This window comes from Streptomyces sp. NPDC086554 (genome assembly GCF_040686095.1).
Classification (GTDB): Bacteria; Actinomycetota; Actinomycetes; order Streptomycetales; family Streptomycetaceae; genus Streptomyces.
The window spans coordinates 1-113,896 of sequence record NZ_JBFBJK010000007.1 but is presented as its reverse complement, the minus strand read 5'-3'; the positions used below and the strand labels follow the sequence as shown (position 1 = coordinate 113,896).

The window sequence follows — 113,896 nt, the reverse complement described above, 5'->3', positions numbered from 1 at the left end:
AACGACGACGCCGAGCACGCCTCGCGCCCCTTCGACCTGGACCGAAACGGCTTCGTGCTCGGCGAGGGCTCCGCCGTCCTCGTCCTGGAGGAACGGGAGCGGGCGCAGGCCAGGGGAGCGCACATCTACGCCGAGGTCGCGGCCGGTGTGCACCGCAGCAACGCCTTCCACATGACCGGACTCAAGCCGGACGGCAGGGAGATGGCGGAGGCCGTGCGAGTGGCGCTCGACCGGGCCCGCCTCGACCCCACAGCGGTCGACTACATCAACGCGCACGGCTCCGGCACCCGGCAGAACGACCGGCACGAGACGGCCGCGTTCAAGCGCAGCCTGGGCGCGCACGCCTACGACGTACCCGTCAGCTCCATCAAGTCGATGGTGGGCCACTCGCTCGGCGCGATCGGCGCGATCGAGGTCGCGGCGTGCGCCCTGGCCCTTGAACACCAAGTGGTGCCGCCCACCGCCAATCTGCACACCCCCGACCCCGAGTGCGACCTCGACTACGTCCCGCTGACCGCCCGCGACCACACCATGGACACGGTGCTCTCGGTGGGCAGCGGCTTCGGCGGCTTCCAGACCGCGATGCTCCTCACCCGCGACCGGGGGAGCCGATGAGCGCGAGCACGGCCACCCGCACCGCCACCGCGACCGCGGTCGTCACCGGCCTCGGTGTCGCCGCGCCCAACGGCCTGGGTGTGGAGCCCTACTGGTCGGCCGTCCTGCGCGGCGAGAGCGGCATCGGACCGCTGACCCGCTTCGACGCCTCCGGCTACCCCGTACGGCTCGCGGGCGAGATCTCCGCGTACCGCACCGAGGAGCACATCCACGACCGGCTCGCCGTGCAGACCGACCGCTGGACCCACCTGGCGCTCACCGCCACCGAAGAGGCCCTCTCCGACGCCGGCGCGGACCCCGCCACGATGCCCGAGTACGACATGGCGGTGGTCACCTCGTCGTCGTCGGGCGGCACCGAGTTCGGGCAGCACGAGATCGAGAGCCTCTGGTCGCGCGGCCCGCGCTACGTCGGCGCGTACCAGTCGATCGCGTGGTTCTACGCCGCGACCACCGGCCAGATCTCCATCCGGCACGGCATGCGCGGCCCCTGTGGGGTGATCGCCGCCGAACAGGCGGGCGCCCTGGACGCGTTGGGGCACGCCCGCCGTGTGGTCAGAGAGGGCGCGCGGCTCGTCGTCAGCGGCGGCACCGACGCCTCGCTGTGCCCCTACGGCCTGGTCGCCCAGCTCTCCACCGGCCGCCTGAGCACCAGCGACGACCCCGAGCTCGCCTATCTGCCGTTCGACGCCCGGGCCCGCGGCCATCTGCCGGGCGAGGGCGGCGCGATGCTTATCGTCGAGGACGCGGAGTCCGCCGCGGAGCGGGGCGCCGCACACCGGTACGGGGAGATCGTCGGGCACGCGTCGACCTTCGACCCGGCGCCGGGCAGCGGACGCGAACCGGGTCTGCGCAGGGCGGTGATGAACGCCCTGATCGACGCCCGGATGGGCCCCGAGGAGATCGATGTCGTCTTCGCCGACGCGGCCGCCGTGCCCGAACTCGACCTGATCGAGGCCGAGGCGCTCGCCTGGGTCTTCGGGCCCCGCGGCGTACCGGTCACCGCGCCCAAGACGCTGACGGGCCGCCTTTACGGAGGTGCGTCACTGGACGTCGCCACCGCGCTCCTGGCCATCAGGGACGGCGTCGTCCCGCCGTCCGGCGCGGCGATCGTCCCCCGCCCCGAGTACGAGCTCGACCTCGTGGTGGGCGAGCCGCGGCCAGGACCCGTACGGACGGCACTCGTCGTGGCCCGCGGCCACGGCGGCATGAACTCCGCGCTCGTCCTGCGCGAGCCGGCACCGGGCGGCCGGGACTGACGCGGACCGCACCAGCACGTCAAGTGAGGAGAAGGAATGACTGAATTCACCATCGACATGCTGCGCGAGATCACCCGCGGCGGCCCCGACGAGGACGCCGACACCGACTACACCGCACTCGACTACGACTCGCTCGCCGTCCTGGAGATCCAGTCGCAGATCGAGAACGCCCTGGGAGTGACGCTGCCCGACGGAGCGATCGTCACCACGATGACGCCCCGCCAGACCGTCGCCCTCGTCAACGACCATCTGCGGAAGCGGGAAGTGAGCTCATGACCGCGCACACCGACAACAGCATCGTCATCGCCGCGCCGATCGAGCTGATCTGGGAGGTCGTCAACGACGTCGAGGGCTGGCCCGGCCTCTTCAGCGAGTACGCATCGGTCGAAGTCCTCGAACGCCGGGGCGAGACCGTCCGGTTCCGGCTCACCATGCTGCCCGACGAGCAGGGCAAGCAGTGGAGCTGGGTGTCCGAGCGCACCACGGACCCCGCGACGCACACGGTGCGGGCCCGTCGGGTGGAGACAGGACCCTTCGAATTCATGGACATCTTCTGGGAGTTCACCCGCGCCGACGGCGGCGTGCGGATGCGCTGGGTGCAGGACTTCCACATGAAGCCCGAGGCGCCGGCCGACGACGCGGCCATGACCAAGCACATCAACCACAACTCCGCGATCCAGATGGAGCTGATCCGCGACCGGATCGAGGCCATCGCCCGCTCGCGGACCTCATCGGACACCGGCGGAAACGGAGAGAACCGATGAACACCACCTTGATCGTCGCCCGCATGAAGCCGGGCAGCGAGGCCGACATCAGCAGGCTGTTCGCCGCGTCCGACGCCACCGAACTGCCCGACATCGTGGGGGTGCGCGAGCGCAGGCTGCTCACCTTCCACGACCTGTACTTCCACCTCGTACAGACCGAGGACCCGCTCTCGTCGACGCTCACGCCGCAGCACGACAACCCGCTGTTCACCCAGATCAGCGAGGCACTCGACGAGTTCATCACGCCCTATCAGGGGGCCTGGGGCAGCGTCGAGAAGGCATCCGCCCGGCAGTTCTACCACTGGCAGCGAGGCGTCGGCGTGGTCAGCAGGCCATAGCAGGACCGGCTTCTGACGAGCCGTCACGACAAGGGAGATCAGCGTGACCAACACTCCGAGCGCATACGACGTCGTCGTCATCGGCGGCGGACCCGCGGGCTCGACCACCGCCGCCCTCCTGGCGAGGGAGGGCCACCGGGTGCTCCTCCTGGAGAAGGAGAAGTTCCCTCGCTACCACATAGGCGAGTCCCTCATCCCCGGCTGTCTCGGGGTGGTGGAGGAACTCGGCCTGTGGGACCGGCTCGAACAGCTCGGCTTCACCAAGAAGTACGGCGGCACCCTCCTGTGGGGCGCCACCGACGGCACCTGGGACTTCCGGTTCAGCGACGGAAGCGGCTACGACTACTCCTTCCAGGCGCGCCGCGCCGACTTCGACGCCCTGCTCCTGACCCGCGCCAGGGAGCTCGGCGCCGACGTCGTCGAAGAGGCCACGGTCAAGGACATCCTCTTCGACGGGGACCGCGCCACGGGCCTGCTCTACACGGTCAAGGGCCGCGACGAACCGGTGCGGATCACCTCCCGGATGATCGTCGACGCCTCCGGCCAGGGCCGGGTGATGGGGCGCAGGCTCGACCTCGTCGAGTGGCACGAGGACCTGCGCAACGTCGCCGTGTGGAGCTACTTCCAGGGCTGCGGCCGGATCTCGGAGGAGAAGGCCGGCGACATCGTCGTCGAGAACATGTGGCAGGACGAGAACCCGCCGGGATGGTTCTGGTTCATTCCGCTCAGCGACGGCACCGTGAGCATCGGCTACGTCACCCGTACCAAGCTGCTCAAGGAGTCCGGGCTCAGCACGGACCAGCTGTTCGAGCAGGAGCTCGCGGCATCGGTGGAGGTCCGCAAGCTGACCGCGGACGCCACCCGGGTCAGCGCCTACCGCACGCTGCGCGACTGGTCGTACGAGTGCAACAAGTTCCACGGCCCGGGCTGGGCGATCGTGGGCGACGCCGCCGCCTTCGTCGACCCGCTGTTCTCCACCGGCGTCACGCTCGCCATGCGGGGCGCGCTCTCCCTGTCCACCGCGGTCGACACGGCGCTGCGCGAGCCGGCGAAGGAGGCCGAGCTGCTCAAGGAGTACGAGGACAACTACCGCACGTTCCTTGGCCATGTCCTGGACTTCGTCCGCTTCTTCTACAACGTCAAGATGCGCAAGGAGCAGTACTGGGAGGGCGCCCAGGACATCGTCGACCCCGAGCGGAAGATGCCCCCGAAGATCGACTTCGCCGCTCTGCTCTCCGGCATCACCGGCCAGGCGCCGAGCGAGGAGATCCTGCGCGAGGCGAAGCTGAGGAGCGAACAGATCCAGGCCAACCAGCCGTGATGAGCGCGATGCCCACGGAACGGCTGCTGCTGGCCGCCGCCGCGCTGCTGTTCGCCGTACGGGCCGTGCATGTGCTCGCCCGGCGGATCGGACAGCCCGCCGTGGTGGCGGAACTCTCCGTGGGCATCCTGCTCGGCCTCGCCCTGACCGGTGACATGGAGCGGGAGCTGCTCACCGAGCCGGTCCGCGAAGGACTCGCCGCCCTGGGCGGGCTCGGCCTGCTCCTGTTCCTCTTCGAGACGGGCTGCGCCACGGGGCACGGTCCATCGCCGCGGCACGGGCGGCGGATCCTGCTGATCGGCGGCGCGAGCTTCCTGGTGCCGTTCGCCGCGGGGGCCGCGGTCGCCGCGCTGCTCGCCGATGCGTACGGCCCGGGTTCCGGACGCTCCGTCGCCTTCGTGCTGTTCCTCGCCACCGCGCTCGCGGTGACCGCGCTGCCCGTACTGGCCCGCATCATGTCGGACTTGGGCCTCGCGGACACCCGCCTGGGGGTGACGAGCATCGGCAGCGCGGCCGTGTGCGACGCGCTCGCCTGGACGGTGCTCGCCGTGGCGCTCGCCGTGGACGGCAGCGGCGAGCTGGGGGAGGGGCTCGCGGGCCTGGCCGGCTGCGCGCTGTACACCGCGCTGCTGCTGACCCTGGGCCGCCGCCTGCTCGTGCGGCTCGCCACGGCTCGCGGCCCTGTGGCGGCGCATCCGGCGGCCGCGCTGCTCGCTGCCGGGATCCTGCTGTCCGCGTGGCTCACCTCGCTGCTCGGGGTGCACGCCGTCTTCGGTGCGTTCCTCCTGGGCTTCGCCCTGCGCCCCGTGGGCGACGTCGATCCGCTCGGCCCCGCCCGCGCCGTCCTTCGGCCGGTGGCGGTGCTGCTCGCGCCGCTGTACTTCGTGGTCAGCGGCATGGCGGTGGACCTGGGCGCGGTCGCGTCCGAGCTGTGGCTGCTCGGACTTCTCGGCGGGGTCGCCCTCGTCGGGAAGCTGGTCGCCGCGCTGGGGGCCGGTGCCCTCAGCGGCCTGAAACCGCGCGAATCGCTGCTGCTCGGCGCGGTGCTGAACACCCGGGGCGTCACCGAGCTGGTGATCCTGTCGATCGGCTTCGGCAACGGCCTGCTCGGCGCGGAGCTCTTCGGCACGCTGACCGTGTTCGCGCTGCTCGCCACGGCACTGACCGGACCCGTGCTGTCCCGGTGGGGCCCCGGGAGAACCCCGGGCACGGAACTCGCCCCGCCCGTATCCCTGTTGAGAGGAGACGACGATGGACCTGGGACTGCAAGGCCGGGTGGCGCTGATCACCGGCGGATCGACGAACATCGGCGCGGCGACGGCCGTGGCATTCGGCCGTGAGGGTGCCAGGGTCGCCCTGACCTACCGCCACCGTGCCGAGGCGGCCGAGAAGGTGGCGCGCGCGGTGAAGGAGGCCGGCGGACGGGCGATGGCACTGCCGTACGACCTCGCCGACGACGCGTCCGCGCGGCGCACCGTCGACGCCGTGCTCGACCGCTGGGGGACCCTCGACGTCCTGGTGAACAACGCCGCGTCCTGGGAAGGCCCGCCGCCGGGACCCCACTCGCCGCCCTTCGGCGACGGCGCGGACTGGGAGCCGGTGCTCGACGCCAACCTCACCGGCCATCTGCGGCTGCTGCACCACGCGCTGCCCCGGCTTCGCCGCAGCTCCGCGGGCCGGATCGTCAACGTGTCGAGCATCGTCGCGGCGCGCGGCGCGCACGGCACCACGGTGCTCGCCGCCGCCAAGGCCGGGCTGCACGGCGCAACGCGCTCCCTCGCCTGGGAGCTGGGGCCCGACGGCGTCCTGGTCAACGTGGTGATGCCCGGCCTCGTCCTGGACGGCAAGGACGAGGCGGAACGGTCCGGACTTCCGCCGCAGCTCCTCCAGGAGGTGCTGCGGGAACTGCCGACAGGCCGGCTGCCGCTGGCCCGGCACGTGGCGGACACCGTCGTCTTCCTGTGCTCGTCGGCGAACGGCGCCATCACCGGCGAGGTGGTGCGCGTGACGGGCGGCGCGTGACGGGCGCACGCCCATCAAGAGACCGACTGCCCCGTACTGATCCCTGCTTGACCCTCCGAGAGAGACGGAAGAGCCATGTCCGCAAGTGAGTACGCACCCGAGCTGGCCACCGCCGCACGCGTGAAGGAACTGGCGATGGGCCTCTGGGTCTCCGCCATGATGATGACGGCCGTCCGGCTCCGCGTGCCGGACGAGATCGGCGACAAGCCGGTCTCCGCCGAGGAGTTGGCGTCCCGCCTGGAAGTCGACCCCGCGGCGCTCGCACGACTGCTGCGCGCGCTCGGCACGCACGGGGTGTTCAAGGAGACCGACGACGACGTCTTTGCCCACACGGACCTGTCGCGGGTCCTTCGCGAGGACGACGTGAACAGCGTGCGCTACCAGGTCCTCTGGACGGTCGCCCCGTGGACCTGGCAGACCTGGCCGCACCTGGAGACCGCCGTGCGCACCGGGGAGCGCGTCTTCCCCGACCTGTACGGCAAGGAGTTCTTCCCCTATCTCGCCGAGGACGCCCCGGAGTCGGCGGAGATCTTCAACCGGGCCATGACCCAGTCGAGCGGCTTCACCTCCGCGATGGTCGCCGACGTCCTCGACGTACGGGGAGTGCGCGAGGTCGTGGACGTCGGCGGTGGCCGCGGGCATCTGCTGCGCACCTTGCTGGAGCGGAACGCCTGGCTGGCCGGGGTGCTCTACGACCTGCCCGGCGTGGTGGCCACGGCCGACCCCGCGCTGCGCACCGGCGGTGAACTCGCCGACCGGGCACGGGTGGTGGGCGGCGACTGCGTGGAGCGGGTGCCGCCGGGCGACCTGCACATCCTCAAGAACCTGCTGGAATGGGACGACGACCGCACGGTGGCCACCCTGCGCAACGTGGCCGACGTGGTGCACCCCGGCGGCCGGATCGTCCTGGTGCAGAACCTGGTCGACGACAGCCCCGAGCCCAAGGTGACCACCGGCATGGACCTGATGCTGCTGCTCAACGTGGGCGGCAAGAAGCACACCCGGCGGCATCTGACCGAACTCCTCACCCGGGCGGGCCTGGAGGTCGTGGATGTCCGCCCCACCGCGAGCAGTCTCTTCATCATCGAGGTGGCCCCCATCGGCGTCTGAGCGCCCCGCGCCCCTTCGGGCGCGGTCCCGGCCCCGGACGCGTAGCGTTCCGGGGCCGGGACCGTCCTGTGTGCCGGGGTCAGCCGGGGTCAGCCGGTGAGCAGCAGTGTGAAGACCTCGCCGCCCGGTGCGCGCACCACGACCGCGGGGCCGTCGGGGCACTCGTACCGCAGCAGCACGGAGGCGCCGAGCATGACGGCTGCGGGAACGGCGGACTCCTGCGCACGGAAGCAGGGGTACCAGCCGGACGGGGCGGCGGGTCCGACGTGCCGTATCGCGGCCCGACGGCCGCCGCCGTCCGCACCGGGCTCCGTGGCGAAGTCGGTGCCGAACAGCCCCCGGTAGAAGGCGCCGTCGGTCGCGGACGCACCGGTGAGGAGCTCGCTGCGGGTGTACGCGCCGATGCCGTCGTCGGGGCCGCTGCCCGTGTGCTCCTTCGCCTGCCACAGACCGACGCGATGCCCCGATGGATCGCCCGCGAGGAGCATCCGGCCCTGGGCGAGGATGTCGATCGGGCCAAGGAGCACGGCACCGCCGAGCTCCGGCACGGCGGCGGCCGCGGCGTCCGCGTCGTCGACGCAGAGATAGCTGGACCAGCCGCCGAGGGCGGGGCCCGGATTCTCGCCGAGGTCCCCGATGCTGCACACTTCCCGGCCGCGCAGCCGGCACATCGTGTACGGACTCTCACCATCGCTCGTGGTGCTGAACTCCCAGCCGAACAGGGCGCTGTAGAACTGCAGGGCGGCTTCCCTGTCGGGCGTCAGGAGGTCCACCCAGGTCGGCTCTCCCGGTGCGGGACGTGCGGCGTCGTGGCTCATCCGAGGTTCCCTTTCTGGTCGTTGCCCGTGATGATGGGCCCCCGCGCTCAGGGCACGGCCCGCGACGGCTCAGGCCACCGGCGGGCCATGACTGGCCTGAGCCTCTGCCTCCGCAGGACTCGACCCCTTCGACGCGGTACGCCCCGGAGCGACCAGGACGGCGAGCACGGCGGCCGCACCGGCCAGCACGATCAGCGCGATGGCCGCAGCGGCGAAGCCGTCGGTGAACGCGTCGCGGGCCGCCGCGACGAGCGGACCCGCGGCGGCGTCCGGCATCTGCTGCGCCACACCGAGTGCCGCGCCGAGCGAGTCCTGGGCCGCTTCCCGTGCCTCCGGGGGCAGTTGGGCCACCACTCGGTCGGGCAGCTGATCGCTGTACACGCTCGTCAGGACGCTGCCGAAGACGGCGATGCCGAGGGCCGCGCCGACCTCGATGGACGCGTCGAAGGTCGCCCCGGCCACCGAACCGCGCTCGGTGGGTGCGTTGGCCATGACCGACTCCGTCATGGACGGGATGGCGAGGCCGCCGCCGAGCCCGACAAGGATCCCGGCCACCATCACGACCTGGGCATCGGAGGACACATCGACCGAGGCGAGCACGGCGGCACCGGCGACGGCCAGCGAAAGCCCGGCCGCGATCGGCCACTTGGGGCCGAACCTTCGGTGCAGCTGCTCCCCGGCCGGCGCTCCCACGATGATCGCGAGCCCGGCGGGAAGCAGCCGAAGACCGGTGCCGAGCGCGTCCTCGCCGAGCAGTTGCTGGAGGAAGAGCGTGATCAGGTAGATGACGCCCACCAGGACCGTGAAGGTGACGAGCGAGAATCCGGCGCCCGCGGCGAAGTGCCGGTTCAGGAACCAGCGCAGGTCGAGCATCGGATCGCTGACCCGCAGCTCGACGGCGATGAAGCACACCAGGGACACCAGGGAAACCGCCCACGCCCCGAGCACCTGGACCGACGTCCAGCCCTCGACCGGGCCCTCGATGACCCCGTACACGAGCCCTCCGAGGAGCAGGCAGGACAGCACGGCGCCCAGCGGGTCGAGCTTCCCCGCGTCCTCGTTGCGCGACGCGGGAAGCAGCGGCACGGCGACGGCGAGCAGTACCACGACGAGGGGGATGTTGAGGTAGAACGCAGCTTCCCAGCCGTACGGCTCCACCAGCGAGCCACTGAGCAACGGCCCTGCCGCGAGCCCGAGTCCGGCCGATGCCGACCACAGGGCGAGCGCGCGGGGGCGCTCCTCGTCGGAGAACGTCACCCGGATCAGACCGAGCGTCGCGGGCATGATCAGCGCGGCGGAAACACCGAGTCCGGTGCGGGCGGCGATCAGCTGCTCCGGAGAGTCGCCGACCGCGCCGAGCACGCTGAACGCCCCGAACCCGACGAGGCCGAGCAGCAGCGCGCCACGGCGGCCGTACTTCTCGCCCGCGGCGCCCAGGGCGAAGAGCAGCGCGGCCATGGTGAGCGGATAGGCGTCGAGGATCCACTGCAGTTCGGACGTGGTGGCGCCCAGCTCCCTCGCGAGGTCGCCGAGTGCGACGGTGAGCGTGATGTTGGCGGTGACGACCAGCAGCAGGCTGATCGAAAGGACCGCGAGTCCGGCCCAGCGGCGCGGATGGTCCTTCGCTGTCGAAAGGGCGGCGGGATCGGGCATGGGGGCCTCACTCCTCCCTGAGTAGTACGGTACCGTACCGTACTGTAGGGCTTCGGGCGGCAGCCCGTAAGCTGACGGGCATGTCCGTCGCACCGCTCCGGGGAGGCCGTCCCCGTCAGGACCAACTGCTCGGCGCCACACTCGATGTGCTGCGCGAGAAGGGCTACGACCGCCTCACGGTCGACGCCGTCGTCGCCCGGGCCCGCGCCAGCAAGGCCACCGTCTACCGCCGCTGGCCCTCCAAGTCGGCCCTCGTGGTCGCCGCCTTCGCCAGCGCCGTCGAGGGCGTCGCCACCCAGCGGGACACCGGCTCGCTCCGCGGTGACCTGCTTGCCGCGCTCGACGGACTGCTGGGCGAGATGGACCGGCTCGGCGACGTGATCGCGGGCCTGGTCGGGGAGTTGCGCCGCAATCCCGAGCTGGCGGATGCGATGCGCGCCGGGTACATCGACGCCCAGCGGCAGATGGTCGTCGACATCTTCAACCGGGCCAGGGACCGCGGCGAGCTTGCGCAGGGCGCGGATGTCGAGATGCTGTGGCAGCTGGCGCCCTCGGTTATTTCCTTCCGGGTGCTGCTTGCGGGCGAGCCGGTGGATCGGGCGTATGTCACGCGTCTCGTCGACGAGGTGGTACTGCCGCTAGCCCAGCGGTAAGCGGTCCGCTGGATATCCCGCACCCTGCCGTCGATCCTGCGGGTGCGTCGTGGCTGGTCGCGCAGTTCCCCGCGCCCCTTCGGGGCGCGGCAGAACCGTCCGTATCCCCCGTCCGGACCCCACGCCTTGCCCTCACCCCACGCATCCGCGTGGGAAGCCCGCGTCGCGGAGCGCCCGAGGTACCGGGCGGCGCGGCGCGGTGGTTAGCGTCCTCGGGTGCCACGACATGACCCGTGTCGCCTCGTGGCACCCCATCTGCCCGCGGACATCGCAACCCGAAGCGGAGCGAGAACGCCATGACAGCAGCTGCCACCTCGCGGGACGACGTACCCGCAGGTCCCCCCTCTGCGGAGATCCCGGTCCTCTTCGGTGATCTCGCCGCACTCTTCGAACAGTTCACCCTCAGCGTGGAGTCGGGCCAGAACCCCATCCACGACTGGCTCGACGCCCGGCTGCCCGGCGGCGGCCGGCTGCTCGACGTCGGCTGCGGCGCCGGACGGCACTGCCTGATGTTCTCCGAGCGCTACGACCAGGTGCTCGGCATCGACCCCGCGGCACCCATGATCGACATAGCCCGCAAGTCCCGGCCCGCACCCAACATCAGCTATCAGGAGCGGGACGCCTACGACGTCACCGCCGAGAAGGACGGCCAGTTCGACGCCGTCTTCTCCTTCAGCGCCGTTTTCCACATGGGCCGGTACGAGCGGATCCTGGGTCACCTGCGCTCGCTGGTCGCCCCCGGCGGCCGCCTGGTCGTCTTCGACCCCGAGCGCACCCCCGTGTACGGGCAGCCGGACTGGCAGACCACGTACGCCTTCGAGATCGCGCAGACCGCCTACCGGGTCACCGGGGACGCGGGCGCCGCGGCCGACGGCCTGAGCCTCTTCCTGCACCCCAGCTGGCGCAAGCTGAGCGAACTGAGCGTCCCGCCGAGCCGCGAGGAGTTCCACCGGGCCTACGAGGCGTCGCTGCCCGGAGTGGAGTTCGCCGACGACCTCTACCCCGGCTTCTACGCCGCCTGCTGGCAGGCACCGGCCGGTTGATGGAGACGGACGTACTGATCGTCGGGGCGGGACCGGCGGGCCTCGCCCTGGCGAACGTGCTGGCCGAGTGCGGGGTGCGCTGCCGCATCGTGGACGCGGCCGGCGGTCCGGTCCGGGAGTCGCGCGCGGGGCTCATCCACACCAGAACCCTGGAGCTCCTCGACCGGATCGGTGTGGCCGCACCCCTCATCGAGTCCGGCCGCAAGATCACGCACGTGGAGATGTTCGAACGCGGCCGGCGGGCGGGAGGTTTCCCGCTCGCCGGCCGCGGCATCGAGGGCCGCACCCCTTTCCCGTACGCGCTCGCCCTTGAGCAGTACCGCACCGAGCAACTGCTCGTGGACGCGCTGACGGAGCGGGGAGCCGCGGTCGACTGGGACACCGAGTTCGTCCGCTTCACCGACCCGGCCCGCCCGCGGACGGCGGTCCTGCGGCGGTGCTCCGGCGCCGAGTTCGAGGTGTCCGCGCGCTGGACCGCCGCGGCGGACGGCGCCGGCAGCGCGGTGCGCCGCAGCCTCGGGCTCGGGTTCACCGGGCGGACCTTCGGGCAGACCGGTCTCCTCGCCGACGTCGAGACCGACTTCGCGGGCGCGGGCAGACCCGCCGACGGAAGGCTGCGGCTCAACCTCGCCAGAGGCGGCTTCGTCGGGATGCTCGGCATGAGCGGCGACCGGTACCGCTTCTTCGGCGCCGTACCGCGCGGCCTCACCCCGGCGCCGGACGGACCGCACGCCCCGCACAGCGCCTATGCGGCGATCGGCGACGAGACCCTGCAGCGGTGGTTCGACGAGTACTTCTCGGTGGACGCCACCCTGCGGACGGTGGAGTGGACCGCGCTGTTCCGGCTGCACAGCAGAATCGCCGAACGCTTCGGGTCAGGACCCGTCCATCTGGTGGGCGACGCCGCCCACATCCACAGCCCGGCCGGCGGCCAGGGCCTCAACCTCGCCATCGGTGACGCCTTCAACCTGGGCTGGAAACTCGCCCAGGTCGCGGGCGGGCACGCGGGGGAGCGGCTCCTCGACTCCTACGACGCCGAACGCAGACCGGTGGCCCGGCAGGTCCTCCGGGGCACCGACCGCGGCTTCGCGCTCGAGACGGTGGACCACGGCATCGCCGTCTGGTTCAGGACCCATGTCGCGCCGCTGCTCATCCGCCCGCTGAGCCGCCTTCGCCCGGTGCGCCACGGGATCTTCCGCCTGTTCGCCCAGACCTGGATCGGCTACCGGCGCAGCCCCGCCGTCGCCGTGGCCCGCCGCAGGCCGGGCCGCGGGCCGCGCCCCGGGGACCGCATTCCGTACGGGGCCTTCCCCTCGGCCTCCGGAGGCGGTGGCGCGCACGGCGTCCGCTACAGCCTGCTCGTCTCCGAGGGGCGGCGCGCCGACCCCGCGTTCGACGAGCGGCTGCGCACGGTCCGGGATCTCCTCGGCCGCTATCCGGTCCCGGTCGACGTCCACGTGGTGCGGGCGGGGGAGCGGCCGCCGCCCGGCTGGGGAGCCGCCGGGCGACGGGCCCGCGTCAGCCTCGTACGACCCGACGGGCACCTCTGCTACACCGGGACCCCCGACGAAATCGGGGCCCTGCGCGCCTGCCTGGAGGGTCCCTGCGCGTGGCTGCCCCGGGCCGAGGGGTGAACGGCGGGACGGCCCCGTGGCGGATCAGGCGGACGGCGCGTCCCAGACGGCCGTGCAGAGCGTCGGGTTCACGTCGTCCCTGATCACCACGCCGGGCAGCGCGTCGGCGTACGCACGGTGGAAGGCGCTGCGGGACAGCGGAAGATTGCCCCGGCTCATCTCCAGCCAGCGCGGGTGCAGCATCAGCCGCACCGCGTCGGCGGCCGCAGCGGAGTCACCGGAGACCTGGTACACCATCCGCGCCGTGCCGAAGGCGTACGGCAGTTGCCAGCCGTCCACCGAGGTGTCCCAGTCGTCGTCGAGCACCACGTCGATGACGACAAGGCGGCCGCCCGGCGCGACCATCGAGCGCAGCCGCGCGAGCACCTCGTCGGGCGGACCCATGTGGAAGACGGAGTTGACGGACAGGACCAGATCGAAGGTGCCGTCGCGGTCGGCCGACAGACCGAAGACACCACGGCGTTCGTAACGGATGGCGGGCTTGGCACGGAGGGAACGGGCGATGTCGAGCATCCGCTCGGCGATGTCCACGCCGAGCACCTCTTTGTAACGCGACGACAGGAGCACACAGTTGCGGCCACCGCCACAGCCGACGTCGAGGGCACGGCCGCCGTCCCGCAGCGACTCGTTGAGCCAGCCGCGTACGGGGCTCTCGTCGCCGTCGATGACCTGGATGAACCGCTCGTACAACTCGGCGAGATCGTCGAAGTACGGCTCCTCGGCGGGGGGTTGGGAACGGGCATCGGTCTGCTGGGCCATGGAATTCCCCGATCTGACGGCTCGGTCTGCGGCCCGGCGGGCGCCGGTGGCCCCGAGGGTAGGGACGGAAATCCCCGCCGGAAGCCGCCCGCGATCCGGGGACGCCCGAACCCGTGCATCCCCGTGGGATGACGCGCCCGCAGTGCGGCGGCCGGCCCGCCCCGGGCCGCGCGGAGCCACGCGTTCCGGGCACGGGCGGGGGATGTGGGGCCACCCGGCCCGGCAACAGACTGTCCCGGGGCGGCAGCAGGCCCGCACCCCGGCCCGACGACGAACGGGAGAGACCGATGCCGCGCCCCCCACTTCATACGGATGTCCTCGTCGTCGGCGGTGGCCCGGTGGGCCTCGCCCTGAGCCTCGCCCTGCGCCACCACGGCGTCGACCACCTGGTGGTCGAGCGCACGGACGGCACGGTCGGCCACCCCAAGGTGGGCACCGTCGGCCCGAGGTCGATGGAACTCTTCCGGCGTTGGGGCGTCGCCCCCGCGCTGCGCGAGGCGGGCTGGCCGGACGACCATCCGCTCGACGTCGCCTGGGTGACCGCGGTCGGCGGCCACGAGATCCTGCGGCTCCCCTTCGGTACCGCGGCAGGACGGCCACTGCCCGACCACACTCCGGAGCCGGACCAGGTCTGCCCCCAGCACTGGCTCATGCCGGCGCTCCTGACCGCGCTCGGCACCCACCCGCACGGCCCGGTTCGCCTCGGCCTGCGCTGCGACGGGACAGTGCGGCACGACGACCGGGTGACGGCCACGGTCACGGACGAGACCGGCGGGACGAGCACCACCGTCGATGCCGCGTACGTGGTGGCGTGCGACGGCGCGGCATCCCCGCTGCGCAAGGCCTGCGGGGTGCCCGCTCCCTCGTACCACCGCACCCGGGTGTTCCGGAACATCCTCTTCGACGCCCCCGAACTCCGCGACAGGCTGGGCGAGTCGGCGGCCCTGGTGCACTTCCTGACCGCGCTCGGACTGCTGCGCTATCCGCTGCGGGCGATGGACGGACGCGCGATGTACCGCCTGACGGCGAGCGCCGAGAGCGAGGCGGAACGGGCCGAGGACGCGCTGGGGCTGCTGCGCCGTGCGGTGGCCTTCGACACGCCGCTCACCGTCCTGTCCGACAACACCTGGCATCTGACGCACCGGGTCGCCCAGAGCTTCCGCGCCGGGCGGGTCTTCTTCGCGGGCGACGCCGCCCACACCCTCTCGCCGTCCGGCGGCTTCGGCATGAACACCGGCATCGCGGACGCCGACAACCTCGCCTGGAAGCTCGCGGCGCGACTCGCAGGATGGGCGGGGCCCGGACTCCTCGACAGCTACGACACCGAGCGGCGCCCGGTCGCCGAGCACAGCCTCGACGAGGCACACGCCAACATGGCGCGCACCACCCGCAGGACCCTGCCGCCGGAGATCGCGTCGGACACCGCAGAGGGGGCGCGGGCCCGCGCCGAGCTGGCCCGGCGGATGGAACAGGGCGGCGTCCGCAGGGAGTTCGACGCCCCGGACATGGCCTTCGGGCTGCGCTACGACTCCCCTCTCATCATGAACGGGGACGCGGGCCGGGACGGGGCCGATGGCGCGCCGGACTGGCGGCAGGGAGCCGTCCCCGGCGTGCGCGCCCCGCACGCCTGGCTCGCACCGGACCGCTCCACGCTCGACCTCTTCGGCCGCCGGTACGTGTTGCTGACCTTCGACCCGACCGAGCCCGCGGTGGAAGTGCGGCGCGCGTTCGCCGACCACCGGGTGCCCTTGACCGTCACCCCGTGCGCGGACCCGGATGTCGCCCGGCGGTACGGGAAGCCCCTGGTGCTCGTACGCCCCGACGGTCATGTCGCCTGGTGCGGAACGGAGTTGCCCGCGGACACGGACGCTTTCGTCCAGCGGCTTCGCGGGGCCGCGCCCGCCGCCGCGCCGCTCTGACATCCGCCCCGCTCTGACATCCGTGCCGGGCCCGCCCGGCACCGGCCATCCCGCACAGGACGCTTCGTGGAAAGGCGACCCATGGAATTGCCGGAAGAGCCCGGCGCCCGCGCGCACACGTCGCGGAGCCTCGTGTTCCCCGCCGACCGGGAGTGCCCCTACGAGCCGCCACCGGATTACGGCCGACTCCGGGAGCAGGGTCCCCTGTCGCGGGTGGCCCTGCACGACGGACGGCCGGTCTGGGTGGTGACCGGACACGCCGAGGCACGCGCCCTGCTCGCCGACCCGCGGCTCTCCGCCGACCGCCAGAACCCCGCCTTCCCGCACCCGACGCCGCGTGACGCGGCGCTGAGCTCCCAGGTGACGCCGCTCGTCGGCGTCGACGAACCGAATCACGCGCGGCAGCGGCGCCTGGTCCTTCCCACGTTCAGCTCCCGGCGCATCGGCGCGATGCGGGAGGACATCCGGCGGATCGCGGACGGGCTCCTCGACACGATGCTGGAGCAGGGGCCGCCCGCCGATCTGGTCGCCGCGTTCGCGCAGCCGCTGCCGTCGATGGTGATCTGCGAACTCCTCGGAGTCCCGTACGCCGACCACGACTTCTTCGAGAGCCGCTCGCACCGGCTGCTCACGGCGTCGACCGCGGCCGGGGCGGAGCGGGCGCGCGCGGAGCTCGAGGGCTATCTGCGCGACCTGGTCATGACCCGGGAGGCCGACCCGCGCGACGCGCTCCTCGACGACCTGATCGCCCAGCAGCGCGCCCAAGGGGCCGTCGACCGCGACGAGTTGGCCGGGATCGCCCTCGTACTGCTGATCGCGGGACACGAGACGACGACCAACATGATCTCCCTCGGCGCGCTCGCCCTGATGGAACACCCCGGGGAACTGGCGGAGTTGAGGGCGGACGGCGCGCTGCTGCCCGGCGCCGTCGACGAACTGCTCCGCTTCCTGTCCGTCGCGGACGGCCTGCTCCGCGTGGCCGTCGCGGACATCCCCGTCGCCGACCGGGTGATCCGATCCGGTGACGGGGTGGTCATGGCCACGTCGCTGGTCAACCGCGATGCCAGGGCGTTCGCACGCCCCGACGTCCTCGATGTGCGGCGCTCGGCCGCTCAGCACATCGCCTTCGGCCACGGCGTCCACCAATGCCTGGGCCAGAACCTGGCACGCGCGGAACTGGAGATCGCCCTGACGGTGCTCCACACCCGCGTGCCCACGCTCGCGCCGAACCTGCCGACGGACCAGGTGCCCTTCAAGCCGGGCGGCACGATTCAGGGGCTGCTCGAATTCCCGGTCACCTGGTAGCCCCCACCACGTCAGGCGCGGGATTCGTCGTCGAAGCTGGCGAAGTACGCGGCCGCCATGTCCTCGTCCCCGTGGCCCTGTTCGGCGGCGCGGCGCAGGCGTTCGGCGCCCGCGGCGGCCACGTCGAGGCGCACGCCGTGCCGCTCGCCCGCCTCGACGATCAGGCGGGCGTCCTTGGCCGCGGTGGCCACCGCGAAGGAGGCGGGTGTCAGCCGGTCTCCCAGGATGAGATCGGCCTTGGCGTGCAGATAGCCCATGTCGAGCGGGCCGCCCGCGATGACGTCGAAGAAGTCCTGCGGGTCCACGCCGAGCGCCCGGGACAGGGCGAGGGCCTCGCCCGTAGCGTTGGTGGCCGCGATGACCCAGCTGTTGGCCACCAGTTTGAGCCGCGTGGCGCTGCCCGCCGCCCCGTCGTCGCCGGTCCACACGGTCCGGGCTCCGACGGCGTCGAAGACGGGAGTCACGACGTCCCTGCCCTCGACCGGACCTGCGGCAAGGACGAGCAGCTTTCCGGCCTCCGCGGGCTGCCGGGTGCCGAGCACGGGAGCGTCGTAGAAGGGGAGTTGATGGTCGCGGGCGAAGTCGGCGAGGTCGCCGAGGGCCTCGATGCCCGCGGTCGTCGACTGCACCCAGGCCGTGCCGGGGCGCAGGCCGGGGACCGCCTGCCGCATCACCTCCAGGGCGGCGGCGCCGTCGTACAGCATGGTGAGTACGGCGTCGGCGCCCCGCACCGCGTCGGCGGGGGTGTCGGCGATGTACGCGCCGTCGGCGGACAGGGGCTCGGCCTTGTCGCGGCTGCGGTTCCAGGCCCGGACGTGATGCCCGGCGCGGGCGAGGTTGCGGGCCATCGCGGTGCCCATGATGCCGGTGCCGAGGACGCTTACGGTGATCTTGTCGGTCATGGCGACAACCTACAGATCCGCGCCGCACGCGTCAGTGCGGGCACTGCCACGACGCCTCCTCGCCAGGACGAAGATCGCTCTCTACGGTGGCACCAGTGATGCTTTGGGGGCAGGTGCCCCGAGCGCGCCGAGCGAGGGGGAGACCTGGATGCCGAGCGAAGAGCCCGATGAGCCGACGAACGGGCCGGTGCACGCGCACAACGACTTGTCCGGAATCGTGACCGGGCCCGTCGTCCAGGCGGGGCAGGTGCACGGGGGCATCACGTTCAACGTCCGGCAGGCACAGGCTCCCGGACCGCACGTCAAACCGGACCAAGTCCCGCCCGTCCTTGGGAGTTTCGTCAATCGGCGGGACGACATCGCACGACTCGACGGCTGGTTCGGTGTGGGACGCTCGGAGCGGAGCCGGGACCGGGTCGGTCTCGGGCTCCTCTACGGTCTGCGCGGCGTCGGCAAGACGTCGATGGTCTGCCACTGGGCGGCCGGGCAGGGGCGTGCGCTCTTTCCCGACGGGCAGATCTACGTCGACTTCGCCTCGCTGGGCGGGCGTTCGGGCGGCAGCGACGTGTCCGAGGCGGCGCGCAAGTGCCTGCTTTCGATCGGGATCGGGGAGTCGTACATTCCCGCGATGTACGAGGATCGCGTCGCGCTGTTCCGGTCGCATTCGGCGCCGCGCCGGTTACTGATGGTCTTCGAGAACGTCAGCCACCCGGCACAGGTGCGGTCGCTGATCCCCAAGGGGCCGGGCAGCGTCGTGCTGGCCACCAGCCATGCCCGCCTCGGTGAACTCGCCGTCTCCGGGGCCCGATTGCTGCCTGTGGAGCCGTTCGGCCACGGCAGCGGCCTCGAGTTGCTGGCCGAGCTGTGCGGCGACGAAGCCGTGGCGGCCGAGGAGGAGGCGGCCCGGCACCTGGTCGAGCTGTGCGCGGGTCTGCCCGAGGCGCTCAGTGTGCTCGCGGCCCGCCTTGTCGCCGGGCCAAGGCTGACCATGACGCGCCTTGCCCGCGAACTGGCCGACGAGAGCGGCCGGTTGGCGGGGATGGCCGTGGGGAAGGAGCATTCCGTGACCGCGGTGTTCGATCTCACCTACCGGGAGCTGTCACCGGAGGCGTCCCGGATGTACCGGCTCGCGTCCTGTCTGCCCGGCGGATCGTTCGACGCCGGGGCCGCGGCTGCCGCGGCCGGGCTCGACACGGACGCCGCCCGCTCCCTGCTCGACGCCCTGGAGGAGGTGCGGCTCATGGACCTGACCGAGGACGACCGCTACCGCTTCCACGATCTCGTACGCCTGCACGCCCGCGAGCGCGCCGCCCAGGAGGAGACGCGGGCCACGCTGCGCGCGGCGGTCGAGCGCATGGTGACGCACTATCTCGCCCTGACCGCGTTCGCCGACCGGGCCGTCAGAGCCGACCGCCTGCGCATCGCCGATCTCGCCGACCTCCTGGCGGACGCGCCTGATCCCTTCGCCGCCGACGGCGCGCCGGCCCCGCTGGACTGGCTCGAGGCCGAACACCCCAACATCCTCGAAGTGCTGCGCACGGCCTTCGACGAGGGCCTGTTCACGCAGGTGTGGCAGCTCTCCGAAGCGTTCACGGTGCTCTTCCTGCACCACCGGCACCTCGCCGCCTGGAAGGAGTCCCTGGAGCTGGGCGTGGCGGCAGCGGTGGCCGACGCCACGCCGGTCCCGGCAGCCGAGGCGAGGCTGCGCAGCCTGCTCTCCCGCCCGCTGATGAGCCTGGGCGAGCACGAGGCGGCCCGCGTCGAACTGGAGAAGGCCGTGGCCTGCGCCGAGGTGTCGGGGCACCCCGTGGTGCACGCCTCCGCCCTGGAGTTCGCCGGCCGCCTCTGGGAGCGCACCGACCTGCCCCGGGCCATGGCGGCGTACCGAAAGTCCCTCGAACTCAACATCCAGGGACAGGAAATGCGAGGCGCGGCGATAGCAACGTACTTCCTGGGCCGCGCACAGGACGCCCACGGCGATCACGCCGACGCCCTGAAGACGCTGCGGGAGGCGCACCGGGCACTGACGGCCTGCGAGGACCCGAGGATGGCGGCCCGCGTCCTGATCGCTCTGGCTGCGGTGCACGAACGACACGGCAGGACCGACGAGGCGATCACCGCCCTGGAGGACGCGGCGGAGACCCTGCGCGCACTGGAGGCGTTCCACTACGAGGCCGAGGCGAGGGTGGCACTCGCCAACCTCTTGGAAGCGAGGGAGGAGAGCGCGCCGGGGCTCCGCCCTCTCCTGCTGAGGGCGGCAGAGATCTACGAGTCCGAAGGCAACCCGGAGGCACAGGAGTTGAGGCGGTGGCTGGGACGGCTGGCGGGCGAGCGGGATGTCTGACGTGCGGCGGGGGGCCTGGGCGGGCGGCTCGGTCGAGGGGGCCGGTCGTCGGGGATGATCCGTAGTGGCGCGATGGTGTCTGTGGTCGGAAGGTCCGTGCGCTGGCGGGTGTGGAGGGCTGGGGCCGTGTGGCCGGGGTCTGCCGGTGGTCTGGTCACCGACCATTGAGCTGGGCCCTTGACATGTGGTGGGGCCAGGGGGCGGCGGCTCAGGCGAAGGGGCCAGGCTGTGGCCGGACGTGGAGTGCGACATCCTCCTCGTGCGTGTCGCCGATCCGTAGCGTCACGATGGTGTCCGTCATGGGGAGGCCCGCGCGCAGGCAGGTGTAGACGGCCGCGGCCGTGAGGCCGGGGCCGGTCGGTGGTCCGGTCATTGCCGCCTCCACGAGGCGTCCGTCCCGAAGACCGGTCAGACAACCGCCGCCGGACAGCGCCGACGCGGCGAGCAGTGCGCCGGGGAAGCGGTCGAGGGTGTCCCGCACCCAACTGATCGCGTCAGTGACCGTGGCGGCTGGGGCACCGCGCAGCAGTACCGACGCGCTCTCGGTCAGCCGGGTGTCCCGTTCCGCGTCGTCGCAGGCCAGGTGCGTGAACGTGCCCGGCTCCTCGCCCGCGGTGTCGCCGGCGGCGGCCGGACGGCGCCGCACGACGACGGTCGCGGGCTCCGGCTCCCGGATGACCGACGTGGTCACCGTCCATGAGGTGACGACGTCCGTCGCCGGTTCGGGGCGCGGTGGCGGTGACGGGGCGGGCGGTGCGGTTCGCGGTTCCGGCAGTCCCATCAGCCCGTACACCGCGGTCCGCAGCCGGGCGAGCGCGAGACCCGGCTCGGCGAAGGCGTGGTCGGCCACGGCGGCGTAACGCCGCGGGGCGGACTGACGGAGGGCGTGCCGCAGTTGGGCGTACAGATCGCCGTGCGGGTCGAACCGAGGTGCGGCACGGCCGAGTTCGGCGATCGCCGTACCCGGCACGGAGTCGTGGCCGAACGCACCGAGCAGGACGGGTTTTCCTAGCGCCGCCCCGTACAGGGTCACCGAACCATGATCGCCGACGACGGCCGATGCCGCGACGAGCACCGACTGCCACGCGCCCACCGGCGGGACGAGTATGAGGCCCGCCTCCAGGGCAGCGGCCTCTATGTTCCGGATCTGCCAACCACCGTGCGCCGCCCACACATTGGGGTGGACGATCGCCGCCACCCGGTACTCGTCGCAGGGCAGCGCGGCGAGCAGCCGCGCCGGGAGATCGGGCGTCCGGCCGAGCAGTGAGGTGCGTCCCCAGGTCGAGCTGAGCACCACCAGGTGCTGGTCGTCGCGCAGGCCCAGCGCGCGTCGGTACGCGGCGGCCCGCCCCGCGCCCGCGCGCAGTTCGTCGTAGACCGGGTCGCCGACGAGCAGGGTGCGCCCCGCGGCCTTCGGATGGGCTGCGACCAGCTGCTCCTCCTGGGCCGGATGCGAGAGGGCGAGCCAGGCACGGCCCGCTTCGAGCAGCTTGTCCGGTACGACACCGGAGAGGCGGTCCCGCGCCGAGCGCGAGTCCGGCACGAACTTCTGGAAACCGATGCCGTGCGGAAGGACGAGGACCGGACAGGCGCCGTCGGGCACGTCGATGTTCTCGCTCGCGGAGACGATCAGGTCGGGCGTGATCCGGCCGAGCTGATCCCACGGCATGACCCGGCAGCCGGCGGTGTGCAGCAGTTCGAGTACGCCGTCGTTGAAGGCGGAAGTGGCGTCGTACGCGAAGACGACGCTCACCCGGCTGTCGCCGCGCAGCAGGGCAGGCAGACACTCCAGGACACGCACGGTCGACGTCACCGTGCGGGCCGCTACGACCAGGGTCTTCTCAGCGCGGAAGGTGGTCCAGCGCTCGGCGTCGTGTCCGACGGGGACGCGGACGCGCAGGGGCCCACGGGCGTTCATGCCCGCCCAGAGGCGCGCCGCCGAACAGCCCGACTGCCACGCGCCCGACCGTCACACTGCTGGCCGCTGGCCGCTGGCCGCTGGCCGCTGGCCGCTCGCCGCTCGCCGCTGGCCGCTCGCCGCTCGCCGCTCGCCGCTCGCCGCCATCGTCGACCTATCGCAGTTCAAGCCGCGCCACAACCTTTCCCCGAGAGCCCGGTCCGATGAGCCGGGCACACGTTACCCGCGGCGCCCGTCCAGGTGCCGTGCGGCCCCGGCCGTTACCTCCGGGCCCGCCGCTCGGCGACCCCGGCGCAGCCGGTGGCGCTGTTCCCCGGAAGCCGCGAGATCGGCGCCCACCAGGGCGAGGGCGGTCGCGCCGTCCAGCACCGCACGGTCGGCGCCCGCGGTCTTACCGTGCGCGGTGAACTCGGGGGTGTGCTGCAGGCGCCCCCGGTCTCGTACCCGATCGGTCGGCCTGTACATGGTCAAGCGAATGGGGCATCGGATGGACGCCGCGGGGCGCCGGAGCGGCATACAGTCGATCTCGCCCTGGTAGCAGTGCTGTTCCGGGTGAACGCCCACAGCACGAGACCGAGGGAGCTGAACGCGGCGCCCAGTGCGCATACGGCGCCCCAACCGGCCACCGTGTAGAGGGAGGTCGCGGCGATGGCGCCGGTGGCGCTGCCGATCGAGTAGAAGACCATGTATCCGCCGATCAGCCGGCTGCCCGCGTCGGGGTGCAGCGCGTAGATCAGGGTCTGGTTGGTGACATGGACCGCCTGCACGGCGAGGTCGAGCAGGATCACCCCGACGGCCAGGGCCCAGAGGGAGCTGCGGGTGAAGGCCAAGGGCAGCCACGAGGCGGCGAGCAGGGCGAGCGCGATGCCGGTGGTCCGCCCGGAAAGACCGCGGTCGTTCAGGCGGCCCGCCACCGTCGCGGCCGGCGCGCCGGCGACACCGATCAGACCCAGCGCCCCGATCGCGGTGTGGGACAGGAAGTACGGAGCCTCGCTGAGCGGCAGCGCGACGCTGCTCCACAGAGTGCTGAAGGCGGCGAAGATCAGCAGTCCGAACAGGGCCCGGATCCGCAGCAGTCGTTCCCGTGCGAACAGGGCGACCGTGGAGCGCAGGAGTTGTCCGTAGCGCAGGGGTGTGGGTGGTACGTCGCTGTGGCGCGGCAGCACTCGGTGCAGGACCAGGGCGAGCAGCGCGGTGAGCGACGCCGATGCGAGGTAGACGGAGCGCCAACCCGCGAGATCGGCGATGAGCCCGGACGCGGTGCGGGCGAGCAGGATGCCGGTGACCACGCCGCTGGTGACCAGACCTACGACCCGTCCGCGCCCGGCGGCAGGTGCCAGTGACGCCGCGAAGGCCACCAACGTCTGCGTGACGACCGCGAGAAGCCCCGTCGCGGCCATACCCGCGAGCAGGATCGCCGCCGTCTGAGCGACGGCCACCACGGCCAACGCCACGACCAGGAGCAGCAGTTGGGCCACGATGAGCCGTCGGCGGTCGGCCATGTCGCCCAGCGGCACGAGGAAGAAGAGGCCGAGACCGTATCCGACGTGGGTGAGGGTGACCACGCTGCCGACGAGCGCCGGGCTCATGGCGAGGTCGTGGCCCATGGTCACCAGGAGCGGCTGGGAGAAGTAGACGTTGGCCACCGCGGCCCCGGAGGCGACGGCGAAGAGGATGACGATGCCACGGGACAGGACGAACGCGGAGCCTTCCCCGCTTGAGGCCGCGGTACTTGAGGCCGCGGTACTTGGGGCCTCGGGCCGTCGTGTCGCGGCATCGCAGTTGTCGGGCATCGGCACTCCTCCGCACGGCTGGTTTCATCTTGCTACCAGTGGTGACGGTAACGAGTGTTGGTAGCATGTTGCAACCGTCATGAGAGTGATGGGTCATGAGAGTGAGCGAGGGACGCCATGGTGACCAGAACGCGGTTCGACGACAGCGAATGTCCCGTCGCCCGGTCGGTGGACGCGATCGGCGACTGGTGGTCCCTGCTGATCGTGCGGGACGCCTTCGACGGAAGCCGGCGCTTCGGGGAGTTCCAGCGCAGCCTCGGCGTCGCGAAGAACATCCTCACCGCACGCCTTCGCACCCTGGTCGCCGGCGGTGTCCTCGAATCCGTCCCCGCGTCGGACGGCAGCGCCTACCGCGAGTACGTACTGACGCCGAAGGGCAAGGCGCTCTTCCCCGTCATCGTGGCCCTGCGGCAGTGGGGCGAGCAGAACTTCTTCGCCCCCGGCGAACCGCACTCGGAGCTGGTCGACCGCCGAGCGGGGCAGCGCCTTCGCGCACTGGAAGTGCGGTCCGCGGACGGGCGCCGTCTCGACCCCGACGACACCTCCGTCCACAAGGTCTCGGACCGGTGAGCGTCAGAGCGCCGCACCGAAGGCCTGTGTCCACCAGGGGCCGCCGGAGCCGTTGTGGATTCCCACGCCGAGTTCCTTGAAGGAGCAGTTGAGGATGTTGGCCTTGTGGCCCTCGCTGTTCATCCAGGAGTCCATGACCGAGGCCGGGGTCTGCTGGCCGCGTGCGATGTTCTCGCCGTAGGTGCTCCAGCGGTAGCCGGCCGCGGTGATGCGGTCGCCGGGGTCCTTGCCGTCGGGGCTCGTGTGGTCGAAGTAGTCGCGGGCCGCCATGTCGGCGGAGTGCTTGGTGGCCGCCGTGGCGAGCTTGGCGTTGGAGGTGACGGGGCCACAACCCGCCTTGGAACGCTCGGTGTTGACCAGCGCGATGACCTGGTCGGCGACGCCGCTGGGGGTGGCCGGCGGCGGGGCGGCGGTCTTCGTCGGCTGCGGCTTCGGCTTGGCCTTGGTGGGGGTCGGGGAGGGCTTCGCCTTCGTCTTGGTCGGCTGCGGCTTCGGCTTGGCCTTGGTCTTGCTCGGGGACGCGGAGGGCTTCGGCGACTTGCTCGGGCTCTTGGAGGGCGAGGCGCTCGTCGGGGACTCCGTGGCCGCCGCGGTGGAGGGCGAGGTCTCGTCCGACTCCGGAGTGGCGAGGACGTAGGCGGTACCGCTGCCGATCAACAGGGCGGCGGCAGCGGCCGCCACGGTCGCGTTGCGACGGCGGCGCCTGGTGCGCCGCAGGCGTGCCCGGCCGCGTGCCGACGGGGCGGCCGAGGGGGCCGAGTGGGTGGCCGAGGGCGCCGCGTGGGCGTTCGCCACCGTGACGAGGCCCGGTGCCATGACCCGGTCCGCGAGCGCCGCCGCCACCGGGACCAGGCCGAGGGCGATGAGCAGCCGCTCCGCCGGCACCAGGTTCGACCAGTGGCTCGCGCAGGCCGCGCAGTCGCGGGCGTGCCGGGCGAGCCGCTTGCGCCAGAGGGCCGATGGCACGCCGTCCCAGCCGGCGGCTATCTGCTCCAGGTGGACACAGCGCGGATCGGCCGACAGCGCGCGCACCACCACGCGGGCCGTCTCCAGCTGGGCCTTCATCCGCTGCACCCGTACCGCCGTGTGCTGCGGCGTCTGCTCGAGCGCGGCGGCGACCTCCGCCCTGGAGAGCTCGCCCGCGGACTCCAGCCACCACAGGGAGAGCAGCGCGCGGTCCTCCTCGTCCAGCCAGCGGGTGGCCTCTGCGGTCTCGCGGCGCTGGCCGGAGAGCCCGAGACGGACGATGGTCAGGTCGACGAAGTCGGCGCCGGGGTCGACCACGTCGTACGCGTCGGCGAGGCCACCGCCGGCCGGTATCGGCTCGGCCCCGCGCCCGCGCCAGTGGCCGCGTATCTGATTCATCGTGATGGCCACCAGCCAGCTGCGGAAACTCTCGGGGCTGCGCAGCCCCTCAAGGCCGCCGAGCACGCGGAGCATGGTCTCCTGCACTACGTCGTCCACGTCCGCGTGGCCGTTCAGGGCCCGGCCGACGATGTTGTAGACCAGCGGCAGGTACTCGGCGACGAGCTCGTCCTGCGCCTGCTCGTTCCCCGCCCGTGCCGCCATGATCATCGCGACTTCACGTTCACTGCTCACGGTTGTCCACTCTCTGTCCTGGGACCTGTCTCCTCCGACAGAAGGGGAGATCCCTGGTCTCCGCCCCGATAACAGAAACCTGAGGGACAGCGGGAAATTGTCCACGGCCTTTACGGACAATGCGCCCAAGGCGGGCCAAATGCGCCTCGTGGGGCAGGAGTGCCGTCCCTTCTGCCCGGGAACGGTGCCACGACATCGGCGGCCGGCGCCAGCAAGAGTGGGCGATACCACCTTGCGGGACGTGCCCGTGAGCGGCGAGGGTCTGTCCGGGAATGATCACGGTGTGGCGCCGCGCGTGGGGACAGAGGGGGACGTATGGAACGGGCGAGCACGCGGCCTCGTAGACGCAAGGCGCTGGTCTGGTTCCTGTCCGCATGCGTGGTGTGGACGCTGGCGGTGGTCATCCGGGCCGCCTTCGCCCTGCTCGCTCAGGATGCTGCACCGCCCGAGGAGGCGGTGGAGCGCAGAGCCGCCATGCATCACGACCAGCACCGCCCGGACCTGCGTTTCTACGTGCCGACCTACGCCAGGACGCAGCAGGACGGCACCTCCGTGCTCCGGTACCGGGTCGGCAACAGCGGCGACTCCTCAGTCGCCGACTTCCTCCGGACGTACGACATCACCGCCGAGCCGCGGCGCACCGGCCCGTCCGAAGAGACGTACGTCGACCGCTTCGACGGGGTGCGGCGCACCTTCACGGTCGTCTACGCCCAACCGGCCGACGACGAAGGACACTTCGACTCGGCGGCGCGGATCACGGTCAGAGCGCGGTGAGACGTGCGAGGACCGAGTCCTCGCACAGCGCGCCCGCGAGACCCGCCGCGTAGGCGTCCGCCGCGGTGACTCCGAGCCGCGCGGCCAGCTCGTACTCGTGGCCGAGGTCGGTGCCGAACATCGCCGGGTCGTCCGTGTTCACCGAGCACAGCGCGCCGGCCTCGCGCAGGCGCGGCAGCGGGTGAGTGGAGAGGTGTTCGACCACTCCGGTGCGCAGGTTCGAGGTCGGGCAGACGTCGAGGACGACGCCCCGGTCGGCGATCTCCGCGAGCAGTTCCGGATCGTCGGCGGCGCGGATGCCGTGGCGCAGCCTGGCGGCGCCGAGTTCGAGGGCCTCGCGGACGGATTCGCTGCCGCCGGTCTCTCCCGCGTGCGGGACGAAGGCGAGTCCGCCGTCCCGGGCGATCTCCACCGTCTTGCGGTACGGCTCCAGGGGGCCACGGAGTTCGTCGCCGCCCATGCCGAGGCCCACCACACCTTGGTCGCGGTACCGGGCGGACACTCGCGCGCACTCCTCTGCCAGGTCCGTGGGGCAGCCGCGGTACAGGTCCGGGGTCAGCCGGACGGTCAGGCCGAACCGTTCCTCGGCCTCCATCGCCCCCTCGACGTACCCCGAGTAGATCTCGTCCCAGTCGATGCCGTACGACTCCACGCGTTCCGCGGGCGAGAAGATGCCCTCCAGATAGACCGCGCCGTGGCCGCTCGCCCGCTCCGCGTAGTCCACCACCACCTGCCGGAAGTCCCCGGCCGTGCGCAGACAGTTGGTCGTCATGCCCCACACCTGGATGAAATGACGGAAGTCCGTGAACCGGTACAGCTCTTCGAGGCCCTCGACCGTGTCAGCGGGCAGGGTCTCACCATTGCGGCGGGCTATCTCCAGGAGCGTGGCAGGACGGATCGTGCCTTCCAGGTGCACATGCAGTTCGATCTTCTTGGACCCGAGCTTGTCGGACTCGGTTTCCTTGGACGCCGACGACACGTGACTCTCCTCAGGGAAACGGATCAGAGCTTTCATGCTGGCTGGAGGCACGCCCCCAGCGCCTCGATGAGCCGCCTCGCGCGCGCGTCGCCATGGCCGATCATGCGGTTCGCCGTGTAGGCGAAGCCGACCCCGAACTCGTCGTCACCGAAGGCGAATTGACCGCCCGAGCCGTCGTTGCCGAAGCTGCGGGCGCCGAGCATCGGGCGGAACCGGGGTGCGTCGAGCAGGAAGCCGGAGCCCCAGCGGGCGCCCAGGTCGGGGAAGCCGGACCAGGACGGGCCCGCCGTCAGCTCGCGCAGCGCGTCGGTGACGGTGTCCGCCGTGAGCAGGCGGGGCGAGCCGTCGACTCCGGTCGCCGCGGCCGCGTACAGCGTCGCAAGGCCGCGCGCCGAGGACACCGCGCCCGCGCCGGGAATCTCGGCGCGCAGCAGCGCCGGGTCGTTCCAGCCGTGCGGTTCTTCGAGGCCGGGGAAGGCGAACGCACCGTTCATCGTGACGATCCGCATCACGAGCGACTCGGGGTCGGGGTTGCCCGGGCGGCCTTCGGCCTCGGCGAGCCGGGCCAAGTGGGGCACCTCGTCCTCGGGCAGCCCGATCCACGTACGCAGCCCGAGGCGGTCACCGACGGCCTCGCGGAAGTACTGGCCCGGCGTGCGCCCGGTGACGCGGCGGATCAGCTCACCGAGGACGAAGCCGAAGGTGTGCCCGTGGTACTCGTGGGCGTCGCCCGGCTCCCACAGCGGCTTCTGCTCCTCGATCGCGCGGACCACCGGCGTCCACGCGGTGATCTCGTCGAAGGTGAGGGAACGGTCGAGGGCCGGGAGTCCGGCGCGGTGCGCGAGCACCATGCGCGGGGTGACCGCCTCCTTGCCGCCGCGCGCGAACTCCGGCCAGTGGACGGCCACCGGGGTGTCGAGGTCCAAGTGCCCTTCCTGGGCGAGCAGATGGACACAGACACTGACGAGGCCCTTGGCGCAGGAGAAGACCGGGACGACGGTGTCCTCGTCCCACGGGCGCCCGGTCCGCTCGTCCGCGACACCGGCCCACAGGTCGACGACCTTGCGCCCGTCGACGAACACCGCGACGGACGCGCCGAGTTCACCGGACTCCTCGAAGTTCCGGGTGAACGCCTCCGCGACCGCCCCGTACCGTTCGTCGGCCCATCCGCCGTGCTCCACCGTGACTCCTCATTCGCAACATGCTGATCAAGGCACCCTGTTCCCACGTGGGCACGTACGGACAGAGCCGCTGATCATCGACCGGGTCACGGTATGGGGCGGGGGCGGCCGTCTCCAGCGATTTTCAGTTGACGCCCCGCTCGCGCCCCTCCCAGTAGGGCCGGCGCAGCTTGTACTTCTGGAGCTTTCCGGTGGCCGTGCGGGCCAGTTCGGCGCGGAACTCCACCGACGTGGGGGCCTTGAAGCCGGCCAGGTGGGCCTTGCAGTGCCGGATCAGGTCCTGCTCCGTGGCCTCGGCGCCGGAAGCGAGGACCACCAACGCCTTGATGGTCTCGCCCCACTTCTCGTCCGGCACCCCGATCACCGCGACTTCGGCCACCGCGGGGTGGCTGAACAGGACGTCCTCCACCTCGATCGAGGAGACGTTCTCACCGCCGGTGATGATCACGTCCTTCTTGCGGTCGCTGATCGAGAGATGGCCGTCCTTGCCGATGCTCCCGCCGTCACCCGTGTGGAACCAGCCGTCCTCCAGGGCCTCGGCGGTCTCGTCGGGCTGCTCCCAGTACCCCTCCAGGATCACGTTCGAGCGGGCGAGGACCTCGCCCTCGTCCGACGTACGCAGTGTCACGCCGAGGGCGGGCGGACCGGCCTGCACCAGCTTCTCCGCGCGCTCCCGGGGCTCAAGGCCGTCCCACTCGGCGCGCGTGCGGTTGATCGTGAGGAGCGGTGACGTCTCGGTGAGGCCGTAGATCTGGATGAACTCCCAGCCCAGTTCGGACTCGACCCGCTCGACGGTCTTCGTGGGCGGCGGTGCCCCCGCGACGATGACCCGCACCCGGTCCCGGCCGGGGATCTCCCCCTCCCAGGTCTGCGCGGCGGAGAGCACCGCATTGACCACCGCCGGCGCCGCACACAGCACGGTGACACCGTGCTCGGCCACGCGCCGCAGGATCTCCGCGCCGTCCACCTTGCGCAGCACGATGTGACGCGCGCCCATGCCGGACATCGCGAACGGCATGCCCCAGCCGTTGGCGTGGAACATCGGCAGGGTGTGCAGATAGACGTCCCGGTCGCTGACGCCCGCGTGCAGTGCGAACGTCAGGGCGTTCACCCAGATGTTGCGGTGGGTGATCTGTACGCCCTTGGGGCGGGCGGTGGTGCCGCTGGTGAAGTTGATGGTCGCGGTGGCGTTCTCGTCGGGCTCCCAGGGCTCGGGCTCGGTGCCGAAGCGGTACAGTTCCTCGTCGGCGGCTGCTCCGAGCGTGAAGCGGTGCGCGCAGTCCACGCCCGCCAGACGCTCCGTCAGCTCAGGGTCGACCAGGAGCACGCTCGCCCCCGACCGGCCGACGATATGGCTCACCTCGTCGGCCGTGAGCCGGAAGTTCACCGGCACGAGCACCCTGCCGTATCCGCTCACCCCGAAGAACGACGTCAACAACCGTGCGCTGTTGGGCGACACCACCGCGACCCGCGCGCCGTGCGGCACCCCCAGCGCGTCGAGCCCGGCGGCCTGGGCCCGCGCCAGCTCACCCACCCGCTGGTAGGTGAGCCCCTGCCAGGGCTCCGCGGGCTGATCCGGTTCGTCGACGATGCCGACACGGTCCCCGTACACGGTCGTGGCGCGGTCCAGAAAATCAAGGGCCCCGAACGGGACGAACATCCTGGCCTCCCGAAGCTCAAAGTGATGTACGGCGCCCATAGGACCATGGACACCGCACACCACATAGCCGCCCACGGGCTACGGCAGGGGAGGCTGCTGAGCCTGCGGCGCCTCCTGCAGCCGCCTTCGCAGGGTCCTGCGGCGGAGCGCCGCTGACCGTGATCCGCCAGTACATCGAGGGCCGGCAGCGTGCCCTCTGAGTGTCACGACGCAGTCGCAGCCGTGGTTTTCAAGCCGCTTTCCGTGGCCGGGTCTTGTGACCTTGTGCGGGTCTCGTCATACTCGGCGCCGTTGCCCGGCAGGGACGCGACCACGTGACTGCTTGGCATGCTCATGTCTGTAACTCCCCGGAGCCGACCCGACCGGAACGGCTCCAACCCCCCATGGAGGTACTGAGTGAGAACCCCACAGTTGCGCACGCGCCGCCTCGTCATGGCCGGAGCGAGCGTCGCCGCCCTGGTCGCGGGAAGCCTGACCATGGCGAACACCAGCACCGCGGCACCCACCCCCACTGCCGACACCCTGTCGTCGTCCGCCGCAGGTGACCTCGCGACATCACTGGCCGCCGAGCTGAAGGGCGATACAGCCGGCGCGTACTACGACGCGAAGGCGCGGAACCTCGTCATCAACGTCGTCGACGAGGCGGCGGCCGACCAGGCGCGCGAAGCCGGCGCCGTGGCCAAGGTCGTCGGCAACACCCAGACGGCCCTGGAAGCAGCCAAGAAGCAGCTCAACAAGGGTGCCGTGCCCGGCACTTCGCGCGCGATCGACCCCGTGAGCAACAAGGTCGTCGTCACCGCCGACAGCACCGTCAAGGGCGCCGAGCTGCGCAAGCTGAAGAAGGCCGTCGCCGCCCAGGACGGCAAGGCCGTGCTCAAGCGGACTGCGGGGAAGTTCTCGCCGCTCATCGCGGGCGGCGACCCCATCTACAGCTCGGGCGGTCGCTGTTCGCTCGGCTTCAACGTCGTCAAGGACGGCGCCCCGCACTTCCTCACCGCGGGCCACTGCACCGAACTCGCGGGCACCAGCTGGTCCGACAGCCAGGGCGGCGCCGAGATCGGTCAGGCCGTCGACTGGACGTTCCCCGGAGCTGACCACGCCCTGGTGAAGTACACGGCCGATGTGCCGCACCCGAGCGAGGTCAACCTCTACAACGGCTCCACCCAGCAGATCACCGGCGCGCGCGAGGCAGTCGTCGGTGAGCAGGTACAGCGCAGCGGCAGCACCACCCAGCTGCACGACGGTTCGGTGCAGGCACTCGACGTCTCGGTCACCTATCCGCAGGGCACCGTGGACGGTCTGATCCAGACCGACGTCTGCGCCGAACCCGGCGACAGCGGCGGCTCGCTCTTCGCGGGCAGCGACGCACTGGGCCTGACCTCGGGCGGCAGCGGCAACTGCTCGTCCGGCGGCCAGACGTTCTTCCAGCCGGTGACGGACGCCCTCGCGGCGTACGGAGCCCAGATCGGCTGACCTGAATCGCACCGAAGCACCGGATAGCAGGGCGAGGAGTCGGGAAGGATGGTCCCGGTGCGGTCGTGATCAACGATCGTGCCGGGGCGGTCCCTCTCCGATGCGAGGGACGGCCCCCTTCCGGGGCAGGGGACGGTCCCTTCCGGTGCGAGAAGGGTGCAGCGATGACACATTCGGCCCTTGGACGGCTCGTCATCTCGCGGGCGACGCCCGACGACTGGCGGGCGGTCGTCGAATGGGCGGCGGACGAGGGCTGGAACCCGGGGCTCGGGGACACCTCGTCCTTCTTCGCCCAGGATCCCGACGGATTCTTCATCGGCCGGGTCGACGGTCGACCGGCCTCCGCGATCTCCGTCGTCAACTACGACGACCAGTACGCCTTCCTGGGCTTCTACCTGGTCCGTCCCGACCTGCGGGGCCAGGGCCACGGCCTCGCCACCTGGACGGCGGCGCTCGCCCACGCGGGCAGGCGGACCGTCGGCCTCGACGGCGTGGTCGCCCAGCAGGACAACTACCGCCGCTCGGGCTTCGAGTTCGCCCACACCACCATGCGCTACCTGGGCCCCGCACCCACCACCGGAGCGCCAACTCCCGTGCACATCCTGCCGGTTGAGGCAGCCGGGCTCCGCGCCATCACCGCGTACGACGCCGCGAGCCACCCCGCCGACCGCCCGCGCTTCCTCGACTCCTGGCTCACCGCTCCGGGACACCGCGCCCTCGCCCGCATCGTCGACGGCCGCGTGACCGGGTACGGAGTGCTGCGTCCTGCCCGCGAAGCCCTGCGCATCGGCCCGCTGTTCGCCGACACGCGCGCCGACGCCGAGGCGCTCTTCGACGCGCTGACCGCCGAGGCGGACGGCGCTCCCGTCGCGATCGACGTGCCCGAGACGCAGCCCGAGGCAGTCGCCCTTGCCGAGACGCGCGGCCTGAAGCCCACGTTCGAGACCGCGCGGATGTACACGGGCCCGGTGCGGCCGCTCGCCCAGGAGCGGGTGTTCGGCGTCACGACGCTGGAGCTCGGCTGACGCGGCGGGCCGGACCCCACCGGGTCCGGCCCGCACACCAGCGCGTTACGTGATCGTCAGCCGTTGCTTCGCCTTCGCCTCCGAGCTGTTGCCGACGTAGAGGTCCACCGCCCCTGCCTCGACGCGGAATTCACCGTCCTCGGCGTTCGTCCAGAACCCGAAGTCATCGGCGCCGAGCCGGAAGCGGACCGTTGTCGACCTGCCCGCGTCCAGGGTCACCCGGCGGAACCCGCGCAGCCTGCGCACCGGCTGGGCGATGCTCGCCGCGATGTCGTGGACGTACAACTGGACGACCTCGTCGCCCGTCCGGTCACCGGTGTTGGCGAGCGTGACCGAGACCTCCACGGTGTCGCCCTTGCGCAGGGCGCCCGCCGACACACGGTCGCGGCTGAGCTTCGGGGCGCCTACCTCGAAGGTGGTGTAGCCGAGACCGTGGCCGAAGGCGAACTGCGGGTCCGGCGGCAGGTCCAGGTACTTGGACGTGTACTTGTTGTCCGCGGCGTACGGACGGCCCGTCGACTCCCGGTTGTAGTGGACGGGGATCTGGCCGACCGTGCGCGGGAACGAGACGGGCAGCTTGCCGCCGGGGTTGACCTCGCCGAACAGCACGTCGGCGATGGCGTTCCCGGCCTCGAGCCCCGGGTGCCAGGCCTCGAGAACGGCGGGTGCCCCGTCCAGCCAGTCGCCGATCGTCAGCGGACGCCCGTTGACCAGGACCACCACGAACGGCTTGCCCGTCTCCGCGATCGCCTCGATCAGCTTCTCCTGCGCGCCGGGAAGACCGATGTCGCTGCGCGCCGCCGCCTCGCCGCTCATCGCCGGGGGCTCGCCGACCACCACGACGGTGACATCGGCGCCCTTGGCCGCGGCGACCGCCGCCGGGATGCCACTGGTGTCCTTGCCCTCCGGGTCGACTCCCTTCGCGTACGTCACCTTCGCGTCGGGGGCCGCGCGCTTGACCGCGTCGAGCACCTTCCCTGCGGGGAAGTTCTTCGTGGCACCGAGGAACGTCCAGGTTCCGAGGAGATCATCGGAGTCGCCGAACGGTCCGACGACCGCGATCGACCCGGTCGACCTCTTGAGCGGGAGCGCCTGTCCCGCGTTCTTCAGGAGCACCATGGAGCGGGCCGCCGTCTCACGGGCCGCCTTGCGCGCAGCTGCGGACGGCTTGTCGATGGCGGCGCCTTCGTCGACGTACGGATTCTCGAAGAGGCCGAGCGCGAACTTGAGGCGCAGGATCCGCGCGACCGCCTCGTCGAGCCGCTGCTCGCTGATCTTCCCGCCGCTCAGCAGCTTCTTGCCGTGCTTGGCCAGGTCCGTGCTCGCCATCTCCATGTCGACGCCCGCGTTGAGCGCGAGCCGGGCCGCGTCGGCGCCGTCCTCGGCGAAGCCGTGCGCGATCAGCTCGTCGACGCCGTTCCAGTCGCTGACGACGAACCCGTCAAAGCCCCACTCCTTGTGCAATACGTCGATCAGGGTGTGGGAGTTGGCGTGCGCGGGGACGCCGCTGATCGTGTTGAAGGAGGCCACCCCCGCGTCCAACGCGGCCTTGAACGGCGGCAGATACAGATTGCGCAGCCGGGACTCGGACACGTCGACGGTGTTGTAGTCACGGCCGCCCTCGGCCCCGCCGTACGCGACGAAGTGCTTGGCGCAGGCGGCGATGCGGTCCTTGGCGGCCAGGCCCGCACCCTGCTCGCCCTTCTCGCCCTGGTAGCCCTCCACCTTGGCGACGGCGAACGCCGTCGTGAGGTACGGGTCCTCGCCGCAGCCCTCGGCGATGCGGCCCCAGCGCGGCTCGTGCGTGACGTCCATCATCGGCGAGAACGTCCAGTGCACACCGTTCGAGCGGGACTCCTTCGCGGAGACCTCGGCGTCCCGCCGGGTGACCTCCGGGTCGAAGCTCGCCGCCTGGGCGAGGGGGATCGGGAACGTCGTCCACAGACCATGGATGACATCGAGCCCGAAGAGCAGGGGGATACCGAGCCGGGACTCCTCGACGGCGATGCGCTGCAGGGCGTTGCTGTTCTCGGCGCCGAAGATGTTCAGGACGGAACCGAGGCGTCCCGCGCGCGCCGCGTCCTCGACATCCTTGGTCTCGCTGCCGCCGGGGCCCGTACTGACCGCCCACGGCAGTTGCTGCAGCTGCCCCAGCTTCTCTTCGACAGTCATACGGTCGAGCAACTTCTCGACCTTCGGGTCGGGGCGGCGCGGGCGCTGCGGCGCGGCCTGGGCGCTTCCCGCACCAGCGGCGGTGAAGCCGCCTCCTGCAACGGCCGTGCCGCCGATCGCGGACAGCAGAGAACGCCTTCGTAGCTCTCGCATGTATTCGCTTTCTCGAATCAGGAAGTCGGTAACGGTATCTCTTTCCGATGCCTGTCCCGGTGAAGCTTGACCTCAAGAAAGCTTGAGGTCTTACGTTCCTCTCATGAGCATGGAAACGACAGCCTGGACCCAGCTGCACAGCGTCATGAACGCCGAGCAGGACCGCCGCCCCTTCGCCCGCGCCACGCTGCGCCGCATCGGCGCGTTCGCCCGCCCGCACCGGCGCCGCATCGCCTACTTCGTCCTCCTGAGCATCGTGACCGCGCTGCTCGCCGTGGCGACCCCCGTCCTCGCGGGCAATGTGGTGAACGCGATCGTCTCCGACGGGGAGTCCTCTCTCGTCGTCCGGTACGCCCTGCTCATCGCCGCCATCGCCATCGCCGAAGCGGGACTCGGCCTGCTCAGCCGCTGGCTGTCGGCGAACCTGGGGGAGGGGCTCATCCTCGATCTGCGGACCGCCGTCTTCGACCACGTACAACGCATGCCCGTCGCCTTCTTCACCCGCACCCGCACCGGCGCGCTCGTCAGCCGCCTCAACAACGACGTGATCGGCGCGCAGCGCGCCTTCAGCAACACCCTCTCCGGCGTGGTCGGCAACATCGTGACGCTGCTCCTCACGCTGGCCGTGATGCTGACGCTCTCCTGGCAGATCACGCTCCTCGCGCTCCTGCTCCTTCCGGTGTTCGTCGTCCCCGCGCGCCGCATGGGCTCCCGGATGGCCAAACTCCAGCGGGAGGCCGCGCACCACAACGCGGCGATGGGTACGCGCATGACCGAGCGCTTCTCCGCTCCTGGCGCCACGCTGATCAAGCTCTTCGGGCGGCCCGGCGCCGAGTCCGCGGAGTTCGCCGCGCGAGCCCAGAGGGTGCGGGACATCGGCGTACGCACGGCCATGGCGCAGTCCGCGTTCATCACCGCGCTCACCCTCGTCTCGGCCCTCGCGCTTGCTCTCGTCTACGGTCTGGGCGGCTACTTCGCCCTGGAGGGCACGCTGGACGCGGGCGCCGTGGTCTCCCTCGCCCTGCTGCTCACCCGCCTTTACGCGCCGCTGACCTCCCTCGCGGGAGCACGGGTCGAGGTCATGAGCGCGCTCGTCAGCTTCGAGCGGGTCTTCGAAGTGCTCGACCTGAAACCGCTGATCGACGAGAAGCTGGACGCCCGCGAGGTCCCATCGGGGCCGGTGGCGGTGGAGTTCGACGACGTCCGCTTCGGCTACCCGTCCGCCGACAAGGTCTCCCTCGCCTCCCTCGAAGAGGTCGCGTCCCTCGACACCCGAGGCGGCGACGAGGTCCTGCACGGACTGTCCTTCCGCGCCGAGCCCGGCCAGACCGTCGCGCTCGTCGGCTCCTCCGGAGCGGGCAAGTCGACGATCGCGCAACTGCTGCCCCGGTTGTACGACGCCGACGCGGGGACCGTCCGTATCGGCGGGGTCGACGTCCGTGACCTCACGGCGGTGTCCATGCGCCAGACCCTCGGCATGGTCACCCAGGACGGCCACCTCTTCCACGAGTCGGTCCGCGCCAACTTGCTGCTCGCCCGCCCCGAGGCCACCGAGGACGACCTGTGGGACGTCCTGCGCAGGGCCCGTATGGAAGACCTCGTGCGCTCCCTGCCCGACGGCCTCGACACGGTGGTCGGCGAGCGCGGTTACCGCCTCTCCGGCGGTGAGCGCCAGCGGATGACGATCGCCAGGCTGCTGCTCGCCCAGCAGCGGGTGGTCATCCTCGACGAGGCGACGGCCCACCTGGACAACACCTCGGAGGCCGCGGTGCAGGAGGCCCTCGCGGAGGCGCTGGAGGGCCGCACCGCGATCGTCATCGCGCACCGCCTCTCGACGGTGCGGTCCGCCGACCAGATCCTCGTCGTCGAGGCAGGGCGGATCGTGGAGCGCGGAACGCACGAGGAACTGCTCGCGGCGGGCGGTCGCTACGCGGAGCTGTACCGGACGCAGTTCGCGGCCAAGGGCGAGGATGTGGCAGCGGCCGAGGGCGAGGACGTCGGAGTGGGGGCGGTCGAGGGTGAGGGCGTGGAAGTGGCGGCGTAGGGCCCAGTCCCACGGCCGTGGTCCACGGCGTCCGCGGCCAGGGCCCTGCGGCACGACCTGATCGCACCCCGGGCCGACGGCGGGCTCTCCGCGAGAGGCAGGGGCGCCGCGCGCCGATGCGCAGGCGGAACGGCTCGTGCGGCACACCGGCGTCTCAAGGGCGCCGGTGTGCCGCGTCTCAGGGCCGCTGCGACTTCTGGGGGCCGGGTTCCCGCTCCGCCCCCACGAGCCGCAGCACCCCGCCCGAGGCGGGAGCGCGCCCGTGGCGCATCGCCGTCGCCACCATCAGGCCGGCGAAGGCCACCGCCGATGCCAGGCCGAACGCGAGCAGGTAGCCGGTCTCCGCGTACAGGATCCGGTCCTCGTCCGAGTCGTCCACCAGATACCGGGCGAGGACCGCGCCCAGGAGCGTCACCCCCGTCGCCTGCCCGAGGTTGTTGGCCACGCCCATCAGACCCGCGCCCACCGCCGTGCGATCGGCGGGCACCGCCTCCACCACCAGGTTGGAGACGCCGACGAAGAAGCAGCCGAAGCCCATGCCCATGAACAGTGCGGCGAGCAGCAGTTGCCAGAGCGCGGTGTGCAGCAGGGCGAGGGTGAGGGTGGTGGCGGAGAGGCCGCAGAGCGCCACCATGAGCGTGTACCGGGGTCCTCGGCGCCGGGCCAGGAGCCCGCCGAGCGGCCCGCATGCCGCGCCGATCAGCCCCTGCGGCACGAGGAACACCGCGGCGCCGAGCACACTCATCCCGAAGCCGTAGCCGAGCGACGTCGGCGTCTGCACCAGCATCGGCATGGCGAAGGCGGTCCCGCCGATTGCGAAGGCTCCCGAGAACGCCGCGACGAGCGTCCAGCGCAGGGCGGGCCCGGTCAGCAACCGCAGGTCGATCAGCGGGTCGGGGGTGCGTAGTTCACGCCGTACGAAGCCCGTGAGCAGCAGGAGCGAGCAGCCGAGGGTCACAAGGGTGGGCAACGATGCCCAACCCCAGCCCGCCCCCTGGCCGATGAACAGCAGCAGCGCGCCCGCCCCCGTTCCGAGGAGCAGCCCGCCCGCCGCGTCGACGGGGCGCCGCTCGGCGCGCGAGGGGCGGACCGGCGACTCGGGCAGGGCGCGTGCGAACCACGGGGTGAGGACGGCGACGTAGGCGAGGGCGAACCAGAACACCGCCCGGTAGCCGAAGGCCTGGCCCAGCGCGCCGCCCGTCAGCGGGCCGATGATCGCGCTCAGCCCGATCCCCGTGGTGACGGCGCCGAGCGCCACCGGGACCACCCGCGCCGGGAAGATGTCACGGATCAGGCCGTACGCCGCCGGAGCCATCACCAGGCAGGTGCCCTGTACGGCGCGGCCCGCGAGCAGGACCGGGTAGGAGGGCGCGAGCGCACAGATCAGCGAGCCGGCCGCGAAGAGCCCTGCCGCGTACAGGATCATCCGCTTCTTGCCGATGACGTCGGCGACCCGGCCGAGCAGCGGCTGCGCCACCACTCCCGTCAGGCTCACCACGGTCAGCGTCCAGCCGATGGAAGGCGTGTCGAACGCGTCCGACATCAGCGGCAACACCGGGTAGATCAGGGTGAGTTCGAGCGCGGTGACTTCGGTGAGCAGGACGAGGGGGACCAGCAGGAGCGCGTACTGGGCGGGGGAGCGGTCGTCGGGCAGGGGGGTGCGGGGGTCGGGTGAGGGATCTGGCATGACTTCGTCGCACCGCCGCTCGTCTATGACTGACCGTCAATTCATCTGAGATTGCTGGGAGTTCACCTTTTAACGCACTTGCGTTGAAGGGGCAAGGCCCGCACACTGGCCGACGTGACACAGCCTCACCCGCATCCCGCCCGCACCCGGCTCCGCCTCATCGAGACCGCCGAGCGGCTCTTCGTCGAACGCGGCATCCACGCCGTGTCGCTGCGCGAGATCGCCGCGGCGGCCGAACAGCGCAACACCTCCGCCGTCGCCTACCACTTCGGCGACAAACGGGGCCTGGTCACCGCCGTCTACGCGCACCGGCTCGGGCCGACCAATGAAGGGCAGCTGCGCCGCATCGCCGCACTCGACGACGAAGGGCGGGGCAAGGAACTCCGGGCGCTCGTCGAGGTGTTCGTCGCGCCCATGGCCGACCGGATCACCCGCTCCGCGCCAGGCAGGGGCGGACCGCCGAGCTACTTCCTGCGGTTCGTCGCGCAGGCTCTGTACGTCGAGGACATCGCACCCCACGACCTGGCCGCCGAGACCTGGACCCGTGCGCTCCATGAGCTGCACTCCCGCATCGACGCCTGCCTCACCGAACTCCCCGCCCCCGTCCGCGCCGACCGGTGGCGCGTCTTCGTCGGGCTCACCCTGCACACCCTCGCCGACCACGAACGCGCCCTGCAGCACGGCACGGCGAGCCCCGGACGCCGTACGGACCTGCTCGTCGCGAACCTCGTCGACGCGGCGGTAGCCGTCCTCACCGCGCCCGTTGCCCCCGCGACACGCGCACTCCTGGAGCCTGACACCCCGCGTGAACCGGACGACCTGCGTGAACCGGAGGCCCCCACCGATGACTGACCGCCACTACCCGGTCGATCCACGCCCCGCCCCCGACGCCCCGGACGTCGTCGTCGTCGTCCTCGACGACCTCGGCTTCGCCCAACTCGGCTGCTACGGCTCCGACATGGCGACACCGAACCTGGACCGCCTGGCCGCCGACGGCCTGCGCTTCAACCGCTTCCACGTCACCGCGATGTGCTCGCCGACCCGCGCGAGCCTGCTGACCGGCCGCAATCACCACGCCGTCGGCATGGGCTTCCTCGTCGACCTGCCGATCGCCCACCCCGGCTACACCGCCCGCCTGCCGAAGTCCGCGGCGCCGCTGCCCCGCGTGCTGCGCGACGCCGGCTACTCCACCCTCGCCGTCGGCAAATGGCACCTCACCCCACGCTGGGAGCGCACCGCGTCCGGCCCTTTCGACCGCTGGCCGCTCGGCTACGGCTTCGAGCGCTTCTACGGCTTCCTGCAGGGCGACACCAACCACTACGCCCCGCGGCTCGTCCGCGACAACCACTACACCGACCCCCCGGCGGGCCCCGATGACGGCTACCACCTCAGCGAGGACCTCGCCGACTCCGCGATCCGCATGATCCTCGACCAGAAGCAGGCCACCCCCGACAAGCCCTACTTCCTCTACTTCCCGCTCGGCGCGACGCACGCCCCGCACCACGTGCCCCGCGCCTGGAGCGACCCCTACCGAGGCCGCTTCGACCAGGGCTGGGAGCGCTGGCGCGAGCAGACCTTCGCCCGGCAGACCGCCCTCGGCGTGGTGCCCGGGAACACGGAACTCTCGCCCCGCCCGCCCTGGATCCAGGACTGGAGTGAACTGGACGCGGACGAACGGCGGATCTTCGCGCGCATGCAGGAGGTGTACGCCGGATTCCTCTCCCACACGGACGCCCAGATCGGGCGGCTGCTCGACTTCCTGCGCCGCACCGGCCGCCTCGACAACACCCTCGTACTCGTTCTCTCCGACAACGGGGCGAGCGCGGAGGGCGGCCGCCTCGGCACCCTCAACGAGCACCGCTTCACCGCGCGTTCGGGCGACAGCGCCGCCCGCAACCTTGCCGCGCTCGACGACTGGGGAGGCCCCGCGACCTATCCGCACTACTCCTGGGGCTGGGCCTGGGCGGGCAACACGCCGCTGCGGCTGTGGAAGCGCTACACCTGGCTCGGCGGCACCCGCGCCCCGCTCATCGCGCACTGGCCCCGCCGCGTCCCCGACCCGGGCGCGGTCCGCTCCGCGTTCACGCACGCCGTCGACCTCATGCCGACGATCCTCGACGCGTGCGGGGTCGAAACGCCGACGGAGGTGGACGGTGTGCCCCAGCAGCCGGTGGACGGCCGCAGCCTGCTGACCGTCCTCGACGCCTTACCGGTAACCCAACTGCCCAGCCCCACCCAGTACTTCGAGATGCTCGGCTCCCGCTCCATCGTGCACGGGGAGTGGAAGGCCACCACGGACCACGTCTCGCGCGGCGTCGCGGACGAGGAGCGACTCCTGCCGGGCAGCCGCGACTTCGCGGCCGACCGCTGGTCGCTGTTCCGCCTCACGGACGACTTCGCCGAGGCGCACGACGTGGCGGATCAACACCCCGATGTCGTACGGAAGTTGGCTTCTCTGTGGGACGCGGAAGCCGAGCGCAACCAGGTCCTTCCCCTTGACGACCGCATGCAGGAACGCCTCACCGCGATGATCCCGCCCGCCTGGCCGCCACCGGCCCGTGCTTCCTACGCTCCGGGCGGCATCCCGGTGCACGACGAGGCGCTGCCCCTCCTCTTCGGCGGCTTCGACCTGACCGCCGATGCCGAGGTGCCGGACGGCACGGTGGCCGCAGGTGTGCTGTGCGCGCTCGGCGACCTCAACGGCGGGTTCGTTCTGTACGCCGACGAGGGCCGCCTCGCCTTTGCCTGTTCCCGCGCCGGTGATCTGGACCGGGTGGTGGCGAAGGAGCCGCTCGGTGCGGGCAGACAGCGGCTCGGCGTGCGGTACGAGGTGGGCCAAGAGGGCGAGGAGGAAGGGCAGTTCATCCTCCACGTGGACGGCGAGGACATCGCGGAATCGCCCCTCGGTGGCCCGTTCCCCTACACCTTCCAGCACGGGGGCGCGGGTCTTGCCGTCGGCCACGACCGAGGGCTATCGGTCGACCCGGAGCGCTACAGGCCCCCGTTCGCGTGGCGCGGCACCCTGCACGAGGTGGTCATCGACACCACGCGAGGGCGGGGACGGGAGAAGCGGTCGGTGGACGACGAACTGCGGGCGGCACTGCACAGCGACTGACGGGTCAGTCGACGTCACCGCGGGCCGAACCCATCTTCAGACCGTCGACCCAGTGCACGGACTCCACGTCGGTGATGGTGGAGCCGTAGGTGCCCCAGCGCGGGACGTTGCCCTTCAGGTCCCAGGTCCGGGCGCTCTGCCGATCGGCGACCAGCTTGCCGTTGACGTACAGCGAGAAGGATCCGCTCGTGGACGACTGGGCGTTGATGCCGAGCTCGATCTTGTTCCAGGTGCCCGGCGTCCAGGGAACGCTCCCGACCGCGGCACATCGGCCAGCGCGGCGAGCTCGTCGTCGTACGCGACGATCGCGAAGTCCTCGGGCACCCGGAGGCCACGGGCCGTCAGCCGCTGGAGCAGATTGATCGCGTCGGCGTCGGTGTGCACGATCGCGGCCCGCACCCCGTCGGACGCCGCGAGTTGCAGGAGCCGGTCGGCGTCCCGCTCGAAGGTGTCGAATCCGCCGGGCCCTGCGGCGTCCAGCGGGGACAGGTCGTCCTGGGCGAAGCCGAACGAGCTGATCGCGGCGCGGTAGCCGCGGCGCAGATGCGGCGAGGTGTGCGTGGTCCGGGAGAGCAGCGCGATACGCCGGTGCCCGAGCGCGGCGAGATGGCGCACCGCCGACGCGGCACCCTCCGCATGGGCGGAGCCGACCCGGCCGATCTCGGCGCCGCGCGAGCCCGTCGGTATCCGCCGCTCCACGAGCACCGCGGGGACGGGGAGGCCGATGAGCTCCCGCAGCGCGTCCGGGCCAGGACCGTCGATGCCCCAACTGGGCGTCAGGAGCAGCCCGGTGGCACCGGCCTCGACGAGGGTCTCGATCCGCCGGGTGTCCTCCTCACCGCGGTAGTCGGTGGTCCCGACGAGCAGCCGGGCACCCAGGGCGGCGGCCGCGTCGCGGGCGCCGCGGATGACCGAGGGGTAGAAGTAGCCGGTCGCCGGTACGACCATGCCGAGGACGAGACCGCTCTGCGCAGACGGAGCTGTAGCCATAGCCGCCGGCGCCGAGCGGGCGAGCCGGGCCGCCTCGTGCGGACTCAGCTGGGCGGTCGGCCAGTGCACCGAGCCGTGCAGCCGCCGCAGCCGGCCCGCCCCGGCCAGCGTGGCCACGTCCCGCCGGGCGGTCTCCACCGACACACCGAGCCGCTCCGCAAGCTCGACGACGCGCATGCTCCCGCGCTCCCGCACGAGGCCGAGCACCCGCTTGTGCCTGGCATCCACGCTCTCCCGCATCGGCTTCCTCCCGCCGTGGTGACGGAATTATGGCCGAGGGGCCGTCCGACGCGGTACAGGAAAGTGCGCGACGGACGGCCCCCGCCGGGAACGGATCCCGGAACCTTCGGCTCAGCCGTGCCAGATCTTCACGTAGCCGACGTTGTTGTTGTAGAGCTCATCACCGAAGCTCTCCGGGAGCTTGAATGTCTTCGAGTGAGTTTCGCGGATGTTGGTCAACTTGACGCGGTTGCACGCACCGTAGCCCTTGATGGACGAAAGGCTGTCCTTCCAGTCGTTGCTGGGCTCGAATCCGTAGCCCGCTGTGTCACACGTTCCCTCGTAGCCGTAGATGGTGGACTTCATCCTCCCCTTGTAGCCACCGTCCGAATACCACCGCATCAACTTCGTCTTCCCGGCGGCGTGGAGACCCTTGCCGGCCTCTTCCTCGGAATTCGACGAGCGCCTTCCGCCGGCGCAGCGGCAGCGGGCGATGCCAGAACCGCGGTACCGGCGTTATGGAGAACTCCCTCTCTTGTCGAACGTGGGCGAGAAACTGATAGTCGCGCCCCGCTCTCATCTCGATGCACAAGAAAGGTCGCAATGGCTCGCGGCGGCAGGAGGGCTATTCGGTTGGGGCCGAATAGGTAGGCGTCCCGGGGACACGCGGCCCTGGTGGGAACCCGCGACACGATATAAAATGCGCGTCCAGCCCTTGACCTGCAAAAACGCGGGCAGGGAGCCTAGATTCCGGAGTGTTCTGATGCTTCGCACCATGTTCAAGTCCAAGATCCACCGCGCCACGGTGACCCAGGCCGACCTGCACTACGTGGGATCCGTCACCATCGACGCCGACCTCCTCGACGCCGCCGACCTGCTGCCCGGCGAGCTCGTGCACATCGTCGACATCACCAACGGCGCCCGCCTCGAGACGTACACCATCGAGGGCGAGCGCGGCAGCGGCGTCATCGGGATCAACGGTGCGGCAGCGCACCTCGTGCACCCCGGCGATAGGGTGATCATCATCAGCTACGCCCAGGTCGACGACGCCGAAGCACGCACGCTACGGCCCAAGGTCGTGCACGTGGACGGTGCGGACAACCGCGTCGTGGCCCTCGGTGACGACGCGGCCGCGCCGGTTCCCGGCGCCGACGACATGGAGCGCAGTCCGCAGGCGGTGTGAGACCTCCAGACCTCCAGGAGAGCCGATGAGCAGTGCGATCGAGATCCGTGACGACCGGGCGCGCGGCGTCCTGGAGGCCCGCGCGGGCGACGAAGTCGTCGGCCAGATCGTGTACTTCACGCTGGAGGATCCCGAGCGCGCCGTGGTCCCGGTGCACACCGAGGTCGAGCCCGCGCACGAGGGCGAGGGCATCGCGGGAACGCTGGCCAGGGAGCTGTATGTGATGGCCGCTCGTGAGGGCATCGCCGTCGCGCCCCTGTGTCCGTACGTCGTGAAGTGGGCCGAGCGGCATCCGGACGAGGCGCCGGTGCCCTCCGGCGAACTGGTCAAGGCCGCCCTGGACAAGGTGCGATCGGACCCGGCCGCATGGTGACCGACGCGACCGACACGACTGGCGCGAGCCTCGCCCTGCTGCACACCTCGCCCGTGCACGTGCCCGTCTTCGAGGGGCTGCGGGACCAGGACCATCCAGGGCTCGCCCTGCGGCACCTCGTCCATGAGGACCTGCTCGCGCGGGCCCGCGTGGAAGGGCCGCAGGCGGTGGCCGGTGACGTCCAGGAGCTCCTTGAGCAGGCCGTCGCCGACGGGGCGGACGCCGTGCTCTGCACCTGCTCGACCCTCGGCGGTGTCGCCGAGGCGGGCGCCGCCGCGCTCGGCGTGCCGGTCCTGCGGGTCGACCGGCCCATGGCGGCCGCCGCCGTCGCCGCGGGGCGGTCCGTCGCGGTCGTCGCCACGGTGGAGAGCACCCTGGAGCCGACCCTCGCCCTAGTCGAGGAGGAGGCGGCGCGGGCCGGGCGCCCCGTCGAGGTCACCACCGTTCTGGTGGCGGGCGCCTGGGATCGGTTCGCCGCCGGGGACCGGGACGGATGCCTGGAGCTCGTCGCGGACGCCGTCGACGCCTTGGAGGGCGTCGATGCCGTCGTGCTCGCCCAGGCGTCCATCGCGGACGTGGCCGACAGGTCAGCCCTTGCCGTCCCGGTCCTGGCCAGCCCGCGTACCGGCCTGAACGCGGCCGTTCTCCGGTGCCGGGCGGGTGCCACGTCGTAGGGTGAACGCGGGGGGTGAGCGATCACTCACCTCGCGCGTGCCGACGTCGGCAGGGAGCGGGAGCGGACATGGCTCAGCAGGACGACCAAGCCGTGATCAGTCTCTCGGCCGCGGACAAGGCCAGGGTCTGGCCGGGCCTCGTCGAGCTGTTCGCCCCCTATGCGGAGTACCAGCGCAAGACCGACCGGGACATACCCGTCGTACGGCTCAGCCGCACCGAAGGCTGACATCGGGCGGCGCGGGGACGCGTGGACTCGGCGGGCGCGGGCACGCGAGGCGGGAGAGAGTGGACGCGTCCGACCTCCGGACCCCGCAGACCGACCTCCGAACCCCGCTGGAGGACCCCATGACCCACCCCGACCCCGCGCCGCCCCCGCCGTTCCCGGACCCGAACGGGCCGATCCCGGTCCCTGACCCCAATCGGCCCATCCCCGTCCCGGACCCGGTGCCGCGCCCCGAGCCGGCACCCGTGCCGGAGCCGCCCCCGTCCCCGGTCCCGCAGCCGCCGGGACCGGACACGGAGCCGAAACCGATGTGAGGCTCACCCGGAGTCGCTAGGACCGCACCTCGGAGCGGTCACCGCCCCACAACGTGTGGAACGACCCCTCACGGTCCGTACGCCGATAGGTGTGCGCCCCGAAGAAGTCACGCTGCCCCTGCGTCAGCGCGGCCGGCAGCCGGTCCGCGCGCAGCGCGTCGTAGTAGGCGAGGGCCGCCGAGAAGCCCGGCGTGGGCACGCCCTGCCGCGTGGCGGCGACGACGACCGCGCGCCAGTCGTCCTGGGCCGCGCCGATCTCCTGCGCGAACGTCGCGTCCGAGAGCAGGCTCGGCAGGTCGGGGCGGGCGTCGTAGGCGGCGCGGATGCGGTCAAGGAAGGCGGCCCGGATGATGCAGCCGCCCCGCCAGATGGCGGCGACCGCGCCCAGGTCGATGTTCCAGCCGTACTCCGCGCTGCCCGCCGCGATCTCGTGGAAGCCCTGCGTGTACGACACGATCTTCGAGGCGTACAGCGCCTGTTCGACCTGGTCGGCGAATGCCCGCGCCTCCGCATCGCCCAGCGGCCGCGCCGTGGGACCCGGCAACTCCCGTGACGCGGCCCGCAGTTCCGTGTGCCCCGAGAGCGAGCGGGCGAACACCGCCTCGGCGATGCCCGACACCGGCACGCCCAGATCCAGGGCGATCTGCACGGTCCAGCGGCCGGTGCCCTTCTGCTCGGCCCGGTCCTGCACCACGTCCACGAACGGCTTGCCCGTCTCCGCGTCGACGTGGCTGAGGACCTCCGCCGTGATCTCGATCAGATACGAGTCGAGGCGGCCGGTGTTCCAGGTGCGGAAGATGTCCGCGATCTGCGCGGGGGAGTAGCCCCCCACGTCGCGCAGGAGCTGATATGCCTCGGCGATCAGCTGCATGTCCGCGTACTCGATGCCGTTGTGCACCATCTTCACGAAGTGCCCCGCGCCGTCCGGGCCGACGTGCGTGACACAGGGGGCGCCGTCCGCGGCCTTCGCCGAGATGTTCTCCAGCATCGGGCCGAGCGCCGCGTACGACTCCTCGGAGCCGCCCGGCATGATGCTCGGGCCGAGCAGCGCGCCCTCCTCGCCGCCGGAGACGCCCGTGCCGACGAAGTGGAGGCCCTGCTCCCGCAGTTCGCGCTCGCGGCGCCGGGTGTCCGCGAAGTGCGCGTTGCCGCCGTCGACGATCATGTCGCCCGGTTCGAGGAGCGGGGCGAACTCCTCGATCACCGCGTCCGTGGGCTTGCCCGCCTTCACCATGACGACCAGTCGGCGCGGGCGTTCGAGCGCGGCGACGAACTCCTTGGCGGTCTCCGTGGGGATGAAGTCGCCCTCGTCGCCGAACTCCTCGACCAAGGCACGGGTCCTGGCCGACGTGCGGTTGTGGAGGGCGACCGTATAGCCGTTGCGGGCGAAGTTTCGGGCCAGATTGCGCCCCATGACCGCGAGGCCCGTGACACCGATCTGGGCTGACGTGCTGCTCATGCCGTGGCTCCTGGAAGTGCTGCTGGAAGGGGAAGTGCCGGTGGTGTTCGCCAGTATTGCCCCGCGGCGTAGCGTGACATTCCGACACTGTGTCCGACGAAGGAGTCGCCCGTGCCCCATTTCGACATGCCGCTCGACGAACTCCGCCGCTACCGGGCCGATCTGACGGAACCGGAGGACTTCGACGCGTTCTGGGAGAAGACCCTTTCGGCCGCACGCGAGCACGACCTGGACGCGCGCTTTGTCCCGGTGGACGTCCCGCTGAGCACGGTCGACGTCTTCGACGTGACGTTCGCCGGGTTCGGCGGCCACCCCGTCAAGGGCTGGCTGATTCTGCCCGCCGGGGCGAGCGAGCCGCTGCCCGCCGTCGTCCAGTACATCGGGTACGGAGGCGGACGCGGACTTCCCCACGAGCATCTGCTGTGGTCGGCGGCGGGCTTCGCGCACTTCGTGATGGACACCCGGGGCCAGGGCAGCGGCGGTTCGGCGGGCGACACACCGGACCCGGTCGGCAGCGGACCGGCGTATCCGGGCTATATGACGCGCGGCATCGACGACCCGCGCGAGTACTACTACCGGCGTGTCTTCACCGACGGCGTACGAGCCGTCGAGGCGGCCCGTACGCATCCGCTGGTGGACGCGTCCCGGGTGGCCGCGGTCGGCGGCAGCCAGGGCGGCGGGATCACGCTCGCCGTCGGCGGGCTCGTCCCCGACCTGGCGGCGATCGCGCCCGATGTGCCGTTCCTGTGCGACTTCCCCCGCGCGACGACCCTCACCGACCGCCCGCCGTACAGGGAGATCGCTCTCTATATGAAGGCAAGGCGCGGCTCCGAAGAGCGCGTCTTTCAGACACTCTCCTACTTCGACGGCGTGCACTTCGCGGCGCGGGGCCGGGCGCCCGCGCTCTTCTCGGCGGCCCTGGAGGACCTCACGTGCCCGCCGTCCACGGTGTTCGCCGCCCACAACGCCTACGCGGGGGCCGAGCGATCGATGGAGGTGTACGCCTTCAACGACCACGAGGGCGGCGGCCCTTACCAGGAAGGTGTGCAACTCCGTTGGCTCGCTGAGTACTTGACGGCGTGACCGACCGGAGTCCCCTCGGCCTCGCACCCTTGTCATGGATCGGTCGGAGCGGCTAACTTGCCGCCTTGTCGTGTGTCTGATGTGACCATTCCGACCCGATGTCCCGACCTGACGTTCCGAACTGACTGTGATGTGTGTGTCCGAGGGGGCTCTCATGGCCGTACGCGGCCGGCACCGCCGGTATCAGCCGAACCGGATCAACCGAGCGTCGCTGACCGTCACCGCGGGCGGCGCGGGGATGGCGCTTCCGCTGATCGGCACCGGAACGGCGAACGCGGCCGACGTCGACACCTGGAACAAGGTCGCGGCGTGCGAGTCCACCAACAACTGGAGCATCAACACTGGCAACGGCTACTACGGCGGCCTCCAGTTCAAGCAGTCCACCTGGGAGGCGTACGGCGGCACCGCCTACGCCCCGCGCGCCGACCGAGCCACCAAGGACCAGCAGATAGCCGTCGCCGAGAAGGTGCTCGAGGCGCAGGGGCCGCGCGCCTGGCCGGTCTGTTCGGAGCGGGCGGGCCTGACCCGGGGCGGCGACGCGCCGGACGTCACGCCGATGAGCGCCCCGAAGAAGACCGCGCCGAAGACGCCCGAGCGCCAGGTCAAGGACGTCAAGCCGGAGGTGACACCGCAGTCCACCGCGGGCACCGCCCGGATGTACACCGTCGTCCGCGGCGACACGCTCTCCGGGATCGCCGACGAACGTCAAGTCGGCGGCGGCTGGCGGCAGTTGTACGACACCAACCGCCAGGTCATCGGCGGCGACCCCGACCTGATCACGCCGGGCCAGCGGCTCTCGCTGCACGCCGCGCAGAAGCAGCGGGCGGAGCCCAGGCCAAAGGCCGAGCCGAAGCCGAAGGCCGAGCCGAAGCAGCGGGCCGAGCCGAAACCCAAGGCCGAGCCCAAGCCGAAGCCCAAGGCCGAGCCCCGCAAGGCGAAGCCCGCCCAGGCGACCCAGGGCTTCTCCGCCCCGGTGGCCGCGTCCCCCAGCACGCCCTATCGCGCGGCGGGCGGTTCCTGGTCGAAGGGCTACCACACGGGAGTCGACTTCCCCGTGGCGACCGGCACCTCCGTGAAGGCCGTCGCCGGGGGCACGGTCGTGTCGTCCGGCTGGGGCGGCTCGTACGGCTATGAAGTGGTGATCCGGCACGCCGACGGCAAGTACTCCCAGTACGGCCATCTCTCGGCGCTCACGGTGAAGGCAGGGCAGAAGGTCGGCGCCGGACAGCGCATCGCCCGCTCCGGGTCCACGGGCAACAGCACAGGACCGCATCTGCACTTCGAGATCCGGACGGGGCCCGGCTTCGGCTCGGACGTCGATCCGCTCGCCTATCTCCGCGCGGGCGGCGTACGGATCTGAGCGACGCTCCCGAAACGCCGGAAGCCCCCTGAATCCGAGACTCAGGGGGCTTCAACAATGCGTACCCAAGGGCATCGAGGGCCTCGACGACGCCTCAGGAGCCGATGCTTTCCCGAGGATGACGGGCGTGGCGGAACAGCACCCGCCGGTGCGGACCGGGCGTGGGCTGCGAAGGCACTGCCGGCAGCTCGTGCGCCCGCACATCCCCTGCGTCCACGACGGGATCCGCGGGCGCGGGCCCGCCCTTGGCCACCGGCACGCTCGCCGGGGGAGCCGGATGGCCCTCCGTGGCGATCCGCTCCGTGGTCAGCAGGATCAGACCGCCGGCGGCGACGACGCCGAAGGCCAGCGCGACGGCGGCACCGGTGGCGCCGTAGCGGAACGATTCGCCGAAGAGCGTGAGCCCCACCGCGGCCGCCACGACCGGATTCACCACCGTCACCGTGGACAGCGGCGCCGCGAGGCCCGCCCCGCGGTACGAGGCCTGCGAGATGAGCACTCCGGCGCTCGCGAGGACGGCGATCACCGCGAGGCTCGGCACCTGCTGCGTCAGCGGCTCGTTCTCCGACCAGTCCACCGCCACGGTCTTGGTGAATACCGAGGCGATGCCGAAGGCCACGCCCGCCGCACCGGCCAGCAGGACACTGCGCACCACCGGATGCCGGTGCACGGCATGAGCGAGCACCATCAGCGCCAGGACGGCACCGCCGGTGGCGAGCGCCACCATGACCCGCTCGGCGTTGTCCAGGGACTGCGCGTCGGCGGCCTGGGTCAGCGACAACAGGCCCGCGAGTCCCACGGTCGCCATGATCGCGCCGCGCCACGCGGTGGCCCCTGCCTTGCGGCGCACGAACACGGCGGCCATCGGCAGGGCGAAGACGATGGTCAGCGCGCCCAGCGGCTGCACCACGCTCAGCGGCCCGTACGCGAGCGCGACCACGTGCAGAACCGCACCGAGGCCGTTCAGCGCGATCGCGACCCACCACATGCCGCGGCCCAGCGGGGCGTACCGCCGCTCCGGCGTGGTCACCGCGACGCGCTCCTGAAGGATCGCCCCGCCCGCATAGGCGACGGCGGAAACGAGGGAGAGCAGCACGGCCACCGTGAGGGCACTCATGAGGTGCTCCACGGTGTGCGATACGCCCTGTGGGCCCGGGGCGTCCGGCGCGGCGAACGGTCGGCTTCCATACTCACTACGATCTCGCGGAATTGGCTCCACGTCGTCGTCCCTCAGCAGGCATTGGGTCCTACTGCCGATGGAGTACGACCCGCCAGATGTCCTCCCACGGGTGGGTTACGCGGTAGTTCGGCCGATCATCCAGAATCTCGAAAATTCTTCCGCGAGCGGAGCCGGGAACGGCCCCGTGCGGGCCGCTGGCCACGGCTCGGGCGACCGTGCGCCGGCGGTCCGGTGTGCCGACCTGCCACCCGTCTCCAGCCCTCCCCAGACGCCTGCTCACACCCTCGCCATATAGCACCTGACCTGGGCTTTGGTGCTTTCCGTCGATACGATTTCCGCTCGTGGAAAGGGGTCCGGATGCACCGGAACATACGCAGTGTCGACGACGTCCTGAAGCTCCTGGACGGCCTGTTCGCGCCGGAAGCGGACCGCTGGACCGCTGACGCGGCGGACTGGTGGGACGGCTTCTACGACGACCGCTCCCGGCAGGTGCCGTTCTTCGTGGCGAAACCGGACGAGAACCTGGTCGCGTACCTCGACCGGGGCCTGATCACGCCGGGCCGCGCCCTGGACCTGGGCTGCGGACCGGGCCGCAACGCCCTGCACCTGGCCGCCGAGGGCTTCCGGGTGGACGCCGTCGACCTCTCCCCGGCGGCCGTCGCCTGGGCCGACGAGCGGGCCCGCGAGGCCGGCGCGGACGTCCGGTTCCACTGCGGCGACGCCTTCGAACTCACGGCGGACGAGCTGGGCGGCCCGTACGACCTGATCTACGACTCGGGCTGCTTCCACCACCTGCCGCCGCACCGCCGCATCAGCTACCTCGCCCTGCTCGACCGCGTCCTGGCGCCCGGCGGTCATCTCGCCCTGACCTGTTTCGCCGCCGGCGGGATGGGCTCCGAGCTGCCCGACGCGGACTTCTACCGCGCGTCAGGCCTCCAGGGTGGTCTCGCCTACACACCGGAGTCCCTGCGCTGGATCTTCTCCGACCTGACCGAGGTCGAACTGCGCCGCATGCGCGACGAGTCGCCCGAGTCCGCGCACTTCGGTGAGCCCTTCCTGTGGACGGCCCTGTTCCGCCGGGCCGCCTAGGCTCTACTGTCGTGAAACACCACATCGGCAACCACCACACCGGCAACCACCGCATCGACCTGGCCGAACTCGCTTCCGTCGGCGGATTCTTCGCCCTGCGCACGGGAACACCGCCGGGCGGCGCCCAAGTGGCGCCACTGGCACGGGTGTACGCGGGCGAGAGCGGCCCCCTCGCGTTCCGCGTGGACAAGGTCGGCGCGCGGCTCGGCGCGCCCGACGAGCGGGTGGCCGTGTCCGTGGCGCAGTTGGGGCTCGCGGCACGGCTGTGGTCGGTGGCGCTCGGGTCGGCCGCGCTGCACGGCGAGGTGCCGGACCTCGACCCGGAGCTACTGCACTGGGACGCCGACGGCAGTTCGCCCGACGACCTGTGGCTCACCGACGTACGGGGCAGGACCGCCGACGCCGCCGCCGTCCGCAACGCCGTCCAGGAGAGCCATCTGGCGCCCCTGGCCGACACCCTGCGCTCCCGCTACCGCATCTCCGCCCGTCTGCTGTGGGGCAACGCGGGCTCCGCGCTCGCCGGCGCGGCCCGCGAACTGCACACCTGGGCGCGGCGCACGGGACGTACCGAAGTGGGGGAGCGCGCCCTGGCCCTGGCCGCCGAGCTCTTCGCCCACCCCGACCTGCGCGGCACCGGAGCCCTGGACGGCACGGCCTTCCGGCGCCGCAGCTGCTGCCTCTACTACCGGTGCCCCGGCGGCGGCCTGTGCGGCGACTGCTGCTTCGAGCGGCCGCCCCACAGGTCCGTGCGGGACTCTTCCCCGCCGGGCGCTTCTGGGTGACCATGAGGAGGCGAACGGCCGACGGCAGGGGCGGACGGACGGGGGGTTCTGCGTGCGAGTGGGACTGCTCACCCGGGAGTATCCGCCGGACGTCTACGGCGGCGCCGGAGTCCATGTCGAGTTCCTCGCACGGGAGTTACGCTCCCTGGTCGACGTCGACGTGCACTCCTGGGGAGAGCCCGGCACCGCCGACGGGCTCACGCGGCACCGGGCCTGGGACGCCCTCGAAGGCGCCAACGACGCCCTGCGCACCCTCTCCGTGGATCTCTCCATGGCGGCCTCGCTCACGGGCTGCGATCTCGTCCACTCCCACACCTGGTACGCCAATCTCGCGGGCCACATCGGCAAACTCCTGCACGGCGTCCCGCACGTCATGACCTCGCATTCCCTGGAACCCCTGCGCCCCTGGAAGGCCGAGCAACTGGGCGGCGGATACGCCCTGTCCAGCTGGGCCGAGCGCACCGCCGTCGAGTCGGCGGACGCCGTGATCGCCGTATCGCACGGGATGCGCGCCGACATCCTCGCCTGCTACCCGGCCGTCGACCCGGCCCGCGTACGCGTCGTGCACAACGGCATCGACACCGACCTGTACCGCCCCGACCCCGGCACGGACGTCCTGGAGAGCCTGGGCATCGACCCCGAGCGGCCCTACGTCCTGTTCGTCGGCCGCATCACCCGGCAGAAGGGCGTGCCCCATCTGCTGCGCGCCGCCGCCAAGTTGGACCCAGCGGCCCAGCTCGTGCTCTGCGCCGGAGCCCCGGACACCCCGGAGATCGACGCCGAGTTCCGCACTCTCTTCGAGGAGTTGAGCCGCGCCCGCGGGGGAGTCCACTGGATCCCGGAGATGCTGCCGCGCCCCCAGATCGTCCAACTCCTCACCCACGCACGGGTGTTCGTCTGCCCTTCGGTGTACGAGCCGCTCGGCATCGTCAACCTGGAGGCGATGGCCTGCGGCACCCCGGTGGTGGCTTCGGCCGTCGGCGGCATCCCGGAGGTCGTCGCCGACGGAGAGACAGGACTCCTCGTCCCGTACGACGAACGGGCACCCGCGGCCTTCGAGGCGCAACTCGCGCACGCCCTGAACCACCTGGTGGCCGAACCGCGCACCGCGATCCGTATGGGCGCCGCCGGACGCGAGCGCGCGGTACGGGAGTTCGCCTGGGACGCGGTCGCCCGGCGCACGACCCACGTGTACGAGGAGTTGATCGAGTCCAAGTGATCCCAAGTCAGGGGGCGGCGCGATGCGCGGTGGACCTTCGGTGCTCGGAATCGTCCTGGCCGGCGGGGAGGGCAAACGCCTGCTGCCCCTCACCGCCGACCGGGCCAAACCAGCGGTCACGTTCGGCGGCACGTACCGCCTCGTCGACTTCGTGCTCTCCAACCTCGTCAACGGCGACGTCCTGCGGATCTGCGTACTGACCCAGTACAAGTCGCACTCCCTGGACCGGCATGTGACCACGACCTGGCGGATGTCGAGCCTGCTCGGCAACTACGTCACCCCGGTCCCGGCCCAGCAGCGCCTCGGCCCGCGCTGGTACTCCGGCAGCGCGGACGCGATCCTGCAGTCCCTCAACCTCGTCCACGACGAACAGCCCGACTACATCGCGGTGTTCGGCGCCGACCACGTCTACCGCATGGACCCCCGGCAGATGCTCAATCAGCACTTCGAGAGCGGCGCCGGAGTGACGGTCGCGGGGATCCGGGTGCCGCGCGCCGACGCGTCGTCCTTCGGCATCATCACCCCGGCACGGGACGGCACGCGGGTCGACCGCTTCCTGGAGAAGCCCGCCGACCCTTCCCCAAGCTCTCGAACCGACTCGAGCAGGGGAGACCCCATCGGCCTTCCCGGCTCCCCGCACCAAGTGTTCGCCTCCATGGGCAACTACGTCTTCACCACGAAGACCCTCGTCGACGCGCTCCAGCAGGACGCCGATGACAACAACTCCGTGCACGACATGGGTGGTTCGATCCTGCCGATGCTCACCGAGCGCGGCCTGGCCCAGCTGTACGACTTCGACGACAACCACGTCCCGGGCGAGACCGCGCGCGACCACGGCTACTGGCGTGACGTCGGCACCCTCGACGCGTACTACGAAGCGCACATGGACCTGATCTCGGACCAGCCGGTGTTCAACTTGGACAACCGCCGCTGGCCGATCTACACCCACCCCGGCGGGTTACCGCCCGCCAAGTTCTGCGCGGGCGGCATCGCGAGCGAATCCATCGTCAGCCCCGGCTGCGTCATCCGCGGCCAGGTCACCCGCTCCGTGCTCTCGCCCGGGGTCACTGTCGAGCAGGGGGCGGTCGTGCAGGGCTCGGTGCTGCACGACAACGTACGCGTCGGGCGCGGTGCCGTGGTCCGTGGCGCCGTCCTCGACAAGAACGTGGACGTCCCGCCCGGCGCGACGATTGGCGTCAACCCCGAGCGGGACCAGAATCTCTACACGGTGTCCAAGGGCGGTGTGATCGCGCTGGGTAAGGGACAGGCCGTGCCCTTGTAGGACTCGCCTAGAGCCCCTCTCCCGTGCCGCGCAGACGGCGAGAATGATCACCACGGCCTGGGCGATCTGCGTCCAGGACGGCGGCAGATCGTGCTTGATGAGCGTGGCGGTGAGCAGCTGGATCAGTACGGCGCCCGCGAGGATGCCGCCCGTCCGCACGCGCCCGCCGCTGAGCGGTGTGCCGCCGACCACGACCGCCGTGATCGCGGACAGTTCCATCTGCCGTCTCGCTGCGGCCCGAGCCGAGCAGGCCGCCGAGGCCCACCACCTGGCCGTCAGGACAGGTTGGTCGGCCGTGTCATGGCTGCCGGTGAACTTGGTGACGCCCTCCTCGCGTACGTCCCCGACCTCGCGACCCAGCATCAGCGAACAGGGTCTGGACCTCGCGGGGTTCGAGGGACGACGTCGGCTCGTCCATGATGACGACCTGCGCGTCGACCGAGACCGCCCGGGCCAGGGCCACCATCTGCTGGGTGCCGACGCCCAGTTCGCGCAGCGGGCGGCGTACGAGATCCCGGCGTGCTGTGCCTCCAGGGGGGTGGAGAAGGCGGCCTGGCGGCCGTTGTACGTCAGCTCGCACCGCCTTTGGAGGCCCTACGGAAGTCTGGGGCTCAGCGGCCACGGGCCTGCAGAAATGCCAGCACGGCGAGCACTCTCCTGTTGCCGACATGCCGGCCGGGCAGGCCGAGTTTGTGGAAGACGTGCCGCGTATGGGTGTTGACGGTGTGGGGCGACAGGAAGAGCCGCTCGGCGATGCGCTTGTCGGTCAGCCCCTCGGCCATCAGCCGCAGTACGTCCAGCTCCCGGTCGCTGAGCTCGTCCAGCGGATGTTCTCCACGCCGGGCGGTGAGGAGTTCACCCACGACGTCCGGGTCGATGGCCGTTCCTCCGGCGGCCAGGCGCTGGAGGGTCTGGGTGAGTTGCTGGGCGTCGAAAATGCGGTCCTTGAGCAAGTAGCCGGTGCCGTTGGAGCCACTCTCCAGCAGCCGGGACGCGTACTCCGGCACGGCATGCTGAGAGAGCACCAGGATGCCCAGGTCCGGCATCGTCGTACGCAATGAGATGGCGAGCAGCAGTCCTTCGTCGCTGAAGGTGGGTGGCATCCGGATGTCCAGAATGACGGCGTCGGGGCGGGCCGCGGCCACCGTGTCGGCGACATGCCGAGGGTGCGCGATGGTCCCCACGACACGGTGGCCCTGAGCCTCGAGGAGCCGCCGCAAACCCTCTCGGACGATGAGGGAGTCATCCACCACGATCACACGCATGGCAGCTCCGCTGTGACGTGTGTTCCGAGGCCGGGAGGCGAGACGATCTCAAGCCGGCCGCCGACAGCCGTGACCCGGTCGGTGAGGCCCGAAAGACCCGACCCCATCGTCGCGCCGCCGGGACCTTGGTCGCTGATGTCGACGAGGAGCCACCCCGGCCGGTGCACGGCGCGCACCCACGCGTCGGCACGGTCCGCGTGCTTGACGATGTTCTGCAGCGCCTCGCTCACGACGTAATACGCGGTGACCTCGATCAGCGGCGCGAGGCGCCCGCTGATCTGTACGTCGAGGCGGACGCGTATCCCGGCCCGCCGTGCGAGGCTTCCCAGGGCGGGTGCGAGGCCCTGGTCGGTGAGGACCGCGGGGCGGATCCCCTGTGCCAGGTCACGGAGTTCACCGATGGCCGCGCGCAGTTCCCGCTCCAGCTCGTCGATCAGTTCGCGCTCGTCGGCATCGTTCATCCTGCCGCGGAGCAGGCCGAGGGTGAGTCCGACGCCCAGGAGACGCTGCTGTGCGCCGTCGTGCAAGTCCCGCTCGAGGCGCTGGCGTTCGGAGTCGGCCGCGGAGGCGATGCGTTGGCGCGAGGCGCGGACCTCGGCGAGTTGGGCGCGTACCTGCGCATGCAGCCGGGCGTTCTCCAGGGAGAGCCGCACGGCGGCGGCCGCCGCGTCCAGCAACTGCCGGTCCTCGGACAGCGCCGGGTCGTGCACCAGCGCTGCCACGGGGGGATCGCCCAGCGTCGTCAACGACTGGCTGCCGTCGTGCGGCGGATGGTAGGGGCGGCCTGACACATCGAGCCAGCCGTCCTCGGTGGGGAAAGCGACCCGCAGCAGCGGATCCCGCAACATCTCGGCCAGAGCCGCTTCGACGGCGTCCGCGGAGACCCGCTCCAGCCTGCCGACGAGCGTGCCGACCGAGGCGAACGCCAGCCGCTCGCGCAGCAGCCCGACAAGGAAGGCGATGGGCAGTGCGAGGACCGAGAGCCAGCCCAGGGCGTATTCGAGCAGATGGGCGGAGGCCTTGGTGCCGGTGTGCCCGGCGTAGACGGCGAGGATGAGCAGTTGGACTCCGGCGAGGACGAGCACGGCAAGACCACCCACGACGATCAGGAAGCGGAGCAGGCGGCGCTGGCGCGGGGTGGAGCGCAGGACCCTTCGGATCAGCAACACCAGGGCGGTGCCGGCAAACGCGACCGATGCCACCATGAACACCGCTCTCAGGCGCAGGTACAGCTGCGGGTCGGCGACCAGTTGGACGGGGCTCGGTCCGCACCAGTCGGCGCAGATGGGCACCGCGGTCTTCGTCACCAACATGGCGACGCCGGCGACGGCCTCCAGGACGAACGCGGCGCCGACCAGAGCTCGTTCGGCCCTGGAATGGAGGCGCCCGGAGGGGTACCCCAGAAACAGGTGGCCCGCGACGGGGAATTGCAGCCACAGCGCCGGTACCCCGAAGAGCACGGTCACCTCCCGGCCGGGCATGGCCGCGGGAAGCATCAAACCGTTGTTGAGGTTGGCGATGAGGACGACCAGGCCCATGGCCGCCATCCAGGGGCCGGTACGGCTGCGCGGCCGCAGGCGCCAGGCCGCGATCCCCGCGGCGGTGAAGCACACACCCACGGTCGTGCCGCTGAAATTCAGCAGCGGAATGCCGTAACGCAGCCCCAGCCACAGGCTGAGTCCGGTGAGCCCGGCACCGAGGGTGCCGGTTGCGAGGAGCAGACGCGTCGTCGGCGCCACTCCGCCAGGAGCGCCCATGTCGTGATGGTGGCACTGATGACGGCAGCGGTGGGGCGACCGGAGCACGGGTCACTGATTTCAGTGAGGCGGACGGCGAGTGCCAGTGACGCGGCCGGGCCGGCCACACACCCATCATGAGTCGGCGCGCTCGGAAGCCGCCGACTCCGGCCCTCACCCCGCAGACGAGGACGACCACATGACGCCGCACCATGACCACCACCAAACCCTCCCGGCCAAGTGTGCGCCGGAGGCACTGATCGATCTCCGTGTCGGGGGGCTGCGCCTTGTCTTCTACGCGTCAGCCCCTCTTCGTACCGTCATCGGCGGTTTACTCACCAGTGGCGCCGCCACGCTGATCGGCTACCTCGCCGGGCTCCGCTAGGGCCTGTCCGATGGGTCCTGCCGGGGTCGCGACCCCTGGCACGCCCATCTGCGGCGTTGTCGTCGGTTGCCAACGCTCCGCGTTGTCGCCCTCCTCCGCCTTGCAGCTGCACGCACCAGGGCCCGCTCGGCCCTGCTGAATCGGCACCCGGCGCGAAGACCGGCCTGACCCATCGGACAGGCCCTAGGGGGCGCGGCGCTGTCATGAACTCTTAATCCCGTGGACGGGCGCCCGCACGCTTGGCACCATCACCCCGTGATCACGGATGACGAGAGCCGGGAGCGGGCGGTGCGGGCCGCGGTCCGCAACAACGCCGCATGGTGTGACGCGGTCTGCCGCGCGCACGGCCTGCCGGGCGAGTTCGGCCGCGAGGCGTGGACGAACGAGCGGCGTACACCACCGCTGTACCCGGACGCGGTCACGCTCACCGCCGATGCCTCGGCGCACGAGCTGGTGGCCCGGATCGACACACGGTCGCCCGGCTGCTCGGTGAAGGACAGCTTCGCCCGCCTCGACCTGGAACCGCTGGGCTTCGAGGTGCTGTTCGAGGCGAGCTGGATCCACCGGCCGGCGGGCGGGGCCTCCAATGCCCCGCCCCCGGACGTGAGTTGGGCGCCGCTTTCCGACGCCGACGCGCTGCCGGCGTGGGAGACGGCCTGGGGCGACGGGGCGGAACCGACCGGACTCTTCCGGAAAGGGCTGCTGTCCGGCGACACGACGTTCCTGGCCGGGACGGACCGCGAAGGGCGGATCGTCGCGGGCGGTGTCGTCAGCCGCAGCGATTCGGTCGCCGGCGTCTCCAACCTGTTCGCCCTGGGGGACGAGGAGGCCGCTTGGGCGGGATGCCTCGCCGAAGTCACCCGGCGGTGGCCGGACTTGCCCGTCGTCGGATACGAGAGCGGGGAGAGCCTGGAGGCGGCCGTCGGCCAGGGCTTCACGCCCATCGGGCCGCTGCGGGTGTGGCTGCACACGGGTTGAGGCCCCTTCGCCCGCCGCCTCCGACCCCTTGACGCACACGACACCACCCCCGAAGAATGATCGCGTTCCGCGCTTTGACAACGTTGTCTAAGGAGGCGTTCCCACCCATGAGATGGACCCAACGGCTACGCGGTACCGGGGTGGCGGTGGCTGTGGCCGCGCTTCTCGGGGGAGCCCTGGCCATTCCGTCGGCGCAGGCAGCTCCGGCGGAGGACGGTCAACTGACCGATCTGGTCAACCCGTTCATCGGCACCGAGAACGAGGGGAACACCTACCCCGGCGCGGCCGTGCCCTTCGGCATGGTCCAGTTCTCCCCGGACACCGGCCACAACACCGGCTACGACCACTCCGACACCCACATCCGCGGCTTCTCCACCGTGCATCTCTCCGGTGTCGGCTGCGGCTTGGGCGGCGATCTGCCGGTCCTGCCCACCACGGGGGACGTGAAGGAGACGGACTACGCCAAGTATGCGGCGGAGTTCAGCCACGACGACGAGAAGGCGAGCCCCGGCGCGTACAAGGTGGGCCTGAAGTCCGGCATCGACGCCGAGCTGACCGCGACCAAGCGCACCGGCGTCCAGCGCTACACGTTCCCCGCGACCGACAAGGCCAACGTCCTGCTCAACGCGGGCCAGTCGCTGCACAAGACCGGCTCCACCAAGGTCGAGATCCTCGACAGCCGTACGGTCCGCACGGCGATCACCGGCAGCGGCTTCTGCCAGGACACCAAGCCGTACACCGTCTACACGATCACCCGCTTCGACCGGCCCTTCACCACGTCCGGCACCTGGAAGGGCGACACCGTCACCGAGGGCTCGAAGGAGTCGGCGGCGGGCGACGAGCGCAACGGCGCCTTCGTCCGGTTCGACACCTCCAAGGACCGCACGGTCGAGGCGACCACCGCGCTCTCGTACGTCGATGCCAAGGGTGCCGCGCTCAACCTCCGTGCGGAGGGCGGGCGTTCGTACGACCGTGTCGCGCGGTCGGCGCGCGCGGCGTGGGAGGACCGGCTCGACGACGTACAGGCCAAGGGCGGCAGCGAGACCGTGCGCCGGACCTTCTACTCGTCGCTCTACCGCTCGTTCCTCGCGCCGAACATCGGCAGTGACGTCGACGGCCGCTACACCGGTTGGGACCAGAAGACCCACCGCACTGCTGATGACGGGGGATTCACGTACTACCAGAACTGGTCCCTCTGGGACACCTACCGCACCCAGGCGCAGCTGCTCGCGCTCCTCGCGCCGCACGAGTCGCGCGACATGGCGCTCTCCGTCCTGAAGATCGACGAGGAGAGCGGCTGGCTGCCCAAGTGGGGCTACGGCACGGTCGAGACGAACATCATGACCGGTGATCCGGTCACCCCGTTCCTCACCAACGCCTACCAGCAGGGTCTGTTGAAGGGGCACGAGGAAGCGGCGTACCGCGCGCTGAAGAAGAACGCGGACGGTGTGCCGCCCGACGACTCCGCGCCCGTCGGACGTGAGGCCAACAAGGAATACCTGAGCGACGGTTTCGCGCCATTCATCAAGGGCCGCCCGCACGCCAAGCCCGGCGACTCCGACTACGACCACGGCGCATCCGCGACCCTGGAGTACGCCCTGTCGGACGCGATGCTCGGCCAGATGGCCCGCGACCTGGGCCACGAGGACGACGCGAAGCGCTATGCCGATCGTGCGCAGAACTACCGCAAGATCTTTGACAGTTCGACCGGCTTCTTCCGTGCGCGGGACGCGTCCGGTGCCTTCACCGGCCCGGCCGACCCGGCCAAGAGCGAGGGCTTCCACGAGGGCACGTCCTGGCAGTACCAGTGGCTCGTCCCGCAGGACCTGCCCGGCATGGTCGGCCTGATCGGCGGCAAGCAGGCCACCAACGACCGCCTCGACTCCTTCTTTGCGTACGAGCAGCTCCTGAAGGACCCGGCGAAGACCGCGCGCGAGGTGTGGGTCAACGGCCCCTACGACTACTACAACGCGGACAAGTACAACCCGCAGAACGAGCCCGATCTGATCGCGCCGTACACATACCTCTCGACCGGCCGGCCGTGGAAGACCACCGACGTGGTGCACGCCGCGTTGACCCTGTTCACGGACACCCCGACCGGCATGACCGGGAACGACGACCTCGGCACCATGTCCGCCTGGAACGTGCTGTCCTCGATCGGCGTCTTCCCGGTGCAGCCCGGTACGGACACCTGGGGCCTGTCGACGCCCGTCTTCGAGCGCGTCGACCTCACGCTCGACCGCCGCTACTACCCGAACGGGCGCCTCACGGTGAAGGCGCCGGGCACCTCGGACACCAACCGGTACATCCAGTCGGCGAGCACGGACGGCGCCGACTACGGCAGGACGTATCTGACCACCGACGACATCCGCGACACCCGCGAGCTCTCCTTCGTGGTGGGCGACAAGCCCTCCGCGTGGGGCACGTCCGCGGACGCCGCGCCGCCCGCGCTGAAGTGACGCGGCGCCGCCCGCGCAACGGGGCGTACGCCGGATGCCGCTGAAATCCGCTGGAGTGACGTAATCGATACGCCACATCAGCCCCACGAGGCCCGCCTTCACCAGGGAGGCGGGCCTTAATCTGTTGTTAACTGTGCGTAGCTTGATCGTACTTGACCGTAGTCGCGCAACGGCGATTGACTGCTCGCTCCACCCCACCCCCCGCACCGCCTTCGACGCGAGAGCAGACACGTGACGACGACGACTCGGACCGCTGAGACCTCCGACCTGCTCGCACCCCTCGACCTCGCCTTCTGGAACATAGAGACCGCCGAACACCCCATGCACCTGGGAGCCCTCGGCGTCTTCGAGGCCGAAACACCCGGCGCGGCCGAGCGTGCCGCCCAACTTCTCGCCTCCCGGGCGGCCGCCGTACCGGGGCTTCGCCTGCGCATACGGTCCGTCTGGCTGCCGGTCGGCGGGGCCGTCCGGACCACCGCCACCGGCTTCGACCCCCTTGACCACGTCACGCTCGCCGAGCCCATGGGGGACTTCCACGCCGCCGCCGGCGCACTGATGCAGCGCCCCCTGGAGCGCGGCAAGCCGCCGTGGGAGGCACATGTGCTGCCCGCGGATGACGGCTCCCGCTTCGCCGTGCTCTTCAAGTTCCACCACGCCCTCGCCGACGGGCTGCGGGCCCTGATGCTCGCGGCGGCGGTGATGGACCCCACCGACCTGCCCGCCGCGCGCCCCGTGCCCGAGGGGCCCGCCGCCTCCCGGTGGTCCTGGCTGCCCGACCCGCGCAAGCTGCCGGGCCTGGTCCGCGACGCCGTCGCCGACGTGGGGCAGGCCCTGGACATCGGCACCTCCGTCGCCCGCGCCACCTTGGACGTACGTTCATCGGACGCGTTCACGTCGGACGCGACCGGCACCCGGCGCACCGCGGGGGTGGCGCTCGATCTGGACGATGTGCACCGCGTACGCAAGACCGTGGGCGGCACCGTCAACGACGTACTGATCGCGGTCGTCGCCGGCGCCCTGCGCCGCTGGCTCGACGAGCGGGGCGACGGCAGCGATGGCGTCGAGCCGCGCGCCCTGGTTCCCGTCTCCCGGCGCAGGCCGCGCGGCGCACAGCCGCCTGGCAACCGGCTCTCGGGGTATCTGGTCCGGCTGCCCGTGGGCGACCCGGACCCGGTGGCGCGGCTGCGGTCCGTGCGCACCGCCATGGACCGCAACAAGGACGCGGGCCCGAACCGCGGGGCGGGCGCGGTAGCCCTCCTTGCCGATCATGTGCCGCCGATCGGCCACCTCATCGGCGGTCCCGTCGTCGCCCAGGCCGCCCGGCTGCTCTTCGACATCCTGGTCACCAGCGTCCCGCTGCCCAGCCTCGGACTGCGGCTCGACGGCTGCCCGCTCACCGAGGTGTACCCCTTCGCGCCGCTGGCCCAGGGGCAGGCGCTGGCCGTCGCCGTGTCGACCTACCGGGGGCGGGTGCACTTCGGTCTGGTCGCGGATGCGGCCGCCGTGCCCGACCTGGACCTTCTCGCCCGGAGCGTGCGGGACGAGCTCGCGGGGCTCGTCGCGGCGTGCGCCGATGGCTCGAGTTTGGTAAAGGGACCCGTCGCTACGTAAAGTTCTCTTCTTTGGAACATTCTCTTTGGAACATGCGCGGTCACCCGGACGGCCGCGGCATGAGTGACGCGAGGACAGCGGCGATGACGGTGACAGAAGACAGCCTGGAGGCTGCCGGTTCGGCCGAGGAGGCCGTCACGTACGGCCCCGGTATCGACCCCGACCGTCTCGCCGTCTGCCTCGGCGTGCTCGACGAGCTGGACAAGCTGGACGTCGACCACCCCGACGCCATCGCGGTGCGCCGCGCCACGGCCGGCATCTACCGGACCGTGAAGCAGCGCCGCCGCCAGGAGCGGAGGGCCGCCAAAACCGCTCACGACAAGGCGGTCACGGAAGCCACCGCGACCGGCTCCGCCGAGCGGATCGACGACGAGACCGAGGGCCTGCTGCCCTCGTCGCAGACCGAGGAGGGCAGGCTCGCGGGGATACTCCAGCGCCCGCGCTCCTGCTACACCTGCAAGACCCGGTACGTGGAAGTCGACTACTTCTACCACCAGCTCTGTCCGGACTGCGCCCGCCTGAACCGGAGCAAGCGCGACGCCCGCGCCGACCTCACCGGCAAGCGCGCGCTGCTCACCGGCGGCCGCGCCAAGATCGGCATGTACATCGCGCTGCGCCTGCTGCGCGACGGCGCCCACACCACCATCACGACGCGGTTCCCCAAGGACGCCATCCGCCGCTTCAAGGCGATGGACGACTCGGCGGACTGGCTGCACCGCCTGGAGGTCGTCGGCATCGACCTGCGCGACCCGGCGCAGTCCGTCGCGCTCGCCGAGCAGCTCGCCGCGGCGGGACCGCTCGACATCCTGATCAACAATGCGACGCAGACCGTGCGCCGCCTGCCCTCCGCGTACGCTGCCCTGGTCGACGGCGAGAGCGCGCCGCTGCCCGCCGGGGAACTGCCCGCCCACTCCGTGATCGGCGCCTTCAACTCCGGCGCGGTGGACGGCCTTGCCGCGCTGCCCGTCGGCACCAGCGGCATCGACGCGCAGAAGGTCGCCGACCTCGCCCTCGTCGCGGGCAACGCCAGCGTCGCCCGGCACCTCGACGGCACCGCCATCGACGCGGGCGGCCTGGTCCCGGACGTCGTCGACAGCAACACCTGGGTGCAGACCATCGAGCAGATCTCCCCGGTGGAGCTCCTCGAGACCCAGCTGTGCAACTACACCTCGCCGTTCATCCTGATCAGCGCGCTGCGTTCGGCGATGGCCGACGCCGCGAAGAAGGCGTCGAGCGGCCGCGCCTACGTCGTCAACGTCTCGGCGATGGAGGGCGTCTTCGGCCGCGGCTACAAGGGCGCGGGCCACCCGAACACGAACGCCGCGAAGGCCGCGATGAACATGGTGACGCGGACCAGCGCCCAGGAGATGTTCCAGACCGACGGCATCCTCATGACCTCGATCGACACCGGCTGGATCACCGACGAGCGCCCGCACTACGACAAGCTGCGCCTCGCCGAGGAGGGCTTCCACGCCCCGCTCGACCTGATCGACGGCGCGGCCCGGGTCTACGACCCGATCGTGCGCGGCGAGGCGGGCGAGGATCTGTACGGCGTCTTCCTGAAGGACTACGCACCCGGCAAGTGGTAGGGGGCGTGCCCGCCGACCGGCAGGGCCTGGCGGCCCACCGGACGGCGGCACCCGCCCGATAAACGGCCGTCTTACACGGACGACCTATACAAGCGTCATAGACGGCCGTATGGTTTCCGTCATGACGCAGACAGCGGCACGCCATCTCCCCGCGCGGCCCGGCCCCTTGGCCGCCTTCGCGCGCTTCGTGCTCTGCGGCGGCGGGGTGGGCGTCGTCTCCAGTGGCGCGGTGGTCGCGGTGGCGTCCTGGCTGCCGTGGGCCGTGGCCAACGCTCTGGTCACCGTCGCGTCGACCCTGCTCGCCACCGAACTGCACAGTCGCTTCAGCTTCGGGGTGCGGGCCGGCAGCCGGCTGCGCACCCATCTGCAGAGCGCCGGCACCGCGGCGGCCGCGTACGCCGTGACCATCCTCGCCGTGGGTGTGCTGCACTGCCTGCGCCCCGAGCCCGGAGCCCTGGCCGAGCAGGCCGTCTACCTCGGGGCCTCCGGGATCGCGGGCATCGGCAGGTTTCTCGTCCTGCGCCTCGTCGTCTTCGTCCGACCGTCGCCTCAGCCCTCGCTGCCGCCCTCACCCTCGCTCGACGCCGCACGCAGCCGCTCATGTACGGCGTACGAGGCGGCCGCGCCGGAGGCGGCACGCACCCTCGTCCCGCCGTCGACCAGGAGGTCCGCCCCCGTCACCCATTCGGCCGCATCGGACACGAGCCATGCCACGGCCCGCGCCACGTCCTGTGGCTCCCCGATGCGGCCGAGCGGCAGGCCCGCGGCGAGCCGCTCCTCCGCGCCCTCCCAGACGAAGCGGGCGAGTTCGGTGCGGACCAGGCCGGGGGAGACGGAGTTGACCCGCACCAAGGGGGCCAGTTCGCCCGCGAGTTGGGCGGTCAGGTGCAGGAGCGCGGCCTTGCTCGTGCCGTACGCGCCCACATGGGGTCCCACATGCGTGGCGCCCTCCGAGCAGACGTTCACCACCCGGCCGCCGTGCTCACCCATCCAGGCCCGCCAGGCCAGTTGGGTCAGGCGCAGCGCGGCCTCGACGTTCAAGGTGAAGGCGTCGCGCCATCGGCTGAGGTCGACGTCCATCAGCGCGCCGTAGGGGGCGTTCGTCGCGGCGTTGTTCACCAGTACGTCGAGCCGCCCGAACTCCCTTACCGCCAGGGCCACGCAGGCCTCCGCATGGCCGGGGTCGGCCACGTCACCCGCGAGGCCGACGGCGTCGGCGCCCCGGGCCCGGAGCCCGCCGACCGCGGTCCGCAGCGCGTCCGCGTCGCGGGCGGTGACGACGAGACGGTGCCCCGACTCCGCGAGGGCGTGCGCGACCGCGAGCCCGATTCCCCGCGAGGCTCCGGTCGTCAGAGCCACCGCGGTCTCGTGCGCCGACCGAGAAGTCATCCGCGTACGGTCCCACGAAGTCTCCGAAAGGCCCATGGGTGCGGTCCCGATGAGGAGTTCGGGGCCCGATGCCGACCCTGGGTCCAACCCGTGCTGACCCCCACACCGTCACCAAGTGTCCGAAATCCACTCCTTCGCCCGCCCCCATCGAGCGCGGGCGCGCTCATTTGGTTAACCTGGGGCGAACGGACGGCCGCAAGGGATCTACAAGCTCCCCCAAGCCGCCCCGGGACAGGCTCGCAACCAGGGCCGCGGTCCCGCCCGACAACCGGCGCCACCGCGACCGAACTGCCCTTGTCCTTCCGTTACGCGACACAAAGGAGTGCGCGGTGACACCAGATCTGACGAAGCAGGAAAAGCGACCGGCGGAGCGCGGCGGCGAGCGGGCCGGACGGCCTGGCAAGCTCAGCAATCTCGACTCGTGGGCCAAGGCCGCCCCGATCCGGCTTGCCGGATACGAGGACGACCTCGCGGAGCCGCACATCCTCCCCGGCATCGACTGATCCGACCGCTTCGCCGTGTGCCCCCGCCGAGATCGGCGGGGGCACACGGCGTTCTGGTCGTCCTTCCGGGCCGCCGGAGTCAGGCGGCCGAGCTCGTTCAGGGAGAAGCAGCACGTCTTCCTGGAGCGTCTTCGCGCGGTAGTGGTCCAGCTGCGGCACCTGGTCGACGCCGACGATGGAGAGGATGACCTGATGGCGGACGCCCGCGCGCTCGCCCGCGGCCAGCAGGTTCCCCGTGGTGGTCCGGAAGAAGTGCGGGGACGCCGCGTCGAACATGGGGGAATTCGACACGTTGACGGCGACCACCTCGTGTCCGGCTGTGCGGAGCTTCGAGACGGCCACGACCGAGCCGGTCCCGGCCGCCCGCCTCGCACAGCACCGAGATCCGTCAGCGAGGCCCGCTCGGGACGCCGCCCGAGGAGTGCGCGGAGCCGTGCCCCATCGCCGATCTCGTCGGCTCGGTGGAGCGGAGCAGCGGGCCGGGAGCTCTGCCGGGCATCGGCGTGTGGCTCAACTCGGTGAGCGGATCAGGCGGCTGAGCGGGCGGGGGCGCGGGGCGGGGGCAGGTCATGGCGCGCGATGTCTGTATCCGGGTGCATGGGGGCAAAGGGCCCGTGCGATTCATCCGATGGATCCGTGCAAATGTCCAAGTCTCCGCCGTGCGCTGTGCATTGACACCCCCATGGGGCGCTTGAATCATCGGACGTCATGACCGTCCTGCGCTCGATCTTCGCGCCCCGCCCCCGTACTCGCCCCCGCCCGCACCGGAGACGGCTGCGGGGCACCGTGGTCGCCCTGCTGCTCCTCGCCGCATCGGTCCCGGCCGCCGCCGAGGCGGCTCCGTCGGCAGCCGCGGACCCGCCCCGCACCGTCCCCGCGCTCACCGACTGGACGCCGGGGGAGGGGAGTTACTCCTACGGCCCGGACACCCGAATCGTCGCCCACGGGCAGGCGGCGCGTGACGTCGCCCGTACCCTCGCCGGTGATCTGCGGGCGGCGGGCCGGGGCCGGGTGTCGGTAGCCGCCGAGGGCGCGGCCCGCGACGGCGACATCGTGATCGACGTCGACCCGGCGCGGAAGCCGCTCGGCACCGAAGGGTACGAACTCCGCGCGGGCGAACGCCTGGAGATCGCCGGGGCGACCGAGGCCGGTGCCTTCTACGGCACCCGCACCCTCCTCCAACTCCTGGCCCAGGGCGACAGCGTGCCCGCAGGACGCACGGTCGACGTGCCCCGGTACAAGGAGCGTGGTGTCGGCGTCTGCGCCTGCTACATCCACATCTCGACGCCCTGGCTGGAGAACCTCGTACGCGACATGGCGTACAACAAGCAGAACCAGCTGCTGCTCGAACTGAAGGTGAAGAGCGACAAGCACCCCGAGGCCAACAGCTGGGGCTACTACACCAAGAGCGAGATCCGCCGCATCGTCGCGCTCGGCGAGAAGTACCACGTCACGATCATCCCCGAGATCAATTCCCCGGGCCACATGGACCCTTGGCTGGAGAACCGCACCGACCTCCAGCTCACCGACTCCGACGGAAAGCCGCAGCCGTCCCGCCTCGACATCACCAAGGACGAGGCCTTCGCCTACTACACGAGCCTCATCGACGAGTACGCCGAGGTGTTCCCCGCCAAGTCCTGGCACATGGGCGCCGACGAGTACATGCTCGGCTCCGACTTCGCCAAGTACCCGCACATCCTCGAGTACGCGCGCAAGAAGTACGGCGCGAACGCGACCCCGCAGGACGCCTTCGTCGACTTCATCAACCGCGTGCACGCCTACGCGACGCAGCAGGGCAAGCAACTGCGCATCTGGAACGACGGCCTGACCGGTGCGAACACCGTGCCCGTCGCCGCCGGGACAAGCGTCGAGCACTGGCTGGACGTGAAGACCAAGCCGAGCCAACTCATTGCACAGGGCTACCCGTTGCAGAACGCGGCGTACTCCCTCTATCTCGTACGCGGTGGCTTCCACACGAACACCAAGGCGCTGTACGACCAGGCCTGGGACCCGCTCAGCTTCGAGGGCGAGAAGCTCGCCTCGCCGGACGGCATCACCGGGGCGAAGATCAGCCTGTGGCCCGACAACGGCCGCGGCGAGACCGAGAACGAGGTCGCGGCCGCCATGGCGATGCCGCTCAGCCATATCGCCCAGGTGACATGGGGCGCGGCGCACCCCGACCCGACGTATGCGGACTTCACCGCCCGCACCGACACGGTGGGCCACGCGCCCGGTTGGCGGGACCTGACGCGAACCCCGGTCGCCGACGACACCTACACCCTCCGGGACACCAAGGGCCATGCAAAGCCCGCCCGTTACGAGATCAGGCGCACCGCCGACGGATACATCACCCTCAAGTCCGCGGCGGGCGGCAAGTGCCTGGAGACCCGCAGCGGCAGGCTCACGCTCAACGTGCCGCTGCAGCCCGGCACGGCCGTCACCGAGGAGACCTGCGACCCGGCGAACACCCTCCAGCGCTGGCAGCTCACCGAGAGGGCCGACGGCTACCGCCTCACCAACGCCATCACCCGCATGAGCGCGCACGTACCCGACGACGGACGGATCGTCCAGTACCCGGACGACCAACAGCCGCCCGCCGTATGGACCTTGACCACCAACTGACCAGCCCCGAGGGAGACCCGCACCCCATGACCGTCAGCAGACGCATCTTCATGGCCGCCGCCGTCACCACGGCCGTCGCCGCGTCGAGCACCTCGCTCGCGTCGGCCGCCGCGACCCGCCCCGTCGGCGCCGAACCGCCGTACCGCATCCCGATCAGCCCCGACGACACCCCGGACGAAGTCGTCGCCAAGGCCACCCAAGTGCGGCCCACGGAACGGCAGATCGCCTGGCAGCGCCTGGAGCAGACCGCGTTTCTGCACTTCGGCGTCAACACGTTCACCGGCCTCGAATGGGGCACGGGCGACGAGGACCCCGACGTCTTCCAGCCGTCCGGGCTCGACACCGACCAGTGGGCGCGGGCCCTGCGCGACGGCGGGTTCAAGCTCGCCATCCTCACCGTCAAGCACCACGACGGCTTCGTGCTCTACCCCTCGCGCTACACCAAGCACAGTGTGGTGAGCAGCAGTTGGCAGGGCGGCGAGGGCGACGTCCTGCGCTCCTTCGCCGACTCGCTGCGGCGGCACGACATCAAGGTGGGCGTCTACATCTCGCCCGCCGACGAGAACCAGTACCTCGACGGCGTCTACGCCAACGGCAGCAAGCGCTCGCCCCGCACCATCCCCACGCTCGTGGACGGCGACGACCGCGCGGGCGACGACCTGCGCTCGTTCACCCTCGACGCCACCGACTACGGCGCCCACATGCTCAACCAGCTCTACGAAGTGCTCACCGAGTACGGCCCGGTCGACGAGGTGTGGTTCGACGGGGCGCAGGGCCGCATCCCGCCGGAGAAGGTCGAGACGTACGACTGGGACAGCTGGTACGCGGTCATCCGCGCCCTGGCACCGAACGCGACGGTCGCCGTGCGCGGGCGGGATGTCCGGTGGGTCGGCAACGAGGGCGGGCTCGCTCGCGAGAACGAGTGGAGTGTCGTGCCGGTCAAGGACTCCGGCAACGGCAGCATCGACTACGCGCTCAAGTACGACGCGCCTGACCAGGGCAGCAGGGAGGCGCTGGCGGAGGCGCGGGCGGTCGCCCAGTACGTGCAGTGGTGGCCGGCGGAATGCGATGTCTCGATCCGTCCCGGATGGTTCTACCACGAGGACCAACAACCCAAGTCCGTCGAGCAGTTGACGGACATCTGGTTCCGCTCGGTGGGCCGCAACTCGGTGCTGCTCCTGAACATCCCACCGGACAAGCGGGGACTACTGCCGGATGCCGATGTGGTGCGGCTGCGGGAGTTCCGCGAGCGGATCGCGCGGGAGCTGCCGGAGGACTTCGCGCGGGGGGCGCGGGTTCGGGGGGACGGGGCGCATGCGGCGTACGCGGTGGACGGCGACCCGGACTCGGCGTGGGCGTGCCCGGCCCCCTCGCGGGGGACGCTCACCGTCGACCTCGGGCAGGAGCGGGGCGTCGACCGGATCCGGCTAGGGGAGGACATTCGCCGAGGGCAGCAGTTGGAGGGGGCGGTGATCGAGGCGCGGGCGTCGTCCGGTGGGGAGTGGTCTGTCGTGACGGAGGTCGCGACGGTGGGCGCAAGTCGGGTGCTCGCGCTGGCCTCGCCGGTGAGGGCTCGGGAGTGGCGGCTGCGGGTGACGGTATCGCGGGGGGCGGTGCGGTTGGCGGAGTTCGGGTTGTACGGGGCGCGAGTGTAGGGCGGTCCTTCCCTTTCCCGCTGTGCCCATCAGCCGCTCCTGCCGGGCAGGCCGTGACTTCGGTGGCTCCGGCTGAGATCCTGCAGTCGGAGCCAGAAATCTTCAGCGCGGAGCCCCAGGCGGGGGTTGGACTGGATCTGTACGGGGTGGTGGGGGCTGGTGGTCTTGGCGGCTGTTGGGGTGCCACGCCGTTACAGGCGGCGGCAGGCGCCGAGCCGTTGATGCCCGCCTTAGAAGTTCGATCGGAACGCCGTCACTGTGCACCCGGTCAGGACCAGACTCTTCTTCGACGGGCGTTCACGATCGCTGTTGTCCGGCAGGGCCTGTCTGAAGTCGGACGCACGGGTAGCGGCACCATGCGCGCTGAGCCCTCCGTCTGTTCAGGCTGCACTGCCCGTGTGACGAGGTCGCACAGGCCTGACTAACCTCGATCGTTCATGAGTCACCGTCAGTTCGCTGATGGGGACTCGGTGTTTGTGTGGTGCGGCGGTTTTCGGGTGCGGGCAGGTCGAGGGCCCGGCCGTCGCGTCGGATGGGCGCCGGGTTCCACTTTCCCGGGTGGTGGTGCGGGTTGTTGAGACGGTCGAAGTAGCTGGTCAGCCGGGCTTCGGCAGGGCCTGGAGCCGGTTTATGGCTTGGGCGAGGACGTCGGTCCAGGGCCATCGGGCAGACAGGCGGAGCCAGCGGCGGCGGCCGGTGTTGATGAGTTGGGCGGCAGCGGAGAACAGGCGGAGCCGGAGCCGTTTGGGTTCCCAGCGGCGGGTGTCGCCGGTCAGGGCGAGCATCGCCATCCAGGCCAAGAGGTCGAGGGCGATGGAGACGATCTCGAGCCAGATCTGGTTCTGGGCACTGTCGTGCAGAGGCAGGTTGCGCAGGCCGGTGTCGCGGGCGTTGCGAATCCGGTCCTCGCAGCGGGCCCGGCGGCGGTGACGTAGTTCCAGGTCGGCGAGCTGGCCGCCCCTGGTACTGGTCGCGAAGCAGGTCAGCCGCAAGCCGTCGAGGTCGGGTGAAACTCAACTGGGCGCCGGGGTGGGGCCGTTCCTTGCGGACGATCAGTCGCATCCCCTTCGGCCACGTGGCCAGGTCGGGCATGGTGGATGGCCTCGGTGATGGTCATTCCGACGGAATACGACAGCCACCGGCCCCGACGGGTCAGCCAGTCGAGAAAGGCATGGGTGCCGCCGGCGGAGTCGGTGCGGATCAACGTCTGCCGTCCGCGGCGCAGTTGCCTGGGGAGCTGGGCCAGAGCGAGCCGGGTGGTTTCGATGTGATCGCTCGCGGTGTTGGAGCCCGCGTTGCCAGGCCGCAGCAGGGCGGCCACCGGCTCCCCGGACCCGACCTGACCGTGGTCGACGAACGCGACGAGAGGGTGATGACTGAAGGTCTTCTTCCAGGTCGCGGTGGCGTCCTGCTTCTCGGAGTGTGTCAGGACGAGCACGCCGTCGATGTCCACGATCACCTGCCCGCCGGCGGCCGGAGCATCATCCCCGGCCAACTCCCAGACGCGGGAGCGTACTTCTCCTCGGGCCGTACGGATCGCGGCCAGGGCCTTCGGCCCGGCTGCGGCAAGCGTGTCGATCAGACGCGAGATGGTCGGATCGGAGGCCACCGGGCCGAACACCTCGGGTTCGGCCCGCAGCATCGCCGCGTCCGCCAGGCAGTCCCCGCCCAGAGCCGCCGCGAGCGCGGCATCGAGGAGGACCTTGCCCGGATCATGCACGGTCCGCGGCTTGCGCCACGGCGTCAGCGCCGTGGATATCGCCCGGTCCAGCCCGGACTTGCGGACCGTCTCGACCAACAGCACCGCCCCGGCCTGCGAGACCACCGAGCGGTCACCGCCTTCGACGCGGACGGACGGATAGGACCCGATACTCTTCTTCACCTGGGAAGTGCTTCTTCCCTCGCCACGTACAGGACCCTCAGCAAGTCCTATCGTTGCAGGTCAGGAGCGTTTTCTGTTGTCCCGGTCACCCACCGGACACCACTCCTTAGGCGGCCTCGGTTTGTCGTCAGATTTGCGGGCGATGGTTGCCACGGTGAACAGCCGGTCGACGGCGGAGCGCGGGACGATCGTCCCGGCCGGGTCGAGGCTCAACATGAACGGCTTTTCCAGGGCCGCTGCGCAGCCGTGCAGAAGGCGGGCGAGCCAGGCACGCGGAGTGCTTCGCGGACGCGCTGCCCGGATGTCCCAGACGGCGGGCTTCGACGGGGAGAAGCCCCAGAAGGGCTGGGTGATCCTCGACGCGTCCCTGATCCGTCGCCGGGCCCTCCCGGACGAGCAGATGGCGGCCGCACCTGCGTCGAGGTGGCGGACGGTCTCCCCAGAGATCGTCCGCGTCCGGGACAGCAGGAACCCGCACGGTCCGGCGCCGGTCTTCCGGCCGCCGGATGGTCCTCGTTTGTCTCGGCCGTCAAGGGCGGGGAACTGCTCGGCCACTGAGTGTGCCGGCGGCGACGGCTCGGGGGCGTAACCCGAGGGGTTCCGCCCCCGAGGTCAGAGCGGCCTTTTCATGTAGTCGAGCTTGAAGTCCAGGCAGGCCAGGTCCTCGTCATCGACGGTGAACGCGCGGAGCGAGACCGAGAACTTCGCCTGCGGGGTGGGGTTGGGCAGTGGCGGTGTGAAGGTCAGTTCGATCTCCCCCTTGGGGAGGGGGCTGGTGCTCGCCGGGGAAACCAGAGTGAAGAACTGGTCTCGACGTAGCTCCTCAAGGAGGTCGAATCGCTTGCTGAGGATCTTGATGAGGCCGAGCTTGATCACGACGTCCGCATAGGCGCCTTCTTCGATCGGCTCCTGGGCGAATCCCTTGATGGTGAACCGTGACGATTCTTTCGCGTCCAGAGGATCCGGGGACGCCGTGACGCTTTGGATCTGCAGGGCGTCCGACTCAAGCCCGCAGTTCGAGTACGACCAACTTGTCATGAGCGGAGAGTAGTGGAGCGGATGCGGCTGTTGTCGTCGGACACTCGATTAGCTAAGCACTCGCGACTCTGCGCTGTAGCCAGTCACTTTCGCAGCGGCATCCTGCTTGTCGGAGGGGGTCAGCATGAGCATGCCGCCGTCCAGGCCCACGGTCACCCGCACACTTGCCGTGATGGGGCTGTGGAGGTCCTTCGAGGGTCATCGGGTCCTGAAGCGGCGGAAGAGGTTTCGGGCCACGTGTACGCCCGGGCCGCCGAAGCCGACGATGTCGACGCGTCCGTCGCCGGTGATGTCGGCGAGGAAGCGGGGGTGGCGGTCGACCCTCCAGGCGCCTGCGTCGTCGTTGTACCCGAACCCGCGGCACACCAGTTGGGCCTGCTCGAACTGGCCGCCGCCGTGGCTGTGCGCTACCCAGACGCCCTCGTTGCCGAAGCCGACGATGTCCCGGTTGCCGTCGCCGGTGACGTCGGCGAGGAATCGGAGGTGCTTCGCGGCCGTCCACCCCTGGGCGAGCCCGAAGTCGTTCAGGACGAGCTTCGCCGGCTCGAACGTGCCGTCGCCGCGGCCGCGGGAGACGACGACGCCCTGCGGGCCGAACCCGACGATGTCCAGTGCGCCGTCGGCGGTGGTGCCGACCAGGAACCGGGGGTGTTCCTCGACCGAACTCCACCCCTGGTCGACCCCGAATGCGTCGAGGACGTACAGAGGCTCTGCGAACGTCCCTTCCTCGTCCTGGAGTGACACCCAGACGCCGTCGTCGTGGCAGCCGACGATGTCGAGCCTGCCGTCACCGGTGGTGTCGGCGAGGAAGCGGGGATGCTTGTCGGCAACCCAGCCACCCGCCTCCTCGTTGTGGCCGAACGCCCTCAGGACGGGTTCGTCGGCGATCGGTGCGAACGTCCCTTCCTCGTCCTGGAGTGACACCCAGACGCCGTCGTCGTGGCACCCGACGATGTCGAGCCTGCCGTCACCGGTGGTGTCGGCGAGGAAGCGGGGATGCTTGTCGGCAACCCAGCCACCCGCCTCTTCGCTGTGGCCGAACGCCTTGAGGACCGGCTCACCGTCGGCGGGCGCGAACGTACCGTCCTCGTCCTGGGCCGACACCCGGACACCGTCGGCGGCAAGCACGACGACGTGAGGCTCGCCGTCGCCCGTCACGTCCGCGAGGGTCCACAGGTCCGCGGGGCTCGCGGAGGGCACGGATGGGTGCAGGAGGCGCTCGTTGTCGAACGTCCCGTCGCCTCTGCCGGACGAGGTCACGGCCCCCTTCCCGGGTTTGAGCCCGACGATGTCCGCCCGCCCTTCTCCCGTGGTGTCGGCGAGGAACCGCGCTCCGATACCGGCCCACCAGCCCGGTTGCCCGCCGGGAGAGCGGTTGGACCCGTCGCCCCTCCACCCGCCGGCGTCCTGGTCGCTTCCGAACTGTTTGAGGACCAGCAGTACGTCGCTGAAGGAGGGGGTCGCATCGGGTGTCGGCCGCAGCGCGGTCGAGCGGGCCAGCCGCCAGGACTGGCGGCTGTTCCAGTGGCTCAGTGGTGCCCAGTGCAGCACCAGGTCGCTTGTGCGCTCGGGCTCGGCCGGGACGAACCGCCAGCGCTGGCTCTCCGCGCTGTCGTCGTACTCGCGCAGGACGATTCGGGTGTCCTCCTCGCTGTCCTCCTCACCAGGTTCGGCGAGGTCGAGAACGGCGCCGTCGGTCACGTCCTCGATGAAGTAGAGGCCCGCTTCGCCCTGAACGGGGACGATGTGCCAGTGCTGGCTCTTCTTGCCGGCGGCGGCTCTGTACTGGCGGACGCCGCGGTCCGCGGTGGCGGGGTTGTCGAGCACCTCGCCGCTGACCGCGTTGCGGATGACATATGCCTGGTCGTCCTGGGCGTCCGGTACGGGGGTGAACTGCCACTGCTCCGGGGGCGGGCCGTCCTCGGGGAAGTCGCGGACGACGAGCGTCCCGTCCGCGCTCGGCGCGGCCTTGGCGCCGAGGGTTTTCCCCGTGGCGGCGTTGACGATCTCCAGCTTCAGATCTTCCGTGGGCACGGGCATCGTGGTGCCTCTTCCAGGCGGTGGGGCGTTGGCTCGGGACGGTTGTGGGCGCGGAAGTGGCCGCGGTTCACGTGAAGATGTGGTGGTACGGGACGTTCCACTCGCTGGGCAGCCGCGGGTAGAACGTGTTGATGACCGTCCCGGTGAAGTCCCCGCCCCAGTTGTAGGTGAGACGCGCCTCGCCGGCGGCCGTCACCGTATGGTCCTTGAACCCGAGGATGGTGTCGGGGTGGGTGATCGGTACGAAGGTGATCCCGCCCCACGGCGTCACCGTGACGACCCAGAGCTGGGTGTCCTCGGCCGCGCCGTTCTTCCCGCGCCACTTGTCCCCGACCTCGCCGGGGAGGCCGACCCGGAGGACATCGTTGGGGTCCTTGGGGGCGTCCTGGTGGACGGTGATGCGCCTGCGCTGCGGCTTCGGCACGCCATCGTCGCCGCGCCCGGCGTCGGCATCGGCCGCACCGGCGGGTGGGGGTGTCACCTGGCCCGCGGCGCTCTCGATGAAGTACAGCGGCCGCTGCCCGAAGAAGCCGCCGGGGGTGATGTACCAGAGGTGGCCCTCCGCCTCCTTGGTGTCCGGATCGAGCGCCGTCGCCAGCCCGACCCCCTTGTCGTGGATTTCCTCCTTCAGCTCGGCGGGCCGCAGGTAGCCGCCGTTGAAGGCGTGGACGAGCATGACCGGCCGATTTTCGAGCAGTGCTGCCACGATCGCGTTGTCGTAGCTGTTCACCGCCACCGGGCCGCCGACCACCAAATTCGCCATTGCCGTGCGTTCTTGGGTGTACATCGCGGAAACCTCACCTGTTCTTGATGTGGAGAACAACGCGTCGGGTGCTCAGTACAGTGATTTAGCACGTGGCATAACCGCAAGGTCAATAACCCTCGATCGAAACGGCCCCGAAAAGCGAATACACGACCGAGACAAATACCCTCAAAACCGGCAAAGTTCGAGGTCACACCACCCCTGGGTGTGAATTCTGGAAAAGCCGTCGAGCAGGTAACTCGGGATGGGTGGTGAATCTTCATAACCCGATTGAGCGTGATACTCGGAGAGGTCTTCTCGGGTAATGGCATCCGTGCTAGCTTCGTTTGTCGGAACGTGTGCGCAGATGCCTGTTCCATTTCACCGAGCGCGGATTCGGCCAGATCAGTCGAGGACAGAAATTGCCTTCCAATGCGTACAACCTGGAACGGGCCAAGCGCCAACCGCTGACCAAGAAAAACCTGCGGGAACTCGGCATCGCGCAGGCCTCAGAGTCCATCCTGGGCCATCCCAGCCTGGTCTACGTCGACGACTACGGTGTGCGGCACAAGCCCGTCGGGTTCTCCGTGAACAAGTTGAGGTTCGGCGATTTCACGGGCAGTTCCGCGTTCGATCTGGGGTGGCTCGCCTACATGAACCTCGGGGAGCCGCTGATCGAGGAGCGGCGCAACATCAGTCAGCCCCCGCCCGACACGTTCTCCTCGCGCACCTACGTCAACCGCAGTCGGTCCGAGATGGACTTCACCGACTCGGTCGATTTCACCGTGTCGAACGGGGCCACATGGTCACTCACCGGAGACACCAAGCTCACCTTCGGCGGCAACGTCAGCGCGCAGCTGCAGCTGCAACTGCAACTGCAGCTCGGTCTGAACCTCCAGGCGCAGCTTCAGACGCAGCTGAAGAACGAGATGACGAACAAGAACTCGAACACGATGACCAGCAAGAACAGCCCGGAAAGCGTGGGGATGGACAACGCGAACGGCGTCGATATGGGTATGACCAACGGGATGACGAACTCAGCGTCGGGCTCGGTGACAGGCTCGACAGCGTTCACGACGACGGGCAGCGCCTCCGGTACCGCGGGGCTCAACGCCGCGCTGGCGCAGGGTGTCGCGGCTTCTGTCGGCGGTTCTCTGACCACCAGCTGGGCCTCGAAGTCGCAGATTTCCGGCAAGGTCCCGCCGGGCTCCCGTGTGGAGACCCTCGTCACGCAGCGCCGTACCCACAAGCAGTACACGTACGAGATCCCGGTGACCTTCTCCGGGCTGCTCGCGGTGGAGTACAAGGTGCCCGTGGCAGTCCTGTCTCCCCCGCAGCGCGAGGACTACCCCGGCCTCGGCCGGTTGGTCGCCCGCGACATCAGCGACATCGGTCTGGCGAACGGCGGCTTCCGCATGAAGGGGCTGGCCGAGGTCGTCTCCGCACTGGAGGTCCACCACACGATGTTCGACAGCGAGAGCCTGATCGACAGCCAGCGAGAGCTGTACAAGAAGCCTTGACCGGGCGGCACGGCCACGACAACGAACAGAGGTGACGACCATGGTGTTCGACAACATCTTCCGCTTCGCGGGCCAGGGCGCAGGGCTCTTCTCGGTGACCACCGGCCGGGACAAGCCGCAGCCCGGGGCGGGCGTCGACTTCGAGGACGCCGACGACGAGACCTACGACGACACGACCACGAGCTTGTACACCAGCGCGATCCACGGGGCTTCCTCCCGGGCGAAGACCGTGCAGGAGCAGTGCCCCGAAGCGCGGGTCGTCCTGGGTTTTCTCGGCGACTTCGTCCACAACACCCAGGCATCGGCCGATGCGCAGGCCCAGTACGCCCAGAAGCCCAGCTCGGTATCCACGGCGGCGGCCGCCGGAATGCAGGAGTCGAGTGCGACGGTGACGGGCCGCAGCGACCTCAAGAAGCCCGAGGGCCTGAAGGACATGCCGACCAAGGACGAGTGCATGCAACCCGAGCCGAAGACCCCCGAGGCCAAGGAGCCCAAGGCCCCCAAGGCGAGCGCCGAGAAGCCGGAGCGTTCCGAGTAGCGTCCGGGGTCCGAGGGGTCAGGGGCGTCGCCGCCCCTGACCCCTCGTTCGTGTGTCACACGGCGAGCAGCTGCCACTGTCGGTCGCGGTGGTCGCCCTCCGCCCCATGCTGCTTGATCGCCGCGGGGGCGTTGGTGTCGACGCGCAGGAGCAGACCGCTGTTGAGGTTCGCGATCTCGTACACCCGTGGAGTGTCGGTCACGGAGCCCACCGGGATCAGCTTCCACTGCTGGTGGCGTGCGCTTCCGTCCTCGTAGGCGCGCTGCGCGACCGGCTCCCCGTCACACACGTGGCCTCCGACGACCTCCAGGACCTTGCCGCTGCGCACATTCTCGATCCTGTACAGGACGTCACCGTCGTCCTGGCCGGACGCAATCAGCCGCCACCGCTGGTGAGCCCTGGGGGAGGCGAGGAACTGGTGGATCTCGGCGCCGTCCCTGGTGGACTCACGCAGCACCCCCATCCGCAGCCTGCTGCGGACGTTGGCCCAGGAGGCCACTGTGCCCGAATCGGGCAGCCCGGCCATCTTCGCGGACGCGACCTTCCGGACCCGGTGGTTTTCACGGTCGGTGATGTAGAGGGTGTCGACGCAGTCCACAGCGAGTCCGCGCGGGTGTTTCAGCTGGGCCGAAGCAGCCGGACCGTCGTCACCGCCGAATCCCGCGGTGCCCGTGCCGGCGACCGTGCTGATCGTCCCGTCAGTGGTGATCTTCCGGATCCGGTGGTTGCTGTACTCGGAGACGTAGAGGGTGCCTGTGCTGTCCACCACCACCGCCAAGGGGACGTTCAGCTGGGCCGAAGCAGCCGGACCGTCGTCACCGCCGAATCCCGCGGTGCCCGTGCCGGCGACCGTGCTGATCGTCCCGTCAACCGTGACCTTGCGGACCCGGTGGTTGTTGGCATCAGCGATGTAGAGGTTGCCCGCGCCGTCCACCGCCACCCCGTGCGGGTTCTTTAGCTGGGCTGAAACCGCTGGACCGCCGTCTCCTCCAGGTCCAGCGGACCCGTTCCCCGCGAACGTACTGATCTTCCCGTCAGTGGTGACCTTCCGGACCCGCTGGTTGCCGTGGTCGGCGATGTAGAGGACACCGGTGCTGTCCACGGCCACGCCGTACGGGCTCTTCAACCGGGCGGCCGTGGCGTCTGCGCCGTCACCGAGGAAACCCGCGACACCCGTGCCGGCGACCGTGCTGACCTGTCCATCGGCTGTGATCTTCCGAATCCGATGGTTTCCAGCATCGGCAACGTAGAGGGAGTCGGCGCTGTCCACCGCCAGCGCGCGCGGGCAGTTCAACTGGGCCAGGGCGGCAGGGCCGTCGTCACCCCGGGAGCCTGCCGATCCGGTTCCCGCGACCGTGCTGATCTTCCCGTCAGTGGTGATCTTCCGGATCCGGTGGTTGCTGTACTCGGAGATGTAGAGGGCGCCGACGCTGTCCACCGCGACCCCGTAGGGAGAGTTCAACTGAGCCGAAACGGCAGGCTCATTGTCCCCTTTGTATCCCGCGACCCCGGTCCCCGCGACCGTGCTGATCACAGGGGCGAAGTCCTCGTCACCTGTGGCTGTCGCCTTGGCATCACTCATGGTCATCCCTTCACCGCTCACCGACCGCCCGGCACCGACGGTTATCGCTTGATTCCAGATAGTCAGAAGGGTCTTGGGTGCGGCAAGTCCACTGTCGAGTGGTTTGCGGAGTGCGGTGACGCGTCACCGCACCGGACCGGCAGTCGACTCACGCCAACGCCCGGGGTGAGGAACTGGCGCGGCGGGCCACGCATTTGAGCAGACGTCACGGACACTTACGCGGTGCCTGACATGCTGCGACTCTGGATGAGACACGAATCCCGGCGGAACGAACGACGTGCCGCTCTCGTACCCGAAGACGCCCGCAAGTTGATCGCGAGCGGGGTACACCTGACGGTCGAGGAGTCTTCCCAACGCGTCTTTCCCACTCACGAGTACGCCGAAGTCGGCTGTGCGATCGCACCGCAGGGCAGCTGGGGGAGCGCGTGTCCCGCGACGGACTACGTCCTGGGCGTCAAGGAACTGCCCGACGAACCCACGGAGCTGACCCACCGACACATCTTCTTCGGGCACGCCTACAAGGGACAGGAGGAGGCGCCGCGGTTGCTGCGGCGCTTCGAAGCCGGGGGCGGCACCCTGTTCGACCTCGAACACATCCTCGATGCCGAGGGCCGTCGCATGGTCGCTTTCGGATACTGGGCGGGCTACGCGGGCGCCTCACTGGCCGTTCTCCAGCACCGGGGCGAGCTGACCGCACCGCTCGTCTCGTCATCCCGGGAGGAACTGAGCAGACGGCTGGCCCCGGGCGCAGCCTCGGGTGGCGTCACCGCCCTGGTGATCGGCGCGGACGGCCGCTCAGGAGGCGGGGCCTGTGACGCGCTCAGCACCGCCGGTATCGAGCCGACCCGTTGGGGACTCGATGACACCCGAAACCTCGACCGTGGCGCGCTGCTCGCGAATGACATCCTCGTGAACGCCATCGCTAGCTGTCGGCCTGTACCTCCGTTCGTGACGAAGGCCGAGCTCGACGACGAGCGGCGGCGGCTGTCCGTGATCGCCGACGTGACGTGCGACGTGGGCTCCGAGCTCAACGCCCTCCCCATCTACGACCGTGTCACCGACTGGGTCAATCCCGTGGAGCGGCTGCGCGGGGATCCTCGGCCCCTCGACATCATCGCCATCGACAACCTCCCCTCTCTCATTCCGGCCGAGGCCAGCCGGGCCTTCTCCGCCGACCTGTGGCCCCTTCTGCTGTCGTTGCGGGAGGGATCGGAAGTCTGGGACCGCTGCCTTGGGGCGTTCCGTCGTGCTCTCGCCTCACTCGGGGAGGGAGGCTGAACGGCCCAGGGCCCGTTCGGGATCGACACCGGGGAACTCGGCGAGCCACAGTGCGTAGAAGGCAGCCTCCTCCTCGGTGTCGCCCATGACGGTCTCGGTAGGACCCGCGGCCGACAGGACCGCCGTAAGGACGTCCTTGGCCCCGGAGCCGTGGCCGAACTGGAGCTTCCCGCGACGCAGGATCTCCTCCGGCAGCCAGCCGGCAAAGGCGTCCCGCAGCAGCTTCTTCTCCTCGATGCCCGGGCCGATCATCTTGTGTTCCGGCGGGATCGAGAGCGCCAGCTCGATGACGTCCCGGTCCAGGAACGGGACCCTGGCCTCCAGTCCGTACGCCATCGTCGTGCGGTCGCAGCGTTGCAGGTTCTCCCACTGCAGCCCCTCCACGGTCTCCACCAACCTGGACTGAAGGGCGTCCGGGGCCAGGTACGGCTCGCGGTGGCAGTCCGGGTAGCCGGCGAACAGTTCGTCCGCGCCTTCCCCGGTGAGTACGGCCCGTACGCGCTGAGAGGTGTACTCGGCGAGCAGCAGGTTCGGCACCGCACTGCGCACCAGATGCACGTCGAAGTGCTCGATCGCCCGCACCGCTCTCGGCAGAGCCGCCACAGCGTCCTCGGGGGTCATCACCACCTCGTGGTGTTCGGTGCCGAGATACTCCGCGACCACGCGCGCGGCCAGCAGGTCGGGGCTGCCGGGCGTACCGACCGCGAACGTCGGGAGCGGCCGGCGGTGCCCGTGACGCTTCGCGTACTCCGCGGCCACGGCCGTGACGATCGCCGAGTCGAGGCCGCCGGAGAGGAAGACGCCGATGCCGACGTCGCTCATCATCCGGTCCTCGACCGCGCTGACGATCGTCTCGCGTACCGCCTTGAGCAGCGTCTCGTCCCACTGGCCCGGTGCGGTGGGCTTCTGAGGGCGTCGGGCGGGACGTACCCGGGGTGGGACGGCGTCGGCGAAGCGGACAAGACCGCCCCGCCGGGTCCAGCAGCATCCTGGCGGGAAGCTGTCCACCAGCGGACGGTCGGCGGGGTCGAAGGCACGCAGCTCGCTGGCGAAGAGTACACAGCCGTCCTTGCGAGCCCAGTACAGCGGTTTCACACCCAGGGCGTCGCGGGCGACAAGGAGCGAGCCGGCCTCGTCGACGTGGGCGAGTGTGAACATGCCGCGGAGCCGGGTCAGTCCGGCGGGACCGTCCACGCGCAGCACGTGCAGGGCCGCCTCGCTGTCGGAGCCGGTCGTGAAGCGTTCGGGGCCCAGTTCCTCCCTGAGGTGGCGGTGGTTGTAGATCTCGCCGTTGGTGACGAGGCAGGAACGGCCGTCCGGCCCCACGAGCGGCTGGTGGCCGCCATGCGGATCCATGATGGACAGCCGCTGGTGGCCCAGCCAGACGTCTCCGCGGTGCGTCTCTCCTGCGTCGTCCGGGCCGCGATGCGCGATCCGGGCCAGCATCTCCCGGCAGAGCGGGACGTCGACCTCGCCGACAGCCGCAACGATTCCGCACATGGTGGGTCATCCTCCTCGAAGCTCACGCCAACGGGCGAAGACTCGTACCGAGGCTCCTTCGCCCCTGTCGCGGGTGGCGGTCCGTGGTGCCGGATCGGTTCGGTTCGGTTCGGTGGGCGTAGCCGGTCTTGACGTCATCGTGCAAGAGGGCGGTGACGGCGGTGGGAGTGGAACTGTCGGTCACGGTGCTGTTGCCGAGCTGGCCGGCCCTCCCCGCGCCCCAGCTCATCACCGCGGCTGGATCTCGTCCGCGGCGGCGAGGGCGGTGGCCGGTATGGCACAGGCGGCCGTCGTGGCCAAGACGGCCACAAGGCGCACCACAGTGGTGCGATGCACGACAGGGGACATGGCGCTCCTTCGGTATGTGAGAGCGAGCCGAGCGTTCCGGCGGAGTGACAGGGCACGTCTCAGGAGCCGTGCCCTGAGACCCGTCGGAGGAACGGCTGTGCGACATCTGCAGCTTCACCTAGGCCTGTCGGCGCCGCGAGCGGCACATTAGCGAATCACTCGTTCGGCGGTCGGCCGTGCAGAAGGGGCGCCACCGGCGCGAAAGCAGCTCCGCGCCCCCTCCGGGAAGATGACGGCCAATAAGGTGAAGACACCTCTTTTACGGGCTTTCCGGCGCCGCGTGGGCGGGCGCGACTGATGCCGACGGGTGAACTGCGGCAGGCCTCGCCGATTCGGTCCGGAGAGACGGCAAGGGCGTCGATCAGACGGGAGACCATCGGGTCGGAGGCGACCGAGCCGAAGACGGCCGGCTCACACCGCAGCATCGCGACGTCTTCACCTGGGAAGTGCCTCTGGTTTCAGTGGCAACAAGGTCCTCGACCATCCTCGTTCTTGCTGGCCAGAGGCGCTTTCTGCTTTCCTTACCGCCTGCCGGTCAGCCCACTTCATGAAAGCCCGAGGCTAATCTTCCGCCGACCCTCGTTGGATGACAGTAAGCCGCCGGGTGCCGCGCTTCGGCGGACGGGCCGCGGACCCGTCGGTTCCTTGCTCCTGGGGCAAGATGATCGCCGTCGGTCGCGGTTCTCGTTTGGCCGAACTCGATGAAGTGCTGTGTCGGCGCTACCGATGGGCCCTGCAACTCGACTGCGTCGAGAGTTTCCATACGGAGGGGGAAGCCGAGGTGATGAGCTTGCCGATCTCGTGGCGTTCCGCTCCTCGAGGGCCCAGCTCTTCGGCGACTCGGCGGAACGTTGCGTGGGTGGCGCCGCGAGTGAGGGCTGCTTTCTCGAACTCGTCGAGTCGGGTGAGCAGAGTGGTGAGGTCGGTGTCAGTTGCCTTGGTGCTCAGCAGTCTTGTTGCCTTGGTGCGTTCGTAGTCGATCTCGGAGGTGCCGCAGATGTCGCGGCACCGTTGCTCCGCCTCGTCGAGGCCGGTTGTGTTGAGCAAGGCTTGGGCGAGACGGTTGTCGGCGAGAGCAGCCGGGAGGTCGACTTCATGGACCGTGGGGCCTTCGTCGGTGAGGGGGACGAGGAGCCCGGCGTCGCGTACCTCGCACAGGCCGCGGGCGCCTTGGGCGGTGGCGGCCAAGAGGGCGGCGGCCTCGGAAGGGTGCCAGCGGAGTACGGAGCTGATGGTCTTGGCGTGCGCGGGGGTGAGCGTTGTGAGGAGCGGGCCGAGGCTGGGGCGTAGGACATCGGCAGGGAGTTCGCCGTCCAGGCCGGGGCCCGCCACGAGGAGGCGTACGGGCGCCTCGGCGCGGGTGCAAGCGGCCAAGGTGAGGGCGTCGGCCAGGGGGCTGCGCAGGGTGGGTTCGTCGCCGTGGGCGAGGATGTCGCCGCCGACGTCCAGGAGGTCGATCGTCCCCGGGGTGAAGTGGGCGATGAGTTCGTTGAGTTGGCGGGTGATGCCTGTTGCTCTGGCGTATGGGTCGATCAGGGCGAAGGTGTGGGGGAGTTCGGCCGCGAGGCGGGGGAGTGTGGCCGCGTGTGGTGGCTTCAAGGTCGCGTTGCCGGGGACGGCCCAGACGTGTGGGGTGAGTTGGCGCAGGCCGATGAAGTCGGCGGGGGAGCGGGGGCCCGGGACCGGGTCGACGATCAGGCGGTCCCAGGAGTACGTCAGGATCAGCGCCGGCGTCTCGTCCTCGCTGTACAGCGCGGCGTGCAGCATCGCGGCCGCTACCGCGTCGCCGCCGCCTCCGGCCGCCACAATGAGCCGTTTCACGTGAACAGGGTAGGGGGCCACCTCGCGCGTGCACACCTATAGTGGCCACTGGTATTAGCCAGTCGGTGAAGGGAATGTCGCGTGCCCGAGATCGCTGAGGCCTTGCCCAAGTACCTGCAGATCGCCCAGTTCATTCGCGATCAGATCCTGCGTGGGGATCTACAACCTGGTGAAGAGGTTCCGTCTGAGCGGCAGTTGGCTGCCGATTGGAACGTCTCCCGGCCGACCAGCGCCCGGGCGTTGGAGGCGCTTCGGCATCAGGGGCTTGTCGAGAAGAGGCAGGGCTCGGGGACGTACGTACGCGATCAGCAAGTGCACCGGCGGGCTCGCGAGCGCTATGGGCGGGCGCGGCAGACGGGGCGGATCTATGGTCCGGGGGAGTACGCGGTCATCGCGTCGGCCGGGTATGCCGAGGCGCCGGATCATGTGGTTGAGGCGCTTGAACTCGGCAAGGACCGCAGGGCAGTTCAGCGGCGGCGGGTGACCAATTCGGGAGAGGGCCCTGTCGAGGTGTCCACCTCCTGGTTCCCGGCCGAGCTGGGACGCAGGGCACCCAAGCTTGTCGAGCCCGAGCGGATCCGTGAAGGCACGGTCATGTACGTCGAGGAAGTCACCGGGCGTCGTGGCAGTTATGGCGAAGATCGCGTCTGTGCTCGGTTGGCCACCGAGGAGGAGGGTGACGACCTTGGGCTCGAACTGCCCGCGCCGGTCTTGGTGGTTCACCACGTCGTCTACGACCTGCAGGACCGTCCGTTGGAGTTCGCGGAGGCCGTGTATCCGCCAGGGCGCTGGGCGTTCGAGCAGGGTTACCCGTTGGGGTGAGTGGCGGGTGTTGCTTCGTCGGAAGCCCTTGCGGCCCGAAGTGGCCAATGCCTATCCGGTAAGTGGCCTTAGCCACTTACCGGAAGGGGAAGCGCAATGACGCGCACCGATTGCGACTCCGGCGACGACGCCCTGCTCGAACCTCTCGGCGGGATGGTCCTCTATCCCGTCCCGGAGTCGGTGGGGCGGGCTCGGCGCTGGTTCCGGAAGTTCACCGAGCCGCATCAGCTCGGCTGCTCCATCGATGACTGCGTGCTGATGGTCTCGGAGTTGGTCACCAACGCCATCCTCTATGGGGAGGCGGACGAGCCCTGGCGGGTGCGCGTGCGCTGGTACCGCTTAGGCGAAGCACTGCGCGTGGACGTACACAATCCCGGCTGTCCCGCCCACGTCCGCCTGCGCTCGCCTCGGGCCACGGAGGCTCACGGGCGCGGCCTGCTTCTTGTCGACGCGCTGGAGCCATGTGCGGGGTCCGGTGGCTTGCTCCCAGTTTCGGGGAGGGGTGGGATCGGGAAAGGAACTCCCGGTTGAACTTCAATCCCCGCCCACACCCCCCGTACTCTCCCGCTCGATAAGCCGAGGCAACGGCACCTGCACAGTCGCCGCGGCCTCACCGTCGATCAGCGCGAGCAACTCCCGCGCCGCAGTCCGCCCGAAGGACACCGTGTCGCGCGACAGCGCCGTCAGCCACGGATGCACCATCCGGCACAGCGCCGAGTCCTCCCACGCCACCACCGAAACATCCCCGGGCACGCTGAATCCGAGGGACGAAGCCGCGGCGACCCCCGCCACCGCCATCACGTCGTTGTCGTACACGAGCGCCGTCGGCGGCGACGCGGCGCCGAGGACCCGCCGCGTCACGGCCGCGCCCTCCGCGTCGGAGTAGTCGGTGGTCATCGAGCGGACCTCGGACAGGTCCCGCCGCTGCGCCTCCGCCCGCAGCGTACGGATCCGCCGCTCCGTGTGCGCGAGGCCGGGCAGCCCCGCGATGTGCACGATGCGCCGATGCCCGAGGTCGTACAGATGGTCCACGACGGCCGCCATCGCCCCCGCGTCGTCCGCCCAGACCGTGGAGAGGCCCGGATGCGCCGCGTCCGGATCCGGCGCGCCGCCCGTCACCACGGCCGGCAGACCCAGTTCGTGCAGGAGCGCCGGGCGGGGATCGTCCGTGCGCGGGTCCACGACCAGGACGCCGTCCACCCGGTGCTCGGCCCACCAGCGCTGGTAGACCGCGCACTCGGCCGCCACGTCCTCCACCACCTGGAAGAGCAGGCCCAGGTGACGCTCCGCCAGTACTTCCTGGATGCCCGAGATCAGCTGCAGGAAGAACGAGTCGACGCCGAGCGTCCCGGCGGGGCGTGCCACTACGAGCCCCACTGTCGCCGAGCCCTCACCTGACAGTGCGCGCGCCGCCGTGCTCGGCCGCCAGCCCAGCTGCTCGGCGACCCTGCGGACGCGGTCGCGGGTGACGTCGGAGACTCCGGGCCGGTCGTTGAGCGCGAAGGAGACGGCGCTCTCGGAGACTCCGGCGCGGCGTGCGATGTCCTTCATGGTCGGCCGGCGTGCCGGTGACCGCTTGCCTTGCACCCGTGTTGCCCCTTTCCCGTTGCCCGCATACTAATGCGCTTGAGCCCGCCCACTCTAAAGCGCATTAGTCGATCCCCGCAAGAACTTCAACACACCTCGCTGACCTGCGGAGTTGGTGCGCTCACCAAGGATTCTTCAACGAATCCATTGACTTTTTACCCGCGTTCCATGCAGGGTCTGCCTCACGCTGGGCCGAGCAAAGGAGCCGTTTCACCGTGCGCATCTCCCGTCACCCCCGCACCCATCGAAGGGCAGTTGCCGCTGCCGCCGCCATCGCCGCGCTTCTGCCGCTGAGCGCCTGCGGGGACGGAGGTGACGGCGGCGGTTCGAACGACGCGTCCGGCAAGATCGAGGGCGAGATCACCTTCCAGACCTGGAACCTGAAGGCCAACTTCAAGTCGTACTTCGAGGGCGTCGTCGACGGCTTCGAGAAGAAGTACCCCGGCACGAAGGTGAATTGGGTCGACCAGCCCGGCGAGGGCTACGCCGACAAGATCAGTGCCGACGCCGCCGCAGGTACCCTCCCCGACGTCGTGAACGTCTCGCCCGACCTGGTGGCCCCGCTCGCCAAGGCCGGCCTCGCGCTCGATCTCGACAAGGCCGCGGGGAAGTACGAGAAGGAGTACCTGCCGGGCGCGTGGCAGAGCCATCAGATACCGGGCACGGAGGGGACGTACGCCTTCCCCTGGTATCTGAACACCGGGCCGCTCTTCTACAACAAGCGGCTCTTCAAGGACGCCGGGCTCGACGCCGAGAAGCCGCCGAAGACGTTCGACGAACTCTTCGACGCCTCCCTGCAGATGTCGAAGAAGAGCAAGGGCAAGACCGCCACGCTCGCCAACATTCCAGCCATCGAGGACTTCGGGCGCTACGGCGTACCGCTGATGGACAAGGAAGGCACCAAGTTCACCTTCAACGGCCCCAAGGGGGTCGAACTCCTGAAGAAGTACAAGGAGTTGTACGACGCGAAGGCGCTGGATGGGCAGGCGCTCAACGCGACGCCCGAGTCGACGGGCAAGAAGTTCCTCACCGAGGCCGTCGCCATGAACCCGGGAAGCGCCCTGGACCTCGGCAAGTTCAAGAAGGAAGCGCCCGGTCTCTACAAGAACATCGGGATCACCCCGCAGATCACCAACACCGGCAAGGACAACATGTATGTGATGGGGGTGATGGTGAACACCCGCACGAAGCAGACGCCCGCCGCCGTCGCCTTCGCGCATTACGTCACGGATGCGCAGCACCAGATGTCCTTCGCCAAGAAGGTCGCGATCTTCCCCAGTACCAAGGGCTCGCTCGACGACCCGTACTTCACCGAACAGGACGGTACGGACGACACGCGCGTGCGGATCGCCGCCGCCAAGTCCATCGAGACCGCGGTGAATTACACGCCGGTGCTCTTCAGTGAGCAGATGAAGATCGAGCTGCGCAACAGCGTGGGCAAGGCCCTGCAGGGCAAGGAGAGCCCCCAAGAAGCGCTTGACAACGCTGTCAAGAACTGTGACCGGCTGCTGAAGCAGAGCTGAGACGATCCGGGACCGCCACCATGAAAAGCTCAAGCGCCGCCACCGCGCCACGCCCGGGACCTGCCCGCGGCCGCATCCGGCGTCAACTGCCGTCCAGCCCCTGGCTGTTCGCCGCGCCCGGACTCGCGATCGTGGGGATCTTCATCCTCTATCCGTTCGTCAGCACGGTCATCAACTCCTTCACCGACAAGCGGACCCTGCTTCCGGGGGAGTACATCGGTCTGGACAACTTCCGTGAGCTGCTGCACGACGAGATGTTCTGGATCGGCCTGCGCAACAGCACGCTGTACGTCGTCGGGGTCGTCCCCGCGCTCGTCCTGCTGCCCCTGCTGCTCGCGATGCTCGTCCAGAAACACATCCCCGGCATCACCTTCTTCCGGTCCGCCTTCTACACGCCGGTGGTCGCGTCCGTCGTCGTGGTGGGCCTGATCTGGGTGTGGATGCTGGATGAACGGGGCCTGGTCAACGCGGTGTTGGAGGCCGTGGGTGTCGGCAGGCTCGGCTTCCTCAGCGACCAGTGGCTGCTGCTCTTCAGCGCCATGGCGGTCACGGTCTGGAAGGGCCTCGGCTACTACATGATCATTTATCTGGCGGCGCTCGCCAACGTCCCCCGCGAGCTCCATGAGGCCGCGGCGGTGGACGGTGCAGGAGCGGTCCGCCGCTTCTTCACCGTCACCGTCCCCGCCGTGCGCTCCACGATGGTCCTGGTCGCCGCGCTGTCCTCGGTCGCCGCCTTCAAGGTGTTCTCCGAGGTCTACCTGATGGCAGGGCCCAACGGCGGTCCCGCGGGCGAGGACACGACGCTCGTGATGCTGGTGCAGCGCGTCGGAACCGGCCTCACCGGCCGCGTCGGCTACGCGTCGGCCATCTCCGTCGTCGTCTTCGTCGTCACCGTCGCGCTGATGCTGCTCGTGCTGCGGGCGGACCGGAAGGAGGACGCGTGAGCATCGCGACCGACGCGCGCAAGACCGAGCAGCCGGTGCGGACCGGCGAGAAACCCCGCAAGAAGCGCGCCCGGCGCGGGCGGATCACCGACGAGAACGGCCGCCGGATGCCCGTGTGGGAGATCGTCCTGCGCTACGTACTCCTGCTGGGCGTGCTCGCGCTGATGATCGGCCCGTTCCTGTGGCAGCTGTCGACGTCCCTCAAGGGACCGCACGAGAACATCTTCAGCTCGCCGCCGAAGTTCCTGCCGTCCGAGCCGACCCTGCACAACTACGAGCGCGTCGCCGACACCATCCCCGTCTGGGACTACGCGCTCAACTCCCTGAAGGTGGCCACCGCCAACGTGGTGACCAACTGCGTGGGCGCCACCCTCGCCGGCTACGCGCTCGCCCGCCTGCGCTATCGGGGCCGCAAGGTCGCCACCCTCGTCTTCATCCTCGCCATGCTGGTGCCGGTGGAGGGCATCATCATCGCCCAGTTCACGACCATGCGGGAGCTGGGCCTGAACAACACCCTCATCGGCGTACTGCTTCCCGGCTGCGTCTCGGCACTCAACGTGCTCCTGATGCGCAACGCCTTCCTGAACCTGCCGTACGAGGTGGAGGAGGCGGCGTACGTCGACGGGGCGAACGTATGGCAGCGGTTCGCCCGGATCGCCCTTCCGGCGGTCAAGGGAACCCTCGCCGTGGTCGCGATCTTCGCCTTCATGGGCGCCTGGGACGACTTCCTCTGGCCGCTGATCGTGCTGAGCGACCCGGACCGGTTCACCCTGACCATCGGCCTGAACTATCTGCACGGCACCTTCGCCAACGACGAACGGCTCGTCGCGGCGGGCACGGTCATCGCCGTCCTGCCGCTGATCGCTCTCTTCGCCTGTCTGCAGCGGTACTTCTTCCGCGGGGTCGGCGAGGGGGCGGTCAAGGGCTGAGGCCCGCCCCGGGCCGGAGGCCGCACCGCCCGCCGCCGCCCGGCTCGTCCGCCGCCGTACGGAGATCATCCCCCCCCGCACCCCCGAGAACCAGGACTCGTATGCCTCGCACGCCTTCTGACGTGGTGCGCTTCGGCGCCAACTACACGCCGAGCCAAGGGTGGTTCCATCACTGGCTCGACTTCGACCTCGACGCCGTGCGCGCCGACCTCGACTCGATCGCCGCGCTCGGCCTCGATCACATCCGGGTTTTCCCCATCTGGCCGTACTTCCAGCCCAACCGCACCCTGATCCGGCCGCGCGCCGTCGAGCAGCTGGTCGCGGTTGCGGACGCCGCCGCCGAGCGCGGTCTCGACGTCAACGTCGACGGACTGCAGGGCCATCTGTCGAGCTTCGACTTCCTGCCCGCGTGGACGCAGACCTGGCACCGGCGGAACATCTTCACCGACCCGGACGTCGTGACGGCGCAGGCCGAGTACTTGCGCACGCTCGCCGCCGCGCTCGCCGACCGGCCGAACTTCATCGGCATGACCATCGGCAACGAGGTCAACCAGTTCTCGGCGGGGCCGCATCCCGATCCGGACCGGATCACCGAGGAGCAGGCGGAGGCGTGGCTGACGCGGGTGCTCGGCGCGTGCGAGGAGGGCGCCCCGGGGAAGCTGCATCTGCATGCCGAGTACGACGCGGCCTGGTACCAGGACGACCAGCCCTTCACCCCGGCGCAGGCCGCCCGTCTCGGGGGTGCGACAGCCGTGCACTCCTGGGTGTTCAACGGGACGGCGCAGCGGCACGGGCGGGAGAGTGTCGCCACCGAGCACCATGCGGCGTACATGATCGAACTGTCCAAGGCGTGGGCGGACGATCCGCGCCGTCCGGTATGGCTCCAGGAGGTCGGGGCGCCCGCGCCCCTCATCCCCGCGGAGCACGCGGCGGCGTTCACCGAGGCGACGGTGGCCGCGGCGCTGGACTGCGCGGATGTGTGGGGCGTGACGTGGTGGTGCTCCCACGATGTGTCGCGGTCGCTGGCGGACTTCCCCGAACTCGAGTACAGCCTGGGTCTGTTGAGCAATGACGGACGGGTGAAGCCGGGGGGTGCGGCGTTGGCGCGGATCGCCAAGGAGTGGCGGGGGCGGAAGTATGCGCCTGCGGCGCGGGCGACGGCGGTGGTCGTGGACGGCGCCGTCTCCCGGCGCTCGGAGTGCGCGCCCGGAGGGGTGGTCTTCGAGGCGTTCGCTCGCCTCGTGGCGGATGGCGTACGCCCTGCCGTTGTCCTCGCCGGACGGGCGGGGGATGCGGGGCATCTCGCTGCGCGGGGCATCACGGAGGTCGTGTCGCCGGGGGAGGTGAGCTAGGCCCCTTCCCGAAACTGGGGCTGCGCCCCAGACCCCGATCAAGACCGCCGCTTCGCGGCGGATCTTTCCCGCCCGCCCACCCGATGAGCCCCCGGGAGACCCACATGCACGACGACCGCACCCTCATCGAAGCCCGCCTCAAGCGCGTCCTCGACGAACGGATCCGCCCCGCCGTCTACCCGGAATCCGTCCCCCTGGACGTAGCCGTCTGGACCGCCCCCGGCGAACCCGTCCCCGTTGCCGAAGGCCTCGCCGCCCAACCCGCGCCGACCCAAGTCGGCGCCCGCTGGGGCGCCCCCTGGGCCACCAGCTGGTTCCGGGTGACCGGCACCGTCCCCCAGGAGTGGGCCGGGAAGACCGTCGAGGCCATCCTCGACCTCGGCTTCGACGAGAACATGCCCGGCTTCCAGTGCGAAGGCCTCGTCTACCGCCCCGACGGCACCCCGGTGAAGGGCCTCAACCCCCGCAACCAGTGGGTTCGGATCGCCGCCCCCGCGACCGGCGGCGAGGACGTCAAGCTGCACATCGAGGCCGCGTCCAACCCCGTCATCCTCGACTACCACCCCTTCCTGCCCACCCGGCTCGGCGACCAGGAGACGGCCGGCAGCGAGCCCCAGTACACCCTCGCCCGCATGGACCTCGCCGTCTTCGACGAGACGGTCTGGCAGCTCGTCATCGACCTCGAAGTACTCGGCGAGCTCATGCAGGAACTCCCCGAGGACTCCGGGCGCCGCTACGCCGTCGTGCGCGCCATCGGCCGCGCCCTCGACGCCGTCGACCTCCAGGACGTCAACGGCAGCGCGCCCGCCGCCCGCGCCGAACTCGTAGACGTCCTCGCCACCCCCGCCGAGCCGTCCGCGCACCGCATCAGCGCCGTCGGTCACGCGCACATCGACTCCGCGTGGCTGTGGCCGCTGCGCGAGACGGTGCGGAAGGTCGCCCGTACGACCTCCAACATGACCGCGCTCATCGAGGACGAGCCGGACTTCGTCTTCGCCATGTCGCAGGCGCAGCAGTGGGCGTGGGTGAAGGAGCACCGGCCCGAGGTGTGGGCGAAGGTCAAGAAGGCCGTCGCCGACGGGCGGTTCGTGCCGGCCGGCGGCATGTGGGTCGAGTCGGACACGAACATGCCGGGCTCGGAGGCGATGGCCCGTCAGTTCGTGCACGGCAAGCGGTTCTTCCTCGACGAGTTCGGCATCGAGAACGACGAGGCCTGGCTGCCCGACACCTTCGGCTTCGCGGCCGGACTGCCGCAGATCATCAAGGCGGCGGGTTCCAAGTGGCTGCTCACGCAGAAGATCTCCTGGTCGCAGACCAACCGCTTCCCGCACCACACCTTCAACTGGGAGGGCATCGACGGGACTCGGATCTTCACCCACTTCCCGCCCGTCGATACGTACAACTGCTCCATGAAGGGCAGCGAGATCGCCCACGCGGCGAAGAACTTCAAGGACAAAGGCGTCGCCCGGCACTCGCTCGCGCCCACCGGTTGGGGTGACGGGGGTGGTGGCACCACGCGCGAGATGATTGCCAAGGCCGGGCGCCTGCGGAACCTCGAAGGCTCGGCGACCGTGGAGTGGGAGACGCCGGAGAGGTTCTTCGAGAAGGCGGAGGCCGAGTACCCGAACGCACCTGTCTGGGTCGGTGAGTTGTACCTCGAACTGCACCGTGCCACCCTCACCAGCCAGGCCGGCACCAAGCAGGGCAACCGTCGCAGCGAGCATCTGCTGCGGGAGGCGGAACTGTGGGCCGCGACCGCAGCCGTTCGGAACGCCGAATTCGCGTATCCTTACGAAGAGTTGGACCGGATCTGGAAGACCGTCCTGCTCCACCAGTTCCACGACATCCTGCCCGGTTCGTCCATTGCCTGGGTGCACCGGGAGGCGCGGGCCACGTACGCGGCGGTCGCCGACGAGCTCAACGGCATCATCGACGCGGCCCAGCGCGCGCTGGCGGGGGACGGCGGCACGGGGACCCTCGTCTTCAACTCCACACCGCACACGCGCGACGGCGTCCCGGCGGGTGGCGCGCGCCCCGCCTCCGTCGACGGCCAGTCGGCGATCGCCTCGCGCGCCGGCGGCGGCTATGTCCTGGACAACGGTCTGCTGCGGGTCGAGATCGACGCGCGCGGGCTCATCGTCTCGGCGTACGACATCGCCGCCGACCGGGAGACCGTCGCACCCGGCCAGGTGGCGAACCTGCCGCAGATCCACGCCGACTTCCCGAACATGTGGGACGCGTGGGACGTCGACGAGTTCTACCGCAACACCGTCACCGATCTCACCGAGGCTCACGAGGTCGTGCCGGGCGATGACGGCGCTTCGGTCCGTGTCGTGCGCGCCTTCGGGGACTCGCGGCTCACGCAGGTCCTGTCCCTCGCCCCCGGCGCCATGCGCCTGGACATCGACACCGAGGTCGACTGGCACGAGACGGAGAAGTTCCTGAAGCTGGCGTTCCCGCTGGACATCCACGCCGAGCGGTACGCGTCGGAGACCCAGTTCGGCCACTTCTACCGCGCCACGCACACCAACACGAGCTGGGAGGCCGCCAAGTTCGAGGCGTGCAACCACCGTTTCGTGCACATGGAGGAGCCGGGCTGGGGTGTCGCGCTGGTCAACGACTCGACGTACGGACATGACGTGACGCGGACGGTCCGGGAGTCGGATGCCGGGACGACCACGACCGTGCGCGTCTCGCTGCTTCGCGCCCCCCGTTTCCCCGACCCGGAGACGGATCAGGGTGTGCACCGGTTCCGGCATGCGCTGGTGCCGGGGGCGGCGATCGGGGACGCCGTGCGGGAGGGATACCGGATCAACCTTCCGGAGCGCCGGATCGCCGGTGGCGCGGAGGTGGCCCCGCTGGTGACCGTCGACAACGACGCGGTCGTCGTCACCGCGGTCAAGCTCGCCGACGACGGCAGCGGTGATGTGGTGGTCCGTTTCCATGAATCGCGCGGCGGCCGGGCGCGGGCCACGCTGACGGCGGGCTTCGGGATCGGCTCGGTGACGGTGACGGATCTGCTGGAGCGTCCGCTGGCCGACGCCCCGTCCCCGGAGCGCGTGGGGGAGACCGTCGCGGTGCGGCTGCGGCCGTTCGAGCTGGTGACGCTGCGGCTGACCAGGGCGTGATGCTCGCGCGTTCCCGAAGCTGAAGACCGCAGGAGGGGCCCTGGCGAACAGCCCCTCCTGCGGCCCGGTGAGGTCGGTCAGCCGGTGATGGTGACGCAGGGCAGGCCCACGCTCGCCCCGCCGCGGAAGCCCTCCGCGCACAGCCGGGTGCCTGCCGGGAAGTGCCGCTGGGGGTACGCCTGGTCCCGGTAGGTCCGGAACGCGGCGACGTCCTCCGTCTTGGTGTTGGCGCTCCAGCCGTTGGTGGTCCACACGCGCGCGCGGATGCGGTGCGGTTGGTTGGTGTTGGTGACCGACACCTCCACCCGGCCCAGATAGGTCCCTGAGTCGTATGTCTCGATGCAGACCGAGTGGTTGCACCACTTGCCGTCGGCGACCGCCGATGGGCCCGCGGCGATGACACAGCCGAGCGCGGCGGCCGCTGCCGCAATCCAGGTGGCGAACTTCTTGGTGATGTCGTGCATGGCGGAGTGACCCTCAACCCTTCGTCATGGCCCCGCGACGGAATGTGCCGGGCCCCGGCAGACCAACGCGGCGCAAGATCACCAGTTACGCGCGTTCCCCCCTGGCACTCCCATCGTTCTCTGACTAAAGTCAGAGAACGATGGGAGTGGACGACATGGACGGAAGAGACGGAACGGCCCAGGGGCAGATCGACCAGGTGCGGCGGTTCAATCGCACCGTCACCGAGCGCGTGGGCGTCCTCCACGACCGCTACCTGGGCCGCGACCGGCCCATCGGCGAGGCCCGGCTGCTCTGGGAGATCGGCGAGGGCGGCCAGGACGTACGACGGCTGCGCGAGCGCCTCGGGCTCGACTCCGGGTATGTGAGCCGGTTGCTCCGCTCACTGGAGGCCGACGGCCTTGTGGCGGTGGAGCCGCAGCCCCGGGACAGAAGGGTGCGCTCCGTCCGGCTCACCGAGGCGGGCCGCGCGGAGCGTGCCCTGCTCGACGACAGCAGCGACGAGCTCGCGGGCTCCCTCCTGGAGCCGCTCAACGCCGATCAGCGCGCCCGGCTCGTGGCCGCCATGGCCGAGGTCGACCGTTTGCTGACCGCGGGCACGGTCACGCTCGACGCCGTCGACCCGGACCATCCGGACGCCCGGCACTGCCTGCTGTCCTACTTCGCCGAGCTGCAGGAGCGCTTCGACACGGGCTTCGACCCCGAGCGGAGCCTGCTGCCCGACGCCGGTGAACTCCGGCCGCCGTACGGTCTGTTCCTCGTGGCGCGGACGCACGGCGAGCCCATCGGCTGCGCCGGTCTGAAGCTGCCGCCCGGTGCCCCGGCCGAGATCAAACGCATGTGGGTGGCGCCGCACGCCCGTGGTCTCGGCCTCGCCCGCCGGTTCCTCGCCGACCTCGAGGCGCGGGCCGCCCGGCACGGCTGCGAAGCGCTGCGCCTGGACACCAACAAGGCACTCAGTGCCGCCATCGGCCTTTACCGTTCGTTCGGCTTCCAGGAGGTCGCCGCCTTCAATGACGAGCCGTACGCCGATCACTGGTTCGAGAAGCCCTTGACGGTCACGGGCTCTTCTCCGGTCCCCAGGCCTGTGGCCCGGCCCCGCGCCACTCGATGAGCTCCGGGTCGTCGATCGCCGTGTCGGTCTCGGGCAGGCCTGCTCGGCGCAGGAACTCCAGCACATCGAACAGGTAGAAGGCCGTTCCCACGTCTTTACCTCGGATCGTGACCCGCCGGCCACCGTCCGGCGACGGCGGGTGCACGACTACAGGAGCATGTCCGGACATATCTCAATGATGCGGGTAACGGTGTGCTTGTGTACACCGCCGCTCGCGGACCAGCGCGACAGCGACCACCAGCGCCGCGAGGAGCACGGAAAGCAGCACCTGGATACGGCCGCCGCCCGGGCTGTCGTCCGTGAGCATGTAGACCAGGATGAACGAGATCATCGCGATGGTGACCCAGGTGAGGTACGGGAAGAGCCACATCCGGACGATGAGCTTCTCCGGGTTCTCGCGGAGGATGATGCCGCGCATCCGCAGCTGCGAGAAGCAGATCACCAGCCAGACGAAGAGAGCGACCGCGCCCGATGAGTTCAGCAGGAACTGGAACACCGTGTCCGGCCACAGGTAGTTGAAGCCGACGGCCACGAAGCCGAAGACGACGGAGGCCAGGATCGCGGACTGCGGGACGCCCCGCTGGTTCGTCCGGGCGAAGGCCTTCGGGGCGTCGCCGCGTCGGCTGAGGGAGAAGGCCATGCGGGATGCGGTGTAGAGCCCGGAGTTGAGGCAGGAGAGCACCGCCGTCAGGACGATCACGTTCATGACCTGGCCGGCGTGCGGAATGCCGATCGAGTCGAGGGCCGCGACGTACGAGCCCTTCTTTTCGATCGAGGGGTCGTTCCAGGGGAGCAGGGAGACCACGACGAGGATCGAGCCCAGATAGAAGACGCCGACCCGCCAGATGACGCTCTTGGTGGCCTTGGCGACGGCCCGCTGCGGATCCTTGGACTCACCGGCGGCGAGGGTGACGATCTCGCTGCCCATGAAGGAGAAGACGACCATCAGTACGCCCGTGAGGATGGCGCTGGGGCCGTGCGGCAGGAAGCCGCCGTGCGATGTGAGGTTGCCGAAGCCCGTGGCGGCGTTGTCCGAGCCGGGCAGCACACCGAAGATCGCCAGGGCGCCGAGGCCGATGAAGGCGGCGATGGCGACGACCTTGATGCCCGCGAACCAGAACTCGAACTCGCCGAAGGAGGCGACCGATCCGAGGTTGGTGGCGGTCAGGACCGTCATCACGATGAGCGCCCATCCCCACTGCGGCACGGCGGGCATCCAGCCGTTGAGGATGACGGCACCCGCGGTGGCCTCCACCGCGAGCACCACGACCCAGAAGAACCAGTAGAGCCAGCCGATGGAGAAACCGGCCCAGCGGCCGAGCGCCCGGTCCGCGTACGCCGAGAAGGACCCCGATGTCGGGTCGGCGGCGGCCATCTCGCCGAGCATCCGCATCACCATGACGACCAGGGTGCCGACCAGCGCGTACGACAGCAGGATGCCGGGACCGGCGGCGGTGATGCCGGAGGCGGAGCCCACGAACAGGCCCGCTCCGATGACACCGCCGATGGCGATCATGGACAGATGGCGGTTCTTGAGGCCGGACCGCAGCTCCGAATCGTGCGGAGCCTGGCGGTCGCCGGGAGGAGCGGGAGGAGAGGCCGCGGGGGCAGGGGGAAGTGAAGTCATCTCGACATCCAGTGAGTTGGGACGGGTCGTGCGAGGGGTGACTGCGTGCTGGATCGCCTTGGCGGCACATCGCCTCGGTGGCAAGGCGGGAGCGGGCCGCGCTCTCCGTGTTCCGGCGCGGGGCAGCGGGGATGGGGACCTGACGGCTGCCGCGCTTCCGCTTTCGCGCCGCCTCCTTGTGAGAGGTGAGCCGCGTCACTGCCGGAATGGATTTGCGACAGCGTATGCGGAGCGGCGGGACGGATTATTTGTGAGCAGCCACAAAATCCCCCTCGATCACTGGCCGGTCGGCCAATGCGGGGAGCTCACACCGCGTCGTCCGGTGGAATCTGCTGCTCAGCCCAGATGATCTTGCCGGTCGATGTGTAGCGGGTGCCCCACCGCCGGGTGAGCTGCGCGACGATGAAAAGACCACGGCCGCCCTCGTCGGTGGTACGGGCGTGCCGCAGGCGCGGTGCGGAGCTGCCGGCGTCGGAGACCTCGCAGATCAGGGCGGCCTGCCGGATCAGCCGCAGCGTGATCGGTCCGGTGGCATGCCGGATGGCGTTGGTGACCAGTTCGCTGACGATCAGCTCGGTGGTGAAGAGCAGATCCTCCAGGCCCCACTCCGTCAGCTGCCGTCCTGCGAGGCTGCGGGCATCGGCGACCACGGCCGGGTCCGACGGCAGGTCCCAGGAGGCGACCTGGTGGGCGCCCAGGGCGCGGGTCCGGGCGAGCAGCAGGGCGGCGTCGTCGGACGGCGGCCCGGTGAGTAGCGCCTTGACCACGTTCCGGCCGATCTCCTCCAGCTTCGGCCCGGTCACCGCCAGGGCGTTGCTCAGCCGGGAGAGACCGACGTCGATGTCCCGGTCGCACGTCTCGATCAGGCCATTGGTGTAGAGGGCGAGCAGGCTGCCCTCGGCCAGTTCGAGCTCGACGGGCTCGAAGGGCAGCGCTCCGAGGCCGAGCGGCGGTCCCGCGGGCAGGTCGGGGAAGTCGACGGCGCCGTCGGGGGTGACGATCGCGGGCGGCAGGTGGCCCGCCCTGGCCAGCGTGCAGCGCCTGCTGACCGGGTCGTACACGGCGTACAGACAGGTGGCCCCCGTGAAGGTGGCGGCCACGCTCTCGTTCTCGGCGCCCGCGGATTCGGCGGCGCCGTGCTGCTCGACGAGCCCGATGACCAGGTCGTCCAGGCGGGCGAGGAGTTCATCGGGCGGCAGATCCAGATTGGCGAGCGTCTGCACGGCGGTGCGGAGCCGTCCCATGGTGGCCGCGGCGTTGATGCCGTGCCCGACGACGTCCCCGACGACCAGGGCGACCCGGGCCCCGGAGAGCGGGATCACGTCGAACCAGTCGCCCCCGACACCGCTCGGGGCGTCCGCGGGGAAGTACCACGAGGCCACTTCGACGGCGGATCCCCCGGTCAGGTCGTGCGGCAGCAGATTGCGCTGCATCGCGCGGGCCGCGGCGCGCTCGCGGGTGAAGCGGCGGGCGTTGTCGACACACACCGCGGCACGGGCGACGAGCTCCTCGGCGAGCTGGACGTCGCCCTCCTCGAACGGACCGAGCCGCCGGGACCGTACGAAGGTCGCCGCGCCCAGGGTGACACCGCGCGCGAGGAGCGGCACGACGAGCACCGAGCGGAAGTCGAAGTCGCGGATGTCGGCGGCCCGCGCCGGGTCGTCGGTGACCCACCCGCTGGTGGCCACGTCGAGGATCGGTTCGACCAGGGACCGGCTCTCCAGGAGGCAGCGGGAGAGCGGCGACGAGGGGGACCGCGGGACGGCTTCCCCCACGGCCCGACTGGATTCCGGGCAGCCCTCGCGGACCGACTTCTGGCCCGAGCGGCGGACGACGGGTGCGCCGTCGACCGGGCCCGGAACGGGCTCCGCGCCTCTGATGACCGAGTCGAGCAGGTCGACGGTGACGAAGTCGGCCAGCGGCGGCACGCTGACATCGGCCAGTTCCTGTGCGGTCCGTGTTACATCGAGGGTGCTGCCGATCCGGGCACCGGCGTTGTTCAGCAGGGCAAGGCGTCCCTGGGCCTGCCAGCGCTCGGTGATGTCGATGACCATGTACCAGATGCCGACGCGCCGGCCGTGCGGGTCCTCCAGGCCGAAGAACGAGGCCGAGTAGACGCGCTCCTCGTCGGGGTCCGCGTACGTGGGGCTGCGGAATTCGTACTCCATGACCGGGGATCCGGTCTCCAGGACATGGCGCATCCTCGCGTCGAACGCCTCGGCCTCCAGCTTCGGCAGCACCTCGCTCACCTGCCGGCCGAGCCGACGCTCCAGAGGGATCAGGCGTTCCAGTACGTCGTTGACCCAGACGTAGCGCAGATCGGTGTCCAGTACGGCCATGCCGACGGGTGCGTGGGCGAGGAACGGCTCCAGCATCAGCTGGTTCACTCCGCCGCCAGGCACCCGCCATTCCTTGAGGGCGAGGACGGACCAGCGCTCCCGGCCTGCCGTGTCGACGAGCGGCGTCACCTGCACCGCCAGCTGCACGATCCGGCCGTCGCGGTGGCGCGCCGCGACCGATCCGCTCCAGCCGTCCGCGGCGCGGCACTTGGCGACGGCGGCCACCCGCGCCTCGTCCCCGGGGATCGCGAGCAGTCGGGCCGCCGGACGGTTCAGGATCTCTTCGGCAGGGTGACCGAGCAGCCGCTCGGCCGCCCTGGTCCACCCGATGACGGTTCCCGCCGCGTCCAGTTCGGCCATGGCCGCGTTCGCGATGTCGCAGGCTCGGTCCGAGCCGTCCGGCAGGGCATTGTCCGAGGTCATCTTCGCCAGCCCGTCATCAGCCCGTCATCTCAACTGCGCATAGTGCACATTCTAGTGAGAATCACCCAGGAAGCCGCAGCTGGAGCATGGCGAGCAGTCGCTGGTCGGGACGGCTCAGATCGAGACCGGTCAGCTGCTCGGCACGGCCGATCCGGTAGCGCACGGTGTTGGGGTGCACATGCAGCTGGGCGGCGGCCGCCCGCACATCGCCGAAGGCGTTCAGGTACGCCAGGATCGACTCGGCCAACCGCCCTTGGTGCCGGCTGTCATGGTCGGTCACGGCGGTCAGCCGGGGGTCCCGCATGTCGGGGCGGTCGGCGAGCAGTGCCAGCATTTCGCTGACCAGGACCTCCGCCTGGATGTCCGGCAGCGCGGCGACCGTGGTGGCGACATCGGCGTTCACCATGGCGTCGAGGATCCGGTCCGCCTCCCGGCGCGAATCCGGGACCTTCCCGAGGCCCGGGACGATGCAGCCGATCGATCCGCGCAACGGCAGCCCCAGGTGGCGGCGTGCGGTGTCGGCGATGTCCTGTCCCCAGCCGCGCAGCGTGCCGATGTCGATGCTGCGCGGCAGCTGCGGGAGCAGGACGTAGATGCGGTGATCGCCCTCGGTGACCAGGGCGGCGCGGTGCCGGGCGGCGGTGTGCACCGAGATCAGGTTGGTGACCTCGGCGCGGGTCAGCTCGGGTCCGGTGGCTTCGGCCGCCCCGTACGAGAAGCCCAGGACCGCGGCCGGGCGTGCCGCGTCGAGGCCCAGGTGGCTGGCCAGCGGCTGCGGGCCGCTGCTGCCCTCCAGGAGTCCGGCCGCGAGGGTGCGGGCGAGCGTCACGTCCGCGGAGAGCTCCCGGCGGCGGCGCACCAGGTGGAGTGCGGCGACCCGGGCGGCGCCGAGCAGCGCCTGGTCGGAGCGCTCGGTCAGCGGCGTCGATCCCTCCTGGACCCAGATGGTGCCCAGTTGCCGGTCCCCCGACCGGATGGCGATCGCGAGCCGGCGGCGGATCCCCAGCTCGGGGTGGCTGTCGACATTGATTACGTCGTCGGAGGTGCGAAGCCGCTGGAACACGCCCCATTCGCGCAGCCGCGCCAGATACGCCTCCGGGCCCTGCCACCCCAGGATGGACTGCCGCCGCAGGTCGTCGGCCTCGTCGTGGTCGGCGGAGCGGGAGTAGGCGAGGACCCGGTGGGCGGTGTCCTCGATGCTGACGATGCCGCCGGTGAGCATGGCGGTGGTCTGGGCGAGCGAGAAGAGGTCGCCCTCCGCGGCGTCGTCGGCGGATTCGCCCGAGCCGTCGACGGGTGCGTCGTCGAGGGCCGCCCTGGCGATCGCGTCCACCTGGTCCCAGCGCGCGTCGCCGCGTACCGAAAGGAGCGCGACCCCCGCGTCGGCGGCGGTCTCGCTGAGGGCGGCGGCCTGTCCCGGAGCGTCCAGCTTGACGGCGACGGCGGCGGCTCCGTCACGCCCGGCCGCCCGCAGCGCGGGGAAGGCGGCGCGGCCACGGGCGCCGATGGCGAGCACAAGCTCCCCGGGGTGGGCGACCGGCGGATCCTCGGGGTCGAGCAGGGCCACACTGCGGATCTCGACGTCAAGGCCCGCGGGTGCGGTCTGCAGCTCCACCAGCGGCTCGCCCAGGGACATGAGCAGCTGGCGCAGGCTGATGCCGGCGGTGGGTGGTACCGCGGCGGGTGAGTCCATGGTCGGCGCCTCTGCTCGGGTCGGGTGGCCTGGCCTCGTGGCGAGGACGAGTGGCCTGGCCTCATGGCGAGGATGACCTGATGAGGGCACTTGCACATCACGTCACGGCAAGCATCCGATCACGCTACTCGTCCAACTGGGCCCGCAGCCACTCCTCCACTTCTCCCACATGCGCCGCCGCGGCGGCCCGTGCCGCCTCCGGATCGCGGGCCACCAGCGCCCGGTGGATGCGCGCGTGCTCACGCCGCGTCCGCTCGAACGCACCCTCCTCCTGGTAGCCGCGCCACACCCGCGCACGGAACGTGCGTGAGGAGAGGCCCTCCAGGATGGCGGCCATCGTGTCGTTGCCCGCCGCGAAGGCGATGGTGCGGTGGAACGCCAGATCGTGGGAGAGGATCTCCTCGGGGTCGTCGGTGGCGTTCATCGCCTCCAAGTGCTTCTCCACGTCGGCCAGTTGGTCGGCCGTGATGCGTGCGGCGGCCAGCGCCGTCGCGGTGGACTCCAGGACGCGGCGGACTTCGAGGAGCTCGACGAGCCGTGGCCCGCGCGACAGATCGGCCACCACCCCGAAGGTCTCCAGGAGATCCCCGGCCTCCAGCTGGGTGACGTAGATGCCCGATCCGTGCCGGGCCTCCAGGACGCCCATGACGGTCAGGGCGCGAATGGCCTCCCGCATGGAGCTGCGCGAGATGCCCAGCCGCGTGGCCAAGTCCCGTTCCGTGGGCAGCCGTTCACCCGGTTCGAGCCTGCCCTCGCCGATCATGGCCTTGATCTGCTCGATGGCCCGACCGGTCACCGTGCCCTTCTGCGGGGCGGTCTGGTCCACGTAACGCTCCTCCACTGGCCGAGTGCGCCGCAGTCTAACCAGAGATGTGGTCGGACCACTACGGCCTGAAAGCGGGGAAAGTTGGCGACGAGGGGTGTTGTGAGCGCCAAGTGGTCTGATAAATATTCGCCCATCAGTCGCCAGAACTACTGAGGAGCCGTCAGATGGCCGGCAGAACAGTTCGCAACAGGCCCAGCAGGGTGGGGACTTCGCGGGCGGTGCGGATCGCCGCAGCGGCCGCCTGCGCGTCCCTCGTGCTCACGGCATGCGGCAGCACCAAGGACACCGCGTCGCCCGGCGGCGGGGGCGGCGGAGAGGGCAAGGTCGGGGTGATCCTGCCGCTGCTGACCTCGCCGTTCTGGCAGTCGTACAACGACTACGTACCGAAGATGGCGAAGTCCGAGGACGTCGACGCGATGAAGACGGTCAACTCCAACAGCGACCCCTCGCAGCAGATCACCGACATCAACAACCAGCTCAACCAGGGCGTCAAGGGCCTCGTCGTCGCGCCCCTCGACAGCGCCGCGATCTCCGCAGGCCTCGACCAGGCCGAGCGCAAGGGCGTACCCGTGGTCGCCGTCGACGTAGCCCCCGAGAAGGGCAAGGTCGCGATGGTGGTGCGGGCCAACAACGTCGCGTACGGCGAGAAGGCCTGCGCATACCTCGGCAAGCAGGTCAGGACCGGCAAGGTCGTCCAGATCATGGGAGACCTCGCCTCGGTCAACGGCCGTGAGCGCTCCGAGGCGTTCCGCACCTGCGTGAAGAAGAAGTACCCCAAGCTGAAGGTCCTGGAGATCCCCGCCAAGTGGGAGTCCGACACGGCTGCCTCCAAGCTGGACACGCTGCTCAACTCCAACCCCGACATCAAGGGCATCTACCTGCAGGCGGGCGGCGTCTATCTCGCGCCCACCCTGCAGACCCTGAAGTCCAAGGGAATGCTGAAGAAGACGGGGGAGAAGGGCCACATCACCGTCATCTCCAACGACGGCATCCCGCAGGAGTTCGACGCCATCCGCAAGGGCCAGATCGACGCGACCGTCTCGCAGCCCGCCGACGCCTACGCCAAGTACGGCATGTACTACATCAAGGCCGCGATGAACGGAAAGAAGTTCAAGCCGGGGCCGACCGACCACGACTCCACCATCGTGAAGCTGCCCAGCGGCATTCTCGAGGACCAGCTGCCCGCGCCCCTGGTCACGAAGGAGAACGTGGACGACTCCAAGCTCTGGGGCAACACGGTCAAATGAGTACGCCGATGAGCAAGCCCCCCACGACGGGGCCGACGGCGCTCGTCGAGGCGACCGGCATCGTCAAACGGTACGGACCCACCGTCGCGCTGCAGGACGGCCGTCTCACCGTCCTGCCCGGCGAGTCCCACGCCCTCGTCGGCCGCAACGGCGCGGGCAAGTCCACCCTGGTCACCGTCCTCACCGGACTCCAGGCCCCGGACGCGGGCACCGTCCGCTTCGACGGTGAGCCCGCGCCGCCGCTCGCCGACCGCGACGCCTGGCGCCGCAAGGTGGCTTGCGTCTACCAGAAGCCGACCGTCGTCCCCGATCTGACCGTCGCCGAGAACCTCTTCATCAACCGGCAGCCCGAGGGCCGCGGCGGCTTCATCAGCTGGCGCAGGCTGCGGGAAGAGGCGGCACAGGTCCTCGACACCTGGGACGTACGCGTCGACCCGGACGCGCGCACCGCAGACCTCAAGGTCGAGGACCGCCAAATGGTGGAGATCGCCCGGGCGTTGAGCTTCGGCGCCCGCTTCATCGTCCTCGACGAGCCGACCGCGCAGCTTGACAACCGCGAGATCGAGCGGCTCTTCACACGGATGCGGGCCCTGCAGGAATCCGGCGTCACCTTCCTCTTCATCTCGCACCACCTCCAAGAGGTGTACGAGGTGTGCCAGACCGTAACCGTCCTGCGCGACGCCCGCTGGATCACCACCGCGCCCGTGGCCGAACTGCCGCGCGCCGCCCTGGTGGAGGCAATGGCGGGCGAGGCCCTCACGGAGCAGGCAGCGGCCGAGGAGTCCGTCGCCCGGACCGAGGTCCCCGCCGACGCCCCGGTGCTGCTCGACGTAAAGGGCCTCACGAGTGCGTCGTACGCGGACATCGACCTGACCGTCCGCAGGGGCGAGGTCGTCGGCCTCGCCGGATCCAGCGGCAGCGGCAAGATCAACCTCGCGGAGACCATCGCCGGGCTGCACACGCCGACCGGCGGCACGGCTCAACTGGACGGCAGGCGGCTGCCGTTCGGCGATGTGACCGCCACTCTGCGCGCCGGTGTCGGCTGTGTCCCGCGCGACCGGCACGACCAGGGCCTCGTCTTCGGCATGTCCATCGGCGACAACGCCACGATGAGCGTGCTCGACCGGCTCGGGAAGTACGGCTTCGTCGGCACCGAGCGCAAGCGCGGCTTCGCCGAGGAGCTGATCGACCGCCTAGACATCCACGCCGAGGGCCCCGACCAGCCCGTGTCCGACCTCTCCGGCGGCAACGCCCAGAAGGTCGTCATGGCCCGCGCACTCGCCTCCGACCCGCGGCTCCTGGTCCTCATCAACCCGACCGCCGGCGTGGACGTGAAGTCCAAGGAGTCCCTCCTGGCCCGCATGGACAACGCCCGCGAGGACGGCACAGCCGTCCTGGTCGTCTCCGACGAACTGGACGACCTGCGCCGCTGCGACCGAGTCCTTGTCCTCTTCCACGGCCGGTTGGTGGCGGAACACGAGGCGGGTTTCACCGACCACGACCTGATCGCGTCAATCGAAGGGGTGGGCCAGCCGAGCCCCGTAAGGGGCGCGGGGAACGGCGCGAACAACCCCCACCGGCCCGCGGCCAAAGAACAAGGAGACCACAGTGGCTGACCTCAAGGCCCCGGCCGCGCAGGCCACCCCGGCATCAGCACACCCCGCCCAAGCCCGCGCAGCGAAGAGCATCGCTCTGCGTCGCGCACGCGAACTCGCCCTGGTCCCAGCCCTGTTGCTCCTGATGATCCTGGGAGCCCTGCTCAATGACTCCTTCCTGACGGAGCGAAATCTCATCTCGATCCTCGGCGCCTCCGCCGCCCTCGCGATGGTCGTCCTCGCCGAGTCCCTCGTACTGATCACGGGCAAGTTCGACCTGTCCCTGGAGTCTGTCGTCGGCATCGCGCCCGCCGTGGGCGCGCTCCTCGTCCTTCCCGCCGCCCAGGCCGGGTTCGGCACGGACATGCCCGCGGCTGCCGGGCTCCTGGCGATCCTGCTCGTCGGCGGAGCCATCGGCGCCTTCAACGGCATCCTCGTGGTGAAGCTCAAGCTCAACGCGTTCATCGTCACGCTCGCCATGCTGATCGTGCTGCGCGGGCTGCTCGTCGGCGCGACCAAGGGCAAGACACTCTTCGGCATGCCCGACGCCTTCTACACCCTCGCCACCTCCACCTTCCTGACCATTCCGCTCTCCGTATGGCTCGCGGCGGCCGCCTTCGGCATCGCGGGCTTCGTCCTCAAGTACCATCGCGTGGGGCGTGCGCTGTACGCGATCGGCGGCAACGCGGACGCGGCCCGGGCGGCCGGAATCCGGGTGGAGCGCGTGATGCTCGGCGTGTTCGTCGTCGCCGGTGTGCTCGCCGCCGTCGGCGGGCTCATGCAGACCGGGTACGTCGGCGCGATCAACGCCAACCAGGGCCAGAACATGATCTTCACGGTGTTCGCGGCCGCGGTCATCGGCGGCATCAGCCTCGACGGCGGCAAGGGCACCATGTTCGGCGCCCTCACCGGCGTACTGCTGCTCGGTGTCGTCCAGAACCTGCTCACCCTCGCCCAGGTGCCGTCCTTCTGGATCCAGGCCATCTACGGCGGAATCATCCTGGTCGCCCTGATGATCGCGCGCGTCACCACGGGGCGCGCACAGGACTGACCCCGTTCTGGTTCACCGCCTCCTTGCCCCTTTCGGAAAGGCCTCCTGTGTCCCCGACTCCCGCCCGCATCACCGCGGTTGACACCTTCGACGTACGGTTCCCGACCTCACGGGAACTGGACGGATCCGACGCGATGAACCCGGACCCCGACTACTCCGCCGCCTATGTGGTCCTGCGCACCGACGCGGACGACGGCCTGGAGGGACACGGCTTCACCTTCACCATCGGACGCGGCAACGACGTCCAGGTCGCCGCGATCGCATCGCTGCGCCACCACGTGCTCGGCCGGTCCGTCGAGGAACTCTGCGCCGATCCGGGGACGTTGAACCGCGATCTGATCGGGGACAGCCAACTGCGCTGGCTCGGCCCCGAGAAGGGCGTGATGCACATGGCCATCGGGGCCGTCGTCAACGCGCTGTGGGACCTGGCGGCCAAGCGCGCGCACAAGCCGCTGTGGCGGTTCCTCGCGGAGGCCGACCCGCAGTGGCTCGTCTCGCAGGTCGACTTCCGCTACATCGCGGACGCGCTCACACCCCAAGAGGCCCTGGACATGCTCCAGTCGGGCCGTCATGGAGCCGCCGACCGGGAGGCCGTGCTGCGGGAGCGCGGCTTCCCCGGCTACACCACGTCACCGGGCTGGCTCGGCTACAGCGACGAGAAGCTGACCCGCCTCGCCCGTCAGGCCGTGGCCGACGGCTTCACCCAGATCAAGCTGAAGGTCGGCGCGGACCTGGCCGACGACGTACGCCGCTGCCGCACCGCACGCGAGGCGATCGGGCCCGGCATCCGGATGGCGATCGACGCCAACCAGCGCTGGAACGTCGACGAGGCCGTCGAATGGACCCGCGCCCTCGCCGAGTTCGACCCGTACTGGGTCGAGGAGCCCACCAGCCCCGACGACGTCCTCGGCCACGCCGCGATCCGCAAGGCCGTCGCCCCCGTCAAGGTCGCCACCGGCGAGCACGTACAGAACCGCATCGTCTTCAAACAGCTCCTCCAGGCGGGCGCGATCGACGTGCTGCAGATCGACGCCGCCCGCGTCGGCGGCGTCAACGAAAACCTCGCGATCCTGCTGCTCGCCGCCAAGTTCCGCGTCCCGGTCTGCCCGCACGCGGGCGGCGTGGGCCTGTGCGAACTCGTCCAGCACCTGTCGATGTTCGACTACGTGGCGCTCTCGGGGACCACCGAGAACCGCGTCATCGAGTACGTCGACCACCTCCACGACCACTTCATCGACCCGGTCGTGGTGCGCGGGGGCCACTACACGGCCCCCACCGCGCCGGGCTTCTCGGCCACCATGCGGGCCGAGTCCCTCGCCGAATTCACCTATCCGGACGGTGCCTTCTGGGCCGCCGACCTCGCTCAGGGCCAACTCGACCAAGGCCAACTCGCTCAAGGCAAAGGAGCAGCCGCATGACTGATGCCCAGGACTTCGAGGGCTTGAAGGCCCTCGTCACCGGCGGAGCCTCCGGCATCGGACGGGCCACCGCCGAACTGCTCGCCGCGCGCGGCGCCCAGGTGGCCGTCCTCGACCTCGACCCGAGCACCGTGGAGAAGCCGCTCACCGGCTACCGCGCCGACGTCTCGGACGACGCGTCGCTGCGCGTGGCGGTCGCCGCCGCAGTGGCCGGCCTCGGCGGACTCGACGTACTGGTCAACAACGCCGGGATCGGCGCCCAGGGGACGGTCGAGGACAACGACGACGCCCAGTGGCACACCGTCCTTGACGTCAACGTCGTCGGGATCGTCCGCACCAGCCGGGCCTGCCTGCCGCACCTCAGGGACTCCGGCCGCGCGGCGATCGTCAACACCTGCTCCATCGCCGCCACCGCCGGACTCCCGCAGCGTGCCCTGTACTCGGCGTCGAAGGGAGCGGTGCTCTCCCTGACCCTCGCGATGGCCGCCGACCACGTACGCGAAGGGGTACGCGTCAACTGCGCCAACCCCGGCACCGTCGACACCCCGTGGGTCGGCAGGCTCCTGGACGCGGCACCCGACCCGGCCGCCGAGCGGGCCGCGCTCCAGGCCCGCCAGCCCACAGGACGCCTCGTGTCGGCGGACGAAGTCGCGGGCGCCATAGCCTACTTGGCGAGCCCGCTCTCCGGCGCCACCACCGGCACGGCGCTCGCCGTGGACGGCGGCATGCAGGGCCTGCGACTGCGCCCGGCGGGCCGGTGAGCGGCATCGCGCGGCGCACCCTGGGACCCGGCGGCGTCGAGGTGACCGAGCTGTCCTTCGGCGCCGCCGGCATCGGCAACCTCTACGCGCCGGTCACCGACGAGGAGGCGGCCGCGGCGGTCGACGCGGCATGGGACGCGGGGATCCGCCACTTCGACACCGCGCCGCACTACGGCATCGGCCTGTCCGAGCGCAGGCTCGGCGAGGCGCTGCGGGCGCGCCCCAGGGATGCGTACACCCTCTCCACCAAAGCGGGACGGATCCTCGATGCCGTGGAGGGACCGGTAGTCGGCGACGACCTCGCCAACGGCTTCGCCGTGCCCGCCACCCACCGCCGCGTCCGGGACTTCAGCGCGGACGGCGTGCGCCGGTCCCTGGAGGACAGCCTCGACCGCCTGGGCCTGGACCGCGTCGACATCGTCTACCTCCACGACCCGGACGACCACGCCGAGCAGGCCTTCCGCGAGGGATATCCGGCCCTCGAACGGCTGCGCGCGGAGGGCGTCGTCGGCGCGATCGGCGTGGGCATGAACCGGACGGCGATGCTCACCCGCTTCGTCCGCGACACGGACGTCGACGCCGTGCTGTGCGCGGGCCGCTACACGCTCCTCGACCAGAGCGCGCTCACCGATCTGCTCCCGGCGGCACAGAAGCACGGCACATCGGTGGTGATCGGCGGGGTCTTCAACTCCGGCCTGCTCGCCGATCCCGGGCCCGGCGCCACCTACGACTACGCGGCGGCGCCCCGCGACCTCCTGGACCGCGCCCGCCGGCTCAAGGCCATGGCCGAACGGCACGGCACCACCCTGCGCGCCGCCGCCATCGCCTTCCCGCTCGCCCACCCGTCCGTCGCCACCGTCCTTGTCGGCACCCGCTCTGCGTACGAAGTCCGGGACGCGGCCGAACAGTTCGCGCGAGCGGTGCCCGACGCCTTCTGGCGGGAAGTCCGGGCCGATGGACTGCTGCCCGCCGAAGTCCCCGTCCCCCGTGAGGAGTCCGCGTGAGAGTCGCCCTGCACACCAAGGTCCGCGCCGACCGCGTCGCCGAGTACGACGCCGCCCACCGCGAGGTGCCGGACGAGCTCACCGCCGCCATCCGCGCGGCGGGCGCCACCTCCTGGACGATCTGGCGCAGCGGGACCGACCTCTTCCACGTCCTGGAGTGCGCCGACTACCCTCGTATGCTCGCCGAACTGGAGAAGCTGCCGGTCAACATCGCCTGGCAGGCGCGCATGGGTGAGCTGCTCGATGTCGTGCACGACTACTCGGCCGACGGCGCGGAAGCGGGGCTGCCCGTCGTATGGGAGCTGTGATGAGCGAACCGGCGTGGATGAGCGAACCGGCGTGGATGGTCGACGCCCACCACCATGTGTGGGACCTCTCCGTACGCGACCAGGACTGGATCACCGGCGACGCGCTCGCCCCGATCCGCCGGGACTTCTCCCTGGCCGATCTGCTGCCCGAGGCCCGCGCCGCCAAGGTCGCGGCGACCGTCGTCGTCCAGACGGTCACCGTCGCCGACGAGACCCCCGAACTGCTCGCCCTCGCGGCGGCGGACCCCGACCTCGTGGCCGGTGTCGTCGGCTGGACCGACCTCACCCGACCCGATGTCGCCGACGCGCTCGCCGAGCTGTGCGAGCTTCCCGGCAGGCAGTACCTGGTGGGCATCAGGCACCAGGTCCAGGGAGAGCCCGACCCGTGGTGGCTGCTGCGGCCCGACGTACGCAGAGGTCTGAGCGCGGTCGCCGACAGAGGTCTCGCCTACGACCTCGTGGTGCAGCCCCATCAACTGCCCGCCTGTATCGAGGCGGCCAAGGAGCACCCCGGACTCACCTTCGTGCTCGACCACTTGGGCAAGCCGCCGATCGCGTCCGGCGACCTGGAACCCTGGGCCTCCGCCGTCCGCGCCCTGGGCGCGCTGCCCAACACCGTCTGCAAACTCTCCGGCCTGGTGACCGAGGCGGGCCCGAAGGGCTGGACGGCCGACGATCTGCGGCCGTACGCCGACACCGTCCTCGAGGCCTTCGGCCCGGACCGGCTGATGTTCGGCTCCGACTGGCCCGTCTGCACCCTGGAAGCCTCGTACGGCGAAGTGGCCGACATCGCACGGGAGTTGACCGACTCGCTGAGCGACGCCGAACGTGCCGCCGTGTTCGCCGGAACCGCGGCCCGCGTCTACCGCCTCTGAGCCGCCGAGCCGAAGTGCGTCGGCGGCATGAACTCGCGCACATACGTCCGCTCCCAGCAGGCGCCCGTCTCGCGCAGCTCCCGCCAGGTCGTGTAGCGGTAGCGGTAGAGACGTGCCCGGATGTACGCGGGCGGCGCGTCCGGCGGGAACGGGGAGCGGCGGAGCAGCCGCAGCGTGTCCCGGTCGCCGTCCAGGAGCCGCTCCACCAGCGGGCCGAACCACGGCCGGGCGTAGGCGGGGGAGAGCGCGGCGAACCACATCAGCCAGTCGAGCCGGAGATGATAGGGCGCGAACTGGCGTGGCCAGCACCGCACATCACCCGGCTTGCCCTTGAACTCGTACTCCAGCCACAGCGAG

The 113,896-nt window shown here is 70.6% G+C and carries 94 protein-coding genes and 6 pseudogenes (1 of these 100 cut by a window edge); 60 read left to right on the top strand and 40 right to left on the bottom strand.

What is annotated here, in order from left to right; all coding sequences use genetic code 11:
* The 9 genes from AB0O76_RS13550 to AB0O76_RS13510 form a co-directional block, all read left to right on the top strand.
* Positions 1–615: the 3' portion of a beta-ketoacyl-[acyl-carrier-protein] synthase family protein gene (locus tag AB0O76_RS13550; RefSeq protein ID WP_365489212.1), read on the top strand. Its footprint begins 651 nt before the window's first position; 615 of the gene's 1,266 nt are visible here — the last part of the coding sequence; its start codon lies off the left edge, out of view; it ends in the stop codon at positions 613–615.
* Positions 612–1,871: a ketosynthase chain-length factor gene (locus AB0O76_RS13545; RefSeq protein ID WP_365489210.1), complete on the top strand. Its 1,260-nt coding sequence runs from the start codon at positions 612–614 to the stop codon at positions 1,869–1,871. The genes AB0O76_RS13550 and AB0O76_RS13545 overlap by 4 nt, the downstream gene beginning before the upstream one ends.
* Before the next feature lie 36 nt (positions 1,872–1,907).
* A complete protein-coding gene (locus AB0O76_RS13540; protein ID WP_361815651.1) occupies positions 1,908–2,147 on the top strand; it encodes an acyl carrier protein in 240 nt (79 codons plus the stop codon).
* Complete coding sequence (locus tag AB0O76_RS13535; protein WP_365489206.1) at positions 2,144–2,635, top strand: SRPBCC family protein; 492 nt, start codon at positions 2,144–2,146, stop codon at positions 2,633–2,635. The genes AB0O76_RS13540 and AB0O76_RS13535 overlap by 4 nt, the downstream gene beginning before the upstream one ends.
* Positions 2,632–2,973 (top strand): TcmI family type II polyketide cyclase, encoded by a 342-nt coding sequence (locus tag AB0O76_RS13530; protein ID WP_360772621.1) that lies wholly within the window; start codon positions 2,632–2,634, stop codon positions 2,971–2,973. Before AB0O76_RS13535 ends, AB0O76_RS13530 begins: the two co-directional genes overlap by 4 nt.
* Positions 2,974–3,016: 43 nt before the next feature.
* Positions 3,017–4,294: an NAD(P)/FAD-dependent oxidoreductase gene (locus tag AB0O76_RS13525; RefSeq protein WP_365489203.1), complete on the top strand. Its 1,278-nt coding sequence runs from the start codon at positions 3,017–3,019 to the stop codon at positions 4,292–4,294.
* Positions 4,294–5,634: a cation:proton antiporter gene (locus AB0O76_RS13520; protein WP_365489200.1), complete on the top strand. Its 1,341-nt coding sequence runs from the start codon at positions 4,294–4,296 to the stop codon at positions 5,632–5,634. The genes AB0O76_RS13525 and AB0O76_RS13520 overlap by 1 nt, the downstream gene beginning before the upstream one ends.
* Positions 5,546–6,316, top strand: a complete 771-nt coding sequence (locus AB0O76_RS13515) for an SDR family NAD(P)-dependent oxidoreductase (RefSeq protein ID WP_365489197.1) — start codon at positions 5,546–5,548, stop codon at positions 6,314–6,316. Before AB0O76_RS13520 ends, AB0O76_RS13515 begins: the two co-directional genes overlap by 89 nt.
* 75 nt (positions 6,317–6,391) lie before the next feature.
* Complete coding sequence (locus tag AB0O76_RS13510; protein ID WP_365489195.1) at positions 6,392–7,426, top strand: methyltransferase; 1,035 nt, start codon at positions 6,392–6,394, stop codon at positions 7,424–7,426.
* Positions 7,427–7,515: 89 nt separating this feature from the next.
* Here the strand turns inward: AB0O76_RS13510 and AB0O76_RS13505 are convergent, their stop codons facing one another.
* Positions 7,516–8,244, bottom strand: a complete 729-nt coding sequence (locus AB0O76_RS13505) for a VOC family protein (RefSeq protein WP_365489192.1) — start codon at positions 8,242–8,244, stop codon at positions 7,516–7,518.
* Positions 8,245–8,313: 69 nt separating this feature from the next.
* Positions 8,314–9,897, bottom strand: a complete 1,584-nt coding sequence (locus AB0O76_RS13500; protein WP_365489189.1) for an MFS transporter — start codon at positions 9,895–9,897, stop codon at positions 8,314–8,316.
* 80 nt (positions 9,898–9,977) lie between these two features.
* Here AB0O76_RS13500 and AB0O76_RS13495 point away from each other — a divergent pair, with 80 nt between their 5' ends.
* The 3 genes from AB0O76_RS13495 to AB0O76_RS13485 all read left to right on the top strand — a co-directional run bounded on the left by AB0O76_RS13495 (position 9,978) and on the right by AB0O76_RS13485 (position 13,227).
* Entirely contained in the window at positions 9,978–10,550 is a 573-nt protein-coding gene (locus tag AB0O76_RS13495; protein ID WP_365489186.1) for a TetR/AcrR family transcriptional regulator, read from the top strand.
* 296 nt (positions 10,551–10,846) lie between these two features.
* Complete coding sequence (locus AB0O76_RS13490) at positions 10,847–11,593, top strand: methyltransferase domain-containing protein (RefSeq protein ID WP_365489183.1); 747 nt, start codon at positions 10,847–10,849, stop codon at positions 11,591–11,593.
* The gene (locus tag AB0O76_RS13485; protein ID WP_365489180.1) at positions 11,593–13,227 is read left to right on the top strand and encodes an FAD-dependent monooxygenase; all 1,635 of its coding nucleotides are present in this window, start codon (positions 11,593–11,595) and stop codon (positions 13,225–13,227) included. The genes AB0O76_RS13490 and AB0O76_RS13485 overlap by 1 nt, the downstream gene beginning before the upstream one ends.
* 24 nt (positions 13,228–13,251) lie before the next feature.
* Here AB0O76_RS13485 and AB0O76_RS13480 read toward each other — a convergent pair whose 3' ends face one another.
* On the bottom strand, positions 13,252–13,986 hold the full coding sequence (locus AB0O76_RS13480; protein WP_365489177.1) for a class I SAM-dependent methyltransferase: 735 nt from the start codon (positions 13,984–13,986) through the stop codon (positions 13,252–13,254).
* A gap of 287 nt (positions 13,987–14,273) precedes the next feature.
* On the opposite strand from AB0O76_RS13480, the gene AB0O76_RS13475 reads away from it, so the two are divergent.
* Both AB0O76_RS13475 and AB0O76_RS13470 read left to right on the top strand, forming a co-directional pair.
* Complete coding sequence (locus tag AB0O76_RS13475) at positions 14,274–15,905, top strand: FAD-dependent monooxygenase (protein ID WP_365489174.1); 1,632 nt, start codon at positions 14,274–14,276, stop codon at positions 15,903–15,905.
* An 81-nt stretch (positions 15,906–15,986) separates the two neighbouring features.
* A complete protein-coding gene (locus AB0O76_RS13470; RefSeq protein ID WP_365489171.1) occupies positions 15,987–17,210 on the top strand; it encodes a cytochrome P450 in 1,224 nt (407 codons plus the stop codon).
* Between the two features lie 11 nt (positions 17,211–17,221).
* On the opposite strand, the gene AB0O76_RS13465 is transcribed toward AB0O76_RS13470, so the two are convergent.
* Positions 17,222–18,112 (bottom strand): NAD(P)-dependent oxidoreductase, encoded by an 891-nt coding sequence (locus AB0O76_RS13465; RefSeq protein ID WP_365489168.1) that lies wholly within the window; start codon positions 18,110–18,112, stop codon positions 17,222–17,224.
* Between the two features lie 148 nt (positions 18,113–18,260).
* Here AB0O76_RS13465 and AB0O76_RS13460 point away from each other — a divergent pair, with 148 nt between their 5' ends.
* Entirely contained in the window at positions 18,261–20,456 is a 2,196-nt protein-coding gene (locus AB0O76_RS13460) for a hypothetical protein (RefSeq protein ID WP_365489165.1), read from the top strand.
* Between the two features lie 208 nt (positions 20,457–20,664).
* Here AB0O76_RS13460 and AB0O76_RS13455 read toward each other — a convergent pair whose 3' ends face one another.
* From AB0O76_RS13455 to AB0O76_RS13445, 3 genes are all read right to left on the bottom strand, one after another.
* Positions 20,665–22,374, bottom strand: coding sequence for a hypothetical protein (locus AB0O76_RS13455; RefSeq protein ID WP_365489163.1), 1,710 nt, complete (start codon positions 22,372–22,374; stop codon positions 20,665–20,667).
* 219 nt (positions 22,375–22,593) lie between these two features.
* Complete coding sequence (locus AB0O76_RS13450) at positions 22,594–22,839, bottom strand: hypothetical protein (RefSeq protein WP_365489160.1); 246 nt, start codon at positions 22,837–22,839, stop codon at positions 22,594–22,596.
* Positions 22,840–22,841: 2 nt separating this feature from the next.
* Positions 22,842–24,167 (bottom strand): MFS transporter, encoded by a 1,326-nt coding sequence (locus AB0O76_RS13445; RefSeq protein WP_365489157.1) that lies wholly within the window; start codon positions 24,165–24,167, stop codon positions 22,842–22,844.
* Positions 24,168–24,284: 117 nt separating this feature from the next.
* Between AB0O76_RS13445 and AB0O76_RS13440 the strand changes: the two genes are divergently transcribed.
* Entirely contained in the window at positions 24,285–24,737 is a 453-nt protein-coding gene (locus AB0O76_RS13440; RefSeq protein ID WP_365489154.1) for a helix-turn-helix domain-containing protein, read from the top strand.
* Positions 24,738–24,740: 3 nt separating this feature from the next.
* On the opposite strand, the gene AB0O76_RS13435 is transcribed toward AB0O76_RS13440, so the two are convergent.
* Positions 24,741–26,336, bottom strand: coding sequence for a sigma-70 family RNA polymerase sigma factor (locus AB0O76_RS13435; protein WP_365489151.1), 1,596 nt, complete (start codon positions 26,334–26,336; stop codon positions 24,741–24,743).
* Positions 26,337–26,651: 315 nt separating this feature from the next.
* Between AB0O76_RS13435 and AB0O76_RS13430 the strand changes: the two genes are divergently transcribed.
* The gene (locus tag AB0O76_RS13430; protein ID WP_365489148.1) at positions 26,652–27,110 is read left to right on the top strand and encodes a hypothetical protein; all 459 of its coding nucleotides are present in this window, start codon (positions 26,652–26,654) and stop codon (positions 27,108–27,110) included.
* On the opposite strand, the gene add is transcribed toward AB0O76_RS13430, so the two are convergent.
* The 3 genes from add to AB0O76_RS13415 all read right to left on the bottom strand — a co-directional run bounded on the left by add (position 27,097) and on the right by AB0O76_RS13415 (position 30,930).
* Positions 27,097–28,089, bottom strand: coding sequence for an adenosine deaminase (gene add, locus AB0O76_RS13425; protein WP_365489145.1), 993 nt, complete (start codon positions 28,087–28,089; stop codon positions 27,097–27,099). The two genes, AB0O76_RS13430 and add, sit on opposite strands and share 14 nt — an antisense overlap.
* Before the next feature lie 32 nt (positions 28,090–28,121).
* The gene (locus tag AB0O76_RS13420; RefSeq protein ID WP_365489143.1) at positions 28,122–29,270 is read right to left on the bottom strand and encodes a serine hydrolase domain-containing protein; all 1,149 of its coding nucleotides are present in this window, start codon (positions 29,268–29,270) and stop codon (positions 28,122–28,124) included.
* A gap of 124 nt (positions 29,271–29,394) precedes the next feature.
* Complete coding sequence (locus tag AB0O76_RS13415) at positions 29,395–30,930, bottom strand: AMP-binding protein (RefSeq protein WP_365489141.1); 1,536 nt, start codon at positions 30,928–30,930, stop codon at positions 29,395–29,397.
* 432 nt (positions 30,931–31,362) lie between these two features.
* Here AB0O76_RS13415 and AB0O76_RS13410 point away from each other — a divergent pair, with 432 nt between their 5' ends.
* Entirely contained in the window at positions 31,363–32,403 is a 1,041-nt protein-coding gene (locus AB0O76_RS13410) for a S1 family peptidase (RefSeq protein ID WP_365489767.1), read from the top strand.
* A 164-nt stretch (positions 32,404–32,567) separates the two neighbouring features.
* Complete coding sequence (locus AB0O76_RS13405; protein ID WP_365489138.1) at positions 32,568–33,428, top strand: GNAT family N-acetyltransferase; 861 nt, start codon at positions 32,568–32,570, stop codon at positions 33,426–33,428.
* Positions 33,429–33,473: 45 nt separating this feature from the next.
* Here the strand turns inward: AB0O76_RS13405 and AB0O76_RS13400 are convergent, their stop codons facing one another.
* Positions 33,474–35,753, bottom strand: a complete 2,280-nt coding sequence (locus tag AB0O76_RS13400) for a glycoside hydrolase family 3 N-terminal domain-containing protein (protein ID WP_365489135.1) — start codon at positions 35,751–35,753, stop codon at positions 33,474–33,476.
* Between the two features lie 103 nt (positions 35,754–35,856).
* Between AB0O76_RS13400 and AB0O76_RS13395 the strand changes: the two genes are divergently transcribed.
* The gene (locus AB0O76_RS13395) at positions 35,857–37,797 is read left to right on the top strand and encodes an ABC transporter ATP-binding protein (RefSeq protein WP_365489132.1); all 1,941 of its coding nucleotides are present in this window, start codon (positions 35,857–35,859) and stop codon (positions 37,795–37,797) included.
* A 178-nt stretch (positions 37,798–37,975) separates the two neighbouring features.
* On the opposite strand, the gene AB0O76_RS13390 is transcribed toward AB0O76_RS13395, so the two are convergent.
* A complete protein-coding gene (locus AB0O76_RS13390; protein WP_365489129.1) occupies positions 37,976–39,484 on the bottom strand; it encodes an MFS transporter in 1,509 nt (502 codons plus the stop codon).
* A 114-nt stretch (positions 39,485–39,598) separates the two neighbouring features.
* Between AB0O76_RS13390 and AB0O76_RS13385 the strand changes: the two genes are divergently transcribed.
* Positions 39,599–40,336 carry a helix-turn-helix domain-containing protein gene (locus AB0O76_RS13385; protein ID WP_365489126.1) on the top strand — a complete coding sequence of 246 codons (738 nt, stop codon included), beginning with the start codon at positions 39,599–39,601 and terminating at the stop codon, positions 40,334–40,336.
* Positions 40,329–42,599, top strand: a complete 2,271-nt coding sequence (locus AB0O76_RS13380) for an arylsulfatase (RefSeq protein WP_365489123.1) — start codon at positions 40,329–40,331, stop codon at positions 42,597–42,599. Before AB0O76_RS13385 ends, AB0O76_RS13380 begins: the two co-directional genes overlap by 8 nt.
* 4 nt (positions 42,600–42,603) lie before the next feature.
* Here AB0O76_RS13380 and AB0O76_RS13375 read toward each other — a convergent pair whose 3' ends face one another.
* From AB0O76_RS13375 to AB0O76_RS13365, 3 genes are all read right to left on the bottom strand, one after another.
* The gene (locus tag AB0O76_RS13375; RefSeq protein ID WP_365489764.1) at positions 42,604–42,807 is read right to left on the bottom strand and encodes a hypothetical protein; all 204 of its coding nucleotides are present in this window, start codon (positions 42,805–42,807) and stop codon (positions 42,604–42,606) included.
* Entirely contained in the window at positions 42,714–43,829 is a 1,116-nt protein-coding gene (locus tag AB0O76_RS13370) for a substrate-binding domain-containing protein (protein WP_365489120.1), read from the bottom strand. The genes AB0O76_RS13375 and AB0O76_RS13370 overlap by 94 nt, the downstream gene beginning before the upstream one ends.
* Positions 43,830–43,940: 111 nt before the next feature.
* On the bottom strand, positions 43,941–44,174 hold the full coding sequence (locus AB0O76_RS13365) for a hypothetical protein (RefSeq protein WP_365489117.1): 234 nt from the start codon (positions 44,172–44,174) through the stop codon (positions 43,941–43,943).
* Between the two features lie 397 nt (positions 44,175–44,571).
* Between AB0O76_RS13365 and panD the strand changes: the two genes are divergently transcribed.
* From panD to AB0O76_RS13345, 4 genes and pseudogenes are all read left to right on the top strand, one after another.
* Positions 44,572–44,991 (top strand): aspartate 1-decarboxylase, encoded by a 420-nt coding sequence (panD, locus tag AB0O76_RS13360; RefSeq protein ID WP_135336439.1) that lies wholly within the window; start codon positions 44,572–44,574, stop codon positions 44,989–44,991.
* A gap of 25 nt (positions 44,992–45,016) precedes the next feature.
* Positions 45,017–45,364: a GNAT family N-acetyltransferase gene (locus tag AB0O76_RS13355; RefSeq protein WP_365489113.1), complete on the top strand. Its 348-nt coding sequence runs from the start codon at positions 45,017–45,019 to the stop codon at positions 45,362–45,364.
* Entirely contained in the window at positions 45,358–46,038 is a 681-nt protein-coding gene (locus AB0O76_RS13350; protein WP_365489111.1) for an aspartate/glutamate racemase family protein, read from the top strand. Before AB0O76_RS13355 ends, AB0O76_RS13350 begins: the two co-directional genes overlap by 7 nt.
* Positions 46,039–46,136: 98 nt before the next feature.
* Positions 46,137–46,265: pseudogene (locus tag AB0O76_RS13345) on the top strand (nitroreductase/quinone reductase family protein); the annotation flags it as partial.
* A gap of 327 nt (positions 46,266–46,592) precedes the next feature.
* Here the strand turns inward: AB0O76_RS13345 and gndA are convergent.
* Positions 46,593–48,035 (bottom strand): NADP-dependent phosphogluconate dehydrogenase, encoded by a 1,443-nt coding sequence (gene gndA / locus AB0O76_RS13340; RefSeq protein ID WP_365489108.1) that lies wholly within the window; start codon positions 48,033–48,035, stop codon positions 46,593–46,595.
* Between the two features lie 111 nt (positions 48,036–48,146).
* Between gndA and AB0O76_RS13335 the strand changes: the two genes are divergently transcribed.
* Complete coding sequence (locus AB0O76_RS13335) at positions 48,147–49,118, top strand: acetylxylan esterase (RefSeq protein ID WP_365489105.1); 972 nt, start codon at positions 48,147–48,149, stop codon at positions 49,116–49,118.
* A gap of 154 nt (positions 49,119–49,272) precedes the next feature.
* Positions 49,273–50,478: a transglycosylase family protein gene (locus tag AB0O76_RS13330; protein WP_365489102.1), complete on the top strand. Its 1,206-nt coding sequence runs from the start codon at positions 49,273–49,275 to the stop codon at positions 50,476–50,478.
* A gap of 94 nt (positions 50,479–50,572) precedes the next feature.
* On the opposite strand, the gene AB0O76_RS13325 is transcribed toward AB0O76_RS13330, so the two are convergent.
* Complete coding sequence (locus tag AB0O76_RS13325; protein WP_365489099.1) at positions 50,573–51,595, bottom strand: DMT family transporter; 1,023 nt, start codon at positions 51,593–51,595, stop codon at positions 50,573–50,575.
* Positions 51,596–52,015: 420 nt separating this feature from the next.
* Here AB0O76_RS13325 and AB0O76_RS13320 point away from each other — a divergent pair, with 420 nt between their 5' ends.
* From AB0O76_RS13320 to AB0O76_RS13305, 4 genes are read left to right on the top strand one after another with little or no spacing between them, the layout of a single operon-like run.
* Complete coding sequence (locus AB0O76_RS13320) at positions 52,016–52,747, top strand: methyltransferase domain-containing protein (RefSeq protein ID WP_365489096.1); 732 nt, start codon at positions 52,016–52,018, stop codon at positions 52,745–52,747.
* Positions 52,748–52,758: 11 nt separating this feature from the next.
* Positions 52,759–53,529 carry an IucA/IucC family C-terminal-domain containing protein gene (locus AB0O76_RS13315; RefSeq protein WP_365489093.1) on the top strand — a complete coding sequence of 257 codons (771 nt, stop codon included), beginning with the start codon at positions 52,759–52,761 and terminating at the stop codon, positions 53,527–53,529.
* Between the two features lie 52 nt (positions 53,530–53,581).
* Positions 53,582–54,748 carry a glycogen synthase gene (gene glgA / locus AB0O76_RS13310; RefSeq protein WP_365489090.1) on the top strand — a complete coding sequence of 389 codons (1,167 nt, stop codon included), beginning with the start codon at positions 53,582–53,584 and terminating at the stop codon, positions 54,746–54,748.
* Between the two features lie 22 nt (positions 54,749–54,770).
* Complete coding sequence (locus AB0O76_RS13305) at positions 54,771–56,030, top strand: glucose-1-phosphate adenylyltransferase (RefSeq protein ID WP_365489087.1); 1,260 nt, start codon at positions 54,771–54,773, stop codon at positions 56,028–56,030.
* Positions 56,031–56,036: 6 nt separating this feature from the next.
* Here AB0O76_RS13305 and AB0O76_RS13300 read toward each other — a convergent pair.
* From AB0O76_RS13300 to AB0O76_RS13285, 4 genes and pseudogenes are all read right to left on the bottom strand, one after another.
* A pseudogene (locus AB0O76_RS13300) lies at positions 56,037–56,249 on the bottom strand (ABC transporter permease); the annotation flags it as partial.
* 1 nt (position 56,250) lies between these two features.
* Positions 56,251–56,538: pseudogene (locus AB0O76_RS13295) on the bottom strand (ATP-binding cassette domain-containing protein); the annotation flags it as partial.
* 103 nt (positions 56,539–56,641) lie between these two features.
* Complete coding sequence (locus AB0O76_RS13290) at positions 56,642–57,295, bottom strand: response regulator transcription factor (RefSeq protein ID WP_365489084.1); 654 nt, start codon at positions 57,293–57,295, stop codon at positions 56,642–56,644.
* Complete coding sequence (locus AB0O76_RS13285; protein WP_365489081.1) at positions 57,286–59,052, bottom strand: histidine kinase; 1,767 nt, start codon at positions 59,050–59,052, stop codon at positions 57,286–57,288. Before AB0O76_RS13285 ends, AB0O76_RS13290 begins: the two co-directional genes overlap by 10 nt.
* A 178-nt stretch (positions 59,053–59,230) precedes the next feature.
* Here AB0O76_RS13285 and AB0O76_RS13280 point away from each other — a divergent pair, with 178 nt between their 5' ends.
* The 6 genes and pseudogenes from AB0O76_RS13280 to AB0O76_RS13255 form a co-directional block, all read left to right on the top strand.
* Positions 59,231–59,416, top strand: coding sequence for a hypothetical protein (locus tag AB0O76_RS13280; protein ID WP_365489078.1), 186 nt, complete (start codon positions 59,231–59,233; stop codon positions 59,414–59,416).
* Positions 59,417–59,671: 255 nt separating this feature from the next.
* Positions 59,672–60,394 carry a hypothetical protein gene (locus AB0O76_RS13275; protein WP_365489075.1) on the top strand — a complete coding sequence of 241 codons (723 nt, stop codon included), beginning with the start codon at positions 59,672–59,674 and terminating at the stop codon, positions 60,392–60,394.
* 107 nt (positions 60,395–60,501) lie between these two features.
* Positions 60,502–62,853: a GH92 family glycosyl hydrolase gene (locus AB0O76_RS13270; protein WP_365489072.1), complete on the top strand. Its 2,352-nt coding sequence runs from the start codon at positions 60,502–60,504 to the stop codon at positions 62,851–62,853.
* Between the two features lie 231 nt (positions 62,854–63,084).
* Positions 63,085–64,464: a wax ester/triacylglycerol synthase family O-acyltransferase gene (locus AB0O76_RS13265; protein WP_365489069.1), complete on the top strand. Its 1,380-nt coding sequence runs from the start codon at positions 63,085–63,087 to the stop codon at positions 64,462–64,464.
* An 83-nt stretch (positions 64,465–64,547) separates the two neighbouring features.
* A complete protein-coding gene (locus AB0O76_RS13260) occupies positions 64,548–66,053 on the top strand; it encodes an SDR family NAD(P)-dependent oxidoreductase (RefSeq protein WP_365489066.1) in 1,506 nt (501 codons plus the stop codon).
* Positions 66,054–66,174: 121 nt separating this feature from the next.
* A pseudogene (locus AB0O76_RS13255) lies at positions 66,175–66,594 on the top strand (hypothetical protein); the annotation flags it as partial.
* A gap of 8 nt (positions 66,595–66,602) precedes the next feature.
* Here AB0O76_RS13255 and AB0O76_RS13250 read toward each other — a convergent pair.
* Entirely contained in the window at positions 66,603–67,442 is an 840-nt protein-coding gene (locus tag AB0O76_RS13250) for an SDR family oxidoreductase (RefSeq protein ID WP_365489063.1), read from the bottom strand.
* 329 nt (positions 67,443–67,771) lie between these two features.
* Between AB0O76_RS13250 and AB0O76_RS13245 the strand changes: the two genes are divergently transcribed.
* Complete coding sequence (locus tag AB0O76_RS13245) at positions 67,772–67,945, top strand: hypothetical protein (protein WP_365489762.1); 174 nt, start codon at positions 67,772–67,774, stop codon at positions 67,943–67,945.
* Positions 67,946–68,053: 108 nt separating this feature from the next.
* Here AB0O76_RS13245 and AB0O76_RS13240 read toward each other — a convergent pair.
* A pseudogene (locus AB0O76_RS13240) lies at positions 68,054–68,287 on the bottom strand (LysR family transcriptional regulator); the annotation flags it as partial.
* Between the two features lie 366 nt (positions 68,288–68,653).
* On the opposite strand from AB0O76_RS13240, the gene AB0O76_RS13235 reads away from it, so the two are divergent.
* Entirely contained in the window at positions 68,654–70,567 is a 1,914-nt protein-coding gene (locus AB0O76_RS13235; protein ID WP_365489060.1) for a family 20 glycosylhydrolase, read from the top strand.
* 26 nt (positions 70,568–70,593) lie between these two features.
* Positions 70,594–72,222, top strand: a complete 1,629-nt coding sequence (locus tag AB0O76_RS13230) for an alpha-L-fucosidase (protein WP_365489057.1) — start codon at positions 70,594–70,596, stop codon at positions 72,220–72,222.
* Between the two features lie 596 nt (positions 72,223–72,818).
* Here AB0O76_RS13230 and AB0O76_RS13225 read toward each other — a convergent pair.
* The 4 genes and pseudogenes from AB0O76_RS13225 to AB0O76_RS13210 all read right to left on the bottom strand — a co-directional run bounded on the left by AB0O76_RS13225 (position 72,819) and on the right by AB0O76_RS13210 (position 77,969).
* A pseudogene (locus AB0O76_RS13225) lies at positions 72,819–74,104 on the bottom strand (transposase).
* A 612-nt stretch (positions 74,105–74,716) separates the two neighbouring features.
* Positions 74,717–75,142, bottom strand: coding sequence for an ML domain-containing protein (locus tag AB0O76_RS13220; protein ID WP_365489054.1), 426 nt, complete (start codon positions 75,140–75,142; stop codon positions 74,717–74,719).
* Between the two features lie 198 nt (positions 75,143–75,340).
* Positions 75,341–77,182 carry an FG-GAP-like repeat-containing protein gene (locus AB0O76_RS13215; RefSeq protein WP_365489051.1) on the bottom strand — a complete coding sequence of 614 codons (1,842 nt, stop codon included), beginning with the start codon at positions 77,180–77,182 and terminating at the stop codon, positions 75,341–75,343.
* A 67-nt stretch (positions 77,183–77,249) separates the two neighbouring features.
* Positions 77,250–77,969 (bottom strand): hypothetical protein, encoded by a 720-nt coding sequence (locus AB0O76_RS13210; RefSeq protein ID WP_365489048.1) that lies wholly within the window; start codon positions 77,967–77,969, stop codon positions 77,250–77,252.
* A 377-nt stretch (positions 77,970–78,346) separates the two neighbouring features.
* Here AB0O76_RS13210 and AB0O76_RS13205 point away from each other — a divergent pair, with 377 nt between their 5' ends.
* Together AB0O76_RS13205 and AB0O76_RS13200 are read left to right on the top strand one after the other, a co-directional pair.
* Complete coding sequence (locus AB0O76_RS13205) at positions 78,347–79,444, top strand: hypothetical protein (protein WP_365489759.1); 1,098 nt, start codon at positions 78,347–78,349, stop codon at positions 79,442–79,444.
* A gap of 40 nt (positions 79,445–79,484) precedes the next feature.
* Positions 79,485–79,982 (top strand): hypothetical protein, encoded by a 498-nt coding sequence (locus tag AB0O76_RS13200; protein ID WP_365489045.1) that lies wholly within the window; start codon positions 79,485–79,487, stop codon positions 79,980–79,982.
* Between the two features lie 55 nt (positions 79,983–80,037).
* Here the strand turns inward: AB0O76_RS13200 and AB0O76_RS13195 are convergent, their stop codons facing one another.
* The gene (locus AB0O76_RS13195) at positions 80,038–81,564 is read right to left on the bottom strand and encodes an RICIN domain-containing protein (protein WP_365489042.1); all 1,527 of its coding nucleotides are present in this window, start codon (positions 81,562–81,564) and stop codon (positions 80,038–80,040) included.
* 246 nt (positions 81,565–81,810) lie between these two features.
* On the opposite strand from AB0O76_RS13195, the gene AB0O76_RS13190 reads away from it, so the two are divergent.
* On the top strand, positions 81,811–82,842 hold the full coding sequence (locus tag AB0O76_RS13190; protein WP_365489039.1) for a saccharopine dehydrogenase: 1,032 nt from the start codon (positions 81,811–81,813) through the stop codon (positions 82,840–82,842).
* Here the strand turns inward: AB0O76_RS13190 and asnB are convergent.
* The 3 genes from asnB to AB0O76_RS13175 form a co-directional block, all read right to left on the bottom strand.
* Entirely contained in the window at positions 82,822–84,342 is a 1,521-nt protein-coding gene (gene asnB / locus AB0O76_RS13185) for an asparagine synthase (glutamine-hydrolyzing) (RefSeq protein WP_365489036.1), read from the bottom strand. The genes AB0O76_RS13190 and asnB overlap by 21 nt on opposite strands.
* Positions 84,343–84,364: 22 nt before the next feature.
* Positions 84,365–84,571, bottom strand: a complete 207-nt coding sequence (locus tag AB0O76_RS13180) for an RCC1 domain-containing protein (RefSeq protein WP_365489034.1) — start codon at positions 84,569–84,571, stop codon at positions 84,365–84,367.
* 839 nt (positions 84,572–85,410) lie between these two features.
* Entirely contained in the window at positions 85,411–86,511 is a 1,101-nt protein-coding gene (locus tag AB0O76_RS13175) for a DUF1152 domain-containing protein (protein ID WP_365489032.1), read from the bottom strand.
* An 81-nt stretch (positions 86,512–86,592) separates the two neighbouring features.
* On the opposite strand from AB0O76_RS13175, the gene AB0O76_RS13170 reads away from it, so the two are divergent.
* Together AB0O76_RS13170 and AB0O76_RS13165 are read left to right on the top strand one after the other, a co-directional pair.
* On the top strand, positions 86,593–87,333 hold the full coding sequence (locus AB0O76_RS13170; RefSeq protein ID WP_365489030.1) for a GntR family transcriptional regulator: 741 nt from the start codon (positions 86,593–86,595) through the stop codon (positions 87,331–87,333).
* A 96-nt stretch (positions 87,334–87,429) separates the two neighbouring features.
* Positions 87,430–87,864, top strand: a complete 435-nt coding sequence (locus tag AB0O76_RS13165; RefSeq protein ID WP_365489028.1) for an ATP-binding protein — start codon at positions 87,430–87,432, stop codon at positions 87,862–87,864.
* 3 nt (positions 87,865–87,867) lie between these two features.
* Here the strand turns inward: AB0O76_RS13165 and AB0O76_RS13160 are convergent, their stop codons facing one another.
* Positions 87,868–88,884 (bottom strand): LacI family DNA-binding transcriptional regulator, encoded by a 1,017-nt coding sequence (locus AB0O76_RS13160; RefSeq protein ID WP_365489026.1) that lies wholly within the window; start codon positions 88,882–88,884, stop codon positions 87,868–87,870.
* A gap of 251 nt (positions 88,885–89,135) precedes the next feature.
* Between AB0O76_RS13160 and AB0O76_RS13155 the strand changes: the two genes are divergently transcribed.
* The 5 genes from AB0O76_RS13155 (at position 89,136) to AB0O76_RS13135 (ending at position 96,796) form a co-directional block, all read left to right on the top strand.
* The gene (locus AB0O76_RS13155; RefSeq protein WP_365489023.1) at positions 89,136–90,443 is read left to right on the top strand and encodes an extracellular solute-binding protein; all 1,308 of its coding nucleotides are present in this window, start codon (positions 89,136–89,138) and stop codon (positions 90,441–90,443) included.
* Positions 90,444–90,463: 20 nt separating this feature from the next.
* On the top strand, positions 90,464–91,387 hold the full coding sequence (locus AB0O76_RS13150; RefSeq protein WP_365489020.1) for a sugar ABC transporter permease: 924 nt from the start codon (positions 90,464–90,466) through the stop codon (positions 91,385–91,387).
* A gap of 35 nt (positions 91,388–91,422) precedes the next feature.
* Positions 91,423–92,316 carry a carbohydrate ABC transporter permease gene (locus tag AB0O76_RS13145; RefSeq protein ID WP_365489756.1) on the top strand — a complete coding sequence of 298 codons (894 nt, stop codon included), beginning with the start codon at positions 91,423–91,425 and terminating at the stop codon, positions 92,314–92,316.
* Between the two features lie 101 nt (positions 92,317–92,417).
* On the top strand, positions 92,418–93,668 hold the full coding sequence (locus AB0O76_RS13140) for a glycosyl hydrolase (protein ID WP_365489017.1): 1,251 nt from the start codon (positions 92,418–92,420) through the stop codon (positions 93,666–93,668).
* Positions 93,669–93,772: 104 nt separating this feature from the next.
* On the top strand, positions 93,773–96,796 hold the full coding sequence (locus AB0O76_RS13135) for a glycoside hydrolase family 38 C-terminal domain-containing protein (RefSeq protein ID WP_365489014.1): 3,024 nt from the start codon (positions 93,773–93,775) through the stop codon (positions 96,794–96,796).
* Between the two features lie 77 nt (positions 96,797–96,873).
* On the opposite strand, the gene AB0O76_RS13130 is transcribed toward AB0O76_RS13135, so the two are convergent.
* Positions 96,874–97,260, bottom strand: coding sequence for a hypothetical protein (locus tag AB0O76_RS13130; RefSeq protein ID WP_365489011.1), 387 nt, complete (start codon positions 97,258–97,260; stop codon positions 96,874–96,876).
* Positions 97,261–97,415: 155 nt separating this feature from the next.
* Between AB0O76_RS13130 and AB0O76_RS13125 the strand changes: the two genes are divergently transcribed.
* Positions 97,416–98,372, top strand: coding sequence for a helix-turn-helix domain-containing GNAT family N-acetyltransferase (locus tag AB0O76_RS13125; protein WP_365489008.1), 957 nt, complete (start codon positions 97,416–97,418; stop codon positions 98,370–98,372).
* Here AB0O76_RS13125 and AB0O76_RS13120 read toward each other — a convergent pair.
* The 5 genes from AB0O76_RS13120 to AB0O76_RS13100 form a co-directional block, all read right to left on the bottom strand.
* The gene (locus AB0O76_RS13120; RefSeq protein ID WP_365489005.1) at positions 98,317–98,541 is read right to left on the bottom strand and encodes a hypothetical protein; all 225 of its coding nucleotides are present in this window, start codon (positions 98,539–98,541) and stop codon (positions 98,317–98,319) included. The two genes, AB0O76_RS13125 and AB0O76_RS13120, sit on opposite strands and share 56 nt — an antisense overlap.
* Before the next feature lie 3 nt (positions 98,542–98,544).
* A complete protein-coding gene (locus tag AB0O76_RS13115; RefSeq protein WP_365489002.1) occupies positions 98,545–99,999 on the bottom strand; it encodes an amino acid permease in 1,455 nt (484 codons plus the stop codon).
* A gap of 305 nt (positions 100,000–100,304) precedes the next feature.
* A complete protein-coding gene (locus AB0O76_RS13110; RefSeq protein ID WP_365488999.1) occupies positions 100,305–102,761 on the bottom strand; it encodes a SpoIIE family protein phosphatase in 2,457 nt (818 codons plus the stop codon).
* A 61-nt stretch (positions 102,762–102,822) separates the two neighbouring features.
* Entirely contained in the window at positions 102,823–104,454 is a 1,632-nt protein-coding gene (locus AB0O76_RS13105) for a helix-turn-helix domain-containing protein (RefSeq protein WP_365488996.1), read from the bottom strand.
* 124 nt (positions 104,455–104,578) lie between these two features.
* Positions 104,579–105,280: a FadR/GntR family transcriptional regulator gene (locus tag AB0O76_RS13100; protein ID WP_365488993.1), complete on the bottom strand. Its 702-nt coding sequence runs from the start codon at positions 105,278–105,280 to the stop codon at positions 104,579–104,581.
* A gap of 164 nt (positions 105,281–105,444) precedes the next feature.
* Between AB0O76_RS13100 and AB0O76_RS13095 the strand changes: the two genes are divergently transcribed.
* The 8 genes from AB0O76_RS13095 (at position 105,445) to AB0O76_RS13060 (ending at position 113,539) form a co-directional block, all read left to right on the top strand.
* On the top strand, positions 105,445–106,527 hold the full coding sequence (locus AB0O76_RS13095; protein ID WP_365488990.1) for a sugar ABC transporter substrate-binding protein: 1,083 nt from the start codon (positions 105,445–105,447) through the stop codon (positions 106,525–106,527).
* Between the two features lie 8 nt (positions 106,528–106,535).
* On the top strand, positions 106,536–108,143 hold the full coding sequence (locus AB0O76_RS13090; RefSeq protein ID WP_365488987.1) for a sugar ABC transporter ATP-binding protein: 1,608 nt from the start codon (positions 106,536–106,538) through the stop codon (positions 108,141–108,143).
* Between the two features lie 70 nt (positions 108,144–108,213).
* Positions 108,214–109,173, top strand: coding sequence for an ABC transporter permease (locus AB0O76_RS13085; RefSeq protein ID WP_365489753.1), 960 nt, complete (start codon positions 108,214–108,216; stop codon positions 109,171–109,173).
* A gap of 47 nt (positions 109,174–109,220) precedes the next feature.
* On the top strand, positions 109,221–110,591 hold the full coding sequence (locus AB0O76_RS13080; RefSeq protein WP_365488984.1) for an L-fuconate dehydratase: 1,371 nt from the start codon (positions 109,221–109,223) through the stop codon (positions 110,589–110,591).
* Complete coding sequence (locus AB0O76_RS13075) at positions 110,588–111,352, top strand: SDR family oxidoreductase (RefSeq protein WP_365488981.1); 765 nt, start codon at positions 110,588–110,590, stop codon at positions 111,350–111,352. The genes AB0O76_RS13080 and AB0O76_RS13075 overlap by 4 nt, the downstream gene beginning before the upstream one ends.
* The gene (locus AB0O76_RS13070; RefSeq protein WP_365488978.1) at positions 111,349–112,356 is read left to right on the top strand and encodes an aldo/keto reductase; all 1,008 of its coding nucleotides are present in this window, start codon (positions 111,349–111,351) and stop codon (positions 112,354–112,356) included. The genes AB0O76_RS13075 and AB0O76_RS13070 overlap by 4 nt, the downstream gene beginning before the upstream one ends.
* Entirely contained in the window at positions 112,353–112,664 is a 312-nt protein-coding gene (locus tag AB0O76_RS13065) for an L-rhamnose mutarotase (protein ID WP_360772818.1), read from the top strand. The genes AB0O76_RS13070 and AB0O76_RS13065 overlap by 4 nt, the downstream gene beginning before the upstream one ends.
* On the top strand, positions 112,664–113,539 hold the full coding sequence (locus tag AB0O76_RS13060) for an amidohydrolase family protein (protein ID WP_365488974.1): 876 nt from the start codon (positions 112,664–112,666) through the stop codon (positions 113,537–113,539). The genes AB0O76_RS13065 and AB0O76_RS13060 overlap by 1 nt, the downstream gene beginning before the upstream one ends.
* On the opposite strand, the gene AB0O76_RS13055 is transcribed toward AB0O76_RS13060, so the two are convergent.
* A partial coding sequence (locus AB0O76_RS13055; RefSeq protein ID WP_365488971.1) for a lipase maturation factor family protein occupies positions 113,527–113,896 on the bottom strand: 370 nt, incomplete at its 5' end. The two genes, AB0O76_RS13060 and AB0O76_RS13055, sit on opposite strands and share 13 nt — an antisense overlap.

What these genes read in the sequence shown, in the direction of transcription:
- AB0O76_RS13545 (WP_365489210.1), top strand. Translation starts at nt 612, where the DNA reads ATGAGCGCGAGCACGGCCACCCGCACCGCCACCGCGACCGCGGTCGTC.
- AB0O76_RS13540 (WP_361815651.1), top strand. Translation starts at nt 1,908, where the DNA reads ATGACTGAATTCACCATCGACATGCTGCGCGAGATCACCCGCGGCGGC.
- AB0O76_RS13535 (WP_365489206.1), top strand. Translation starts at nt 2,144, where the DNA reads ATGACCGCGCACACCGACAACAGCATCGTCATCGCCGCGCCGATCGAG.
- AB0O76_RS13530 (WP_360772621.1), top strand. Translation starts at nt 2,632, where the DNA reads ATGAACACCACCTTGATCGTCGCCCGCATGAAGCCGGGCAGCGAGGCC.
- AB0O76_RS13520 (WP_365489200.1), top strand. Translation starts at nt 4,294, where the DNA reads ATGAGCGCGATGCCCACGGAACGGCTGCTGCTGGCCGCCGCCGCGCTG.
- AB0O76_RS13515 (WP_365489197.1), top strand. Translation starts at nt 5,546, where the DNA reads ATGGACCTGGGACTGCAAGGCCGGGTGGCGCTGATCACCGGCGGATCG.
- AB0O76_RS13510 (WP_365489195.1), top strand. Translation starts at nt 6,392, where the DNA reads ATGTCCGCAAGTGAGTACGCACCCGAGCTGGCCACCGCCGCACGCGTG.
- AB0O76_RS13505 (WP_365489192.1), bottom strand. Translation starts at nt 8,244, where the DNA reads ATGAGCCACGACGCCGCACGTCCCGCACCGGGAGAGCCGACCTGGGTG.
- AB0O76_RS13500 (WP_365489189.1), bottom strand. Translation starts at nt 9,897, where the DNA reads ATGCCCGATCCCGCCGCCCTTTCGACAGCGAAGGACCATCCGCGCCGC.
- AB0O76_RS13495 (WP_365489186.1), top strand. Translation starts at nt 9,978, where the DNA reads ATGTCCGTCGCACCGCTCCGGGGAGGCCGTCCCCGTCAGGACCAACTG.
- AB0O76_RS13490 (WP_365489183.1), top strand. Translation starts at nt 10,847, where the DNA reads ATGACAGCAGCTGCCACCTCGCGGGACGACGTACCCGCAGGTCCCCCC.
- AB0O76_RS13485 (WP_365489180.1), top strand. Translation starts at nt 11,593, where the DNA reads ATGGAGACGGACGTACTGATCGTCGGGGCGGGACCGGCGGGCCTCGCC.
- AB0O76_RS13480 (WP_365489177.1), bottom strand. Translation starts at nt 13,986, where the DNA reads ATGGCCCAGCAGACCGATGCCCGTTCCCAACCCCCCGCCGAGGAGCCG.
- AB0O76_RS13475 (WP_365489174.1), top strand. Translation starts at nt 14,274, where the DNA reads ATGCCGCGCCCCCCACTTCATACGGATGTCCTCGTCGTCGGCGGTGGC.
- AB0O76_RS13470 (WP_365489171.1), top strand. Translation starts at nt 15,987, where the DNA reads ATGGAATTGCCGGAAGAGCCCGGCGCCCGCGCGCACACGTCGCGGAGC.
- AB0O76_RS13465 (WP_365489168.1), bottom strand. Translation starts at nt 18,112, where the DNA reads ATGACCGACAAGATCACCGTAAGCGTCCTCGGCACCGGCATCATGGGC.
- AB0O76_RS13460 (WP_365489165.1), top strand. Translation starts at nt 18,261, where the DNA reads ATGCCGAGCGAAGAGCCCGATGAGCCGACGAACGGGCCGGTGCACGCG.
- AB0O76_RS13455 (WP_365489163.1), bottom strand. Translation starts at nt 22,374, where the DNA reads ATGAACGCCCGTGGGCCCCTGCGCGTCCGCGTCCCCGTCGGACACGAC.
- AB0O76_RS13450 (WP_365489160.1), bottom strand. Translation starts at nt 22,839, where the DNA reads ATGTACAGGCCGACCGATCGGGTACGAGACCGGGGGCGCCTGCAGCAC.
- AB0O76_RS13445 (WP_365489157.1), bottom strand. Translation starts at nt 24,167, where the DNA reads ATGCCCGACAACTGCGATGCCGCGACACGACGGCCCGAGGCCCCAAGT.
- AB0O76_RS13440 (WP_365489154.1), top strand. Translation starts at nt 24,285, where the DNA reads ATGGTGACCAGAACGCGGTTCGACGACAGCGAATGTCCCGTCGCCCGG.
- AB0O76_RS13430 (WP_365489148.1), top strand. Translation starts at nt 26,652, where the DNA reads ATGGAACGGGCGAGCACGCGGCCTCGTAGACGCAAGGCGCTGGTCTGG.
- AB0O76_RS13415 (WP_365489141.1), bottom strand. Translation starts at nt 30,930, where the DNA reads ATGTTCGTCCCGTTCGGGGCCCTTGATTTTCTGGACCGCGCCACGACC.
- AB0O76_RS13410 (WP_365489767.1), top strand. Translation starts at nt 31,363, where the DNA reads ATGGCCGGAGCGAGCGTCGCCGCCCTGGTCGCGGGAAGCCTGACCATG.
- AB0O76_RS13405 (WP_365489138.1), top strand. Translation starts at nt 32,568, where the DNA reads ATGACACATTCGGCCCTTGGACGGCTCGTCATCTCGCGGGCGACGCCC.
- AB0O76_RS13400 (WP_365489135.1), bottom strand. Translation starts at nt 35,753, where the DNA reads ATGCGAGAGCTACGAAGGCGTTCTCTGCTGTCCGCGATCGGCGGCACG.
- AB0O76_RS13395 (WP_365489132.1), top strand. Translation starts at nt 35,857, where the DNA reads ATGAGCATGGAAACGACAGCCTGGACCCAGCTGCACAGCGTCATGAAC.
- AB0O76_RS13390 (WP_365489129.1), bottom strand. Translation starts at nt 39,484, where the DNA reads ATGCCAGATCCCTCACCCGACCCCCGCACCCCCCTGCCCGACGACCGC.
- AB0O76_RS13380 (WP_365489123.1), top strand. Translation starts at nt 40,329, where the DNA reads ATGACTGACCGCCACTACCCGGTCGATCCACGCCCCGCCCCCGACGCC.
- AB0O76_RS13370 (WP_365489120.1), bottom strand. Translation starts at nt 43,829, where the DNA reads ATGCGGGAGAGCGTGGATGCCAGGCACAAGCGGGTGCTCGGCCTCGTG.
- AB0O76_RS13365 (WP_365489117.1), bottom strand. Translation starts at nt 44,174, where the DNA reads ATGAAGTCCACCATCTACGGCTACGAGGGAACGTGTGACACAGCGGGC.
- panD (WP_135336439.1), top strand. Translation starts at nt 44,572, where the DNA reads ATGCTTCGCACCATGTTCAAGTCCAAGATCCACCGCGCCACGGTGACC.
- AB0O76_RS13355 (WP_365489113.1), top strand. Translation starts at nt 45,017, where the DNA reads ATGAGCAGTGCGATCGAGATCCGTGACGACCGGGCGCGCGGCGTCCTG.
- AB0O76_RS13350 (WP_365489111.1), top strand. Translation starts at nt 45,358, where the DNA reads ATGGTGACCGACGCGACCGACACGACTGGCGCGAGCCTCGCCCTGCTG.
- gndA (WP_365489108.1), bottom strand. Translation starts at nt 48,035, where the DNA reads ATGAGCAGCACGTCAGCCCAGATCGGTGTCACGGGCCTCGCGGTCATG.
- AB0O76_RS13330 (WP_365489102.1), top strand. Translation starts at nt 49,273, where the DNA reads ATGGCCGTACGCGGCCGGCACCGCCGGTATCAGCCGAACCGGATCAAC.
- AB0O76_RS13325 (WP_365489099.1), bottom strand. Translation starts at nt 51,595, where the DNA reads ATGAGTGCCCTCACGGTGGCCGTGCTGCTCTCCCTCGTTTCCGCCGTC.
- AB0O76_RS13320 (WP_365489096.1), top strand. Translation starts at nt 52,016, where the DNA reads ATGCACCGGAACATACGCAGTGTCGACGACGTCCTGAAGCTCCTGGAC.
- AB0O76_RS13305 (WP_365489087.1), top strand. Translation starts at nt 54,771, where the DNA reads ATGCGCGGTGGACCTTCGGTGCTCGGAATCGTCCTGGCCGGCGGGGAG.
- AB0O76_RS13290 (WP_365489084.1), bottom strand. Translation starts at nt 57,295, where the DNA reads ATGCGTGTGATCGTGGTGGATGACTCCCTCATCGTCCGAGAGGGTTTG.
- AB0O76_RS13285 (WP_365489081.1), bottom strand. Translation starts at nt 59,052, where the DNA reads ATGGGCGCTCCTGGCGGAGTGGCGCCGACGACGCGTCTGCTCCTCGCA.
- AB0O76_RS13280 (WP_365489078.1), top strand. Translation starts at nt 59,231, where the DNA reads ATGACGCCGCACCATGACCACCACCAAACCCTCCCGGCCAAGTGTGCG.
- AB0O76_RS13270 (WP_365489072.1), top strand. Translation starts at nt 60,502, where the DNA reads ATGAGATGGACCCAACGGCTACGCGGTACCGGGGTGGCGGTGGCTGTG.
- AB0O76_RS13260 (WP_365489066.1), top strand. Translation starts at nt 64,548, where the DNA reads ATGACGGTGACAGAAGACAGCCTGGAGGCTGCCGGTTCGGCCGAGGAG.
- AB0O76_RS13250 (WP_365489063.1), bottom strand. Translation starts at nt 67,442, where the DNA reads ATGACTTCTCGGTCGGCGCACGAGACCGCGGTGGCTCTGACGACCGGA.
- AB0O76_RS13235 (WP_365489060.1), top strand. Translation starts at nt 68,654, where the DNA reads ATGACCGTCCTGCGCTCGATCTTCGCGCCCCGCCCCCGTACTCGCCCC.
- AB0O76_RS13230 (WP_365489057.1), top strand. Translation starts at nt 70,594, where the DNA reads ATGACCGTCAGCAGACGCATCTTCATGGCCGCCGCCGTCACCACGGCC.
- AB0O76_RS13220 (WP_365489054.1), bottom strand. Translation starts at nt 75,142, where the DNA reads ATGACAAGTTGGTCGTACTCGAACTGCGGGCTTGAGTCGGACGCCCTG.
- AB0O76_RS13215 (WP_365489051.1), bottom strand. Translation starts at nt 77,182, where the DNA reads ATGCCCGTGCCCACGGAAGATCTGAAGCTGGAGATCGTCAACGCCGCC.
- AB0O76_RS13210 (WP_365489048.1), bottom strand. Translation starts at nt 77,969, where the DNA reads ATGTACACCCAAGAACGCACGGCAATGGCGAATTTGGTGGTCGGCGGC.
- AB0O76_RS13200 (WP_365489045.1), top strand. Translation starts at nt 79,485, where the DNA reads ATGGTGTTCGACAACATCTTCCGCTTCGCGGGCCAGGGCGCAGGGCTC.
- AB0O76_RS13195 (WP_365489042.1), bottom strand. Translation starts at nt 81,564, where the DNA reads ATGAGTGATGCCAAGGCGACAGCCACAGGTGACGAGGACTTCGCCCCT.
- AB0O76_RS13190 (WP_365489039.1), top strand. Translation starts at nt 81,811, where the DNA reads ATGAGACACGAATCCCGGCGGAACGAACGACGTGCCGCTCTCGTACCC.
- asnB (WP_365489036.1), bottom strand. Translation starts at nt 84,342, where the DNA reads ATGTGCGGAATCGTTGCGGCTGTCGGCGAGGTCGACGTCCCGCTCTGC.
- AB0O76_RS13180 (WP_365489034.1), bottom strand. Translation starts at nt 84,571, where the DNA reads ATGAGCTGGGGCGCGGGGAGGGCCGGCCAGCTCGGCAACAGCACCGTG.
- AB0O76_RS13165 (WP_365489028.1), top strand. Translation starts at nt 87,430, where the DNA reads ATGACGCGCACCGATTGCGACTCCGGCGACGACGCCCTGCTCGAACCT.
- AB0O76_RS13160 (WP_365489026.1), bottom strand. Translation starts at nt 88,884, where the DNA reads ATGAAGGACATCGCACGCCGCGCCGGAGTCTCCGAGAGCGCCGTCTCC.
- AB0O76_RS13150 (WP_365489020.1), top strand. Translation starts at nt 90,464, where the DNA reads ATGAAAAGCTCAAGCGCCGCCACCGCGCCACGCCCGGGACCTGCCCGC.
- AB0O76_RS13140 (WP_365489017.1), top strand. Translation starts at nt 92,418, where the DNA reads ATGCCTCGCACGCCTTCTGACGTGGTGCGCTTCGGCGCCAACTACACG.
- AB0O76_RS13135 (WP_365489014.1), top strand. Translation starts at nt 93,773, where the DNA reads ATGCACGACGACCGCACCCTCATCGAAGCCCGCCTCAAGCGCGTCCTC.
- AB0O76_RS13130 (WP_365489011.1), bottom strand. Translation starts at nt 97,260, where the DNA reads ATGCACGACATCACCAAGAAGTTCGCCACCTGGATTGCGGCAGCGGCC.
- AB0O76_RS13125 (WP_365489008.1), top strand. Translation starts at nt 97,416, where the DNA reads ATGGACGGAAGAGACGGAACGGCCCAGGGGCAGATCGACCAGGTGCGG.
- AB0O76_RS13120 (WP_365489005.1), bottom strand. Translation starts at nt 98,541, where the DNA reads ATGTCCGGACATGCTCCTGTAGTCGTGCACCCGCCGTCGCCGGACGGT.
- AB0O76_RS13115 (WP_365489002.1), bottom strand. Translation starts at nt 99,999, where the DNA reads ATGACTTCACTTCCCCCTGCCCCCGCGGCCTCTCCTCCCGCTCCTCCC.
- AB0O76_RS13110 (WP_365488999.1), bottom strand. Translation starts at nt 102,761, where the DNA reads ATGACCTCGGACAATGCCCTGCCGGACGGCTCGGACCGAGCCTGCGAC.
- AB0O76_RS13105 (WP_365488996.1), bottom strand. Translation starts at nt 104,454, where the DNA reads ATGGACTCACCCGCCGCGGTACCACCCACCGCCGGCATCAGCCTGCGC.
- AB0O76_RS13095 (WP_365488990.1), top strand. Translation starts at nt 105,445, where the DNA reads ATGGCCGGCAGAACAGTTCGCAACAGGCCCAGCAGGGTGGGGACTTCG.
- AB0O76_RS13090 (WP_365488987.1), top strand. Translation starts at nt 106,536, where the DNA reads ATGAGCAAGCCCCCCACGACGGGGCCGACGGCGCTCGTCGAGGCGACC.
- AB0O76_RS13075 (WP_365488981.1), top strand. Translation starts at nt 110,588, where the DNA reads ATGACTGATGCCCAGGACTTCGAGGGCTTGAAGGCCCTCGTCACCGGC.
- AB0O76_RS13060 (WP_365488974.1), top strand. Translation starts at nt 112,664, where the DNA reads ATGAGCGAACCGGCGTGGATGAGCGAACCGGCGTGGATGGTCGACGCC.